Source organism: Vibrio sp. RE88, assembly GCF_013113835.1.
GTDB lineage: Bacteria > Pseudomonadota > Gammaproteobacteria > Enterobacterales > Vibrionaceae > Vibrio.
This window is the reverse complement of sequence record NZ_VTYQ01000008.1, coordinates 115,344-230,686: the sequence shown is the minus strand read 5'-3', so window position 1 is coordinate 230,686 and position 115,343 is coordinate 115,344. Positions and strand designations below refer to the sequence as shown.

General features: G+C 46.2%; 101 protein-coding genes (2 of these 101 cut by a window edge). 56 read left to right on the top strand and 45 right to left on the bottom strand.

Features of this window, described 5'->3' with window-relative positions; translation table 11 throughout:
* The 6 genes from F0265_RS19265 to crp form a co-directional block, all read left to right on the top strand.
* Positions 1 to 755: the 3' end of an ABC transporter ATP-binding protein gene (locus F0265_RS19265; RefSeq protein WP_171750062.1), read on the top strand. Its footprint begins 1,168 nt before the window's first position; only the last 755 of its 1,923 coding nucleotides appear in the window; the start codon falls outside the window, past its left edge; the stop codon is at positions 753 to 755.
* Entirely contained in the window at positions 752 to 1,228 is a 477-nt protein-coding gene (locus tag F0265_RS19260; RefSeq protein ID WP_065740812.1) for a TIGR02444 family protein, read from the top strand. The genes F0265_RS19265 and F0265_RS19260 overlap by 4 nt, the downstream gene beginning before the upstream one ends.
* Before the next feature lie 11 nt (positions 1,229 to 1,239).
* Complete coding sequence (locus F0265_RS19255; protein WP_171750061.1) at positions 1,240 to 2,217, top strand: hydrolase; 978 nt, start codon at positions 1,240 to 1,242, stop codon at positions 2,215 to 2,217.
* Between the two features lie 39 nt (positions 2,218 to 2,256).
* Positions 2,257 to 2,469 (top strand): YheU family protein, encoded by a 213-nt coding sequence (locus F0265_RS19250; RefSeq protein ID WP_171353088.1) that lies wholly within the window; start codon positions 2,257 to 2,259, stop codon positions 2,467 to 2,469.
* 87 nt (positions 2,470 to 2,556) lie between these two features.
* On the top strand, positions 2,557 to 3,426 hold the full coding sequence (locus tag F0265_RS19245) for a phosphoribulokinase (RefSeq protein WP_019276788.1): 870 nt from the start codon (positions 2,557 to 2,559) through the stop codon (positions 3,424 to 3,426).
* A 242-nt stretch (positions 3,427 to 3,668) separates the two neighbouring features.
* A complete protein-coding gene (gene crp / locus F0265_RS19240; RefSeq protein WP_004410522.1) occupies positions 3,669 to 4,301 on the top strand; it encodes a cAMP-activated global transcriptional regulator CRP in 633 nt (210 codons plus the stop codon).
* A 149-nt stretch (positions 4,302 to 4,450) separates the two neighbouring features.
* On the opposite strand, the gene F0265_RS19235 is transcribed toward crp, so the two are convergent.
* The 15 genes from F0265_RS19235 to F0265_RS19165 form a co-directional block, all read right to left on the bottom strand.
* The gene (locus F0265_RS19235) at positions 4,451 to 5,242 is read right to left on the bottom strand and encodes a DUF1338 domain-containing protein (protein ID WP_045985400.1); all 792 of its coding nucleotides are present in this window, start codon (positions 5,240 to 5,242) and stop codon (positions 4,451 to 4,453) included.
* A gap of 178 nt (positions 5,243 to 5,420) precedes the next feature.
* A complete protein-coding gene (gene astD / locus F0265_RS19230) occupies positions 5,421 to 6,878 on the bottom strand; it encodes a succinylglutamate-semialdehyde dehydrogenase (RefSeq protein WP_171750060.1) in 1,458 nt (485 codons plus the stop codon).
* 17 nt (positions 6,879 to 6,895) lie between these two features.
* Positions 6,896 to 7,915 (bottom strand): arginine N-succinyltransferase, encoded by a 1,020-nt coding sequence (astA, locus tag F0265_RS19225; RefSeq protein WP_006963238.1) that lies wholly within the window; start codon positions 7,913 to 7,915, stop codon positions 6,896 to 6,898.
* Positions 7,916 to 8,141: 226 nt separating this feature from the next.
* The gene (locus F0265_RS19220; protein WP_171750059.1) at positions 8,142 to 9,356 is read right to left on the bottom strand and encodes an aspartate aminotransferase family protein; all 1,215 of its coding nucleotides are present in this window, start codon (positions 9,354 to 9,356) and stop codon (positions 8,142 to 8,144) included.
* A 391-nt stretch (positions 9,357 to 9,747) separates the two neighbouring features.
* Entirely contained in the window at positions 9,748 to 10,326 is a 579-nt protein-coding gene (locus F0265_RS19215; protein WP_045985403.1) for an aminodeoxychorismate/anthranilate synthase component II, read from the bottom strand.
* A 243-nt stretch (positions 10,327 to 10,569) separates the two neighbouring features.
* The gene (locus tag F0265_RS19210) at positions 10,570 to 10,911 is read right to left on the bottom strand and encodes a hypothetical protein (protein WP_171750058.1); all 342 of its coding nucleotides are present in this window, start codon (positions 10,909 to 10,911) and stop codon (positions 10,570 to 10,572) included.
* Positions 10,912 to 11,126: 215 nt separating this feature from the next.
* Positions 11,127 to 11,504, bottom strand: coding sequence for a hypothetical protein (locus F0265_RS19205; RefSeq protein WP_045985405.1), 378 nt, complete (start codon positions 11,502 to 11,504; stop codon positions 11,127 to 11,129).
* Positions 11,505 to 11,542: 38 nt separating this feature from the next.
* A complete protein-coding gene (locus F0265_RS19200) occupies positions 11,543 to 11,866 on the bottom strand; it encodes a hypothetical protein (RefSeq protein WP_171750057.1) in 324 nt (107 codons plus the stop codon).
* Between the two features lie 62 nt (positions 11,867 to 11,928).
* Positions 11,929 to 12,273 carry a hypothetical protein gene (locus F0265_RS19195; protein ID WP_171750056.1) on the bottom strand — a complete coding sequence of 115 codons (345 nt, stop codon included), beginning with the start codon at positions 12,271 to 12,273 and terminating at the stop codon, positions 11,929 to 11,931.
* A 41-nt stretch (positions 12,274 to 12,314) separates the two neighbouring features.
* On the bottom strand, positions 12,315 to 12,647 hold the full coding sequence (locus F0265_RS19190; protein WP_171750055.1) for a hypothetical protein: 333 nt from the start codon (positions 12,645 to 12,647) through the stop codon (positions 12,315 to 12,317).
* A 42-nt stretch (positions 12,648 to 12,689) separates the two neighbouring features.
* Positions 12,690 to 13,049, bottom strand: a complete 360-nt coding sequence (locus tag F0265_RS19185; protein ID WP_171750054.1) for a hypothetical protein — start codon at positions 13,047 to 13,049, stop codon at positions 12,690 to 12,692.
* A gap of 45 nt (positions 13,050 to 13,094) precedes the next feature.
* Positions 13,095 to 13,463, bottom strand: a complete 369-nt coding sequence (locus F0265_RS19180; protein WP_171750053.1) for a hypothetical protein — start codon at positions 13,461 to 13,463, stop codon at positions 13,095 to 13,097.
* A 424-nt stretch (positions 13,464 to 13,887) separates the two neighbouring features.
* Entirely contained in the window at positions 13,888 to 14,358 is a 471-nt protein-coding gene (locus F0265_RS19175) for a hypothetical protein (RefSeq protein ID WP_171750052.1), read from the bottom strand.
* The gene (locus tag F0265_RS19170; RefSeq protein WP_171750051.1) at positions 14,355 to 21,392 is read right to left on the bottom strand and encodes an RHS repeat-associated core domain-containing protein; all 7,038 of its coding nucleotides are present in this window, start codon (positions 21,390 to 21,392) and stop codon (positions 14,355 to 14,357) included. Before F0265_RS19170 ends, F0265_RS19175 begins: the two co-directional genes overlap by 4 nt.
* A 70-nt stretch (positions 21,393 to 21,462) precedes the next feature.
* Positions 21,463 to 21,825: a hypothetical protein gene (locus F0265_RS19165; protein WP_171750050.1), complete on the bottom strand. Its 363-nt coding sequence runs from the start codon at positions 21,823 to 21,825 to the stop codon at positions 21,463 to 21,465.
* Positions 21,826 to 22,248: 423 nt separating this feature from the next.
* On the opposite strand from F0265_RS19165, the gene F0265_RS19160 reads away from it, so the two are divergent.
* Entirely contained in the window at positions 22,249 to 22,626 is a 378-nt protein-coding gene (locus tag F0265_RS19160) for a hypothetical protein (RefSeq protein WP_006963246.1), read from the top strand.
* 53 nt (positions 22,627 to 22,679) lie between these two features.
* Here the strand turns inward: F0265_RS19160 and F0265_RS19155 are convergent, their stop codons facing one another.
* Together F0265_RS19155 and F0265_RS19150 are read right to left on the bottom strand one after the other, a co-directional pair.
* Positions 22,680 to 25,277 (bottom strand): ExeM/NucH family extracellular endonuclease, encoded by a 2,598-nt coding sequence (locus F0265_RS19155; RefSeq protein WP_171750049.1) that lies wholly within the window; start codon positions 25,275 to 25,277, stop codon positions 22,680 to 22,682.
* A 348-nt stretch (positions 25,278 to 25,625) separates the two neighbouring features.
* Entirely contained in the window at positions 25,626 to 26,138 is a 513-nt protein-coding gene (locus F0265_RS19150; RefSeq protein WP_006963248.1) for an FxsA family protein, read from the bottom strand.
* 319 nt (positions 26,139 to 26,457) lie between these two features.
* Here F0265_RS19150 and aspA point away from each other — a divergent pair, with 319 nt between their 5' ends.
* The 15 genes from aspA (at position 26,458) to F0265_RS19075 (ending at position 44,220) form a co-directional block, all read left to right on the top strand.
* Positions 26,458 to 27,909 (top strand): aspartate ammonia-lyase, encoded by a 1,452-nt coding sequence (gene aspA, locus F0265_RS19145; protein WP_006963249.1) that lies wholly within the window; start codon positions 26,458 to 26,460, stop codon positions 27,907 to 27,909.
* Between the two features lie 169 nt (positions 27,910 to 28,078).
* The gene (locus tag F0265_RS19140) at positions 28,079 to 29,386 is read left to right on the top strand and encodes an anaerobic C4-dicarboxylate transporter (RefSeq protein ID WP_171750048.1); all 1,308 of its coding nucleotides are present in this window, start codon (positions 28,079 to 28,081) and stop codon (positions 29,384 to 29,386) included.
* Between the two features lie 477 nt (positions 29,387 to 29,863).
* On the top strand, positions 29,864 to 31,312 hold the full coding sequence (locus F0265_RS19135) for a YfcC family protein (RefSeq protein WP_064488789.1): 1,449 nt from the start codon (positions 29,864 to 29,866) through the stop codon (positions 31,310 to 31,312).
* Between the two features lie 607 nt (positions 31,313 to 31,919).
* Complete coding sequence (gene arcA / locus F0265_RS19130; protein ID WP_171750047.1) at positions 31,920 to 33,140, top strand: arginine deiminase; 1,221 nt, start codon at positions 31,920 to 31,922, stop codon at positions 33,138 to 33,140.
* Positions 33,141 to 33,199: 59 nt separating this feature from the next.
* Positions 33,200 to 34,111 (top strand): carbamate kinase, encoded by a 912-nt coding sequence (gene arcC / locus F0265_RS19125; RefSeq protein ID WP_171353084.1) that lies wholly within the window; start codon positions 33,200 to 33,202, stop codon positions 34,109 to 34,111.
* A gap of 124 nt (positions 34,112 to 34,235) precedes the next feature.
* Positions 34,236 to 35,246: an ornithine carbamoyltransferase gene (locus F0265_RS19120; RefSeq protein ID WP_006963254.1), complete on the top strand. Its 1,011-nt coding sequence runs from the start codon at positions 34,236 to 34,238 to the stop codon at positions 35,244 to 35,246.
* 488 nt (positions 35,247 to 35,734) lie between these two features.
* Complete coding sequence (gene pyrB / locus F0265_RS19115; protein WP_171750046.1) at positions 35,735 to 36,664, top strand: aspartate carbamoyltransferase; 930 nt, start codon at positions 35,735 to 35,737, stop codon at positions 36,662 to 36,664.
* Between the two features lie 16 nt (positions 36,665 to 36,680).
* Positions 36,681 to 37,145 carry an aspartate carbamoyltransferase regulatory subunit gene (pyrI, locus tag F0265_RS19110; protein WP_171750045.1) on the top strand — a complete coding sequence of 155 codons (465 nt, stop codon included), beginning with the start codon at positions 36,681 to 36,683 and terminating at the stop codon, positions 37,143 to 37,145.
* Between the two features lie 286 nt (positions 37,146 to 37,431).
* Positions 37,432 to 37,920: an arginine repressor gene (locus F0265_RS19105; RefSeq protein ID WP_006963259.1), complete on the top strand. Its 489-nt coding sequence runs from the start codon at positions 37,432 to 37,434 to the stop codon at positions 37,918 to 37,920.
* Positions 37,921 to 38,069: 149 nt separating this feature from the next.
* Positions 38,070 to 39,860, top strand: a complete 1,791-nt coding sequence (locus tag F0265_RS19100; protein ID WP_171750044.1) for a protein-disulfide reductase DsbD — start codon at positions 38,070 to 38,072, stop codon at positions 39,858 to 39,860.
* 177 nt (positions 39,861 to 40,037) lie between these two features.
* Entirely contained in the window at positions 40,038 to 40,673 is a 636-nt protein-coding gene (locus F0265_RS19095; protein WP_171750043.1) for a response regulator transcription factor, read from the top strand.
* Between the two features lie 106 nt (positions 40,674 to 40,779).
* Positions 40,780 to 41,406, top strand: coding sequence for a MarC family protein (locus F0265_RS19090; RefSeq protein ID WP_006963262.1), 627 nt, complete (start codon positions 40,780 to 40,782; stop codon positions 41,404 to 41,406).
* A gap of 220 nt (positions 41,407 to 41,626) precedes the next feature.
* Entirely contained in the window at positions 41,627 to 41,890 is a 264-nt protein-coding gene (locus F0265_RS19085) for a DUF4212 domain-containing protein (RefSeq protein WP_045977734.1), read from the top strand.
* Positions 41,891 to 41,902: 12 nt separating this feature from the next.
* Positions 41,903 to 43,630 (top strand): sodium:solute symporter family protein, encoded by a 1,728-nt coding sequence (locus tag F0265_RS19080; protein ID WP_171750042.1) that lies wholly within the window; start codon positions 41,903 to 41,905, stop codon positions 43,628 to 43,630.
* Between the two features lie 107 nt (positions 43,631 to 43,737).
* Complete coding sequence (locus tag F0265_RS19075; protein ID WP_171750041.1) at positions 43,738 to 44,220, top strand: hypothetical protein; 483 nt, start codon at positions 43,738 to 43,740, stop codon at positions 44,218 to 44,220.
* A gap of 100 nt (positions 44,221 to 44,320) precedes the next feature.
* Here the strand turns inward: F0265_RS19075 and F0265_RS19070 are convergent, their stop codons facing one another.
* Positions 44,321 to 47,749: a NahK/ErcS family hybrid sensor histidine kinase/response regulator gene (locus F0265_RS19070; protein WP_171750040.1), complete on the bottom strand. Its 3,429-nt coding sequence runs from the start codon at positions 47,747 to 47,749 to the stop codon at positions 44,321 to 44,323.
* A gap of 113 nt (positions 47,750 to 47,862) precedes the next feature.
* Positions 47,863 to 49,038, bottom strand: coding sequence for a 3-phenylpropionate MFS transporter (locus tag F0265_RS19065; protein WP_171750039.1), 1,176 nt, complete (start codon positions 49,036 to 49,038; stop codon positions 47,863 to 47,865).
* 195 nt (positions 49,039 to 49,233) lie between these two features.
* On the opposite strand from F0265_RS19065, the gene F0265_RS19060 reads away from it, so the two are divergent.
* The 10 genes from F0265_RS19060 (at position 49,234) to F0265_RS19015 (ending at position 60,268) form a co-directional block, all read left to right on the top strand.
* Complete coding sequence (locus F0265_RS19060) at positions 49,234 to 51,060, top strand: DUF294 nucleotidyltransferase-like domain-containing protein (RefSeq protein ID WP_171750038.1); 1,827 nt, start codon at positions 49,234 to 49,236, stop codon at positions 51,058 to 51,060.
* Positions 51,061 to 51,062: 2 nt separating this feature from the next.
* On the top strand, positions 51,063 to 51,695 hold the full coding sequence (locus F0265_RS19055; RefSeq protein WP_171750037.1) for a 3'-5' exonuclease: 633 nt from the start codon (positions 51,063 to 51,065) through the stop codon (positions 51,693 to 51,695).
* Positions 51,696 to 51,897: 202 nt separating this feature from the next.
* Entirely contained in the window at positions 51,898 to 53,850 is a 1,953-nt protein-coding gene (acs, locus tag F0265_RS19050) for an acetate--CoA ligase (protein WP_038513849.1), read from the top strand.
* Between the two features lie 293 nt (positions 53,851 to 54,143).
* Positions 54,144 to 54,593 (top strand): type II 3-dehydroquinate dehydratase, encoded by a 450-nt coding sequence (gene aroQ / locus F0265_RS19045; RefSeq protein ID WP_006963271.1) that lies wholly within the window; start codon positions 54,144 to 54,146, stop codon positions 54,591 to 54,593.
* A gap of 82 nt (positions 54,594 to 54,675) precedes the next feature.
* Positions 54,676 to 55,143, top strand: coding sequence for an acetyl-CoA carboxylase biotin carboxyl carrier protein (accB, locus tag F0265_RS19040; protein ID WP_171750036.1), 468 nt, complete (start codon positions 54,676 to 54,678; stop codon positions 55,141 to 55,143).
* A gap of 15 nt (positions 55,144 to 55,158) precedes the next feature.
* Positions 55,159 to 56,502, top strand: coding sequence for an acetyl-CoA carboxylase biotin carboxylase subunit (gene accC, locus F0265_RS19035; RefSeq protein ID WP_019276812.1), 1,344 nt, complete (start codon positions 55,159 to 55,161; stop codon positions 56,500 to 56,502).
* A gap of 137 nt (positions 56,503 to 56,639) precedes the next feature.
* On the top strand, positions 56,640 to 57,527 hold the full coding sequence (gene prmA / locus F0265_RS19030; protein ID WP_038513852.1) for a 50S ribosomal protein L11 methyltransferase: 888 nt from the start codon (positions 56,640 to 56,642) through the stop codon (positions 57,525 to 57,527).
* 139 nt (positions 57,528 to 57,666) lie between these two features.
* On the top strand, positions 57,667 to 58,629 hold the full coding sequence (dusB, locus tag F0265_RS19025) for a tRNA dihydrouridine synthase DusB (RefSeq protein ID WP_171750035.1): 963 nt from the start codon (positions 57,667 to 57,669) through the stop codon (positions 58,627 to 58,629).
* 72 nt (positions 58,630 to 58,701) lie between these two features.
* Entirely contained in the window at positions 58,702 to 58,998 is a 297-nt protein-coding gene (gene fis, locus F0265_RS19020; RefSeq protein ID WP_000462885.1) for a DNA-binding transcriptional regulator Fis, read from the top strand.
* A gap of 283 nt (positions 58,999 to 59,281) precedes the next feature.
* Complete coding sequence (locus F0265_RS19015) at positions 59,282 to 60,268, top strand: sensor domain-containing diguanylate cyclase (RefSeq protein WP_171750034.1); 987 nt, start codon at positions 59,282 to 59,284, stop codon at positions 60,266 to 60,268.
* Here the strand turns inward: F0265_RS19015 and zntR are convergent.
* On the bottom strand, positions 60,265 to 60,699 hold the full coding sequence (gene zntR, locus F0265_RS19010) for a Zn(2+)-responsive transcriptional regulator (protein WP_171750033.1): 435 nt from the start codon (positions 60,697 to 60,699) through the stop codon (positions 60,265 to 60,267). The two genes, F0265_RS19015 and zntR, sit on opposite strands and share 4 nt — an antisense overlap.
* A gap of 272 nt (positions 60,700 to 60,971) precedes the next feature.
* On the opposite strand from zntR, the gene purH reads away from it, so the two are divergent.
* Together purH and purD are read left to right on the top strand one after the other, a co-directional pair.
* Positions 60,972 to 62,564 carry a bifunctional phosphoribosylaminoimidazolecarboxamide formyltransferase/IMP cyclohydrolase gene (gene purH, locus F0265_RS19005; protein WP_171750032.1) on the top strand — a complete coding sequence of 531 codons (1,593 nt, stop codon included), beginning with the start codon at positions 60,972 to 60,974 and terminating at the stop codon, positions 62,562 to 62,564.
* A 281-nt stretch (positions 62,565 to 62,845) separates the two neighbouring features.
* On the top strand, positions 62,846 to 64,135 hold the full coding sequence (gene purD / locus F0265_RS19000; protein WP_171750031.1) for a phosphoribosylamine--glycine ligase: 1,290 nt from the start codon (positions 62,846 to 62,848) through the stop codon (positions 64,133 to 64,135).
* Between the two features lie 46 nt (positions 64,136 to 64,181).
* Here the strand turns inward: purD and F0265_RS18995 are convergent, their stop codons facing one another.
* Both F0265_RS18995 and hupA read right to left on the bottom strand, forming a co-directional pair.
* Positions 64,182 to 64,877 carry a DUF1481 domain-containing protein gene (locus F0265_RS18995; RefSeq protein WP_253809510.1) on the bottom strand — a complete coding sequence of 232 codons (696 nt, stop codon included), beginning with the start codon at positions 64,875 to 64,877 and terminating at the stop codon, positions 64,182 to 64,184.
* A 45-nt stretch (positions 64,878 to 64,922) separates the two neighbouring features.
* On the bottom strand, positions 64,923 to 65,195 hold the full coding sequence (gene hupA, locus F0265_RS18990) for a nucleoid-associated protein HU-alpha (protein WP_006963283.1): 273 nt from the start codon (positions 65,193 to 65,195) through the stop codon (positions 64,923 to 64,925).
* A 352-nt stretch (positions 65,196 to 65,547) separates the two neighbouring features.
* Between hupA and F0265_RS18985 the strand changes: the two genes are divergently transcribed.
* Positions 65,548 to 66,648, top strand: coding sequence for a hemolysin family protein (locus F0265_RS18985; protein ID WP_171750029.1), 1,101 nt, complete (start codon positions 65,548 to 65,550; stop codon positions 66,646 to 66,648).
* Positions 66,649 to 66,680: 32 nt separating this feature from the next.
* Here F0265_RS18985 and F0265_RS18980 read toward each other — a convergent pair whose 3' ends face one another.
* Positions 66,681 to 67,268, bottom strand: coding sequence for a DUF416 family protein (locus tag F0265_RS18980; RefSeq protein WP_171750028.1), 588 nt, complete (start codon positions 67,266 to 67,268; stop codon positions 66,681 to 66,683).
* A gap of 70 nt (positions 67,269 to 67,338) precedes the next feature.
* On the opposite strand from F0265_RS18980, the gene F0265_RS18975 reads away from it, so the two are divergent.
* From F0265_RS18975 to F0265_RS18960, 4 genes are all read left to right on the top strand, one after another.
* Complete coding sequence (locus F0265_RS18975) at positions 67,339 to 68,259, top strand: D-2-hydroxyacid dehydrogenase (protein WP_171750027.1); 921 nt, start codon at positions 67,339 to 67,341, stop codon at positions 68,257 to 68,259.
* A complete protein-coding gene (locus F0265_RS18970; protein ID WP_171750026.1) occupies positions 68,259 to 68,840 on the top strand; it encodes a uracil-DNA glycosylase family protein in 582 nt (193 codons plus the stop codon). Before F0265_RS18975 ends, F0265_RS18970 begins: the two co-directional genes overlap by 1 nt.
* Positions 68,841 to 69,039: 199 nt before the next feature.
* Entirely contained in the window at positions 69,040 to 71,673 is a 2,634-nt protein-coding gene (ppc, locus tag F0265_RS18965) for a phosphoenolpyruvate carboxylase (RefSeq protein WP_171750025.1), read from the top strand.
* 400 nt (positions 71,674 to 72,073) lie between these two features.
* Positions 72,074 to 72,613, top strand: a complete 540-nt coding sequence (locus F0265_RS18960) for a PadR family transcriptional regulator (protein WP_006963298.1) — start codon at positions 72,074 to 72,076, stop codon at positions 72,611 to 72,613.
* 66 nt (positions 72,614 to 72,679) lie between these two features.
* Here F0265_RS18960 and cysE read toward each other — a convergent pair whose 3' ends face one another.
* The 7 genes from cysE to F0265_RS18925 form a co-directional block, all read right to left on the bottom strand.
* Entirely contained in the window at positions 72,680 to 73,501 is an 822-nt protein-coding gene (cysE, locus tag F0265_RS18955) for a serine O-acetyltransferase (RefSeq protein WP_006963300.1), read from the bottom strand.
* 59 nt (positions 73,502 to 73,560) lie between these two features.
* Positions 73,561 to 74,595, bottom strand: coding sequence for an NAD(P)H-dependent glycerol-3-phosphate dehydrogenase (gpsA, locus tag F0265_RS18950; RefSeq protein ID WP_006963302.1), 1,035 nt, complete (start codon positions 74,593 to 74,595; stop codon positions 73,561 to 73,563).
* 150 nt (positions 74,596 to 74,745) lie between these two features.
* Entirely contained in the window at positions 74,746 to 75,213 is a 468-nt protein-coding gene (gene secB / locus F0265_RS18945) for a protein-export chaperone SecB (RefSeq protein WP_019276827.1), read from the bottom strand.
* 153 nt (positions 75,214 to 75,366) lie between these two features.
* A complete protein-coding gene (locus tag F0265_RS18940; protein WP_021457395.1) occupies positions 75,367 to 75,801 on the bottom strand; it encodes a rhodanese-like domain-containing protein in 435 nt (144 codons plus the stop codon).
* 123 nt (positions 75,802 to 75,924) lie between these two features.
* Complete coding sequence (locus F0265_RS18935) at positions 75,925 to 76,887, bottom strand: Wzz/FepE/Etk N-terminal domain-containing protein (protein WP_171750024.1); 963 nt, start codon at positions 76,885 to 76,887, stop codon at positions 75,925 to 75,927.
* A 52-nt stretch (positions 76,888 to 76,939) separates the two neighbouring features.
* Entirely contained in the window at positions 76,940 to 79,588 is a 2,649-nt protein-coding gene (locus F0265_RS18930) for an SLBB domain-containing protein (protein ID WP_171750083.1), read from the bottom strand.
* A gap of 74 nt (positions 79,589 to 79,662) precedes the next feature.
* The gene (locus F0265_RS18925; RefSeq protein WP_253809508.1) at positions 79,663 to 80,811 is read right to left on the bottom strand and encodes a capsule assembly Wzi family protein; all 1,149 of its coding nucleotides are present in this window, start codon (positions 80,809 to 80,811) and stop codon (positions 79,663 to 79,665) included.
* Positions 80,812 to 81,170: 359 nt separating this feature from the next.
* On the opposite strand from F0265_RS18925, the gene F0265_RS18920 reads away from it, so the two are divergent.
* The 4 genes from F0265_RS18920 to F0265_RS18905 all read left to right on the top strand — a co-directional run bounded on the left by F0265_RS18920 (position 81,171) and on the right by F0265_RS18905 (position 85,124).
* On the top strand, positions 81,171 to 81,452 hold the full coding sequence (locus tag F0265_RS18920) for a hypothetical protein (RefSeq protein WP_064488812.1): 282 nt from the start codon (positions 81,171 to 81,173) through the stop codon (positions 81,450 to 81,452).
* 77 nt (positions 81,453 to 81,529) lie between these two features.
* Positions 81,530 to 82,192 (top strand): YjbF family lipoprotein, encoded by a 663-nt coding sequence (locus F0265_RS18915; RefSeq protein ID WP_171750022.1) that lies wholly within the window; start codon positions 81,530 to 81,532, stop codon positions 82,190 to 82,192.
* A gap of 5 nt (positions 82,193 to 82,197) precedes the next feature.
* Positions 82,198 to 82,938: a capsule biosynthesis GfcC family protein gene (locus F0265_RS18910; RefSeq protein WP_171750021.1), complete on the top strand. Its 741-nt coding sequence runs from the start codon at positions 82,198 to 82,200 to the stop codon at positions 82,936 to 82,938.
* Positions 82,938 to 85,124: a YjbH domain-containing protein gene (locus tag F0265_RS18905; protein ID WP_171750020.1), complete on the top strand. Its 2,187-nt coding sequence runs from the start codon at positions 82,938 to 82,940 to the stop codon at positions 85,122 to 85,124. The genes F0265_RS18910 and F0265_RS18905 overlap by 1 nt, the downstream gene beginning before the upstream one ends.
* Positions 85,125 to 85,168: 44 nt before the next feature.
* On the opposite strand, the gene epmA is transcribed toward F0265_RS18905, so the two are convergent.
* Positions 85,169 to 86,140 carry an elongation factor P--(R)-beta-lysine ligase gene (gene epmA, locus F0265_RS18900; protein WP_095665418.1) on the bottom strand — a complete coding sequence of 324 codons (972 nt, stop codon included), beginning with the start codon at positions 86,138 to 86,140 and terminating at the stop codon, positions 85,169 to 85,171.
* Between the two features lie 391 nt (positions 86,141 to 86,531).
* On the opposite strand from epmA, the gene frdA reads away from it, so the two are divergent.
* The 4 genes from frdA to frdD are packed head-to-tail and all read left to right on the top strand — an operon-like array spanning position 86,532 to position 89,889.
* On the top strand, positions 86,532 to 88,349 hold the full coding sequence (frdA, locus tag F0265_RS18895; protein ID WP_171750019.1) for a fumarate reductase (quinol) flavoprotein subunit: 1,818 nt from the start codon (positions 86,532 to 86,534) through the stop codon (positions 88,347 to 88,349).
* Positions 88,349 to 89,113, top strand: a complete 765-nt coding sequence (locus tag F0265_RS18890) for a succinate dehydrogenase/fumarate reductase iron-sulfur subunit (RefSeq protein WP_171750018.1) — start codon at positions 88,349 to 88,351, stop codon at positions 89,111 to 89,113. Before frdA ends, F0265_RS18890 begins: the two co-directional genes overlap by 1 nt.
* Position 89,114: 1 nt before the next feature.
* A complete protein-coding gene (frdC, locus tag F0265_RS18885) occupies positions 89,115 to 89,498 on the top strand; it encodes a fumarate reductase subunit FrdC (RefSeq protein ID WP_171750017.1) in 384 nt (127 codons plus the stop codon).
* A 13-nt stretch (positions 89,499 to 89,511) separates the two neighbouring features.
* Complete coding sequence (gene frdD / locus F0265_RS18880) at positions 89,512 to 89,889, top strand: fumarate reductase subunit FrdD (protein WP_171750016.1); 378 nt, start codon at positions 89,512 to 89,514, stop codon at positions 89,887 to 89,889.
* A gap of 59 nt (positions 89,890 to 89,948) precedes the next feature.
* Here the strand turns inward: frdD and F0265_RS18875 are convergent, their stop codons facing one another.
* The 6 genes from F0265_RS18875 to priA form a co-directional block, all read right to left on the bottom strand.
* Positions 89,949 to 90,632 (bottom strand): nitroreductase family protein, encoded by a 684-nt coding sequence (locus tag F0265_RS18875; RefSeq protein ID WP_171750015.1) that lies wholly within the window; start codon positions 90,630 to 90,632, stop codon positions 89,949 to 89,951.
* Positions 90,633 to 90,796: 164 nt separating this feature from the next.
* Entirely contained in the window at positions 90,797 to 92,131 is a 1,335-nt protein-coding gene (gene hslU, locus F0265_RS18870; protein ID WP_021457296.1) for an HslU--HslV peptidase ATPase subunit, read from the bottom strand.
* Positions 92,132 to 92,168: 37 nt separating this feature from the next.
* Positions 92,169 to 92,714 (bottom strand): ATP-dependent protease subunit HslV, encoded by a 546-nt coding sequence (gene hslV, locus F0265_RS18865; RefSeq protein WP_006963336.1) that lies wholly within the window; start codon positions 92,712 to 92,714, stop codon positions 92,169 to 92,171.
* A gap of 161 nt (positions 92,715 to 92,875) precedes the next feature.
* Complete coding sequence (locus tag F0265_RS18860) at positions 92,876 to 93,424, bottom strand: SPOR domain-containing protein (protein ID WP_171750014.1); 549 nt, start codon at positions 93,422 to 93,424, stop codon at positions 92,876 to 92,878.
* A 114-nt stretch (positions 93,425 to 93,538) separates the two neighbouring features.
* Positions 93,539 to 94,546, bottom strand: coding sequence for a DNA-binding transcriptional regulator CytR (cytR, locus tag F0265_RS18855; protein ID WP_006963339.1), 1,008 nt, complete (start codon positions 94,544 to 94,546; stop codon positions 93,539 to 93,541).
* Positions 94,547 to 94,794: 248 nt separating this feature from the next.
* Positions 94,795 to 96,996, bottom strand: coding sequence for a primosomal protein N' (gene priA, locus F0265_RS18850; protein WP_171750013.1), 2,202 nt, complete (start codon positions 96,994 to 96,996; stop codon positions 94,795 to 94,797).
* A 291-nt stretch (positions 96,997 to 97,287) separates the two neighbouring features.
* On the opposite strand from priA, the gene rpmE reads away from it, so the two are divergent.
* Positions 97,288 to 97,506, top strand: a complete 219-nt coding sequence (gene rpmE / locus F0265_RS18845; protein ID WP_019277580.1) for a 50S ribosomal protein L31 — start codon at positions 97,288 to 97,290, stop codon at positions 97,504 to 97,506.
* Positions 97,507 to 97,757: 251 nt separating this feature from the next.
* Complete coding sequence (locus tag F0265_RS18840) at positions 97,758 to 99,035, top strand: malic enzyme-like NAD(P)-binding protein (RefSeq protein ID WP_171750012.1); 1,278 nt, start codon at positions 97,758 to 97,760, stop codon at positions 99,033 to 99,035.
* A gap of 87 nt (positions 99,036 to 99,122) precedes the next feature.
* Here the strand turns inward: F0265_RS18840 and metJ are convergent, their stop codons facing one another.
* Positions 99,123 to 99,443: a met regulon transcriptional regulator MetJ gene (gene metJ, locus F0265_RS18835; RefSeq protein ID WP_006963343.1), complete on the bottom strand. Its 321-nt coding sequence runs from the start codon at positions 99,441 to 99,443 to the stop codon at positions 99,123 to 99,125.
* A gap of 221 nt (positions 99,444 to 99,664) precedes the next feature.
* Between metJ and F0265_RS18830 the strand changes: the two genes are divergently transcribed.
* The 3 genes from F0265_RS18830 to metF all read left to right on the top strand — a co-directional run bounded on the left by F0265_RS18830 (position 99,665) and on the right by metF (position 104,346).
* Entirely contained in the window at positions 99,665 to 100,834 is a 1,170-nt protein-coding gene (locus tag F0265_RS18830) for an O-succinylhomoserine (thiol)-lyase (protein WP_095665423.1), read from the top strand.
* Complete coding sequence (locus F0265_RS18825) at positions 100,831 to 103,242, top strand: bifunctional aspartate kinase/homoserine dehydrogenase II (protein WP_171750011.1); 2,412 nt, start codon at positions 100,831 to 100,833, stop codon at positions 103,240 to 103,242. Before F0265_RS18830 ends, F0265_RS18825 begins: the two co-directional genes overlap by 4 nt.
* A gap of 213 nt (positions 103,243 to 103,455) precedes the next feature.
* The gene (gene metF, locus F0265_RS18820; protein ID WP_019277576.1) at positions 103,456 to 104,346 is read left to right on the top strand and encodes a methylenetetrahydrofolate reductase; all 891 of its coding nucleotides are present in this window, start codon (positions 103,456 to 103,458) and stop codon (positions 104,344 to 104,346) included.
* 73 nt (positions 104,347 to 104,419) lie between these two features.
* Here the strand turns inward: metF and zapB are convergent, their stop codons facing one another.
* Positions 104,420 to 104,662, bottom strand: a complete 243-nt coding sequence (gene zapB, locus F0265_RS18815; protein WP_006963347.1) for a cell division protein ZapB — start codon at positions 104,660 to 104,662, stop codon at positions 104,420 to 104,422.
* Positions 104,663 to 104,965: 303 nt separating this feature from the next.
* On the opposite strand from zapB, the gene glpX reads away from it, so the two are divergent.
* Entirely contained in the window at positions 104,966 to 105,973 is a 1,008-nt protein-coding gene (gene glpX / locus F0265_RS18810; protein ID WP_171750010.1) for a class II fructose-bisphosphatase, read from the top strand.
* A 116-nt stretch (positions 105,974 to 106,089) separates the two neighbouring features.
* On the opposite strand, the gene groL is transcribed toward glpX, so the two are convergent.
* From groL to F0265_RS18785, 5 genes are all read right to left on the bottom strand, one after another.
* Positions 106,090 to 107,736: a chaperonin GroEL gene (gene groL / locus F0265_RS18805; RefSeq protein WP_038513939.1), complete on the bottom strand. Its 1,647-nt coding sequence runs from the start codon at positions 107,734 to 107,736 to the stop codon at positions 106,090 to 106,092.
* Between the two features lie 75 nt (positions 107,737 to 107,811).
* On the bottom strand, positions 107,812 to 108,102 hold the full coding sequence (locus F0265_RS18800) for a co-chaperone GroES (protein WP_043009484.1): 291 nt from the start codon (positions 108,100 to 108,102) through the stop codon (positions 107,812 to 107,814).
* Between the two features lie 202 nt (positions 108,103 to 108,304).
* Positions 108,305 to 109,447 (bottom strand): Wzz/FepE/Etk N-terminal domain-containing protein, encoded by a 1,143-nt coding sequence (locus tag F0265_RS18795; protein WP_171750009.1) that lies wholly within the window; start codon positions 109,445 to 109,447, stop codon positions 108,305 to 108,307.
* A 128-nt stretch (positions 109,448 to 109,575) separates the two neighbouring features.
* The gene (locus tag F0265_RS18790) at positions 109,576 to 109,908 is read right to left on the bottom strand and encodes a DUF3135 domain-containing protein (protein WP_171750008.1); all 333 of its coding nucleotides are present in this window, start codon (positions 109,906 to 109,908) and stop codon (positions 109,576 to 109,578) included.
* A 182-nt stretch (positions 109,909 to 110,090) separates the two neighbouring features.
* On the bottom strand, positions 110,091 to 110,510 hold the full coding sequence (locus F0265_RS18785; RefSeq protein ID WP_095665429.1) for a GNAT family N-acetyltransferase: 420 nt from the start codon (positions 110,508 to 110,510) through the stop codon (positions 110,091 to 110,093).
* Between the two features lie 68 nt (positions 110,511 to 110,578).
* On the opposite strand from F0265_RS18785, the gene murB reads away from it, so the two are divergent.
* The 3 genes from murB to pssA all read left to right on the top strand — a co-directional run bounded on the left by murB (position 110,579) and on the right by pssA (position 114,034).
* The gene (gene murB, locus F0265_RS18780; protein ID WP_171750007.1) at positions 110,579 to 111,625 is read left to right on the top strand and encodes a UDP-N-acetylmuramate dehydrogenase; all 1,047 of its coding nucleotides are present in this window, start codon (positions 110,579 to 110,581) and stop codon (positions 111,623 to 111,625) included.
* On the top strand, positions 111,622 to 112,584 hold the full coding sequence (gene birA, locus F0265_RS18775; RefSeq protein WP_171750006.1) for a bifunctional biotin--[acetyl-CoA-carboxylase] ligase/biotin operon repressor BirA: 963 nt from the start codon (positions 111,622 to 111,624) through the stop codon (positions 112,582 to 112,584). The genes murB and birA overlap by 4 nt, the downstream gene beginning before the upstream one ends.
* A gap of 109 nt (positions 112,585 to 112,693) precedes the next feature.
* Complete coding sequence (gene pssA, locus F0265_RS18770) at positions 112,694 to 114,034, top strand: CDP-diacylglycerol--serine O-phosphatidyltransferase (protein ID WP_171750005.1); 1,341 nt, start codon at positions 112,694 to 112,696, stop codon at positions 114,032 to 114,034.
* Between the two features lie 58 nt (positions 114,035 to 114,092).
* On the opposite strand, the gene F0265_RS18765 is transcribed toward pssA, so the two are convergent.
* Positions 114,093 to 115,343, bottom strand: the 3' portion of a protein-coding gene (locus F0265_RS18765) for a nucleoside-diphosphate sugar epimerase/dehydratase (protein ID WP_171750004.1). 687 nt of this gene lie beyond the right edge of the window; only the last 1,251 of its 1,938 coding nucleotides appear in the window; its start codon lies beyond the right edge, outside the window; it ends in the stop codon at positions 114,093 to 114,095.

The window sequence follows — 115,343 nt, the reverse complement described above, 5'->3', positions numbered from 1 at the left end:
CAGAAGAAACGCCTCTTCAGCATATGATGCAAATTGCGCCAGACAAGAACGAACTTGAACTGCGTAACTATCTGGGCAGCTTTGGATTCCAAGGTGACAAAGCGCTGGAAAAAGTGGCTCCTTTCTCTGGGGGTGAGAAAGCACGCCTCGTGTTGGCGTTGATCGTCTGGCAAAAGCCAAACTTATTGCTGCTTGATGAACCGACCAACCACTTAGACTTGGACATGCGCCAAGCCCTGACGCTGGCGCTACAAACATTCGAAGGCGCAATGGTGATTGTCTCGCACGACCGTTACTTGCTGCGTGCGACCACAGATGACCTCTATCTGGTGCATGATCGTCAGGTGGCACCGTTTGATGGCGATCTCAATGATTACTACAAATGGCTGACAGAGCAACAGAAAGCTGAGCGCCGCGAAGCACAATCTGCGCAACCAGACAAGAGCAGTACCAACACTGCCGCCGCTAAGAAAGAGCAGAAGCGTCGTGAAGCAGAATTCCGTAAACAGACGGCTCCTGTTCGCAAAACACTGACCAAACTTGAAGCTAAGATGGAGACCCTCGGTCATCAATTAGCGGAAGCAGAGACGCAATTATCTGATAACTCACTGTATGAAGCGGAAAATAAAGCTAAACTTAATCAGGTATTAACCGCTCAGAGTCAGGCTAAAGCCGAACTGGAAGACGTCGAAATGGAATGGATGGCACTGCAGGAGGAGCTGGAGCAGATGGAACAGGAGTTTAACGGTCAATGAGCTCAAAGCACGTATCAGTATCTCTCACACTAGAACGCTTGTGGCAGTTCAGCCTGCAATATTACAGTGTTAAAGACGTCAAAGATGCGTGCCTTAATTTGCAAAACCAGTTCAAAGGCAATGTAAACCTGCTGTTACTACTGAAATGGCTCGATGAACAGCAGGCTGCGTTTCTCGATGAAGACTGGCATAAAGTCGAAGAATGCTTGGGGCGGTCAGAAACACTGCTACACAGCTATCGAGACCTACGCCGTAAACTCAAATCCCATGTCCCGGATACCCTCTACAGAGAATCCTTGCAATTCGAATTACAACTCGAAAAGCAGCAGCAGTCTGATCTGGTCGACTGCATCAACAGTATAGAATTACAGACTAACCAAGCTGAACCGCTGACATTGAGATATTGTCGTCAGCTTGGCGGAGAACATTTACACGACGTTTTTGCCCAATCCATCGATGACTTCACCCACTGATAGGCGTTCTTATGACTCAATTTATTGCTGCCAAAGGATTAGCCAATCCACATCTGCAAACTCTGGCGCCGCGTTTTATTCGTAAGAAGGCGCTGTTTGAGCCGCTTTGGCAAACGCTCAGCACACCGGATGGTGATTTTCTCGATCTGGCTTGGAGTGAAGACTGGCAAACCGAGCAAGCTAAGAAAAAGCCTGTTTTTGTCTTGTTTCATGGACTGGAAGGCTGCTTTTACAGCCCTTACGCGAATGGCTTGATGCACGCCTTTTCTCAACATGGCTGGCTGTCCGTGATGATGCATTTTCGCGGCTGCAGCGGTAAGCCGAACCATCGTGCACGTGCGTATCATTCGGGTGAAGTCGAAGATGCGCGTTTCTTCCTTGAGCAGCTCAATCAACAGCTACCAAATCAAACCAAAGTCGCAGTCGGGATTTCTCTGGGTGGCAACATGTTGGCTAACTATCTGGCGCAGTACAATCAAGAGCCACTACTTTCTGCAGCGACCATCGTCTCGGCGCCGCTCGATCTATCAGCATGTTCAGAGCGCATCGAGAAAGGCTTCTCTAAGGTGTACAAAACTTACTTGCTCTCATCGCTGAAGAAAAATGCTCTGCGCAAACATCACCTGATCAAAGGTGAGCTCGATGTCTCTTATCAAAGTATCAAGCGTGTCACTAAGCTGTTTGAATTTGACGACTTGATTACCGCTCCCTTGCATGGCTTTAAAGACGCACAAGATTATTATCAGCGCTGCTCCGGTATTCATCGACTCAAAGACATTCGCATACCGACACAAATCATCCATGCCAAAGACGACCCTTTCATGACGGATGCCGTGATCCCTAAGTATGTCCTCCCTGACAACATCGACTATCGACTGTTCGAACAAGGCGGACATGTTGGCTTCTTAACTGGCAGCGCGCTCAAACCGAGGTTCTGGCTAGAAGAAGCGTTACCAGCCTACTACCAAAGTCTGACGGTTTCTGGATAATAGCCGTCAACTTTTCGAGCATAAAAGACAGAGGTATTTATGATCGTCCCATGGCAACAAATTGACCCAGACACACTGGACAACCTGATTCGTGAATTCGTCCTACGCGAAGGCACGGACTACGGCGAACTGGAAATTTCCCTACAAGACAAAGTCGACCAAATCAAAAGCCAACTCGAATCAGGCGAGGCCGTTGTGGTGTTTTCCGAGCTTCACGAGACCGTCGATATTCAGCTCAAACAAAAGTTTTAGTTTAAAACACAGCATACCGTGCCCTTCTAATAAAGCGTGTTATAGTGACATGCAACAAGGGACAGTTATTTACAGACAAGGTTTGTCATGTCAGCAAAACATCCAATCATAGCCGTCACCGGTTCTTCTGGTGCAGGCACTACTACGACATCTGAAGCGTTTCGCAAAATGTTCAACATGATGAATGTTAAGCCCGCTTGGGTAGAAGGTGATAGTTTTCACCGTTTTACTCGCCCTGAGATGGATGTCGAAATTCGTAAAGCCCGTGAACAGGGGCGTCACATCAGCTACTTTGGTCCACAGGCGAACGACTTCCCAGCGCTGGCGGAATTTTTCCGTAAATACGGTAACGAAGGAACAGGTCAGGTACGCCGTTATCTGCACACATTTGATGAAGCTGTACCGTACAATCAGATGCCGGGTACCTTTACTCCATGGCAAGAACTACCAGAAAACTCTGATGTACTGTTTTATGAAGGCTTGCACGGTGGCGTAGTTGATGGTGATGTGAACGTTGCTCAGCACGTCGACTTTCTGATCGGCATGGTACCCATTGTCAACTTGGAATGGATCCAAAAGTTTGTTCGAGATACCCGAGATCGTGGTCACTCTCGTGAGGCCGTGATGGATTCAATTGTCCGTTCGATGGACGACTACCTTAACTACATCACTCCCCAGTTTTCGCGAACTCACATCAACTTCCAGCGTGTTCCAACTGTCGACACCTCTAACCCACTCAACGCCAAAGGTATACCGAGCTTAGATGAAAGCTTTGTCGTGATTCGCCTGCGCGGAATTAAGAACGTCGACTTCCCTTACCTACTGGCAATGATTGATGGTTCGTTTATGTCTCGCCACAACACGCTCGTGGTGCCGGGCGGCAAAATGAGTTTCGCGGTCGAGTTGATTGTTCGCCCGATCTTGCAACAGTTAATCGAAACCGGAAAAATTGGCTAAGACTCGCGTTATAAACACGATTACTTTTCATACCGTGATCATGTGCACATTTTTGCGTACAAAATCGTAAGGTGTACCCGATTAAAATCAAGAAATCGATTTCAAAAAAAGATACTATTTGAAACCGAAACAAAGATGGCTTGCAGCATTTGAAAAGTGCTCTTATCCTAGTAGGTCTTGATTCAAGGCTTAGCTAAAACATGGAAAGCAGCAAGCGTACCCTGCAGAGGAAGTGAGATATTATGGTTCTAGGTAAACCTCAAACCGATCCAACATTAGAGTGGTTCCTTTCACACTGTCATATTCATAAGTACCCGTCAAAAAGCACGCTGATCCACGCGGGCGAAAAAGCAGAGACTCTTTACTACATTGTTAAAGGTTCTGTTGCAGTACTTATCAAAGACGAAGAAGGTAAGGAAATGATCCTTTCTTACCTAAACCAAGGTGACTTTATCGGTGAACTTGGTTTATTCGAAGAAGACCAAGAGCGTACGGCATGGGTTCGTGCGAAATCTCCTTGTGAAGTAGCAGAAATTTCATTCAAGAAATTCCGTCAGCTAATCCAAGTTAACCCTGACATCCTGATGCGCCTGTCTGCACAAATGGCAAGCCGTCTACAGGTAACCAGTCAGAAAGTGGGTGACTTGGCATTCCTAGACGTAACAGGCCGTATCGCGCAAACACTGCTTAACCTGGCAAAACAGCCAGATGCAATGACACACCCAGACGGTATGCAGATCAAGATCACTCGTCAGGAAATCGGTCAGATTGTTGGCTGTTCTCGTGAGACAGTAGGTCGTATCTTGAAGATGCTAGAAGAGCAGAACCTAATCTCTGCCCACGGTAAGACAATCGTTGTTTACGGTACTCGTTAATTTCGATTAACCGCTAAAATTTTAAAAGCCGCCAATGGAGACATTGGTGGCTTTTTGTTTATATTGAATGCGATAACGCTACAGAACGAACTTAGTCCTTGGGAGTGGCTTCCCGACTCTGTTGGGCGAAGCCCGTTCCCGTATCTCGTTTAACCGTTGGTACTTTCGAAGATCTTGTCAGCAGAAGCTGCAACAAACCCAGGGTAAAGTTCACCGTTACTCATTGGGTAACGCTTAGCAAACTCATAGAAGCCACCAGGAACCATCTCAGTACCTTCAGTGAAGGTCACTGGCACTTTATCCGCCATGGTAGAAGATTGCTCAAGCAGCACCTCTGGCGAGCCTTTCACTTCACCGCCTGATTCATTGATCGTAAAGCCAGCTTCACGCAGGTGGTCATTGACACCTTTCACTTCTTCAAAAGCATCAAGCTGATTCACGCTAACCGTAAAGTGGTTAGCACCGTAGCCGTGTGCCGCTAGCCAAGAAGCGTATTCACTCTCTTTTGCCAGCAACTGATAATCAGCAAAACTCAGATCCCATAGACGCCCACCAGACAAGAACTCATGACCTTTTAGCTTATCGGTGTCCAATTGCTCAACCAACTTGGCAACGATGGCCTGAAGCTCTGGAGAACACTCGTTCACTTTTAGCTCACTGATAAAAACTTTTGGCTGTTTCGGGTCTGGATGCTCAAAGTGCTTCGCCACTAACTTCTTGCTTTCGAACTCGTAATCACCGCACGGCTTATAACCAGCGTCGATAAACGGTTTGGCCAGTGTCTCAATCCCCAAAGGTGCGACATTAAATGTACGCAGCGCAATGTGGTCATTGATCAATGGCTCATTTTCCTGAAGCAGATGGTGAACTTTATCAGCAGAGGGACATAAGCGTTGAATATAGTCATTCCATAACGACTGGAATAAAACTTGTGGCGTCATAACGCCTCCTTGTTTGGGTTTGTCTACGTTAACGGAGTTATATTTATTGTTTATTTAATTTTATAAATGAGGCTATCTGACCAAATTTGTCCAGAAATCTGATCAGATAGCCTTCAACCTGTGACGTTTAAAAACCTCCCTATAAAGGGAGGTGGTAAGGGAAACCCTTAAAATATTTTTATAACTCAACACCCGGGCTCAATGTAGCTGGTAGTAGAGTTTCACCACCTTCCATTGATGCCATTGGGTATGCGCAGTAATCTGCTGCGTAGTAAGCACTTGGGCGTAAGTTACCCGAAGCACCTGGACCACCAAATGGTGCATCACCGCTTGCGCCAGTTAGCTGGCGGTTGCGATTAACGATGCCAGCACGAATGTGGTCAACAAAGTAATCCCACTCGCTGTCGTCAGTTGAAACCAGACCCGCCGACAAGCCAAAGCGCGTATCGTTTGCCAGTTCAACGGCTTTCTCCAGACCTTGGTAACGTACCACTTGCAGTAGTGGCCCAAAGTACTCTTCATCTGGCAGCTCAGCGATTGGCGTCACATCAATGATACCCGGAGAAACGAACGCCGCTTCACCCGCTTTTGCTTCTAGCAAGCTCACACCGCCAAGGCTTTGCAAGTTTGTTTGCGCATTAAGAATAAAGTCAGCCGCTGCTTTAGAAATCTGAGGCCCCATAAATGGCGCAGGTTCAGCAAATGGCTGATCAACACGAATCTTCTGAGTTGCTTGAACAAGCTTGCTGACCAGCTGATCGCCTTTCTCACCAACAGGCACGTACAGGCGACGGGCACAAGTACAACGTTGACCTGCACTGATGAAAGCAGACTGAATAATGGTATACACAGTTGCATCCAGCTCGCCGTAGTTATCAGAGATCACCATCGGGTTGTTGCCGCCCATTTCTAGCGCCAACATTTTACCCGGCTGCCCTGCAAACTGACGGTGCAGGATATGACCAGTGTTTGCACTACCCGTGAACAATACGCCATCAATACCTTTCGAATCTGCCAGAGCAACACCAGTTTCCTTCGCGCCCTGAACAAGGTTGATTACACCTGCTGGTAAGCCTGCTTGTTGCCATAGTTTCATCGCGAACTCGCCGGTGAGTGGCGTTTGCTCTGAAGGCTTAAACACGACCGTGTTACCAGCAAGTAGCGCCGGAACAATGTGGCCATTTGGTAAATGACCAGGGAAGTTATAAGGGCCGAATACCGCCATAACACCCAGAGGGCGGTGACGCAGAACAATCTGGTTGCCCGCCGCTTCACGCGTCGCTTCGCCAGTACGGTCATGGTATGCACGAATAGAAATCGCAATCTTACCAGCCATAGCCGCTGCTTCAGTGCGCGTTTCCCAGATTGGTTTTCCGGTTTCTTTCGCGATAATTTCAGCGATTTGCTCGCTGTTCTCTTTTACTTTCTCAGCAAACGCCAGCACAACAGCTTCACGCTCAGCGTAAGTCAGCTTTTTCCAGCTAAAGAAAGCGTTTCGAGCCGCGCTCACTGCCGATTCAACCTGCGCAGGTGACGCACTGTCGCCCTGCCAGATCACTTCATTGTTGTATGGGCTGATCGAGTTCATCGATTCGCCCTGACCCGCAAGCCACTCGCCTGCAATCCAATGTGTCATGATTCTATTCCTTTCGATTACTGAGCCAGCATGCGAACGTATTCGCCTTCATTCACTTCCAGTGCTTTAGCAACATCAGGTGCCAGAATCACAGATTCAGAGGCCTGGTCATACGCGGCTTTAGCTGCCACGGCACGGAAGTTTTCAAACGACGTGTTTGAGATAAGGTAATCTTGCGAGCTGGTGTGCTCAGCAATGGTGATTTTCGCGCGGAATGAGTGGCGGACCGACTCAATGTTACGCACATCACACTCTACCGACGGGCCGCCATCAAAGATGTCGACGTAGTTACGGCAAGTGAAGCCTTCTTTCTCAAGTAAGCGCAATGCAGGCTTGGTATTTTCATGTACCTGACCAATCACCGCCTGAGCTTCTTTGCTCAGTAAGTTGATATAAATTGGTAGCTTAGGCATTAGGTCGGCGATAAAGCCTTTCTTGCCGATACCCGTCAGGTAATCAGCCATAGTGAAATCAATCGAGAAGAAGTGCTCTTGCAGCCATTGCCAGAATGGAGAGTTACCTTCTTCATCTGACACGCCACGCATTTCAGCAAATACCGTTTCTGAGAAACGATGCGGGTGTTCCGCCATCATCAAAAAACGACACTTCGACATTAGGCGACCATTCAGTCCGCCACGGAAATTCGGGCGCAAGAACAAGGTACAGATTTCACTACAACCCGTGTAGTTATTGCCAAATGTCAGCAGCTTAACCACATTATTCACCCCCAATTTTGGCGATGAATGAACAATAGTGCTGATGTGGTAAGAATAAAATGGCACATCCCAGCCAATCGAAGCTTCAATGCCTGTACAACCAGCGACTTCGCCAGTCTCACTATCGAAACCGACCATCAGATAACCTTCGTCACCGGGTTCAGTTACTTCGTTTTTGGCAAAGCTGTACTCAGAATGAGTAATACGATTGGTCAACAGTTCTTCGTTAACCGGAAGAGATGTGAATCCGTGACCCGATTCAACCGCACAGGTGTGCAGCGCATCGTAGTCCGACATTGCTATAGGGCGAACAACCAGCATCGATACTCCCTCCAGATGCAGGATACCAATGCTATCGGTCATCTATTTGTTGTCGCTGGCTAAAATCGCTAATCACTACGTTGTAGCTTGAAGTTAGGCCCGCTAGCTTGCTGCAAGCTACGCCTTGTTCTAAGCAATTTTTCCTGCGCAACTACTCAAACATATGACCGATAGCACTGGTATTGGGAGAACTGTTGCAATACAGCTCTCCCAGTTTGTTTATTTATTATTTAACTAGAGTGGCAAGTGCTTTATCTAGTTTTGCTAATCCTTCTGCGATTTCTTCTTTGGTGATAACCAGTGAAGGCGTAAAGCGAACTACATTCGCGCCTGCCACTAACACCATCAGACCTTCTTTACCTGCTGCAACTAGTACGTCACGCGCACGGCCTTGCCATTCATCATTCAGAGCGGCACCAAGTAGAAGACCTTTACCACGTACTTCAGCGAACATGTTGTACTTATCATTAAGTTTAGCTAAACCGTCACGGAACAGCGCTTCACGCTCTGCAACGCCAGCCAGAGTTTCTGGTGCGCTTACGATGTCGACGACCGCTTCTGCAACCGCACATGCAAGTGGGTTACCACCGTACGTTGAACCATGAGTGCCCACTTTCAGGTGCTTAGATAGTTCAGTTGTGGTTAGCATGGCACCGATAGGGAAACCGCCGCCAAGCGATTTTGCGGTGCTTAGGATATCTGGTGTGACACCCAGACCTTGGTAAGCGTAGAAGTTACCCGTACGGCCGTTACCTGTCTGAACTTCATCAAAGATAAGCAGTGCATTGTGCTTGTCACACAGTTCGCGAACCGTTTGAACAAATTCATCTGTTGGAGAGATGATACCGCCTTCACCCTGAAGAGGTTCCATCATGATGGCACAAGTACGGTCAGAGATGTGTGCACGTAGCGCTTCCACATCGTTGTACGGCAGGTGAGTGACATCACCAGGTTTAGGACCAAAACCATCAGAGTAAGCCGCTTGACCACCAACCGTTACCGTAAAGAAAGTTCGGCCGTGGAAGCCTTGTTTGAAAGCGATGATTTCAGATTTCTCAGGGCCAAACTGGTCAGCTGCGTAACGACGCGCCAGTTTTAGCGCCGCTTCGTTTGCTTCTGCGCCTGAGTTAGCGAAGAACACCTTTTCTGCAAAGCTCACGTCTGTCAGCTTCTTCGCTAGGCGAAGTGCAGGTTCGTTTGTCATGACATTACTTAGATGCCACAGTTTCTGGCCTTGCTCAGTCAGAGCATTAACCATTGCAGGGTGACAATGACCCAAACAGCTCACGGCGATACCACCAGCAAAGTCGATGTACTCTTTGCCTTCCTGATCCCAAACACGAGCACCTTCGCCCTTGACTGGAACCATTTCCATTGGGTTATAACAAGGTACCATCACCTCATCAAACAAACCGCGTTCTACTTTATTTTCGACTGTCATTGCACATTCCCTCTCGATACCGCATGCCAGGTAATTTTTGCATCCTTGCTTTCATTAAACGAAAGCACATATTGTTTTGCATTTAAGCAATTGCGGCATTGTATTTACATTTAATTAACCATTTCAATAGTGAATTATTCTTTTTACTTCACTGCTGAAAGTCTGTTCTGCATTAGCTTTGAGTATTTATGCATTAAGCCACTGCTTTTATGAAGCAATATATTCTTATAACAAAGATAAGCTGTAGTTAAGCATAGTAATAACAAGGGCGGAGAGTTAGGCAGGACAACGCCTGCGAATAGTTTTTCACATAATATCCGCACGCAAGAATATGAAAGAAATGTTAAAAAAAGTGATCCCAGTCAGGATTTATTGAGGCAATAAAAGAGGATTAACGACGTAAAAAGTTGGCAAGTAGCTCATGCCCTTGCTCAGTTTTGATCGATTCTGGGTGAAATTGCACCGCATCAATAGGCAAGGTTTTGTGCTGATAGCCCATGATTTCATCCATCGAACCATCTTCGAGCTCCGTCCAAGCAGTGAGCTCAAAACACTCTGGCAGTGTACCGTTTTGTACCACCAGCGAATGATAGCGCGTTACTGTGAGAGGGTTATTCAAACCAGAAAAAACGCTGCGGCCATTGTGTCGAATTGGGGATGTTTTCCCGTGCATCACCTGACGAGCACGCACCACTTCACCACCAAACACCTGAGCAATTGCCTGATGGCCTAAGCACACACCAAGTATCGGCAGTTTACCAGCAAAGTGTTCGATCACCTCTAGGGTGATCCCCGCTTCATTAGGTGTACACGGCCCCGGAGAGATCACCAAATGGCTCGGTTTCATCGCTTCAATCGCCGCAATGTCTGTTTCATCGTTACGCACAACTTTTACCTCTGCACCCAACTCGCAAAAGTATTGGTACAGGTTGTAAGTAAAGGAATCGTAGTTATCGATGATTAACAGCATGGGTCTGGATTGGTGTTGATAAAATTGCTTGTCAGGGGCGGTATTGTGCAATACCAAGACGGAAAGGCAAGCAATAACTCTGCAAACGATAAAAATAACGCCAGCATAAGTTGGCGTTATGGGTTTACAGTCATATGGGCTAGCGCTCTATTTGAATGTAAGCAGCGTTCTGACAATCGTCCCCAGCATAGATATGGACCGTTACTTTGGCGCCCATAGAAAATGCGGTTCGACGTATCGTTGTTATTTCTCTACGATACCTACGTAAACAGGACCTGGTGCACTTCCGTAATGAGGAAGGTTGCTACAAGTATATTGATCACCACTGTAATAAGTTGCAATACTCTTACCAGTTGATTGCGCTGTCAGTAATACGCTTAACATCCCTTGACATGCTTCAGGGCTGACCCCTTTCCAATGTTTCTCAATATTACACATCACGGTATAATCATTCCGGTATGCGGTATACACATTAATACTGCCGTCAGCATATTGGAGAATATTTTTCACTGTACCGATGCAACCAATATTTGCTATTGAAGGTGTACTAAATAGAATTGCTGTCAGTAGGAGTATTTTTTTCATCAGTATTTCCTGTATTAAAAGTGATTATCTCAGTGAACCGCGGCAATATTGGACTTGCACGGTGTTCGTCCCACAGCCGCTTTCAACAACGCAAGCCACCGCCTTACATACACCCCACCCCAAAGTACGTCTACATAAAGGTGGGAGTAGCCATATTCAGTCGAAAATAACGAGATAAACACCGATGTCACTTAAGTCATTGAGTTCAGTTAGGGTTATCTAAGAGGTGGAGGATTACCTAAGGTGATATAGTTAGCCACACACCAGTCCCCTGTAAAACGTACAGAGTCATCATAAGCTACAGCTACAGGCTTACCCGCCATAAAAGCTCCCAAAATCATAGAGTAAGCGGCGGAATCCTTTGAAACAAAGAGCACCGTCCCGCCCCAAGTGGGGCAGCCTCCTGCTTCTGCGACTCCTTGTAACGTGAACCAAAATGCAGGCGGTCTCCACATAGGCAGAACATCTCCATCGTGAGTTCGAACATACTCTATTTGACCACTAACAAACTTAATATTAGCCAGAGCAGTATTGGGAACCAAAGCAGTAATCAAAAATACACAGGCGGTGATCTTTTTTAGCCAAAGAAACATTTTATAATCCTTGTAAGTGTTTATTTTCAGCGTTATTACTACTGTGTAGGCTGTTGAATAATGTAGGTAAGTTTAAAGTGATTGCTATCAGTACAGCTTCCTAAAGCAACTACAGAACGATTTAGAGCCTGAGAGGAAAGCATAAGGCTTAATAGGCCATCAGCAGCAGGAACTTCATGCTTGTAAAAGAATATATAATCAGCATTTGGGCAACCTGGTGCCCCCCATCCTTTTTCTGTGCTGAAATAATAAGTGCCACTAGCGCTCATTTGAATGCCATCAATAGTTCTAGGCTGAGTTTTCTCTTCTGCAAAAACAAATGGGGTAATGAACAAAGCACTTAATATAAATAATTTTTTCATAACAAACCTATAGATTTCCCAATCAATAATAATCAGTTTAACGAAGTTATTTGGCTCATTATTTACAGCGGTCCACTGCAATACTCAACCCATACTCGGTCATCTCCGCAGCCACTCTTGACAATACATTCGATGGGCTTATTTTCCTTCGACATATGCATCATCCAAGAGTACATGGCGTAAAAATGAGGAGCATCCATATCTAGTCGAAAATATGAGGGCGTTACTCCGCCGCAAGCTCCATGTGAGTTTGTGCCATTAATAAAAAAACGACCATCTGTTCCCATATGAATACCCGTCGGAACTCCCATAGTAATCCAATCACCATCCTTAGCTGCGTCTCGAGAATATGCAGATATAGATAGCACCATTACTATAGCAAGCATAAACCATCGCATTGTTTTCATAATTTATCTCACGTTGATTACTAATAATATAAAAATTTCAATTAGCAGTTAATATCACCAATACACACATATCTAACATCAAAGCTATTAGACCAGGCATTACATGTCGGCGTATACTCGACAGTCACTTCTTCTTTCATCTTAAATGCCGTTAATATTGCTGAAGACATTAAGTAGTAGTTATCTTTACTTTCGTCAAAAACATACCTACCTGTCGTATTACAACCAGATACAATATTATTTTTTAACTTAAAGAAAAACTGCTTCTTATCACTTTCGTTAGATACAATAACTCCGCTAACCGTTCCTACCTGTCTTTCTGCAATTGCATTTGAAGATGCTATTACTAAAAATAAAATTAATATTGCTCTCATTATAAAGTTTTACTCATATTAAATTAATTTATTTTCTATTAACTACAAAATAGTTAGATATTGCAACTTACAATACCCATTATCAGGAAAGAGAATAGAATCATCTAACGTAACCATGACTTTCTTATTTGCCATTTTTGCAGATAACAACATCGTCAGTGCTGTTGCGTTGTTTTCTGGAATTGAAATTGCGTAAGTTCCAGGAGCATAAGGTTTACAGTTAGGCTTTGTATCTGGGTTGACGATTTCAAACCAAGTGTGTTTTCGCCATAATGGAGCGAATGAACTGGAGGCTTCATGATATCGAATTTGGCCAACACCCCCAGTTATATCAAATCGAGCCGCATTGGCTGATGTAGAGAGAATTAACATCACTAAAGCGGTAAAAGCTTTAATATTCATATTTTAACCTAGGCCTCCTTGATAAAACAGAATTTGGTATACGCGTTAATAAATAACCATATAGTCGAGCTGGCAATCGTTGGAGCCTTCAACAATACGGGCAAATACCTGTTTCTCTGATGAATGAGCTGTGAGCAACATGCTGTAAGTGTTTTTAAAGTGAGTGTGAGATTGTTTTAAAATGAAGTAAACACCTTCTCCTAACTTACAATTAAGCTCACTGGGTACGTCTCCTCGCACTTTTCCTGGTGGCGGAAACTTAATGCTTCCATCTCGGTGCAAGTAAATAGAGTCAATTTTTCCCACACAACCACTAGAACGGCACCCTTCGAAAGGCGGCGTTCCCGCTAATGAGCCACTGATATTTATGGATAAAGAAAAAAGTAGAAATAATAGGGTATAAATTCTTTTCATAATGTCACCATTAAAAGCTTATTATTCTAGTCAGTGTCTAAGCCTAAATACTCAAGTTTGCAGGCTGTCGCCCCTTTTGTTGTGCCGTAGTGGCGAACATCGGCCTTAACTTTTCTATCGGCTAACTTAGCTGCTAATGCGAGAGAGAATAACGTCTCGCTCTCTCCATCAATATAAAATGGTGCTAGCCAATTTGACCATGACTGAGGTGACAATTATCACCAACGTTTGTAAACCCCTCAGAGGTTAATCCATGGTGTATTATTTAAACTGCTACCACCCGAATAAGGTTCTACATGAGATTCAAAATCAACAATTTTCTTACCTTCGATCATTGATGAATGAACGAAGGGTAATATAAGTGAAAAATAGAGTCATAAGAGAAAGCTTATATAAATAATCTACATACACAAAAAATCAAAAATCAATCTATTATAAAGCCATTCATATTTTCAACTTTATTTTTTATTTTACTCTTATCTTCAGATTCCAAATAATAGAACTTATCAGTAAAGTCATAACTAGTTTGAATTGCATAGCTATCAACCATAGATACCATTACAAAGTTCTCAGTATTATTGAGGCACCCTTCGATATATTCTTTAAGGTCTTTCCTATCTAGAAAACAAAAATAATCCATAGAATCCAAATCTAGTATAGAGCATTCAGTGTAAAGATCTGTAATGATATTACGCCTAACAATATTGTAACTTTCAATCCTTTTTTTACTAGCCATTTGAATATTTTCAACATAACCATCTCTAGTCAACCACTGACTAAAAACACTTATAAAAGATAAGTTCAGATTTGATTCTAACTCATCTTCTGAAAACCAATCTCTGAAATGAGACATAAACTCTGTAACATTTTCTTCGTGTATTTTCTTAATTCTCATCGACCTCTATCTTCTCCAGAATCAGCCCAAACCGAAGTTTCTCTCTTGCCATTATTTTTCTTGAACGATTTCATGCTAGACCATTTATTGTAAGAAGCTCCTCCATGATTCGCGGGGTTTTTCTCGAATACTTCCCCCGTTACCTTATCAACATGAACTTTCTTTTTAGCTTTCTTTCCATCCAGGGCAACTTTCTTTGTATCGTAAGATTCCGGCGAATTATAAGGAGTTTTAGCAACTGTCTTAACTTTACCTTTAGTTAGACCTGCAACTACAGCACCAAAAGCTATGCCCTTTTTGACAGCATCAGAATACTCAGCTTGCTCTTCCTCGCTGAGCATATCTAGAGCATACTGAGGAGTACCAGTGTTGTATAGACTACCAGCAATATTCAAACCGACTGTATATTCGGGATTAAGGTTGTTAGACCAAGCTTTCATCCCTCCAAACAGTGTATCGTCCAACGAATCCCAGAAACTGGTTGATTCCTCCACCGTAGAGCTGACACCAGCATTATAATTGCTGCTCGGGTCTCTATCTGAACCATAGTCAGGCCTAACTGTCGGTGTTTCAGCTTCTTCAGGTGGAACGTGACCAACAACAACAACAGTGTAGTGCTTATTATTATCACTACCATTATCTCGATCATCTCTACTAGGACGGCTGTCTCGCCAGTTACCTTCTCGGTCCTGATAATTACCTCGACTCGTCCCCTCAACTTCTCTAAACCCAGTAGGGTCTAAGTATTTAAGTGGGTTGTTTCTAACGTAGCTATATCGATTGAAGCGGTTTGTGATAAATGGTGCCTGAATGACAGGGTCTGCACTAGTAAACCTACTAAGTGCATGATCATAAACACGCCCATTCATATGAACTAAACCAACTTCGGTAATTTCTTCATGACCAGTATAACCGCGGTTAGTAATGGCGTTTTGTACCACATCCAACGGCCCGTTATCGGACCACGCTACTTTACGCTGCTTACCCCAAGTATCGTAACTACGGCGCTCTACAACTAAACCGTAGCCATCAGTGATCATATCGACCGAGTTCAGGGCATCGTAATGAAGGTAACGGACTTGTTTGTCCTGCAAGTCATCTTCTACCCCCTTTGTCTGAGTATTGAGCGCAATTAGCTTGCCGTCGGCATAAACAAAGTGCTTGTGTTGAACAACCCCTGTATTGGTATCCTTGACTCGCTCATAGCTCTTACCAAAGTAGAAGGTTTCAATACCGTCGCTGCTCTTCTTCAGGTAACGGTTATGGTTAGCATCATAGAAAAACTCGACGGTTTTACCGTTGCGGGTAATCTTGTTTGGTTTGTTGAATTCCGTCCATTCCAGCTCTCGCTCGTTGGTCGAGTTGCCATCCGCCCAAGCGCGCAACATATTACCGTTATCGTCATATTGGTAATTAAGCCCATTGGCTTTTGTCACGGCGTGTGGCCCTGCCTGCTGGCCGCTGTAGTGGTAGTCTCCAATGTCGGATTTATGTATCAGATTGCCCAGCTTGTCATAACGATAATTAAACGGCCCTGCTAAGTCTGGGTTGTTTACCCCGTGTTGCGTTTTATTCGCCAAGCTGATGGCATTGCTGGTGACGCGATCTAAACTATCGTACGTCCAGGTATCGGTAATGCCTAACTGCTCATCGTATCGATAGGTTACGTTGTTGTGATTATCGTAGCGATACTGAATAAAGCGGATATTACGCCCTTGGCTGGTACTTGAGGAGAGGCGCGGATCAAACAACACATTCGCTTTGTGAGTAGTAATATAACTCGGGCGACCGGTATTGGCATCATGGCTGTAGGTGTTAATCAGGCCATTACCCAGCGTTTCCGACAACGTATGATCGTAAGCATCGGTTTCACGACGTTGCCAATAGTAAAGGTAGGCTGGGTTGTCTAGTGACTCTTCCATTTCTGACTGAGTCAGAATCATATTGAGATGATCAGCTTGGCTAGATTGTTGAGTATTTTCACAATGATTACGAGAAGAGGCTTCTAGCTGATTCCCTCCCAGCTGATTCGCATATTCACAGTTCAAACCACTCAACTCTGCCACTTTTTCTGACAGGTTAATTAACTGGCTTGCAAGGTCGGTGTAGAACTTATAGCGAGTGTTTGCCACCGTTGCTGCTTCAGATAAGTCATCAGCAGCAAACAACAGTTCTTCACGAGTTTCACTATCCGCCTGAGCAATATAGATATCGTTATTGCTCATCAAATCCTTCTGACCATTGCTGTCGTAGTCAGTCAGTAAGAAGTCATGTGAAGCACTCAAGCTTTGCGCATTAAACTCAGAGGTTGGCACCGTATGGACAGTTGCGTTGTAGTTGCGGATTCCCGGTTGAGTAGTGGCTAAGGTAGTCGTTAGGCGATAAATCGCTCCTTCTAGCGTAATATCCAGCGGGATAGAGACATCATCATGAAGCAACACCCAAGTTGCTGGACGTAAATAACATTCGCCTTGGTCGTTACACCACTGTTTATAGCGATAGCCGTCACCCAACAGGGTTTGCGAGGAGGCATCCAGATTGTGCACGTTAACGGTTTTGCTATTGTACTCAGCTGCTTTAGTAGTAAAGAAGCTTTCCTGAGTGGCGTAGCGTTCCGCCTTAGTTAGGTAAACATTGGCTTGTGCTATCGCATCACTCAGCAGCTCACGAATACCTTCACGGAAACTGGCACTGGTAAAGACTTCATCTGCATAATTTCTCGGGCTGCGTACCCCTGCGACGTAGCCATAAGGGTTATAAACATATTCAACTGCTAGGCGATCGTTGCTGTTGGTGCTGCTCAATAACTTGGCCGCATCAGCAAGCGTGGTATCGATGCCGTTTGGTCGAACTTCCCTAGCAACACGCTCGAACTTATCGTAGAAGTAATGGGTACTGAACTTCTCGTCACCAACTTGAACGGTGACTTCTTCAGTAAGACCGGCGGTATTGTAGTAATAGTCCGTTTCACTACCATTACCAACAAAGCCAGACAGGGTGCCAAGCGCGCCGCGTTCATCATAACGCCAAGTAGAAACGTTACTCCCTTCCGTCTGCTTCACTTTTCGGCCAAGATTATCGTACTCAATCGTTGTGACCGTTCCTTTCGCATCGCGCTTATAAATCAGTTCGCCCGCTGCATTGTAGTTGTAACTCCACTGGCCCATATCTGGATCATCCAATGAATTACGATTACCTAAATTGTCATAGCGGATTTGAGTCGCGTTACCCGCGGAATCCGTGCTTGAGCGTAGTTTTCCATCCGGATAATACTGATAAGTCTGATAAGCACCTAATGGCTCGACTTTACGCAGGATATGCCCTGCTACGTTGGTAGTCGTACTGTGTTCAAAGCCTCGAGCATCATTGAGTGTAGTGACATAACCTTCATAACGAGTCGTGTATGTTGCTGCTCCACCATCCGCAGCGGGTTCCTGTTTGGTTAACTCACGGTCAAAAAGGTCATAGGTAAAGACAACCTCAGGCGCTGGTGAGGTTTGACTCAGAAATTGCGGTCGAGTAGTTCTCGTTTTTCTGCCATTGCGGTCCCAATCCGTATCCACAACAACTAGCTTGCCACTAAAACCTGTATGCAGTTTTCTGATCTCTCGACCTGCATAGTCAAAGTGGGTAATAACCTCTCCTCCACTAGCAGGTAAGGTAGATACACAGCTCACCGTCTTAGATACGGAATATCGACACTGCTCTCCCAATGCATAACGAGTGTGGTTCGTGTTATTTAGGCCGGGCAGTGTTTCAGATGTTAATCGACCGTAACTGTCATAGGTATAGCTCGAAGTTCTCCCTTTTAATGCGTCAATCCTCTTAACAAGCAATCCTCTAGCACTTGCTTCTACTGAGGATGTATGGCCTAACGCATTTGAAGTCGAAACTTCAAACAAGCCATCTTCATCATATCTGGTAACTTCTGTTCTCTTCGCGAAACCACTGCCTTCAGTCGTGTATTCAGTAACATTTCCCCAATTATCATGGCTATAAGTATTAACAAATGTTTTCGAACCTACGCTTAGATCACCAGAACCTTCATAATCCGAAGCTGAAATTACATTTCGCTGCAGAAAACCAGATTCACTATAAGAGAAGTCATTCTTTGTAAAACGTGACAATCCAGTAGTAGAGTCAGTTACTGTTTTAGTCAGTCGTTTTAGGGCACCTATCTTCCAAAAATTATCGCCCGTTTCAGTAACTAACTCAGTTCGTGTCAGCTTAGAAGTACTGAACTCCATGTTACCGTCCCCATCCGAATCACCGAATGAGTAACTACCGCACGCTTTGGGATTAGCATTAGAAAACACAGTAGCATTTGTGCTAACTAGTTGGCCCTTGTAAACCGTTAAGCCATCTAAATCAGTGCTAGAAGAGGTTCGTTGATACTTAAAGTAGCTATCGTATCGCTGAAGTACGAGTGGAATATCGACGTCACTATGAATCAAAACGATGTAATCATTAGGCTTAAAGTAAATATCACCATTCGACGCACAATATCGACCCAACCCTGCTTTAAAAGAACTAAGTAGAACATCTAAGTTTTCGATATTACTCACACTGGTAATATCGTAGATATGATGGTTACTATTGATTCCGGTTGAAAGGTACTTAAATTGATTTTGGGTGGTAAACTCACCAGCACCTTCAAACTCACTCGACACAGTACTCGTTTCATCCAACAAGTTACCAAATCGGTCAATAGCTCTCGACGTTGACTCTTGTTTTTCTACCACTTCGCTTGTTAACGAAAAACGTTTTTTGACTACTTGATTAGCGTAAACCTGATAGTACTTCGCATTGTACCCCTGACGCGTGTACTGCTGATAAAAGTACGTCGTCTCAGAAACTTTTTTATTATTTCTATAAACAGAGACAGAGCGGGGCTTTCCAGTAAGAACTAAATCATTCTGATTGAAAGAAGTTTCAGTGCGGGTCGTAATATCTGCTACTTCAGTTTTAATAATCTTCTCAAAGCCTAAAAAACCACCTCCTTTTTGATGAGACTTCGCACCATGATAAACGTAGCTAGTCGTTGTATGACCGTAACCTTTGGGCTGTTTAGTTATTTGGGCAACTAAATATCTTCTAGGTGTTGTATTTCTGATCGGAAATGATTTATGTGCTTTTTGAGTATGAACAATAGTATCAGAGGCTGGCTTATAAATAAGGTCATAGTCAATACCAACAGAAGAAAACTTGGTTATTTTATCTTGCGAATAGGCGGTCGAGTACCGAATATGAGCTTTATCAGCATCCCCTTCCCCTCGGGTAAGGATATCGCTCCATCCATCACCATTTACATCTTGAGAAGAATAAATTTTAGCTCCAACATTCAAAGCTGCGCCAGAGCTGATACTCCCGAATTTGTTCGAGTAAAAGTTGGTACCAAAACCTAACTCAGGATAACCATCATTGTTAATGTCAGTGAATACAATTTCATCTTCATGACTTGGGCGGTGAGAAATTTTTTGTGGGGCAAGGAACGACTTACCATTGAACAAATGTACGTATAAATAATCGGTAGCTGTTTCAGAGCCCATGACTGCATCGAGATAACCGTCATTGTTTATATCAGTAAAAGCTCTAAGTACGCGCCCTCCAGCCGCTGGCAAGGTTTGAAAGGCACCACCAGTGATTTGATATTTATAGCTTCCCCCCTTGACATCGAAATTGTGCTTATCTTCAATGCCATCACTATTAATATCTACTACAGAATAACCTTTCTGGTAACTCGCTATCCCAATACCAGAGAAATCGCCATAGTTGACCCCTGTAGACCCATACTTACAACTATCACCTGAACAAGATGAAAATTGACAATAATAGCCAAATTGTCCGTCACTCTTGATATAAGATCTAGCTGTATTAACACTGCACTGATTGGTCTTTATTGCTGGGGAGTGAGTGCTACCATTAAGGCTGTAGGACTTAACCCAACCTGATGTTGAGCCATTTAAGTCTCTAACCTTAAAAGTGCCATTACTCGATGACTCTACAACACCATAAATTTCACCTCGACCATCACCATTAACATCTATATAGCGAGGTGAACGTAAACCTGTATTTTGGGCTCCACCTAAGGCGCCATTACTGCGACTACTCCAGCTAAAAGTGAGGTCACTGGAACATTGTCCATCAGCGCAGTAGCTCAGTTTCGACAGTAAGCTGCGTGCCGTCCCAGTAGACTGTTGATAGGAAAGATTGTATTCACCTATCTTTCCGTTATTGCGATCATAAGTTTCAACAGATTTCAGCCTCTCTGTTCTTCTCAGTAAGCTACCTCCAAGGTACCTAGAGGTTGAATCCGTTCGCGGTTCATAAATGAACTTTACCTTACCACCAACATATGTTGTTTCGATCAACTTATGAGTACCGGCTGACTGGTCTTCACTGTAAGAAAACTGAATATGATTTTCTTTGCTAATATCCGTGATCTTATTTAACGACCACTTGTAAACATGTGGTTGGCTTGGTAGCTGCACTCTTGAGTCTTCTGTTACACCATACTCATAGATCGAACCATTTTTATACCAAACTTTAAAACTTTGAGGCCCATTTCCAGCACGACCAAAAGATATAATCTTGGCATAGCCATTGGTTTCCACACGATATTCAGTCAGGTCCTCTCCATCACGGCCAGATATCGCAATCAAGCGTTTTCCATCAAGACAGTAGCGATCATCACTATTAAAGTTAATGCCTCCCCAGCGACCGTCTTTGTGAAGGTTTTTGCCACATCGGGAAATCGAAGAAAGACCACCTAGACTCCAACCCATACCGAGCATACCGTTAGGAGAATCACTCTGATACTCAAAGCTTAAGCTAGGTTGAAGAGCTCCTCTCCCGGGTGCTACTGACAATGGTAAAGAATACGTTGCCTGACCGCCTGATGCAGAAAAGTCACCGGATAGCTCAAGGCTTTTCCCAGCTTCTGAGATTAAAGAAAGGGCGGGATGCGAAAAGGCTACCGCCAGTAGTGAAACAACATACACCGCATAGGTATGAGTGAAACGATTCGATTTCATATAAGCCACTGCCGTTTATATTCTTAATTGGATTCCGCTTGTTACTCTGAAAGTTCAGGTCGCGAATTGATTATTGACTGATGGATTGCAGTCTTTTCAGCCTCAGTTGCAGATTCTCAAGCTCTGCGGGGAGCTGATATTGTTCTTGGATATTGCTTTGTGAAAATTCCGCTAGGTCTCCACGAAGGAGCGGAAGTTGCGCTTTCTCCACTTCAACTAGGCCATGAGCAATAGTTTGTTGAAGCTGAATTACTGGTGAAGGGAAATTCGCATCTTCACTCAGTTTTATTTGGGGTAACGATTCGCGGCTGTCATCCAAAGTCGTCACCTCATCAGCGATTGGCTGAGCTATCTGCCCTGAAAACATTGCGTATAAAGCGCCAGCAATGGAAACAAGTGAAACCACTGCGAAGACATAGTATTTTTTAGTCATAATTGATTAAATTTCAGTCTTTAACGCGGTAACTGGATACGCTACCGCCCTTCGCAATCCAACGAATCATATGAGAAATTTATAAAAGAGCACAGATACTAATCAATACTTATATAAGCTCAACTTATTAATTCATAGATATGACATAAATCACAATGCAATCGAGTAAATAGCACTTTGGTTTCAGTTAGTTAAATTAGTAAAAATGAATATAAGACGGGAGATAGTTGGGCTAGGTAAAAACTCAAAGCGCAATAGAAGCTTTGTTTTTATCAAACAGATGCTTTAGGCAGGGAATGGAAGTATCTCAGTTCACACTTATTTTAGTTTTATAAAATTATCACTACACATTGATATGACTTATAAATAGAATCCACTCTTCCTTAAGGTTTGTCCTTAATTTCATATCAACCGAGAACAATAATGAAACTAAAACACATCGCAGTGGCGTGCCTTTCAGCGTTAGCTTTGAGCGCTTGTAAAACGAAAAGCCTAGAAGAACTTCAGCCAACCGCTGATCAAGAAACAATTAATACAGCAAAAGAATATCTTAGTGATATCAAAGACTTAAGAGTCACAGATCACGGTGTGATCTACTACTCGGCGAGCTTACCAGGTAACTCTCGCTGGGCGACTGCCCACATTATCGAGTTAAGCTACCGATACTCTTGTGAAGAATTACGTTGGTATGTCGAACGTGGGATGATTGTAAGAATGCAATTCCGCGGCAATAGCGGTACCACTCGTGATTATGATCTAGCACGTTGTGAGACCGAAGTTCCAACGGACCTATACGAATAAAAAAACCGCCACTGAATGTGGCGGTTTTTACTTGGTCTCTATAAAAGATTGGCTTACTTACGACGACGCCATAGTGCTAGGCCAAATAGCGACACTAGCGCACCAAAACCGAACGAACCTGCCATGTTCAGTTCTAGGACTGCTGGATCGTGGTCAGAAGAGCGGAAATGGTCGTTGTACTTCGGCAAGTCACCTTTGTACTCATCGTTATAATCAAATAGCGTCGATTCGCCGCCATTGATATGCCAATCTGTCGCATCCACAAAGTGCTTCTTCAGACTTGGGCTGATTAGTAGGTGGTCTAGCGCGCCCACTTCATCATTGTACGAGTAGCTCCAGCTATTTGGGTGCTTCATCGCAACAGCATTGATGTAGTTATACCCCTCAGTAATCACCGCACCGTTGTCACCAAACTGCTCTGTGTCACCAATGAAGGTATTACGTGCCGCTTTGATCTGCTTACCGTATTTCTCTTCGCTGTAATCTGTCAGAACCAGCATTGGATCTTCCATGCCGTAAGAGTTCAAATCACCAAGAATCACTTTATGACCTTTGATGTCTTTCAGCGCATCGCCCAGTGCAACCGCCGCAGCAACACGGAAGTTTTCACAAGAACCTTGTTGGTCAGCATCGACACCGCCCTGACCACCTTGGTCTACGGGTGCTGCGTCTTCCCAACATTTAGAACCTTTCGATTTGAAGTGGTTGATCGCAACCGTGATCTTCTCATTGGTGCCTTTGATCTTGAACGTTGGCGCCAGTGAGTTACGTTGGTAGTTCTTACCATCTTCGATCACTTTACCGTCGTCATCTAGCACTTCAGGCGCTTGCTGACTTGGCATCTCGATTACGCGTACTTCTTTCAGCTTCGCCACTTTAGAACGGTAGATAACGCCTGTGGTGATAACGTCAGTACCAATTGAGTCGTTCTCATCCGTCACTTTATCGCCATTGCTGTCAACGGTAACGAAGTCGTAACGGTCTTTCTTCTTATCGATACGCTGGTTTAGCTGCTCAACAAGCTGGCGAATAGCGCCACTGTCACCAAAGCCATTGTTTTCGATTTCCATCAAACCAATGATATCGGCGTCAAGGCGTAGAATAGCGTTAACAATTTTCGCCTGTTGAACTTCGAACTCTTCAAAGCTGTCTGCACCACGGTTGTCGCCGTGCTGGTTAGCGTCACCACCAAATGGAGAGTTGAAGTAGTTAAGTACGTTAAATGTCGCGATACGAAGATCGCCTTCTTCCATATCGATGCCTTCAGTACGAGGATCGTTACGGACGAAGTTGTCGTTAGTTAGCGTGTTGGTGGCAATCAGACGGTAGTCACCGTAGCTGTAGCTTAGAACACCTTCTAGGCCAACGATGGTATCGTCGATGCGGATGTAGTCTTCTGTGGAACCATTCTGGTCAGCGTCAGTACGGCCAAAGTCTGGGTAGTAAGGAACCGTGCCGTTAGCTGCGTTTGCATCAGACTCAATGAACAGGCGACGCTCTGCGTTTTCAGTGCTCTGCTGTTTCGCTTCGTCAGAACCTGCTGCAAAGTTCTGGTTAGGGTGCATGTTGATGCGGCCCTGAGCAACAACCATGTTGTTACGACGCGATGCGTAATCGTAACCAAAGGTGCGAGTCACGCGCATATCCAGCGCTTCAGTCGTCTTAACCAACATACCTTCATAGCGCTCTAGCGTCTGATCGAAGTTAGCGTCATCCGCCATCACTTCAATCGCCGTCGCTACTGGAGCAGATTGCTCACCTTGCTTAACCCAGTTGTTATTTTCCGCTTTAAGTTGCGTCAGGTTGTAGTTCTCTTGAACTTTACCTTTCACACAAACCACATCGCCAGGCTGAAGATCAGAGCTTGATTGGTTAGTGTGGACGAACAAACCTTCCGATGTTTTCGGGTTGTAGTCATCTTCCAGTGCTTGTAGATAAAAGCCCTTTGTTAGGCCTGTGGTCACTGCACTAACCACTCCTTTGACGAAGAAATCTTCATCTGTGATGTATGGATAGCCATTGATGAATGGAGACGTATCACCTTCACCTTGAATTTCTTGAATCGATGTAAAGACAGGTTCAGCACCGTCTTGAGTACAAGCGAACGGCTCTGGTGTCTCACCGCCATCCAGTACACCTAGACCTTCGATGCTGTCTTTTGCCAGCGATGACCATTGAGAAGCGTCGTAAGTAGAAGAAGGCGTCATCGCATCAACATTGCGTACTAGAGTGACATCTTTTGCGAAATCTGAGCCACCCATGTTACCCAATACGTCATGTACATTGCCGTCTTTAAGTAGCGCAACCGGATCATTACCATTAAATCCGATTACTGAACCATTTAGAATGTCGCTTACTGCTTTGATTTCATCACTTGAACTTGTGTGTGCAACAACCAGAACGCTTTGCGCTTCCAGTACTCGGCCATCTAGAGCCAGTTTGCTGCCCCACTCACCGCCGCCGTTGGTCGATTTCGCTAGCTCATAGCCATCCAGCGTCACTGCTGAATCGCCAGTGTTGGCAATCTCAATAGCTTTATTGTTACTGCTACCTTCAACGTACTGAGAAATTACGATATCCGCCATGGCTGGAGCGGAGAGAGCACTTGCGACCACTGCTGCAAGTAAGGTTGGGGTTAGTTTTTGTTTCATTCTGTCCACCTTGCATCGCTTTCCGTGTTGTATAGGGTTGAGAAAGCGTGTTCCAAATCACCTTTTCTATTGAGAAAAGACTTATAAAGCACGACAAGTGTTTATCTTTTTCATGAAACTAAAAACAACATTCAGTGACAGTGAGATTTCGATCTCATAGATATGCTGAATATTTGAAGAGACTTCAAAGTTTAAACATAAGGTGAAACGTTTGTTGCACAAATGAGAATAGATCGCTGATTTAGTTTAGCTTTTGCTCATAAATAGAATTAAAGCTCTAGAGGCAAATACAAATAAAGGCGCTGTGATTGCGCCTTTAATTATCAAGTGTTCGCGAGGTTTTGTCCGTTAATTGAGGCGATTATTATCGTCTCCATCCTTACGCTCATATTCCCCTTCAAACGTATTGCCGTCTTTAGGTTGTTGATTAAACGGGTCTTGATCAAAAGGACCTTGTTGGAAGTTTCCAGAACCGAAGCCGCCTTGAAAGCCACCACCGACAGACTGCACCGTCATCTTACTCATAAGGTATTTTGCCATCGCAGCGCGTGGTGCCGGTAATAGCACCAACATACCGAGAGCGTCGGTCATAAAGCCCGGTGTCAGCAGTAGTACCCCTGAGACCGCTAGCATCACACCTTCAAGAATTTGTTGAGCAGGCAGCTCACCTTGCTGCAAGCGATTTTGCACTGACATCAAGGTCTGCAAGCCTTGGCTGCGTACTAAAGACGCACCGACAAACGCGGTGATCAGTACCAATGCGATCGTCGGCCACAATCCTAAGTAACCGCCGACCGAAATAAACAGGCCTATTTCAATAATAGGAACGAAAATAAACATCAATAATAAGATAGGAAACACACGCCCTCCTTTGTTACGCCCAGTGTAAGCCCAAAGCTGATTCAAGCTCAAATTAAAGCTGTAAAAAAGAGTGATAGAAACCTCAATAAACCACTACTACTTTGTGGTTATTAATACCCTGTTCATATCTTGCAAAAGTTTAACTAAACAAAAGCAAAAAAGGTGATCAAGCTACTATTTTTATCCGCTGGGTACAGTATCATGAGCCCCATAAGTCAGGACGGATTTTACAGCCAAAAATTCTGACGAAAGGATTCTTACACTGCAGAATGGCTAGCATTTTACTTTATCATCAGAATAATTATCTAAGGATCCTGTGATGGCTACCCTAACTGATACTCCAAGCACTGCAGCTGCAGCCACTCGTATCGAAGAAGACCTACTTGGCGAACGCCACGTTCCTGCCGATGCTTACTACGGCATCCACACGCTACGCGCTATCGAAAACTTCAATATCTCTAATGTTACGATTTCAGACGTACCTGAATTTGTCCGTGGCATGGTTATGACCAAGAAAGCCGCGGCGTTAGCAAACAAAGAGTTAGGCGTTATTCCTAAAGATGTAGCTAAATACGTGGTTGAAGCGTGTGATTTGATCCTTGAAACAGGTAAGTGCATGGATCAGTTCCCTTCAGACGTCTTCCAAGGCGGTGCAGGCACATCAGTCAACATGAACACCAACGAAGTGATCGCCAACGTCGCACTTGAGCTGATGGGCAAGGAAAAAGGCCAGTACGAATTCGTTAACCCAAATGACCACGTTAATAAGAGCCAGTCGACTAACTGTGCTTACCCAACGGGTTTCCGTATCGCCGTTTACAACAGTGTTCACACTCTGATTGAAGCGATTGAATACCTGAAAGGGGCATTTGAGCTTAAGAGCCAAGAGTTCAAAGACGTGCTTAAAATGGGTCGTACTCAGCTTCAAGACGCGGTACCAATGACCGTAGGTCAAGAGTTCCACGCGTGGGCGGTGACTCTGAATGAAGAAATCCGTGCCCTTGAGTACACTTCAAAGCTACTGCTGGAAATCAACTTAGGTGCCACTGCGATCGGTACTGGTTTGAACGCGGCTGAAGGCTATCAGAAACTGGCGGTGAAACACTTAGCTGACGTGACTGGCCTAGACGTAGTCCCAGCAGAAGATCTGATTGAAGCAACTTCAGACTGTGGTGCTTATGTAATGACACATGGCGCGCTGAAGCGTTTGGCGGTCAAACTATCTAAGATCTGTAATGACCTGCGCCTGCTATCTTCTGGCCCACGTTCAGGTCTAAACGAACTAAACCTCCCAGAGCTGCAAGCAGGCTCTTCTATCATGCCAGCTAAGGTTAACCCTGTGGTGCCAGAAGTGGTCAACCAAGTCTGTTTCAAAGTACTAGGTAATGACAACACCATCTCATTTGCCGCAGAAGGTGGTCAGCTACAGCTAAACGTGATGGAACCTGTCATCGCGCAAAGCATGTTCGAGTCTATTTCTCTACTATCTAACGCATGTGTCAACCTGCGTGATAAATGTATCGATGGCATCACGGTCAACAAAGAGATCTGTGAAGGCTACGTTTACAACTCAATCGGTATCGTGACTTATCTGAACCCATACATTGGCCACCACGAAGGTGACATCGTCGGTAAGATCTGTGCGGAAACGGGTAAGAGCGTCCGTGAAGTAGTGCTGGAGCGTGGCTTACTAACCGAAGAAGAGCTGGACGACATCTTGAACGTTGAAAACTTTATGCATCCTAAGTATAAAGCGAAACGCTACGAATAAGATTGCTACCAAGGAGGGCCCAACAGGGCCCTTTTTTAGGCACTAATACGGTTAACCACAACTTTATCAGGGTTAACCCGTTCAGTGGCTCCCTCCTTCCATTATCTAAACGTTTAGACACTGAGTGTTTAGATAATCGAATTTAAGTTAACAATATGAGGTATCTATTATGGTAGCGGTCGAACTGTTAGTCGTTCTGCTCTTTATCTTTTTAGGAGCGAGAATCGGCGGGATTGGCATCGGCTTTGCAGGCGGTGCTGGCGTTATCGCATTGTCATTAATTCTTGGCGTACCGACCAGTCAGGCATACATTCCTGTTGATGTTATCCTGATCATCATGTCGGTCATCACAGCGATTGCTGCAATGCAAGTTGCCGGTGGTATGGATTGGTTAGTACAACTGGCAGAAAACTTCTTGCGCAAGAACCCTGAGCGCATCACCTTTTATGCGCCTATCGTCACTTTCCTTATGACATTAATGGCGGGTACGGGTCACACGGCATTTTCAACGCTACCGGTCATTGCAGAGGTTGCAAAAGGTCAAGGCGTTCGTCCATCTCGCCCTCTCTCCATTGCTGTGGTCGCATCGCAAATCGCGATTACCGCTTCACCTATCTCAGCGGCGGTTGTGGCATTCGCTGCGATGCTGGCACCGATGGGTGTTGACTACCTGACACTGCTTGCGGTGTGCATCCCAACTACCTTCATCGCTTGTATGATTGGCGCTTTTGTCGCTAACTTTATGGGCAGTGAACTGAAAGACGATCCTGTTTATCAAGAGCGTTTAGAGAAAGGCCTGATCAAACTCGCAACGGAAAAGCAGCGCGACATTCTGCCGACGGCAAAAACTGCCACATACATCTTCCTTGCGGCAATTGGCTTCGTGGTTTGCTACGCGGCGGCCATCTCTAAATCAGTAGGTCTGATTGTTGACCCAGCCCTTGGCCGTAACGAAGCCATTATGACAGTGATGCTGGCAGCGGCAGCAGCTATCGTTCTATTCACTAAGATTGACGCTTCAAAGATTCCTAACGCCTCGACTTTCCGCTCTGGCATGACCGCTTGTGTATGTGTTCTAGGTGTGGCTTGGTTAGGTTCAACCTTCGTCAATGCACACGTGGATGGCATTAAAGAAGTCGCAGGTGCGTTGCTGGCTGATTACCCATGGATGTTGGCCATGGTTCTGTTTTTTGCCTCTATGTTGCTTTACTCACAAGGCGCAACCACGGTTGCTCTGATGCCAGCAGCTCTAGCGATTGGTGTTGCTCCCCTAACGGCAGTCGCATCTTTCGCTGCAGTGAGCGCTCTGTTCGTTCTACCGACTTACCCAACGCTGCTTGCTGCAGTAGAAATGGATGATACAGGTTCCACTCGCATCGGTAGCTACGTATTTAACCACCCATTCTTCATCCCAGGTGTGGTGACCATTGCATCAGCCGTTGCATTAGGCTTCACTTTCGGTGGTCTGCTGATCTAACTACAACGGAAAAAAGAAAGGGAGCTTGTGCTCCCTTTTTTAAATTTGTTCTCAATAAAAAATCTCACATCACAGTTTTATTTTGACTTTAGTCAAAAGATCTTCCAAAAAATGCTCCTGAATGAAAATCCGAATCAATGAATAAAATTCCTTACTTTATTTATTCATCATCAGTCATGACCTAAATAACTTGCCCTTACCTCTGCTAAAAGAATAGAAATCCATTTTAATTAAACAAATACCCTTGCGCTCGGAACTTGTTTAAAAACCAACAAAATAACACTGAATATTTTTGTGAAGATCACCAAAGTTAGAAAACTCATCAATAATTAAAATAACCTCCAAGAGCTATTCGCATTCAGCTCAAAATAATTATCACTATTCCAATAACTTAGTCTTTGTGAGTTTTATATTTATAACTCTAGTCGCTGATTCACTTTTATTTGTTATTCAACAAGTAAGAGTAAGGAGATCACCATGACCACCCAAACTGTACCTACCGAAGAAAAAAAAGGCGGCTTCTTTGCCAACTTTAAGTTCCCTTCCGCTTACACGATTCTGTTTATTTTAATTGCATTGGTCGCGATGCTGACCTGGATTGTACCTGCTGGCCAGTATGACCGCGCAATGAATGAAGATTTGGGTCGAGAAGTCCCTGTCACAGGTACTTATCAAGCTGTAGAAGGCAACCCTCAAGGTGTCATTGACGTACTACTAGCACCGATTGACGGCTTCTATGACCACAACAGCTACGAAGCTGCCGCGATTGATGTTTCCCTGTTCATCCTTGTCATTGGTGGCTTTCTAGGGCTAGTGACAAAAACGGGCGCCATCGATGCCGGGATTGAACGTGTAACGCAACGTCTTCAGGGCCGAGAAGAGATGATGATACCCATTCTAATGGCTCTGTTTGCTGCTGGAGGAACCGTCTACGGCATGGCCGAAGAATCCTTGCCATTCTACACCCTGTTAGTGCCAGTGATGATGGCTGCGCGCTTCGACCCATTGGTTGCCGCAGCCACGGTGCTACTTGGTGCAGGCATTGGTGTATTGGGCTCCACCATCAACCCATTTGCCACCGTCATTGCTGCTAATGCTTCTGGAATTCCGTTTACTGATGGCATCATGCTACGTGCCTTAATGCTGGTGATCGGCTGGGTTATTTGTGTCGCCTACGTGATGCGCTATGCCCGTATGGTGCGTGAAGACCAAAGCAAATCGATTGTTTACGATAAATACGAGGAGAACAAAGCGCATTTCCTTGGTAATCAAACTGGCGAATCTCTTGAGTTCACCACCACACGTAAGGTCATTTTAACCATCTTTGGCGGCTCATTCGGCGTAATGATCTACGGTGTCTCCGTTGCGGGCTGGTGGATGGCAGAAATCTCAGCTATGTTCTTAGCGGCAACGATTTTAGTCGGACTCGTCGCACGTATGAGCGAAGAAGAGTTCACCAACAGCTTTATTGATGGTGCTCGTGACCTACTCGGCGTAGCGCTGATCATTGGTATTGCGCGCGGGATTGTGGTTGTCATGGACCGCGGCATGATCACTGATACCATCTTGTACTCAGCGGAACAGATGGTGACTGGACTGTCGTCGGTCGTGTTCATTAACGTCATGTTCTTCCTTGAGATATTGCTATCTTTCCTTGTGCCTTCCACCTCTGGCCTGGCGGTACTCACCATGCCGATTATGGCTCCACTCGCAGACTTCGCTGGTGTCGGACGCGACCTAGTCATCACGGCTTATCAATCGGCTTCTGGCTTGGTCAACCTCATTACTCCCACTTCAGCAGTCGTTATGGGCGGCCTTGCCATTGCCCGGGTGCCTTATGTGCGCTGGGTGAAATGGGTGGCACCACTTTTAGCCATTCTGACGCTATTCTGTGTTGTGATGATCAGCATTGGTGCGCTGATCTAACCTGCTCTTTTCCTTACACTCGCTCACAGGATGTGAGCCCCCAAAGCCGCCTTAGTGCGGCTTTCTTTTGTCTGTTCAGCTGAAAAATAGAAAAACTATTCCTATCTATAATTTTCATTTATCCGATATTAATTCCCTCAAAAAATCCTAAGAATTTAATATGTGATCGACATTAAATTTATTATCAAAAGTTTTGTTATAAAACGAATAGTTCAACACTTAAAAGCAATTATCTAGAAAGTTAGAGTGCATAATTTCAATCTAATATACCCTTTGTAAACAATTTAAATTTGAATATTTTTCCTTGGTAAGGATATTAATCAGACACTCAACCTCAACTTATGCATAAACTTCCCTCCTAAATGGTTAAATAGGATGTTCACATACCAATAACAACTGCATAGATATTGTTAAACCCCTTGAAAACACTGGCTTTAGGCATAAAAAACGAACTGTGATTGATCTCTAAGATTCCTACCCAGACAAGCGTAATATGAATTCCAGAAACAAAATAAGTGAATAAATAAATTCGCTCTTCTATTCCCTACAAATTAAATATTAGTTTTTAAGTTTTAAAACTAATTAAAAATATAAGAGAGATACGATCATGAGTAAGTTATACGTAGGTTCTGAAATCGGTCAATTACGTCGCGTTCTGGTGCATCGCCCAAGACGAGCACTGACTCACCTGACGCCTTCCAACTGCCACGATCTGCTATTTGATGACGTACTTGCCGTCGAGCGTGCAGGTAAAGAGCACGATGTGTTCACTCAAACTCTGCGCGACCAAGGTGTGGAAGTGTTACTGCTTACTGACTTACTTGCAGACACGCTGGCGGTAGCTGAAGCCAAAGACTGGCTGCTAAGTCGTCAGGTATCGAATTACCGTTTAGGTAAAACTTTTGCCAATGACGTTCGTTGCTACTTAGGCGACCTACCCAATGTTGAGCTGGCTAAGATTCTTACCGGTGGTCTTTCTTACGCTGAAATGCCGATGAAATCCTCGTCTATGATGCAGGGGCTTCACGCACCAACAGATTTCATTATTGAGCCATTACCAAACCACCTATTTACCCGCGACACTTCTTGCTGGGTCTATGGCGGTGTCTCTATCAACCCAATGGCGAAACCAGCCCGTCAACGTGAAACCAACCACGTTCGTGCTATCTACCGCTGGCACCCAAGCTTTGCTGGTCAGGACTTCATCAAATACTTCGGTGATGAAGAGAAAATCTACGACAACTCCACCATTGAAGGCGGCGATGTCTTAGTCATTGGTAAAGACGCCGTGCTGATTGGTATGTCAGAGCGCACAACCGCTCAAGGTGTTGAGCATCTTGCTTCTGGTCTGTTCAAACATGGTCAAGCGAAACAAGTGATTGCGATGGAGCTGCCAAAACATCGTTCATGCATGCACTTAGACACAGTGATGACTCATATGCGTGAAGATACCTTCTCTGTTTACCCAGAAGTCATGCGCAAAGATGTGAAGTGCTGGAGCCTGACCGGCGATGCGTCTGGCGCTGTGAATGTCAAAGAAGAAGGTTACTTCGTGACGGCTATCGAGAAAGCTCTTGGCGTCGACCAACTCAACCTTATCACCACTGGCGGTGACAACTTCAATGCAGAGCGTGAACAGTGGAACGATGCTAACAACGTTCTTACCGTCAAGCCTGGCGTCGTGATCGGATACGAAGGCAACACCTACACCAACGAGAAGTACGACAAAGCGGGCATCACAGTATTGCCTATTCCTGGTGATGAGCTGGGTCGTGGCCGCGGCGGGGCACGCTGCATGAGCTGCCCAATCGAACGTGATGGTATTTAACTAACGGATAAGTTGGCGAGAGCGACTTAGCTCTCGTCCTCAGCAGAGAGATTAAAGCAATGACAAAACAAACTGTAGTTGTCGCACTTGGCGGAAACGCCCTACTTCGCCGCGGTGAACCATTGGAAGCCGAAGTACAACGTCAGAACATCGAAATTGCCGTCAAAACCATTTCGGAAATTGCTCAGGAATACAACGTCGTACTGGTACACGGTAATGGCCCACAGGTTGGCTTATTGGCATTACAAGGTTTGGAATACAAGAAGGTAGCGCCATACCCATTGGATGTTCTGGGCAGTGAAACACAAGGCATGATTGGTTATATGCTGATGCAAGAGTTCAAAAACCAAATGCCAAACGTCAACGCCACTTGCATGTTAACGCAGATGACAGTGGACCCCAATGACCCGGCATTTGCCGATCCAACCAAACCCATCGGCCCAATTTATGAAGAAGCCGAGGCTCGTGAACTGGCAGAGAAATACCACTGGACCATCAAACCAGACGGTCAGCACTTCCGCCGCGTCGTACCTAGCCCACAACCAACAGGCATCATCGAACACGAAGCGATCACCAAGCTCATCGACGAAGGTCACTTAGTGATTTGTACTGGCGGTGGTGGCATCCCCGTCAAAAAAGAGAATGGCAAACTGGTCGGTGTCGAAGCGGTGATTGATAAGGACATGTCCGCAGCATTCCTTGCCAAGCAGCTAAATGCAGACGCCCTGCTCATCCTCACTGACGCAGATGCGGTTTACCTCGATTGGGGCAAGCCTACCCAACATGCGCTGCGCAGCACTAACCCAACCGAATTGGCACAGTACCAGTTTGACGCTGGCTCAATGGGGCCAAAAATCGAAGCGTCATGCGAGTTCGTCAAGCAAGGTGGCAAAGTGGTCGGTATCGGCTCACTGGAAGATGGTTTACGCATTCTTCAGGGCACGGCAGGCACCAATATCACCAAAGGCTAATTACCAGCAGTCCTGACTTGAGTCAGGACTGAGATGAAACAAACAATCACTCAAATTCATTACTGCACTTTCTTACCTCTTTCCCTGCAACGAGAAAGTGCACATCGATAAGAAGGAAAACATCATGGCTTTCAACCTACGCAACCGTAACTTCCTAAAACTATTAGACTTTACTCCGCGTGAAATTCAACACATGTTGGACCTATCCGTGGAGTTGAAAAAAGCGAAATACAACGGCTATGAGCAACCTCGTCTGAAAGGTAAAAACATCGCTCTGATCTTCGAGAAAACATCGACTCGTACTCGTTGTGCCTTTGAAGTTGCGGCTTTTGACCAAGGCGCTCAAGTTTCTTACTTAGGCCCAACAGGCTCTCAGATTGGTCACAAAGAATCGATGAAAGATACCGCTCGCGTTCTGGGCCGCATGTACGATGGTATCGAATACCGCGGATTTGGTCAGGAAATTGTCGAAGAGCTGGGCGCTTACGCGGGTGTACCGGTATGGAATGGTCTGACCGATGAGTTCCACCCGACGCAAATTCTCGCTGACTTCCTGACTATGATGGAACATGGCCGTGGCAAACAGCTACACGAAATGAAGTTTGCCTACCTAGGCGATGCGCGTAACAACATGGGCAACTCCCTGATGGTTGGCGCCGCTAAGATGGGCATGGATATTCGTCTCGTCGCGCCGAAGCAGTTCTGGCCAGAAGAAGCCCTTGTGGCGCAGTGCCGTGAGATTGCTGAAACAACCGGTGCGAAAATTACCCTGACTGAAGATGTTCAAGAAGGCGTTCAAGGTTGTGACTACCTGTACACGGATGTGTGGGTATCGATGGGCGAAGCAAAAGAAGCGTGGGCAGAGCGTATTAACCTCATGCTGCCTTACCAAGTCAACATGGAAATGATCAAAGCAACAGGTAATCCTCATGTGAAATTCATGCACTGCCTACCTGCCTTCCACGGTGAAGATACCACGGTAGGTAAACAGCTTGCTGAAGAATACCCAATGCTTAAAAACGGCTGTGAGGTGACTGATGAAGTGGTTGAATCTGACTACTCTATCGTGTTCGACGAAGCTGAAAACCGTATGCACACCATCAAAGCGGTGATGGTCGCAACACTAGGTGACTAATATCATCGATTAAAAGTAATCATACTCAAATTAGACTGAATATTGTTTGCAGGGAAATGCGGGTGGCGTTCATCATGTATCAAAAACATGCTGAATAAAGCCCGCATTTTTTTTCACACTTAAGGACTGTTCATCGCTCTCAATGCAAGACAGCACAACCGCTGCAAACGTGTCGCTAAAATGGGCGAAATACGCATAAAAATCCAATTTATGAATACTTTACGCAAACGCTTGCGTTGGCTTTTTTTGTCCGTATAATCCTCCGCAATTTGTCTTCGGAGGATCAAAATGAACCTGTCAGCAACCACTCAATGTTGGCTTAACTTATGCCCTGACTCAGGGACATGTGTGGTTTCATTTTATTCTATCGATCCTTTTCAAGCCTCCTATTTAGGAGGCTTTTTTTTGTCTGAAATTTACATCAACCCATGGATTAGCAATCTACAAAGGTTGGACAAACTCACCCATTGAGACGAGGAAACACTGCTATGGCGCATTCGTTATTTAACAAGCACATTATCTCCATTCCTGAGCTCAGCCGCAGCGAGCTAGAGCTTATCGTCGACACCGCGGCTAGGCTAAAAGCCGAGCCAAACCCGACACTGCTTAAAAACAAAGTGGTGGCCAGTTGCTTCTTTGAACCTTCTACTCGCACAAGGCTGTCATTTGAAACGGCTGTGCAGCGTCTTGGCGGCACAATCATTGGCTTCGACAATGGTGGCAACACGTCACTGGCGAAAAAGGGTGAGACACTGGCCGACTCAGTTCAGGTGATTGCTTCGTATGTCGACGCCTTTGTGATGCGCCATCCACAAGAAGGCGCAGCGCGTTTGGCGTCCGAGTTTTCCAATGGCGTACCTGTGGTCAACGGGGGTGACGGCGCGAATCAGCATCCAACTCAGACTCTGCTGGATTTGTTTTCTATCTACGAAACCCAAGGCACGCTCGACAACCTCAATGTCGCGTTTGTGGGTGACCTTAAATACGGTCGTACTGTTCACTCTCTGACTCAGGCACTGGCTAAGTTTAACAACGTTCGCTTCTTCTTTATCGCTCCTGAAGCGTTAGCGATGCCCGATTACATCTGTGAAGAACTTGAAGAAGCAGGCATCAAATTCAGTATGCACAGCAACATCGAGGACGTCGTACCGGAGCTTGATGTCCTGTATATGACGCGCGTACAGAAAGAGCGCTTTGATGAGTCCGAATACGCTCACATCAAGTCAGCATTTATTCTCACCGCCGATACGCTGAAAGAGGCGCGTGAAAACCTGAAGGTACTTCACCCGTTACCACGCGTCGATGAAATCACAACAGACGTCGATAAAACGCCACACGCTTACTACTTTGAGCAGGCTGAAAACGGTGTCTATGCCCGTGAAGCCTTACTTGCCCTTGTTCTTAGTGAAACCCTTTAATTGCAGGAGAATTATCATGGTGAAAGAAACTCAACTACAAGTAGAAGCCATTCGTAACGGCAGCGTGATTGACCATATTCCTGCTAACGTCGGCATTAAAGTGCTCAAACTTTTTAAAATGCACAAGACCAATCAGCGCATCACCATAGGCCTCAACTTACCTTCTTCGGCGCTCGGCGAGAAAGACCTCATCAAAATTGAAAATGTCTATTTGACCAAAGAGCAGGCCAACCAATTGGCTCTGTATGCGCCGAAAGCGACCGTAAACCAGATTGAAGAATATCAGGTGGTCAACAAGCTGACTTTAGCGCTCCCAGAACATATCCATAGTGTCTTTGAGTGCCCGAACAGCAATTGTATTTCGCACGGTGAACCTATCGAAAGCCACTTTAAAGTCCAGCAAAAGCAGAGTCACGTTCAGCTCAAATGCCATTACTGTGAAAAAGTATTCTCACGCGAAATCATGGCAGAAGCGCGCTAATCAGCTCTGACAGTCACTGTTTAAAAGTACTGTGGATATTTATTCCCATTTGAGAATAAATATCCACACACAACAGAATTATCAACCAATAAAATCGCCAATTAATAGTTTTTAATTGGTGATCCCTTTCAAAAAGCCACACTTTGTTTGGTGTTAAAATACTCCCGAATCAAATCTTTAAGTCACCACAGAAGTGACCGCTCAATGTCTGAAGGCACTACTAGGGAATGAAGTGCTGAAGGTCGCAAGGAAGAGTTATCTCTACGTCATGTTTTAAGGAGTTCGCATGAGTGAAACTCTAAATCTCGCTTCAGTGGATTACACTGAAGACAAAACCCTGACCGCAGCCTGTAAACGCCTGCTTCAACAACAGAGCTTTACCACTCAGAATGAGTTGCGCGAAGCACTGGTTGATATCGGCTTTGAAGGTATCAGCCAATCAACGGTCTCGCGTCTGCTGTCTCAGCTCGGGGTGGTTAAGGTCCAGAATGCCTGTGGTAAAAAGGTGTATTGCATTACCGTTGAAACCGCGCCCGTGCGTGTTGAGTCATCGATTTCCTCGCAGATTGAATTCATTACCCATAATCAGGCAATGGTAGTGGTCAAAACTCACCCTGGCAGTGCCCAGCTCGTCGCACGATTGGTCGACATCGACCCACACACCGAGATCCTCGGCACAGTAGGTGGCAACGACACCGTCCTCGTGATACCAAAAGACACCGATCATATTGATGCCTGCGAACGAGTGGTTCGTGCTCGACTAGGTGTGGCTTAAGTCTTTCCTAGATCATCTCAACTTAAGTCAGGTATCGGCCTGACTTAAGCTTTTGAATTGGCTATATTTGTCGGAGTATGAAACTTATTCCCCCTTTCCCCTGTCTGATTGAGTTAAAATGATGAAAATTTAACTCAAGTGACTTTTCTATGCGTGCCGTCTTTTCACTGATTTTATTATGTCTGACTGTAGCTTCTACCCCTGCTATGGCGCTTTTCGAGCAGTCTAACTCTGCGCCAAGCTTCGGAAATCAGAGCAATACTTTTGTCCCAGTCGATCAAGCTTTCCCGTTTAACGCCTATCAGCAAGGCGATAAGGTTTTCCTCGACTGGCAAGTCAAACAGGATTACTACCTCTACCAGCACCGTTTATCGGTCAGCGGCGAAAATGTCACGGTAGGCGAGCTGAAAATGGAAGACGGTCAGCCCTACAAAGACGAGTTTTTCGGTGAGGTAAACATCTATACCACACCTCTGTTTGTCGAAGTGCCTTTGGCCGATTATCAGGATGGCGCACGTCTGATTGTCCAGTATCAGGGCTGTGCAAAAGCCGGATTTTGTTACCCGCCAGAGACTCGCGTGGTTGACTTAACCAGTTTCCAATCCAGCGCTGGTGACAAGTTGGCACCATCAGGTAACACAAGTTCTGCACCAACAGACACTCCAGCCAAACCGTCACAGCCGGTTTCTCAGGAATCGAGCCTAGCATCTAGCCTAAGTGATAGCTGGTGGACACCATTACTGTTTTTAGCACTGGGTGTCGGCCTTGCGTTTACGCCATGCGTGCTGCCGATGTATCCGATTTTGACCAGTATTGTGCTTGGCAGCGGCAAGCTGAGCCACGGTCGAGCATTAGGCTTAGCGTTTATTTACGTTCAAGGGATGGCTCTCACTTACACATTGTTAGGATTGGTTGTCGCCTCTGCGGGTATGCAGTTTCAGGCTGCCATGCAACACCCTTACGTCCTGATTGGTTTGAGCGTCATGTTTGTTGCCCTAGCGCTGTCGATGTTTGGTGCCTACACCATTCAGCTGCCAAGTGCAGTACAGACATGGCTGAATAACTTAAGTAACAAACAGCAAGGCGGCAGCTCGCTCGGCGTGTTTGCCATGGGTGCGATTTCTGGATTAGTCTGCTCCCCTTGCACCACAGCGCCGCTTTCAGGCGCACTGCTCTACGTCGCACAAAGCGGTGACTTACTCACGGGCGGCGTCGCACTGTACGCTCTCGCGCTGGGCATGGGCATTCCACTGATGCTGGTTGCGGTATTTGGCAACAAACTGCTGCCCAAAGCCGGTAACTGGATGGACAGAGTAAAAACCCTGTTTGGCTTTATTCTGCTTGCTGCGCCAATCTTCTTACTTGAACGTATCCTGCCAGAAACGTGGGCAACCGGACTGTGGTCCGCACTTGGTCTAGCCGCTTTTGGCTGGCTATACCATGTCAAAAACTCACTGCCATTTGGTGGCTGGAAGCAAAGCGCGGTCGGTATCATTGCGGTTCTTGGCTTATTCGCCTCAGCGCAACCCGCACTCAACTACTGGTTTGGTGGTCATACAGAGCAAGCGCAGCCTAGTATTCAATTTACACGCATTACCACCGTGGATGATCTCAACAGCCAGTTGGAACAAGCTAAGCTGGCGGGCAAACCTGTGATGCTCGACTTCTATGCAGACTGGTGTGTGGCGTGTAAAGAGTTCGAAAAGTACACCTTCCACCAGCCTGATGTAGAAGCAAAGCTACGTAATTTTGTGCTGTTACAGGCCGATGTCACCAAGAACCTGCCGCAAGACATCGCACTGCTAAAAGAGATGAATGTACTTGGCCTGCCAACGATAGAGTTCTGGGATGCCAGCGGCCAACATGTCTCCAACGCCAGAGTAACCGGATTTATGCAGGCTGAGCCGTTTTTGCAACACATCAACGCCCACAGCCTGTAAGCACCAGCTGATTAACTTCACGCCAGTCTAACGACTGGCGTTTTTGTATCTTGTTTATTTATATGCAATTTGGCGATAAAACCCGATACAGTTCAGACTTTTAGGGTATGGATATTGTCCATACTCTCAAAGGTGACAATAATTCCTGTAAGCAAACTTTCAATAGCAGTTAACGTCATGGACTCGACCTACACCATTATCATCGCCGACGATCACCCTTTATTTCGTAATGCACTGTTTCAATCTGTGCACATGGCGGTTAGTGGTGCCAATTTATTGGAAGCGGACTCCCTCGATGCGCTTCTGGCAGTTCTTGCTAAAGAAGACGAGCCCGATCTTCTGCTACTTGATCTAAAAATGCCTGGCGCCAACGGGATGTCTGGGCTGATTCAGCTACGGGCAGAATACCCGGACATGCCAATTGTGGTCGTGTCGGCCAGTGAAGAACCTTCCGTCGTTACTCAGGTCAAGAGCCACGGTGCGTTTGGTTTTATCCCTAAGTCGAGTGACATGCGAGAATTGGTCAATGCATTGAATCAGGTCTTGAGCGGCGAACCTTTCTTCCCAGAAGGTTCCATCACCAACAACGCCGCTTGCAATGACTTAGCAGAGAAAATTGCCACTTTAACGCCACAGCAATACAAAGTACTCGGAATGCTATCTGATGGTCTGCTAAACAAGCAAATTGCTTATGAGTTAAATGTTTCTGAAGCAACGATAAAAGCCCACATGACCGCGATCTTTAGAAAGTTAGGTGTTAAAAACCGCACTCAGGCTGTGATTTTACTTCAGCAGCTAGAATCTGAATCTTAATTTTCTTTTTCACCCTATCTCGATCATTTATCTGCTAAGATAGTCAAGTCGGTCATCTGATCGACTTATTCATCCCTCTGTTTCACTAACTCTGGGAGTCAAATCATTGCTTAGCGTATTGATCACTCAATTTGTCGTTCTCTGGGCCGTCATCGATCCGATTGGTTCCGTTCCGGTCTACCTATCCCAAACTCAACACCTCACTGCCAAACAACGTCGTTTAGTGGCACTCAAAGCGGTAGGTATCTCAACAGGCGTACTTCTGTTCTTCCTCATTGCAGGTCAGCTGCTGCTGGATGCAATGCAGATTCCTCTACCTGCATTTCAAGCAGCCGGTGGCTTGGTACTCTTGCTGTTCGCTCTAACAATGATTTTTGGTGAATCTAAACCTGAACAGGAAACTAAGCTTTCTGAAGAAGTTAGTCACTCGGATCTGGCTGACTTAGCCGTCTACCCACTCGCGATCCCTTCAATTGCCTCTCCCGGTGCAATGATGGCGATCGTGATGCTGACCGACAACCACCGTTATTCCTTGGTCGACCAGGGCATCACCGCAGCGGTGATGGTGAGTGTTCTGTTGATCACCTTACTCCTGCTGCTTGGCGCGACACATATCCAGAAATGGATTGGCAATGTCGGCGCTGCGATCATCAGCCGAGTCATGGGGTTGATCCTTGCAGCAGTGGCTTTAAACAACCTGTTATTGGGCATCAAAGACTTCTACCTAGGTTGAATTATTTTATAAAGTCATCAACAAATCATTAGACCTTAGGCTAATTTAACACCACATTAACATCACAGAAATCTATCATTTAAATATTAAGCGCCTGATTTTTAGGCGCTTTTTGTTTTTTATCACACGACTAAAGTTGAAAAGAGTTCTTGCCAGCACCTTGCTAATGTAGATGGTGAAACATTTATTTAACAACGAAACCAATCGTAAGGAGGCGGCAATGGCGTTTGAAAGTCAGGAACGAGCCAAAGCCTACTGGGACAAAAACGTAAAACTGATGATCAGCTTGATGGTTGTCTGGTTTGTCGTTTCTTTTGGCTGCGGCATTTTATTTGTCGACGAGCTTAACCAATTTCAGATAGGTGGTTACAAACTGGGCTTCTGGTTTGCACAACAAGGTTCCATCTATACCTTTCTAGGCATTATTTTCTACTACGCGTGGAAAATGCGCCAAATCGATCGCGAATTTGATGTGGACGAGTAAGGAGCAGTTCAGATGGATTTGAAAACAATCACTTATCTCGTTGTAGGTGCCACCTTTATCCTTTATATCGGTATCGCAATTTGGGCACGCGCGGGATCAACTAAAGAGTTCTATGTTGCAGGGGGCGGGGTTAACCCGATCGCCAACGGCATGGCAACCGCCGCGGATTGGATGTCTGCTGCTTCCTTCATTTCAATGGCAGGCCTTATCGCCTTCATGGGTTACGGTGGTTCTGTATTCCTGATGGGCTGGACAGGCGGCTATGTACTACTCGCTCTGCTTTTAGCGCCTTACCTGCGTAAATTTGGTAAGTTCACGGTACCTGAGTTCGTTGGTGAGCGTTTCTACTCCAATGCTGCACGTATTGTTGCGGTTGTGTGTCTGATTATCGCGTCAGTGACTTACGTAATCGGTCAGATGAAAGGGGTTGGTGTTGCCTTCGGTCGATTCCTTGAAGTGGACTACTCAACAGGTCTACTGATCGGTATGTGTATTGTATTCATGTACGCAGTAATGGGCGGCATGAAAGGCATTACCTACACGCAGATTGCTCAGTACTGTGTACTTATTCTTGCGTACACCATTCCAGCTATCTTTATCTCGCTCCAGCTAACGGGTAACCCAATTCCACAAATTGGTCTCGGCAGTACCATGGCCGGAACGGATGTCTATCTGCTCGATCGGCTTGATCAGGTGGTGACCGAACTCGGCTTCAGTGAATATACCACCCAAGTACGTGGTGATACGTTAAACATGTTCGTATACACCATGTCTCTGATGATTGGTACTGCGGGTCTGCCGCACGTTATCATCCGCTTCTTCACGGTACCGAAAGTGCGTGATGCACGTACGTCAGCAGGCTGGGCACTATTATTCATCGCGATTCTATACACGACTGCACCTGCGGTATCTGCCATGGCGCGTCTAAACCTAATGGATACGGTTAACCCGGCTCCAGGTCAGAATCTCGCTTACGATGAACGTCCGGATTGGTTTAAAAACTGGGAAAAAACTGGCCTACTTGGTTTTGATGATAAGAATGGCGATGGCAACATCCAGTACACATCAAATGCTGAAACCAATGAGCTGAAAGTTGACCGCGACATCATGGTTCTGGCGAACCCAGAAATTGCCAAGCTGCCTAACTGGGTCATTGCACTGGTTGCTGCGGGTGGTTTAGCCGCTGCTCTGTCCACCGCTGCTGGTCTGCTGCTGGCCATATCCTCGGCGATATCCCATGACTTAATCAAAGGTGTGATTAATCCAAATATCTCTGAGAAGAAAGAGCTGCTGGCGAGCCGGATATCCATGGCGGTCGCAATTGCTGTAGCCGGCTATCTGGGGCTAAATCCGCCTGGCTTTGCCGCTGGTACGGTGGCACTGGCCTTCGGTCTGGCAGCCTCGTCCATCTTCCCAGCCTTGATGATGGGTATCTTCAGCAAGAGCATCAACAAGGAAGGCGCGATTGCCGGTATGATCGCAGGTATCACCATCACTCTGTTCTACGTATTCCAGCACAAAGGCATCTTGTTCATCGCTGACTGGAAGTACCTAGAAAGCTGGGGCAGCAACTGGTTCTTAGGTATCGAACCTAATGCCTTCGGTGCTATCGGTGCGCTATTCAACTTCCTAGTTGCATTCGCGGTATCGAGAGTCACGGCAGAAACACCACAAGAAGTGAAAGATTTGGTCGAGCACGTTCGTGTTCCAGCAGGCGCTGGTGATGCGGTAGATCACTAATCTACACTTAACTATCAAAGCCCCTCACGGGACGACCCGTCCGGGGCTTTTTTATTGCTCTTAATTCAGTTACCGTAGTTTCGAAATGTTGTCGCAAGGAAGCCAAGATGTTCAAAAATAAGCACTTTATTGTCGCTCTTTTGATTGCACCGATTCTGTCCATTATTGCCTATTTCGGCACTGATATGGCAGTCAGCGAAAAACCCCATGCCGCGAAAGAAGGCCAGAGCTACAAGCTGGTCAGCAAATCAAACTGCCGCTACACCAGTGGTTTGTGCGATATGGAAAATGGAGACTTTAAGGTCAAGTTCCGCTCTGAGAAGCTCACCGATGAGAGTCTTGAGCTGTCATTGCATGCTGCTTACGCTCTCGAAGGAGTTAAACTTTCTTTGGTCGACAGCCAAGATCAGAACGCGCAGCCAATCAACATGCAGCCAGCCGATCAAGCCGGGCAAAACTGGTATATCACGCTGCCTAAACCCACATCAGAGGACAGTTGGTTAAGAGTGGTGATTCAATCTGACGGCACGCTGTATTATGGGGAAACGCAAACCGCATTTGTGAAATACGAAACACTGTTTACTGAGTAAGCGGAAACTAGAACAGTCGAAGGGTTGACGTGAAAACGTCAACCCTTTTTATTTAGATGCGCAGAGTCATATTCAGGCACACCACAGGATACTTTCGACCCTAGACCCGATTCAGAATTGCCCTGAGTTTGAGCGGTTTAACTGGCTTAGGAATAAAGCCGAATCCGTTGGATTTAATGCCATCCATCATGTCGTTGGTTCGGTCAGCACTGATGATCACCCCTTCAAAGCTATCCCCTAAGCGCAAGCGACATTGTTGTAGCACTTCAAGCCCGGTACGGCCATTATCGAGACGATAGTCGGAGAGAATCACATCCGGCAGCCACTCTTCATCTAGACACTTCAGGCTGGTGACAATATCGGTCGCCGTGCGCACATTACACCCCCAGCGCGCCAGCAAGTTTTCCATTCCAACCAAGATTTCCGGCTCATTGTCGACACAAAGTACATTAAGGTGACTGAGGTCAGAGATGGCAGCAGAAGGCGTGGCTTGCGGCTGTACCAAAGCTTGTGCACTGCGATTGAGTGTAATTGAGAACACGCTACCTTTACCCGGCCATGAACGCATGGATATTTGGTGACCGAGCACGTGGGCGATGCCTTTAGAAATCGCTAATCCAAGCCCGAGCCCCTGATCCGAACGAACCTGACTGCCGCGGGTAAACTCTTCAAAAATTTCCTGCTGTTTGTCTTCATCGATACCGGTGCCGTTATCCCACACTTCAATCCTCGCCTGTTGACCTACCCGCCTTACCCCGAGCACCACCTTGCCCTTGGGATTGTAACGGAAGGCATTGGTCAGGAAGTTCTGCACCACCCTGCGCAGCAGTTTGGGGTCAGATTGAACAATCAACTGGCTTGGCACCATCTCAAATTCAATCCCCTGCTGTTTGGCCAATGCACTGAATTCAGCATTGAGGTTGGAGAGAACATCATTAATTGCAAAGCCGTGCACATTAATATCGAGCTTGCCCGACTCCAACCGAGAAATATCAAGCAAGTCACCGATCAGATCTTCAGCCGCCTCCAAAGCACTTTCAATATGCTTGGAGAGACGCTTGGTTTCCTCTTCTTGCGCCACCTCAGACAGTGACGAAGCAAACAAGCGGGCGGCATTGAGTGGCTGCATCAGATCGTGACTGACCGCCGCAAGAAAGCGCGATTTCGACTGAGATTCGTGCTCGGAACGTTGAGTGGCAGAGACCAGCTGTTTGTTGAGTTGCTCCAGCTCTTGAGTCCGCTCATGGACCCGCTCTTCCAAACTTTCGTTAGCATCTTTCAGTGCCTGCTCTGCATCACGGAACACCGTAATGTCCGTAAAACTCATCACAAAACCACCACCGGGCATCGGGTTGCCCTGCACTTCAATAACCCGACCATCAGGCCGAACTCGTGAAGAAGTATGACGGGTGCCTTGTTCGAGGTGATAGATACGGCGGCGGACATGATCTTCTGGGTCACCGGGGCCACACAAGCCTTGCTCCGCATTGTGACGAATCACATCCGCGATCGGCCTGCCCACCTGAATCAACCCTTGCGGAAAGACAAACAACTCCAGATATCGCTGGTTCCACGCTACCAGACGAAGCTGCTTATCCACCACGGCAATGCCTTGGCCAATATGCTCAATCGCCCCTTGGAGAAGCCCACGGCTAAAGTCATACAACTCAGAGGCTTCATCGACAATGGTCGCGACTTCTTCCAGTTGCATGTTGCGCCCTTGCAGGGCAGAGGTCAGGACCAACTTTGCCGAAGACGCGCCAAAGACACCAGCCAGCACTCGCTCCGTGTGGCGAATTAAACTGGCGGGCGCCTGCTGGTTTGGCAGCATAGTTTCATGCTGCTGGGCCCAGTACTGCTCAAACGCACTGCGCACCCTTTGTCGACCGACAAATCGCGCCGCCAGCATCTCCAGCTCTCCCACCGTCACGCGGCTCTGATAGAGGCTGATGTTCTCACTTTCTGGCATTGGCGTACCGACAAAAGAAGCCGACTGCAAACGCTCACTCAAACTTGAACGCGTCATTAACGAGACCAGTACATAGCACAACGCGTTGACCGTCACGCTGAGGACAATCCCCCAGTCCGAACCTTTAATGCCTGCTGCCTGCAAAGCCTCTGGCGGTGTCACGAGCCACAGAAGGAAATTGCTGTTGGCATCGCCAGCCAGCATATCGGTCTGACTCATCAGGGTAATAAGCCATAAGCCAAAGCCAAACGCGAGGCCTACATAGACCCCTTTTCGGTTGCCGTTACGCCAGTACATTCCTCCCAGTAGAGCAGGGGCGAACTGAGTAATGGCCGCAAATGAAAGAAAGCCAATCGCTGATAGAGAGTGGATGTTGCCCAAAGCCTGATAGAAGCCCCATGCACCAAGTAACAGCAGTAAAATCAAGCCACGTCGGATAACCAGTAATAAGCCAGAGAAGTGACGATGGTTTCGCTGAGCAAGCTTCATCCGGCGCAGCAACAGCGGCATCACCAAATCATTCGACACCATGATGGCTAACGCAATGGTCGAGACAATAACCATTCCACTAGCGGCAGACGTGCCGCCGAGAAATGCCAGCAAAGCAATATCCTGTGCCCCCACAGCCATCGGCAAGCTAATTACATACGTATCCGGGCTCGCACTACTCAGTAGCCCCTGCCCTACCCAGGCAATAGGCAGAACAAAGATTCCCATTAGCACCAGATAAACAGGGAACAACCAGCGCGCCGTATGCAAGTCCTGCGCGCGCTCGTTTTCCACTACCATGGTATGGAACTGACGCGGCAGACAAACAATCGCCATCATGGTCAGCACAGTGTGGATTAATAATGTCGGCAGGTTTGGTGACTGATAGGTATCAGAGGCAATCGACATCAGCTCGATGTCGCTGCGATTGAGTGCCAAATAGAGGATGAAACACCCAACTGCGAGGAATGCCACCAGCTTGACGATCGACTCAAATGCTATCGCCATCATCATCCCGCGATGGTGTTCGGTGTTGTCAATGTGGCGCGTACCAAACAACATGGTAAATATCGCCAATGCACCAACCACAAACCATGAAACGTCCATCCCCTGCGTTTCAAATGCCACTGACAATTCTGGAGAGACGATCTCTAGCCCCATGGTAATACCACGCAGCTGTAAGGCGATGTAAGGCAAGATCCCCGCCACGGCAATCAGAGTGACGGCGACGGCTAAGCCTTGAGACTTACCATAGCGCGCAGCGATAAAATCAGCAATCGACGTAATGTGCTCGCGCTTAGCGGTAATGATCAAACGTGCTAGCACTCGCCAGCCAAGGGTGAACACCAAGATAGGCGCGATGTAGATCGGGAGAAATGACCACGGATTGTTACTTGCCTGCCCCACCGTGCCGTAGAAGGTCCACGACGTACAGTAGACCGCAATCGACAGACTGTAGATCCAAGGCCGCCAGCGAGCTAGCCAACGATGCTGCTTATCGCCATACCATGCGATGAGAAAGAGGAGTCCGAGGTACATCAGTGATACGGTGATCACTAGCCAGCCTTGCATCTGATTTCCTTATCGAATTGAATTCCGCTGCTTTGTTTATACAAACAAAAACCTCTCCATATTGGAGAGGTTTCATTTAACTAAGGAAGCGAATCGAACTCAAACAGTTCCGCTTAATTCTGTGCTTTAACGTCGATAACCGAGGCACGTTCGCGTTTTGGTTCAACACGAATAAACAGTGCCAGAATACCCATCACCGCCATCGCCCAAAACACGTTCGCGCCCCAATTCTCATACCCCCAACCACTCAAGGCGGTCATCAGAGCGATGAATGCGCCGAGCGGAATCGCATTGTATAGCGCTTGTAGGGCGACCATTTTTCTTGGCTCCGAGTGCTGGATGTATTGAATAGCTGCGATGTGCGCGACGGCAAAAGTCACACCGTGGAGTAATTGGATCAGGACAAGCCCAATCAGTACTGTTGTCGAAGCGGTCAATCCCCAGCGCACGACGACACCAATCGCAGCGACTAAAAACAGTGCACGTAGCGACCAGCCGGCAAACAGGCGTTTACTCAAGGCAAAAACCGCCACTTCCGCCACCACACCTAAACTCCACAGATAACCGATAATATCTTCAGAATGCCCGGCTTCTTTCCAATATATCGAGCTAAAGCTGTAATAAGCGGCATGACTGCCCTGAATCAAAGCCGCCAGAGCGAGGAACTTCAAGACGGACGACTCCTTTAGTAGCTCGGTCAGCTTCGGCCTTTCTGCCTGTTCCTCTTCCGTCGTAACAGGCATCGGATTGGTGTTACGCATCCCGACCAAAATGGCAAAAAATACCCCTGCTAGCGCGGTATACAAAATCATATCAGTGCCGAATTTGGCCACCAAATAGCCGACCACCGTCGAACCCGCAATAAATGCCACGGATCCCCAGAGTCGAGCACGCCCATAATCGAGCATCTTCAGCCGCGCATAGTAGTTCGCCATCGCGTCAGACAGCGGCACAATCGGCCCGCAACAAAGGTTAAACAGCACAGTTGCACCCGCCATCAACCAAAAACTACCGCCCGTAAAGAAGTGGAAACCAATAAAAATTAGGGCAGCGATGCTCAGCCAACGCAGTGCGGGCATCAGGTGCTCAACCTTATGAATACGTGGCGTTAACACCATATTGGCGACACAACGAGTCGCAAAACCAATGCCGACTAATAAGCCGATATCTGTGGCTGAAACGCCCTGTTCCTCAAACCACAACGCCCAGAATGGCAAATAGACACCATAGGCAAAAAAGAATCCGACAAAGTATTGAGATATCCAGCCGTAGGGAGACGGATTGAGCATTATGACCTCTGAATGCGATATGAGAGCGGATGCTGCATTATCTCTGCTTACTTGCTGAATAAAAAGGGAAGATTACTCACCAATCTGTTTCCGCGCAGCCATCCTAAATTAGAGTAATTCGACCAAAGTCGTCTGGCACTTAAAAGGAAACTTGTCACACTTAAAGCATGGTTTCTTTTCTCACACGGGTCCGGTATGCCAGATAAATTCAACATGCACTCTCCACCGTTTGATCGCCTCGACGAACGGCAGCAGAACAAACTGCGTGCCTCGCTGGATGTGGCGTACTACCGAGATAAAGAAGTTTTGCTGGCAACTGGTGGAGACAGCCAGCACCTGCATATTCTGATTAAAGGCGCCGTTGAGGAGCGCAGTGCTAATGGAGAGGAAGTATTCGCCCATTACGCCAATGATGACTTATTTGATGTGCGCGCGCTGTTTGAAGGTAAAGTCCGCCACCACTACATTGCGCTGGAAGATACACTCACATATCTGCTGCCTAAAGCGGTCTTTCTTGAGCTATACAACGAAAATGGCCAGTTTGCGGCCTATTTCGATAACAATCTCGCCAAACGACAGCAATTGATAGAAGCCGCCCAACAACAACAGAATCTGGCCGAGTTTATTCTCACTAAAGTTGACCGCGATATCTATCACCCTCCGATGATTCTTAACCCTGAGCAACCGCTTAATGAGGTCACTCAGGTCTTAAAACAAAATGGGATTGATGCCGCTTTGGTCAGGCTCCATGATGATGATCCTCGCTTGACCGACAATCCAAATCAGCTGCCTTTCGCTATCGTCACCCGAACCAACATGCTGCATGCCGTAATGCTTGACGGTCATCCGATGGATACTCAGGTCAGCGCGATTGCAACCTTTCCGGTGATTCACGTCGACGATAGCGACTTTCTGTTTAACGCGATGATCAAGATGACTCGTAAACGTATGAAGCGGGTCATGGTGGCAGATGGTAAAGAAGCGGTCGGTATGCTGGATATGACCCAGATTCTCAGTGCCTTTTCGACCCATTCCCATGTACTAACCTTGAGCATAGCCCGCGCTTCCAGCATCGAAGAACTGGCATTGGCATCCAATCGCCAACGTCAGTTAGTCGATAGCCTGCTAGGAAACGGCATTCGTACCCGTTTTATCATGGAGCTGATTTCTGCGGTCAACGAACAAATTATCGAAAAAGCGTTTGAACTGATTGTTCCTCCTGCCCTTCACGATCATTGCTGTCTGATCGTTTTAGGCTCAGAAGGGCGCGGGGAACAGATCTTAAAAACCGACCAAGACAATGCACTGATTATCAGAGACGGATTAGACTGGCCTCAGTGCGACACAGTTATGGCTCAACTGACCCACACTTTACAACAACTAGGCTACCCACTTTGCCCGGGTAACGTGATGGTCAACAATCCGAAATGGGTGAAAAGTCAGAGTGACTGGCAGACAACATTAACACGCTGGTCTAAACCTTCTTCTGCCGAGCACGTCATGGATCTGGCTATTTTCACCGATGCCCACGCGGTCGCGGGCAACAAGACGTTACTCACTCCTGTGCGACAACACCTCAAAGGGCTGATGCTGAATAATATGCTGGCGCTACAGGACTTCACTCGACCCGCCTTGCAGTTCTCTCTGCCACTGACTCTGTTTGGCAACGTCAAATCGGATAAACAAGGAGTCGATCTGAAAAGTGGCGGTATCTTCCCAATCGTTCACGGGATTCGCACCCTAGCACTGGAATATGGCTTAGAGGAAAACAACACCTTTGACCGGATTGAAGCGTTGCGTAACAAGCGCATCTTAGAGCCAGAAACCGCGGACAACCTCAATGAAGCATTGAAACTGTTCTTTAAACTCCGTCTTAGCCAACAGGTCGCGAATCAACATAGCCACAACCGCATCAACCTCAAACTGCTCGAACGCACGGAACGTGACTTACTGCGCCACAGCCTACACGTGGTCAAAAAATTCAAACAGTTCCTTGGCTACCACTATCAAATTCGGGACTAATAATGAACTGGATTCAGCGCCACTACTGGTATCACAAATTGAAGGGGTCGCCTTATCAACCCCTATTTGCCTCAGTCCAAAAGGGTGAGTATGTTTCACTCGACTGTGAAACCACCAGCTTAGATCCAAAGCGCGCCGAACTGGTCACCATCGCAGCGACCAAAATCATCGACAACCGCATCATCACCAGCCAACCTTTCGAAGTGAGATTAAGAGCTCCCCAATCGCTGGATTCTAATTCGGTCAAGATCCATCAGATTCGCCATTCAGATCTGGCCGATGGTATCGATGAAAAACAGGCACTGACACAGTTACTGGCTTTTGTCGGCAATCGGCCGCTGGTGGGATACCACATTCGCTACGACAAGAAGATTCTTGATCTGGCGTGTAAACGTCACCTGGGATTTCCTCTGCCTAACCCTTTGATTGAGGTCAGCCAGATTTACCACGACAAACTGGAGAAACACTTACCCAACGCCTATTTCGATCTGAGTCTGGAAGCCATTTGCAAACATCTTGATTTACCGATGCAGAGTAAACACGACGCTTTGCAAGATGCCATCTCAGCGGCGCTGGTATTTGTTCGCCTGACCAAAGGAGACTTACCGAGCTTGAGTCTGCCCTATACCCGCTAACGGATTCCTACGATCCAACTCTCAAAATCAAACATAGCCTCCTCAATACTAAGCAGAATTAGGCCTCTCATCCTAAAGTCTAATTGTCGAATTACGCTCGGTGCTAGAAAGTTACGGATATAGGGAATTTCGACAAACGTGGAAAACGTTTTAAACGAACACTTGCTCAATTCGTTCTGAATTAAGCCCAAGGAGAAAAGCAATGAGTGAAGCCCATATTTATCCGGTAAAAGAAAATATCAAAACAAATACCCATGCGGATAATGATACCTACCTCGCCATGTACCAACAGTCTGTCTCTGACCCAGAAGGATTCTGGAGTGAGCACGGTAAGATTGTTGATTGGATCAAACCCTTCACCAAAGTAAAAAACACTTCATTTGACACAGGCCATGTCGATATTCGCTGGTTTGAAGATGGTACGCTCAACGTATCTGCAAACTGTATTGACCGCCACCTAGCTGAGCGCGGTGACGACGTGGCAATCATCTGGGAAGGTGATAACCCAGCAGACGATAAGACACTGACATTCAACGAACTGCACAAAGAAGTGTGCCGTTTCTCTAACGCCCTAAAAGAACAAGGTGTACGTAAAGGCGACGTCGTGTGTCTTTACATGCCAATGGTACCTGAAGCGGCTGTTGCTATGCTGGCTTGTACTCGTATCGGTGCAGTCCACACGGTTGTTTTCGGTGGTTTCTCTCCAGAAGCACTATCGGGACGTATCATTGACTCAGACGCAAAAGTCGTTGTCACAGCCGATGAAGGTGTGCGCGGTGGTCGAGCGGTTCCACTGAAAAAGAACGTCGATGAAGCATTGACCAACCCAGAAGTAAAAACGATCGATAAAGTACTAGTGCTGAAACGCACTGGTGGTGATATTGACTGGCATGAGCATCGCGATGTTTGGTGGCATGAAGCAACGGCCTCAGTTTCAGATGATTGCCCACCAGAAGAGATGAAAGCGGAAGACCCACTCTTCATCCTCTACACATCAGGTTCAACCGGTAAACCTAAAGGTGTCCTTCACACCACAGGCGGTTACCTAGTTTACGCCACCATGACCTTCAAATATGTCTTCGACTACCAGCCAGGTGAGACCTTCTGGTGTACCGCTGACGTAGGTTGGATCACAGGTCACACTTACCTCATCTACGGCCCTCTGGCTAATGGTGCAAAAACCATTCTGTTCGAAGGGGTACCAAACTACCCGAACACCAACCGCATGAGTGAAGTTGTTGATAAACACCAAGTCAATATTCTTTACACTGCGCCAACTGCTATTCGCGCGTTGATGGCAAAAGGCAATGAAGCGGTAGATGGCACTACCCGTGACAGCCTGCGTATCATGGGCTCAGTGGGTGAACCAATTAACCCTGAAGCATGGGAGTGGTACTACAAGACGATTGGTAATGAGAAATCTCCGATTGTCGATACTTGGTGGCAAACCGAAACCGGTGGCATCCTCATCACTCCATTACCAGGTGCTACAGCACTAAAACCTGGCTCTGCCACTCGTCCATTCTTTGGCGTACAGCCTGCGTTAGTCGATAACATGGGTAACATCATTGAAGAGACCGCTGCAGAAGGCAACTTGGTGATCCTTGATTCATGGCCAGGCCAAATGCGTACCGTTTACGGCGACCATGAGCGCTTTGAGCAAACGTACTTCTCCACGTTCAAAGGCATGTACTTCACCAGTGACGGTGCTCGTCGTGACGAAGACGGCTACTACTGGATCACAGGCCGTGTTGATGACGTACTCAACGTCTCCGGTCACCGTATGGGTACCGCAGAGATTGAATCGGCATTGGTTGCCCACGATAAGATTGCAGAAGCAGCGATTGTTGGTATCCCGCATGACATCAAAGGTCAGGCCATTTACGCTTACGTTACGCTTAACGATGGTGAGTTCCCATCAGCAGAGCTGCATAAAGAAGTGAAGGACTGGGTACGTAAAGAGATTGGCCCAATCGCCACGCCAGACGTGCTGCACTGGACAGATTCTCTACCGAAAACTCGCTCGGGTAAGATCATGCGTCGTATCCTACGTAAGATAGCCACTGGTGATACTAGCAACTTAGGCGACACCTCAACACTGGCCGATCCAAGCGTTGTTGATAAGTTAATCGCCGAAAAAGCAGAACTTGCATAGAAATAGCAAAACAAGACCGAGCCGCCACATTTGTGGCGGCTTTTTTATTTGTTGGAACATATCTAGCGAGCTGAAATCCAAGACAAAGCAGTCAAATTTGTTACCTTGGTAGCAGTTTTTCATCTCAGAAACGGGAGATTAGACCAGTAAATTGCTGCTAAATGCGCTGAATTGGCTATAATCTGGGTCTATTTTAAAGATCCAGCGTAAAATTTGACAATATAATCACGCTGAATCGGCAATATTATGGGAAGATTCCAGTTCATATCATGAAGTAGGAAGATGGCAGCACAATGACAGCTAAATCACGCATTCTTGTCTTAAATGGTCCAAATTTAAATCTGTTGGGTCTACGCGAACCTGGTCACTATGGTTCTCAAACCCTACCACAGATTATCGACACTTTAACCGAGCAAGCCCACAAAGCTGGTGTTGAACTAGAGCATCTGCAATCAAATCGCGAATATGAACTGATTGAGAAAATCCACGAATCTTTTGGCAAAGTTGATTTCATTATCATCAACCCAGCAGCCTTCACACATACTAGTGTTGCTCTGCGAGACGCCCTACTCGGCGTTTCTATCCCATTTATTGAAGTACATTTATCCAACGTGCACGCACGCGAGCCTTTCCGCCATCACTCTTATCTCTCAGATAAGGCACAAGGTGTGATTTGCGGCCTAGGTGCACAAGGTTATGAATTCGCTTTGTCTGCTGCCGTAAACACATTGCAGGCACAGTAGCTTAATTACTATCACAGTAAATGAACACACTCTGCAGCTCACAGAGAGCTGTCTTATTCACAAGATAAAAGAGAAAGAAAAGATGGATATCCGTAAAATCAAAAAGCTTATCGAGTTAGTTGAAGAATCTGGCATTGCTGAGCTAGAAATCTCTGAAGGTGAAGAGTCGGTACGAATCAGCCGTAACGGTTCAGCGGCACCAGCTCCAATTCAATACGCAGCAGCACCAGTTGCAGCGGCACCTGCTCCAGCTCCTGCGGCGGCACCGGCAGCAGCACCTGCTCCAGCAGCAGAAGCAGCGCCAGCAGTACCAACGGGTCATCAAGTTCTTTCTCCAATGGTCGGTACTTTCTACCGTGCTCCAAGCCCAGACGCGAAAGCATTCATCGAAGTAGGTCAATCAGTAACCGCTGGCGAAACTCTATGTATCGTTGAAGCAATGAAGATGATGAACCAAATCGAAGCAGACAAATCTGGTGTAGTTACTGCAATCCTAGTTGACGATGGTCAGCCAGTTGAATTCGACCAACCACTTGTTGTTATCGAATAATAGAGGCTGTCTCTTATGTTAGATAAATTAGTCATCGCGAACCGAGGCGAAATTGCGCTTCGTATTCTTCGCGCATGTAAAGAATTAGGCATCAAAACCGTTGCCGTACACTCAACAGCAGACCGTGATTTGAAACACGTTCTTCTTGCTGATGAAGCAATTTGTATCGGTCCAGCTCGCGGTATCGATAGCTACTTGAACATCCCACGTATCATTTCTGCAGCAGAAGTAACGGGCGCGATCGCTATCCACCCAGGTTACGGCTTCCTGTCTGAGAATGCAGACTTTGCAGAGCAAGTTGAGCGTAGCGGCTTTATCTTTGTTGGCCCGAAAGCGGAAACGATCCGCATCATGGGTGACAAGGTTTCTGCTATCACTGCAATGAAAAAAGCGGGCGTTCCTTGTGTACCAGGTTCTGACGGCCCTCTAAACGATGATGAAGCGGCGAACAAAGCGCACGCTAAACGCATCGGTTACCCAGTCATCATCAAAGCCTCTGGTGGTGGCGGTGGTCGTGGTATGCGCGTGGTTCGCTCTGAAGCTGAGCTAGTAGAAGCTATCGCGATGACGCGTGCAGAAGCAAAAGCAGCTTTCAACAACGACATGGTTTACATGGAGAAATTCCTAGAAAACCCACGTCACGTTGAAGTACAGGTGATTGCTGATGGTCAAGGCGGTGCTATCCACCTAGGTGAACGTGACTGTTCTATGCAGCGTCGTCACCAGAAAGTGGTTGAAGAAGCGCCTGCTCCGGGTATCACAGCAGAAATGCGTAAGTACATTGGTGAGCGTTGTACGCGTGCTTGTCTGGAAATCGGTTACCGCGGTGCGGGTACTTTCGAGTTCCTTTACGAGAACGGCGAATTCTACTTCATCGAAATGAACACACGTATTCAGGTAGAGCACCCAGTAACAGAAATGGTGACGGGCGTTGACCTGATCAAAGAGCAGCTTCGTGTTGCAGCAGGCCAGCCTTTGTCATTCACTCAGGATGACATCAAGATCCGCGGCCATGCGATTGAGTGTCGTATCAACGCAGAAGACCCTGAACGTTTCCTACCTTCACCTGGTAAGATTGAGCGCTTCCACGCACCAGGCGGTATGGGCGTTCGTTGGGAATCGCACATCTACACGGGCTACACAGTACCACCGCACTATGACTCAATGGTCGGTAAGCTGATCACATTCGGTGAAAACCGTGATGTTGCCATTGCTCGCATGAAGAACGCACTCGGTGAGATGATCATCGAAGGCATTAAGACTAACGTTCCGCTGCAAGAAAGCATCATGAACGACGAAAACTTCCAACACGGTGGTGCGAACATCCACTACCTAGAGAAGAAACTGGGTCTGCAGTAATTCGATTACTGACACGATACAAATGCTCACTTCGGTGAGCATTTTTGTTTTCAGCGCACTCTGGACTCAAATAAACCCCCGAGTTCTGCTACACTCTGCGCAAATTTAAATCTAACTATCTAGACGAGCACATACCCATGCCTTGGATTCAAATCAAACTCAATGCGACCAACGACAACGCTGAGCAAATCGGCGACATGCTAATGGAAGAAACAGGAGCACTGTCTGTAACCTTCTTAGACGCGCAGGATACGCCAGTATTTGAACCTTTGCCGGGAGAAACTCGTCTGTGGGGTGATACGGATATTCTCGCTCTGTACGACGCAGAAGCGGACACTCAGTTTATTATTGAACAGACTAAGAACAGCAACTTGCTACCAGAGGGCTTTGCTTACAAAGTGGAGCAGTTGGAAGACAAAGACTGGGAGCGAGAGTGGATGGACAACTTCCACCCAATGAAGTTTGGTGAACGTTTATGGATCTGTCCAAGCTGGCGAGACGTCCCAGAGCCGGATGCGGTCAACGTGATGTTAGACCCTGGCCTCGCTTTTGGTACTGGTACTCACCCAACCACTGCGCTATGTCTGGAGTGGTTGGAAGGGCTAGATCTGTCGGGTAAAACCGTGATCGATTTCGGTTGTGGTTCTGGCATCTTAGCGATCGCCGCAATCAAACTCGGTGCCGAAAAGGTCATCGGGATCGATATTGATCCTCAGGCTCTCATCGCTTCAAAAGACAACGCCGAACGCAATGGTGTTGCCGATAAGCTCGAAGTTTTCCTACCTCAAGATCAACCAGAGGGCCTGATCGCTGACGTCGTCGTTGCGAACATTCTTGCCGGTCCACTTCGTGAGTTGTCACCGATTATCAAGTCTCTAGTCAAACCGAACGGTGAACTGGCGATGTCTGGCGTGCTGGATACACAAGCAGAAGATGTGGCTAACTATTACCGTGATGAACTTCACATTGATCCTATCAAGGAGCAAAGTGAATGGTGTCGCATCTCTGGTCGAAAGCAAGGCTAGATAAGACTTTCAGGGCTAATTGTTTGAAATTCATACAAATTACAAAAACAATTTGTAAATGCTCAAATATTAGTCTTTTCACAGCGGAAAAAAATGCGTAAAATGCGCGCCCTTGCTGGTACTAAGCTGTGAAGACGTTTTGAAAATCGGAAATCATCAACTTAAGAATAATCTCATCGTCGCCCCAATGGCGGGAGTGACCGATAGACCGTTTCGAGAGTTATGCCTCCGCTATGGTGCTGGGATGGCCGTCAGTGAAATGATGTCCTCAAACCCAAAGCTATGGAAAACGTCAAAGTCCAAGCAGCGCATGGTGCATGAAGGTGAATCGGGCATTCGCTCTGTACAGATTGCGGGTGCGGATCCACAACTGATGGCCGATGCTGCTCAGTTTAGTGTTGAGAACGGTGCGCAAATCATCGATATCAACATGGGCTGCCCAGCAAAAAAAGTGAATAAGAAGCTTGCCGGTTCTGCACTGCTTCGCTTCCCAGATATCATCGAAGATATCCTGAAAGCGGTAGTCAATGCAGTCGATGTCCCAGTGACACTCAAAACCCGAACAGGCTGGGACCCAGACAATAAAAACTGTGTCCAAATCGCTAAATTAGCCGAAGACTGCGGCATACAAGCGCTTGCTCTGCATGGCAGAACAAAAGCCTGTATGTACAAAGGTGAGGCCGAATATGACAGCATCAGAGCGGTCAAGCAGGCAATTTCGATACCGGTTATCGCAAACGGTGATATCGATAGCCCAGAGAAAGCCAAGCGCGTACTGGAGTACACCGGTGCAGACGCTCTGATGATTGGACGTCCCGCCCAAGGTCGTCCATGGATTTTCCAGGAAATCCAACACTTTTTGGAAAACGGCACCACGATGCCTGACCTTCCGTCCGCGGAAGTGAAAGACATTCTGCTGGGTCATGTGAATGCACTCCACAATTTTTATGGAGAGTACTTAGGGCCACGAATCGCGCGTAAGCACGTAGGTTGGTACCTAAAAGAGCATGAGCAAGCAAGTGAGTTTCGCCGTGCCTTCAACGCGATTGAGGCAGCAGAGCTGCAACTTGAAGCGTTAGAAGAGTATTTTGATAAAGCCTAACTATTTGAAGCGAACGCTTCAGATACGATGGCTAAACGTTGCATCATAATTAAGAGAAGAGCTAGACCGAATATGTTCGAACAAAATCTGACTTCAGAAGCATTAACAGTAACTACAGTAACGTCACAGGACCAGATTACTCAGAAACCATTACGTGACTCTGTTAAAGCGTCTCTTAAAAACTACTTGGCTCAACTAAACGGCCAAGAAGTCACAGAACTATACGAATTAGTTCTAGCTGAAGTTGAACAGCCACTACTAGATACCATCATGCAATACACTCGCGGTAACCAAACTCGCGCAGCAACTATGATGGGTATCAACCGCGGTACTCTTCGCAAGAAACTTAAAAAATACGGCATGAACTAATACGTTCTGACGAATTTTGTTTTGAGAAAGCCGATTCCAAATGGATTCGGCTTTTTCCGTTTTTAACCGCCTTTAATTTATAAAATTCAATTCATTTGCTCACTCACTGCTCTGCATGTTTTACTTTTGAGACTATAAAAGAGCAGAGAAACCAAACGCATATTAAGTCTCACTTTCATGCTATCTAACTGAGCAAATAGTAAGCAAACTGTGATCTGTCACGATTGCCATCACTACCTGTCTAGATATAATGCGGTGTTCATCTGTTGTTGGATAAAACTATATGCTTGATAAGCAAAGGGAAGCATGGCTAAGCCTGATTCTGAATGAACTTCCTGACCGACTTTTCGTTTTAGAGCAGTCGGGGCGCTTTGTCGAGGGCTTTGGGGGAACGTTCCACTCCGTTCGCCTAGAAAAAAATGGTTACGCCAATAAAACGCTTCACGACATCCTTCCACAGGATAAAGCCGACCAGTTACTCAGCTACATACAAGATGTTAGCGAGTCAGCCAAACCTCTGGTTGTACAGTACAGTGTCAGCCCTATCGAATGCTTGCAACTGTCTATTGATGAGCTGGAAACACTAGATGGCCCTGAAGACATGTGGTTCGAAGCCACCATTAAGCCACTGTGCTTAGTAGATGGCACCCAGTATGTCCTGTGGCAAGAACGTGACATCACGAGCAACTATCGCCGTCAGGAAGAGCTAAAGCGCCTGTCCGAAACCGATGAGCTAACCGGTATCTTCAACCGCCGCGCCTTCCTTGAAGCTCTTGAGCAAGAATTACAAAGCTACAATGAGACTCAGCGTAATTTGTCTTGCTTGATGATCGATATCGATCACTTTAAAGAAATCAACGATCAAGTCGGCCACCTTTCGGGTGACGAAGTCATCACTCAGGTTGCCAGAATTTGTCAGAAACAGATTCGTGGCAGTGACTACATTGGTCGACTTGGCGGCGAAGAGTTTGGCATTGTACTCTCAAATACCAATGCCATTCAGGCTTACGACATTGCCGAGCGCATCCGACAATCAATTGAAAATGCCCCTTGCAGTGTCGACGGCCATATCATTCATCCAACCGTCAGTATTGGCATCGCAGAAGTCACCTCAGACATCTCTCATGTGAAAGAACTCTTGGTTCAGGCAGATAAAGCGATGTATTACTCTAAGCAGACAGGTCGCAATCAAGTCACGCTCTACCACGATAACTTGCCGGATATGAAGGTTCAGTCCGCGATTCAAGCCAAAATTCGGCAGGCGAGTTAAGGCTCATCACAGCAAGTCGATAGGCGCTCTTCACTGCCCAGCGCCCCTAAAATCGAACAATGACTGGCATCGTCATCAATATGACCACAACACGCATCGTTGATTTTCTTCAATGCATGGCGAATACGGGTCAACTCTGCAATCTTTTCATCAATCACCTCAAGCTTTGCCGAGGTAATGGCTTTTACTTCTGCACAACTGTGCTCGGTGGCTTCTAGCTTTATCTCCAGCAGCTCGCGAATTTCTTCCAGACTTAGCCCTAGGTCTTTGGCTTTTAGGATAAAACCGACCTGTTTCTGATTTTCTTCGTTATAAAGACGATAGCCCGATTCACTGCGCCCCATGGGACGGATCAGGTCATTTTTCTCATAGAAACGCAAAGTATCGGTGGTCACACCACAACGCTTTGCCAGTTCTCCAATCTGGAACATAACTTTCCTTATTAACTATCTCGTTACTTTTTAAGTTAAAAAGCACGGTTTTCATAATTATTTTTGAGATGCCAAACGATTGCGCGAGCTTTTTTGTAATAAATTAGTTAGAATGTGCGCCATCAAGTTTAGAGTCTAATATCTGTCCAGTCTCGACTGGCAAAAAGGTCTTTACCAAAACTGGCCAATCTTTTATCCCTACGAGATAAAAACAAGTTCATTTTTGGCAAATATCTTTAGTTTAACTCCATGACTTTGAGGAAGATGGAAGCATGAACAACGCTCGTCCAATTCGCCGCGCCCTTATCAGCGTATCAGACAAAACAGGTATTGTTGAGTTTGCCCAAGCTCTCGCTGAACGCGGTGTCGATATCCTATCCACAGGTGGTACTGCCCGCTTACTAGCTGAGCAAGGCATTGCTGTCACAGAAGTATCCGATTATACGGGTTTCCCGGAAATGATGGACGGACGCGTTAAAACGCTTCACCCAAAAGTTCATGGTGGTGTTTTAGGCCGTCGCGGTCAAGACGATGACGTGATGGAAAAACACGGCATCAACCCTATCGATATAGTTGTCGTTAACCTATATCCATTTGCTGAAACTGTGGCTAAAGAAAGCTGTACGCTTGCTGACGCGGTTGAGAACATCGATATCGGTGGCCCAACAATGGTTCGCTCTGCTGCGAAAAACCACAAAGACGTGACTATCGTTGTAAATGCACACGACTATGACCGCGTTATCGCAGAAATGGACGCAAACGAAACGTCTCTTACGCTAGAAACACGCTTCGATCTCGCTATCGCGGCATTCGAGCACACCGCGTCTTATGACGGCATGATCGCAAACTACTTCGGCACTATGGTTCCTAGCTACGGCGAGAACAAAGAAGGTGACGAAGAGAGCAAATTCCCTCGCACATTCAACCAGCAATTCGAGAAGAAGCAAGACATGCGCTACGGTGAGAACAGCCACCAAGCAGCTGCTTTCTACGTTGAAGCAAACCCTGAAGAAGCTTCGGTTTCCACTGCTCGCCAGATCCAAGGCAAAGCCCTTTCTTACAACAACATCGCAGACACGGACGCAGCGCTTGAGTGCGTGAAAGAGTTCGATGAGCCAGCGTGTGTGATCGTAAAGCACGCAAACCCATGTGGCGTTGCACTTGGCGAAGACATTCTTGGAGCGTACAACCGCGCTTACCAAACTGACCCAACATCGGCATTTGGCGGTATCATCGCGTTCAACCGCGAACTTGATGCAGCAACAGCATCTGCGATTGTTGAGCGTCAATTCGTTGAAGTTATCATCGCACCATCTGTTTCTGCTGAAGCAATTGAGGTTGTTGCAGCGAAGAAGAACGTTCGCCTACTTGAATGTGGCGAGTGGACAACTAAAACAACTGGCTTCGACGTGAAACGCGTTAACGGTGGTCTACTGGTTCAAGACCGCGACCAAGGCATGGTAAGCCTAGACGACCTTAAAGTGGTTTCTAAGCGTCAACCAACTGAAGAAGAGCTGAAAGATGCCCTATTCTGCTGGAAGGTAGCGAAGTACGTGAAATCTAACGCGATTGTTTACTCAAAAGGCGACATGACGATTGGTGTAGGCGCAGGCCAAATGAGCCGCGTTTACTCTGCGAAAATCGCAGGTATCAAAGCTGCAGACGAAGGCCTACAGGTCGAAGGTTGTGTGATGGCATCAGATGCATTCTTCCCATTCCGTGACGGTATCGATGCGGCGGCAGAAGCGGGCATCAAGTGTGTAATTCAACCGGGCGGCTCTATGCGTGATGACGAAGTTATCGCAGCAGCGGACGAACACGGCATGGCGATGATCTTTACCGGTATGCGTCACTTCCGCCACTAATGTCCTCTTCGTATTTGGCACTGTGGCGTCTCTAGCGGCTTTAGCCCTTCGGTCACATAGCAGGCTATGTGACCGAGGATGGGCTCAATTGCTGCCTAACCACATCACCAATTACTTTGAGCAAAACTTATAATTTTGTTTTTTTAAATATTCCGATATTTGAAATACGTAGAGCAAGTCAGTGGTTTTAGTTCAAGGAAAACACGCGAAGCTTATGACCATAAGTGAGCATGTTTGACACAGAAATAAAGGCTCTGAAGCAGCTATGAGGATTTTAAAACATGAACGTACTAATTATTGGTGCTGGCGGTCGTGAGCACGCTTTAGGTTGGAAAGCAGCACAAAACCCAAACGTTGAGACAGTATTCGTTGCGCCTGGTAACGCAGGTACCGCGCTTGAGCCAAAGCTAGAAAACGTAAACATTGGCGTGGAAGCAATCTCTGAGCTGGTGACATTCGCTAAAGAGAAGAAAATCGAGCTGACGATTGTGGGCCCAGAAGCGCCACTCGTTATTGGTGTGGTTGACGCTTTCCGTGAAGCGGGATTGCCTATCTTTGGTCCTACTCAAGCCGCTGCGCAGCTAGAAGGCTCTAAAGCGTTCACCAAAGACTTCCTTGCACGCCATAATATTCCAACTGCAGCGTACGCTAACTTCACAGAAATTGAACCAGCTCTTGCTTATGTTCGTGAACAGGGTGCTCCTATCGTCGTAAAGGCAGACGGCCTTGCTGCAGGTAAAGGCGTTATCGTTGCAATGACGCTTGAAGAAGCAGAAGACGCAATCAAAGACATGCTGGCAGGTAACGCGTTTGGTGAAGCCGGTAGCCGCGTGGTGATCGAAGAGTTCCTAGACGGTGAAGAAGCCAGTTTCATCGTCATGGTTGACGGCCAGAGCGTTCTGCCAATGGCCACCAGCCAAGACCACAAACGTGTTGGCGATAAAGACACAGGCCCTAACACCGGCGGTATGGGTGCTTACTCCCCAGCACCCGTGGTAACGCCAGAGATCCACGAGCGTATCCTTGAAGAGGTTATCTACCCAACCGTGCGTGGTATGGATGCAGAAGGCCACCCTTACACTGGTTTCCTTTACGCTGGTCTTATGATAGACAAAGACGGTACACCGAAAGTCATCGAGTACAACTGCCGCTTTGGCGATCCAGAAACCCAGCCAATTATGATGCGTATGGAATCTGATCTGGTTGAGCTTTGCCTAATGGCTATCGACGAGAAACTAGACCAAGCAGAATCTAAATGGGATCCACGTGCGTCTATCGGTGTGGTTCTCGCCGCAGGAGGTTATCCAGCAGACTACGCAAAAGGCGATGTGATTTCTCTGCCGGCTACCGAAGTCGAAGGTCAGAAGATCTTCCACGCCGGCACTGCAAACAACGAAGCTGGCGACATTGTGACGAATGGTGGTCGTGTTCTATGTGCAACAGCACTGGGAAATAGCGTCTCAGACGCTCAGCAGCAAGCGTATGCGCTGGCTAAGCAAGTCAGTTGGAATGGTATGTTCCATCGTAACGACATTGGTTACAGAGCGATAGAGCGCGAACAAGGCGAATAATCTCTCAGTATCAAAAAAGGCGCCTCTTGAGGCGCCTTTTGTATTTTTAATCAGACAGCAGACTCGGTCTTTCAATGCAGGAGTGGTCTTCATCTGCCAACATGAGTAAGTCTTCAACAATGACTCGATTGGTGCGTGTCGACCCAAGGAAAGCTACATAGTTGTCCACCCCAGCGAGGCGATTCACCACAAATGACGGCAGTGTCTGGTTAAACTCCAATCGAGAGTAACTCTGACCAGAACAGGTTTCAAACGTTGAACCGTCCCAGTAGCCCTGAATCAGCTCCTGACCTTTTTTATCCTGCTCTTTCGTCACGGTTGCCACAGTCATCGCATCATTTTTGTAGCGTTCGAGTTCAGCTGGTTTGACCGGAAGCACTTTGCCATCTAATCGGTACTGCTGATAAACCGCTTCACCATCTTTATTAAAACGAACATGCACTCGATATTTCACCAGCCCTTGTTCGCCTTTAAGCTGTTCGCCTTCACGAATCAGTTCTCTCAGTTCCCCTTCGGTCCAGCTGTAGTCGGTTTTATACCAACCATAATCCCCTGCCGTCACATAGTCTGCAGCAGCATTAGGAGAAGCGAGCTTTTCCGTATACCAGTATAAGCTTGTGGCATCGCCCATGCTTTTCCCGCCCGTGTAATAAGCGAACTGATCTAAGTTAGGAGTAGGAACGCTGGAAGAACAACCAACGATAAAAGAAGTGATTAGTGAAGAGAATAAACGTTTTTTCATGACAGTGATGCGCCAAGACAGAAGACTACCTTGGCGCATTATAAATTATTTCACTGCGTCTTTCAGAGCTTTACCTGAAACAAATGCAGGAACGTTTGCAGCAGCGATTTGGATCTCATCACCAGTTTTTGGATTACGGCCAGTGCGAGCTGCACGGTGGTTTACTTTGAATGTACCAAAACCAATTAGTTGAACTTGGTCACCCTCTTTAAGTGCATCAGTCACACCGTCAAGAGTTGCTTCAAGAGCAGCTTTAGCTTGTGCTTTAGATAGATCTGCTTTCTCTGCGATAAAGTCGATTAATTGGGTCTTGTTCATTAGGTTTCCCTTCTCATATGTTATCGAATTCAACTCACTCTAAAGCATAAATGCCCCATCTGGCAAAGGTTTGTAAGCGATCTTTGGCTTTCATGACGTACTTTTAACCATAATATGAGTATTAACTCACAATTTGTTACCTTCCTCTCCTATACGAAGGCTTGTTTTTAATCATAATTAACCTTATTTATAAAACGCTGATAGTCCACGAAGCCTGATATTGTGGGGCCTGAAGCGAATATAAAATACTCACACCAATAATGCCCAGGCATAGTGACTCATTTCATAATTGATAATTTTGATGGGTACATTGCAAAATTCGGTGGTGGTATAAACCTGATATAGGACATTTATGTTACTGCTAACCATCTACGTCTCTGTTGCGATTGGCGTATCCTTTATCTGCTCGGTCCTCGAAGCGGTTCTTCTGAGTATTACTCCCAGCTATCTGGCACAACTGCGCCAACAAGGGCATCCGGCCGCAGAAAAGTTATCAAAGTTGAAAGCGGATATCGATCGCCCACTGGCTTCAATCCTGACACTGAACACCATTGCCCACACTATCGGCGCTGCCAGTGCAGGTGCACAAGCTGCTGTAGTTTTTGGTAGCGAATGGCTAGGCGTATTCTCAGGTGTGTTAACCCTGGGTATTCTTGTGCTATCGGAAATCGTGCCTAAAACCATTGGTGCGACATACTGGCGTCAGCTGTCGCCTATGGCCGCCATTACATTACGTTGGATGGTGTGGGCACTGACACCGTTTGTGTGGTTTTCAGAGCAGATCACCAAACGCCTTGCCCGCGGTCACCAAGCACCGAAGATGCGTGATGAGCTCTCTGCAATGGCGATTCTGGCTAAAGAGAGTGGTGAATTTGCGGAAGGTGAGACTAAAATTCTCAACAACCTGCTTGGCATTCAGGACGTCCCTGTCACTCAGGTCATGACACCACGTCCGGTCGTGTTCCGTGTTGATGCAGAGATGAGCATCAATGAGTTTCTTGCTCAGCATAAAGACACGCCATTTTCTCGCCCACTGGTTTACAGCAAGTCCAAAGACAATATCATCGGTTTTGTACACCGCTTAGAGATGTTTAAACTTCAGCAGGCAGGTTGTGGCGAGAAGCAGCTAGGGGCAGTGATGCGTCCGGTTCACGTACTACTGAACAACTTATCTCTGCCAAAAGCGTTTGAGCAGATGATGGCTAAACGCCTCCAGTTAGCGATGGTTGTTGATGAATACGGCACCATTCAGGGGATCCTGACGCTGGAAGATATCTTCGAGCACTTAGTTGGGGAAGAGATCGTCGATGAAGCGGACAGAGCTACCGACATGCAAGAGCTTGCGTTTGAGCGTTGGGAGAAATGGAAAGAGACACACGGCGTGATTGAAAGTCGTGATGACGATGAAGAAGATCAGGTTTCTGAACTACAAACCAAAAAAGAAGACCACTAATAAAATCGGGAGCCTATGGCTCCCGTTTCTCATTAAAGGCTAACACCAATATTGCTGACACCATCTTCTCTTAACTCAAAGCGAAGATCTTTAATCAGTTCAATGTCTCGTTCCTGAGCATCTTTCAGCGGACGGAAAATAGCCCACTGCACATCCCACTCTTCACAAACCGCTTCATTGTCTTTCTGATTGTCATTGGTGACCTCAAGGCCCGTTTGCGCTTCTTCTAGCTGAGCAACCGTCTGTACCGACTGTTGACTGATTTTTTGCATGCTTTCAAATAAGTCATCGCGATCCAACAAGCCATGTAGCAGGGTAGACAAACCAATACAAGCATCAATCGCGGGGTAGACACCATAAAAATCAAAATCTTCAGAACTTGGAATAATCTCTTCTAACTTCTCCAACTGGCGCTCATAATTAACCTTGGCACCCTTGACTGTCAGTTGCTCCCAAATGCTATCCAGAATATCGCGATAAATACGTGGCTCTGCAAATTCCGTACTGTCACAAAACATCGCAAAATTAGGGTACATACGTTCACACAGACACGCCATAAAGGTAATCTGCTTCCAAGGTTCTAACTTCTCAAGACGAAGTTGAAGAGGGTTCTGTAGCATAAGGACTCATTGGTTCAGAAAAAGACAGCGGAAGTGTACTTGATAACCATAGTGGAAAAAAGCGAAGCCGATGAACAATTTCACCAACAAAGTCTATTTACTGACTGAGCACAACGAAACTTACCAGCAGCAGATCGACAAGCTGCAGTTACCGGATCTCGAGATCACCGACAATCCAGAAGATGCGGCTATTTTACTCGCCTCTCCACCACTGGTCGCCAAGCGGCTTAATGACTTTCCCAACGTAGAATGGATGCAATCGGTTTATGCTGGTGTCGACGCTCTCACCAGCAACACCCCGAACTTTCTCCTCACCAATGTGAAGGGGATATTTGGCCAGCAAATCTCAGAATACGTTCTCGGTTACCTTATTCAACATCATCGCCACTTTTTGCACTATCAAGAAAGTCAGAATCAGGCCAAATGGGAACCCAAACCCTATCAATCTCTAAGCGCGCTCACTTTATTGATTTTAGGGACTGGCTCGATAGGTAACCATCTCGCCAAAACGGCTCAGGCATTTGGCATAAAAGTGATCGGTATTAACCGCAGTGGTATTCCGTCTATGCATTCCCCTTTTGACGAAACTTACCATATTCAGGAGCTAAACAGTGTGCTGAGCCGAGTCGATGCAGTAGTTAACACTCTGCCCAGCACCAAAGAAACGCATCATCTACTTAATCATCAGTCTCTCAGTCACTGCCAATCCGCCTTACTGTTCAATGTGGGCCGCGGTGATGTCGTGTGTGAGAACGGTTTACTTGCCGCTCTAGAAGAGCAAGCCATTGCCCATGCCTTTCTTGATGTGTTTGAAAACGAGCCACTCGAAGCCAGTCATCCATTCTGGCGCCACCCAGCGGTTACGATCACTCCACATATCGCCGCTCTCAGCTTCCCTGAGCAGGTGGTCGAGATCTTTGCTGACAATTATCAACGTTGGCGAGATGGGTTTTCTCTACTGAATGAAGTCGATCTCGATAAAGGTTACTGATGCTAGAAGATCTGCTCCAGCAAATTCACCAGTGCCGGCTATGCGAGCCTGATTTACCTCTGGGAGCCAACCCCATTATTCAGGCGAGTAAAGAAGCCAAACTACTGATCATCGGCCAAGCGCCAGGGACCCGAGTGCATAAAACGTCCATCCCTTGGAATGACCCGAGCGGTGACAGATTAAGGCAATGGCTTGAGCTTGATAAAACGGCCTTTTATGACTCAAGCAAGATAGCCATCATGCCCATGGGGCTGTGTTATCCCGGCAAAGGCAAAAGCGGCGATCTCCCTCCAAGAAAAGAGTGTGCCCCGCAATGGCACAGTAAGGTGCTCGAACAACTGCCTAACATCGGTATGACGCTGTTGATAGGCCAGTATGCACAAAACTATTATCTGCAAGACAAACCGAAAACACTCACCGAAACCGTCAGAGCGTGGCAGCAGTGGGCACCTCACTATTTGCCCCTACCTCACCCTTCTCCGAGAAATACTTTGTGGTTAAAGCGTAACCCTTGGTTCGAAGCCGAAGTGGTGCCTTTTATCCGCGAATACGTTCATGCTCATATAGGGATTGAACAATAAACGAGTTTTGAATCAGCTCGTATTTCTGTAATAAAATTTCAACAAATATAGAGAAAACCGCCGCATCATCTCAGTTGCATTCATTTGCACAATATTTGCAATCTTAGCCTACAGCATTTGACTCACAGCGATATTTTTCGCTAGATTGTCTACTTAACAAGGAACAATGGATGTAATTTTTTTACAAGGCAGGATGACAATGAACGAGAAATACTCTGCACTCAGAAGCAACGTGAGCATGTTAGGACACTTGCTCGGTAACACCATCAAGGATGCCCATGGTGATGCACTTCTGGACAAAGTAGAAACGATTCGTAAGCTTTCTAAGTCTGCGCTTTCTGGCAATCAATCCGATCGTGAAAGCTTGATTGAGGAAATTAAAAGCCTACCCGATGAGCAACTGACGCCTGTTGCCCACGCTTTTAACCAATTCCTCAACCTGACGAACATGGCGGAGCAGTACCACACTATTTCACGTCATTGCGATGCACATGTCTGCGAACCAGACGCCATCAACAACCTGTTTTCCAAACTTAGCCAAAACGACATAAGCAAACTCGACACTGCTCAAGCGGTGCGAGATCTCAACATTGAGTTAGTGCTTACTGCGCACCCAACCGAAATCACTCGACGCACCATGATCAACAAGCTGGTCAAAATCAATAAGTGTTTGTCGAAACTCGAGTTAAACGACCTGTCAGCCAAAGAACGTCAGAAGACTGAACGTCGCCTCGAACAATTGATTGCCCAAGGCTGGCACTCTGACACCATTCGTCAGCAGCGCCCAACTCCTCTTGATGAAGCCAAATGGGGCTTTGCTGTCGTCGAGAACTCCCTATGGGAAGCGGTACCTGACTTTTTACGCGAATTGGACGGTCGTCTGCGTGGTTATCTTGAAGAAGGCCTGCCTATTGATGCTCGCCCTGTGCATTTCTCTTCTTGGATGGGTGGCGACCGTGATGGGAACCCATTTGTCACCCATACCATTACCCGTGAAGTCATGTTGCTGTCACGCTGGAAAGCCGCAGATTTATACCTCAATGACATCAATGAGCTGGTCAGTGAACTGTCGATGACTCGCTGTAATGACGCAGTACGCTCGCTCGCGGGAGAAGATGAACACGAACCATACCGTGCCGTGCTAAAGCAGCTGCGTACCTTGCTGACTGAAACCAAAGAAATACTGGATGCAAAAGTAAACGGTCAGAAGCTGGCTGTTAAAGCTCCCCTTCAACGTGTCGAACAGTTATGGGAACCTCTTTATGCTTGTTACCAATCTCTTCATGAGTGCGGTATGGGCATCATCGCTGATGGCTCGCTTCTAGACACGCTACGTCGAATCAAAGCCTTTGGGGTTCACCTCGTGCGCCTCGATATTCGTCAGGAAAGTACGCGCCACTCCGATGCTTTATCAGAACTAACTCGCTACCTTGGCATTGGTGATTACAACCAGTGGAGCGAGCAGGACAAGATAGCGTTTTTGACCAATGAGCTGGCCTCCAAACGCCCACTTCTCCCACGTGACTGGCAACCATCCGAGCAAGTCCAAGAAGTACTCGATACCTGTAAGATTGTTGCCGCCCAACCACGTGAAGCCTTTGGGGCTTACGTGATTTCTATGGCGCGCACGGCTTCTGACGTATTGGCCGTACATCTACTTCTGCAAGAAGCAGGCTGTCCATATCGAATGGATGTCTGCCCACTGTTTGAAACGTTAGACGATCTGAATAATGCCGAATCCGTCATCAAACAATTGATGGGCATTGATCTCTACCGTGGCTTTATCCAGAACCACCAAATGGTGATGATCGGCTACTCTGACTCAGCAAAAGATGCTGGTGTGATGTCAGCGGGCTGGGCTCAGTATCATGCGATGGAAGCACTGGTCAAAGTCGCTGAAGAAGAAGGGGTTGAACTGACACTATTCCATGGTCGAGGTGGCACCATTGGTCGAGGCGGTGCGCCCGCTCATGCAGCTCTATTGTCTCAACCACCGAAGAGCTTGAAAGGTGGCCTGCGAGTGACAGAACAAGGGGAAATGATCCGCTTCAAGCTCGGCTTACCTGAAGTTGCTGTCAATAGCTTCAATCTGTACGCCAGTGCGATCTTGGAAGCTAACCTGCTGCCGCCTCCTGAACCAAAACAAGAGTGGCGCGATCTGATGAATGTACTTTCAGAGGTCAGTTGTGAGGCGTATCGAAGCGTCGTTCGAGATGAACCTGACTTTGTTCCGTACTTCCGTCAGGCAACGCCAGAATTGGAGTTAGGTAAATTGCCTCTCGGTTCTCGTCCGGCCAAGCGTAATCCAAAGGGTGGTGTAGAAAGCTTACGTGCGATTCCATGGATCTTCTCTTGGAGCCAAAACCGTTTGGTTCTGCCGGCGTGGTTAGGTGCTGGTGAAGCGATTCAATACTCCATCGATAAAGGTCATCAGGCGCTACTCGAAGAGATGTGTCGTGAGTGGCCGTTCTTCTCCACTCGCTTAGGCATGCTGGAAATGGTGTACACCAAGTGTAACCTTGAGATCTCGCGTTACTATGATGAGCGCTTAGCTGATCCTAAATTACTCCCTCTGGGTGATAAGCTGCGAGCTCAACTTCAGCAAGATATCAAAGCAGTACTCAATGTTGAGAATAACGAGAACCTGATGCAAAGCGATCCGTGGGGTCAAGAGTCTATTCGCCTACGTAACATTTACGTCGAGCCATTGAACATGCTGCAAGCTGAACTGCTTTATCGCACTCGTCAGAGCAACGCGGCATCACCTGAGCTGGAAGAAGCATTGATGGTGACTATCGCTGGTATTGCAGCGGGCATGCGCAACACAGGATAAACTTGTAACAAAGTACAAAAAAGGCTGTCTTAACGGGCAGCCTTTACTATATCTGATTCTGAAAACGTCAAATCAAATAGCATTATTTAAACAAAAAAGTGGCAAAACTATCAATCAAACAGGATAATGAACCAAAATATCCATTTATTGAGCAAATTATCAGTTTTTTGGGTTATTTTGTCCTTCTATTCCACTTTATGCTTATTATTTAGATATACTAATGCTCCCTTGCGATACACAACAACATCTACATATCGCTCTAGGTGATAAAACGGCTTTTAAGGTGACATGGCCAACTTTGTTGGCGCTGCTTAAAGAAATTAACTGATGATAAGTGCCACAGAAGCACGACAGTAACTAAGCAGTTGTTAGTAGTTATTTGACCATTTGGATTGAAGACATGTCATTACCACACGTTATCCTGACAGTTCTGAGCACACGCGACGCAACTGGATATGATATCACCAAAGAATTTTCCGCCACTATTGGTTACTTCTGGAAAGCAAGCCACCAACAAGTTTACCGCGAGCTAAATAAAATGGCTCAGAATGAGTTGGTTACCTGCGTATTAGAACCTCAAGAAGGTAAACCAGACCGCAAAGTATATTCCATCACAGATTCAGGCCGTGTCGCTTTAGGTGAATGGTTCGATCAGCCAACAGCACATCCAACAGTTCGTGATGAATTCTCCGCTAAGTTGATGGCTTGCGCCGTTCAACCTTCCGCACCTTATCGTGAACAGTTGGCCGAATTGGTTGAGGAATCACGCAAGCTAGTGGCTCACTATCAAGAAATAGAAAACGCGTACTATTCAACGCCTGCGACTTTGGATAAACAGCAGCGCTTGGAACGTTTAACGCTTCGCCGTAATCTATTGGTTCGCCAAGCGTGGATTGAATGGGCTGAAGAAGTACTCGCTGAATTAGCCTCTCTAGGCTAATGCGATAAAAAAGGGTTGAAGCCAAAACTTCAACCCTTTTTTTGTTTTCTTATCAGTAGTTCAGCTTTAAATGCCATCTCCACCAATAAAGCTTTGTGAACGGCCGTTAAACTGTTGATCCATATCCAGTGAGGGCTTATCCGTTTTAGGACGGCCAACAATCTTAGCTGGCACACCCGCCACCGTGGTGTGAGCAGGAACTGGCTGCAATACGACAGAGCAAGACCCAATCTTAGCGCCTTCACCCACTTCAATATTGCCAAGGATCTTGGCACCCGCGCCGATCATCACCCCTTCGCGGATCTTCGGGTGTCGATCTCCGCACTCTTTACCAGTACCGCCTAACGTCACGTCTTGCAGAATCGAGACATCATTTTCGACGACCGCCGTTTCACCAATCACTATGCCCGTTGCGTGGTCGAGCATGATACCGTGACCAATTTTTGCCGCCGGGTGAATATCCACCTGGCACGCCACTGAAATCTGGTTTTGCAGGTAAGTGGCCAGTGCTATGCGACCTTGGCGCCATAACCAGTTCGCTACACGATAACCTTGCAAAGCATGATAGCCTTTCAAGTACAGTAAAGGCATTGAGTACATGGAAACCGCAGGATCTCGATTCACTGTGGCACAGATGTCACAAGCCGCCGCCTCTGTTATCGAGTGATCAGCGTTAAAAGCTTCTTCAACCACTTCTCGCACGGCCATCGCTGGCATAGACGCTGTGTTCAGCTTGTTGGCTAAAATATAACTCAGCGCGGCTGCTAGGCTTTCATGCTTGATGATCGTCGCATGGTAAAAGCTTGCTAGCATTGGCTCTTGTTCTGAAAGCTCTCGCGCTTCGCGAACAATGGCTTGCCATACTTTCTGTTTTTCACAATGTTTCATTTCTCAACCCTTCACCTAAGCTTGCTTAAGTGTTTTTCGCTTTCCGTGTCTTTGGACGTTTACGCCTCTGATTTCTTATCACGAGCAAGCAAATCTTTTGCTGCCATGTGTGCATCTTTTCCTTGATACAACACTTGATAAATTTGGTCAACAATTGGCATCTCGACACCCATGCGCTGTGACAATAGCCAGACCTCTTTGGTATTACGATAGCCTTCAACGACCTGGCCAATCTCATCTTGAGCAGTATCCACATCTTTACCTTGACCTAGAGCTAGCCCAAAGCGACGGTTACGTGATTGGTTATCTGTACAAGTCAGAACCAGATCGCCCAACCCTGCCATACCCATGAAGGTTTCTGGCTGCGCACCTAATGCAGCGCCAAGACGCGTCATTTCAGCAAGGCCACGAGTAATCAGAGCAGTTCGAGCGTTCGCGCCAAAACCAATGCCGTCTGACATGCCAGCACCGATCGCAATAACGTTCTTAACCGCGCCACCCAACTGCATCCCTGTAAAGTCACTGTTGGCATAGACTCGAAACGTCTTGCTGCAGTGAATTTTCTCCTGAAGTTCAGAAACAAAGCTCTCATCAGGAGAAGCAACTGAAATCGCCGTTGGCATGCCCATCGCCAGCTCTTTGGCGAACGTAGGCCCTGATAGCACAGCTAACGAGTACCCTTCCCCTAATGCTTCTACAGCCACGTCTTTCAGCAAGCGCCCAGTCTCTGGCTCCAGACCTTTCGTTGCCCAGCAAATACGTGAATCAGCTCTTAGATGAGGCTTAATGTTGTTAAGCACGATGCCAAACACATGACTCGGCACCACAACCAACAAATCGCGACTGGCCTGCACGGCTTTTTCTAAATCTGACTCAACAATCAGTGATTGTGGAAAATCAATATCTGGCAAGAATTCGTGATTCGCTCTATCCGACTGCAAACGTGCCATATGCTCAGGGTCATGGCCCCAAATCACCACATTCGCGCCATTTCTCGCCAGTGAAATAGCCAGAGATGTACCGTATGAGCCAGCACCAAGCACCGTCATAGCGATTTCTTTCCCGTAGCCGTTTTGAATGTCTGAGTCCGTCATTAATCCGCCCGATCGTATTAAAAATTTGGAAGTTGGAACTTCGAATGGTTTCAGTGTAAGGAACCATTGTAGGCAATAAACAAAAAATGCACATCACATCCTTTGATGCTCTGTGCATTTTATTTATGCCGAGAAACAGCGGTAAAGCAATTAAGCTTCCGCAGTGCCTTCTTGCTGAGCTTGTTGCTGCAGGTAGTTCATAAACAGAGCGTCGAAGTTAACTGGCGCTAAGTTCAGTTGTGGGAATGTACCTTTAACCACTAGGCTAGAAATCGTTTCACGAGCATATGGGAACAGAATGTTAGGGCAGAATGCACCTAGACAATGCGCAAGCTGGCCTGCTTCCATTTTGTCAGCAGTAAAAATACCACCTTGTTGAACTTCACACAAAAACGCTGTTTCTTCTTCGTTCTTAACCGTTACAGTCAGACGTAGAACAACTTCATAAACACCTTCGCCAAGTTCACGACTTTGAGTGTCTAGGTCTAGCTTCACATCTGGGTTCCACTCTTTCTGGAACATATTTGGCGAGTTAGGCGCTTCAAAAGATACGTCTTTAAGAAAGATACGTTGAATCGCAAAGTTTTGTGCGTCTTGTTGTGGTGCTGCTTCAGCCATTTTGAAATCCTTTAATAATCAAGTTGTCTGCTTGGAGACTAACCGAGAGAGCTTGCTATGACTAGGTTTCCGCTAAAATTCGTGGAAATGTTCACATCTCTCTATAACAAACGCTGATTTTTCAATCAGCGTTTTCAGTAAAACCACTAAAATTTATTTTTTGCCTTTAACCAAAGGCAAGTTTGCTTCATTCCAAGCAATCAGGCCATTCTTCAGCAAGCTGACATTTTCGAAGCCCGCTTTTGCCAGAAGGTTAGCACTCTCTTGCGCTGTCTGACCTGTTTTGCATACCACAATGATTGGGCTAGATTTGTGGTTTTCAAGGCTTCCAAAGTTACCGGCCTTGATATCAGAAGGTAAAATGTGAACTGCATCGGTAATATGTCCCTTACGGAACTCATCTTTACTACGAATATCAACCACAACACCATTTTCACGATTCATTAGTTGTGTCGTTTGTGATGCAGTGATCTCTTTGTATGCCGCTGTCGTTGATTTAACGATATTCATAATAAGGGCAACCAAAAGACCAACCCATACTAGTGAGAGAATCATGTTCTCTTGAAAAAATGCGATGTATTCTTGCATGTCCTGTGCTCTTCAATAATAGAGCTGCTTAATTTTAAGCAGCTCTGGACCAAAATTCAGGTTAGGAGTATAGCGGGGATAAGAACCTAAGGCGAGAGCACCTTAACTATGATAGTTAATTAGCTAGTCATTTGCTCGACGAAATGCATAACGGACAAGAACAATCGCTACACCTAACATCCCCCCAAGCAATGTCGCTAGGATGCATATCAATGCTCTTTTGGGACCTGCCTTTTCTTCGGGTATAACGGGAGGATCGATAACTTTAAACGCATATTCATCTTTCACCTCTGCCAACATCAGTGTTTTGGTTTGTTCTTCTATAAGCTGATAAAATACGTTCTGCATATCAACCACTTTAGTTCTGTCTAACTGTTGCTCTAGATACTCAATATTTCGGTTAGCTTCAGTTAAAGATTCTTCTTTCATCCATAAATTGAGTTCTCTCACTAACCATTGTGTCCACTGCTGCGCCACGTATGGGGATACATGAGTAATGCTAACAGTTACAATACCAGTATCTTTTGCCTCGGAGACATTTAAGATGTCTTTAAATGCTTTGTAAGCTCCCCAAGCAGTAGGCTCTAGCGAGTTTTCAGGGGCTTTTGGATCATTTAGCCAACGAATACCGTCATAAAGTTCTGGGTCAAGCACCAACTTATTATTCTCTTTATTCCAAGATTTCGTTGCCATCAAAATTGGAAGCAATGCATATTTATCAATAAATGCATTGATAAACTTACGAGACTTCAATGTTGCTAAAGACAACGACTTATCGTCTGTTTTTCCCCCTCCAACATTAATTCCCGCCAAAGAGGCCAACCCCCCAAACTGGCTCGCCATGGCGGCAAGACCACCGCTTTTTTCGTCATTTGCAGCGACTAAAGTTGCAGATGCTTGATAAGTATTCGGTTGAGATAAAGCAAATAAAACGCCACCTATCGCAAATACCATCGTAGAAACAAGTATGACCCACTTTCCCCTCCAAAGAGCAAGGAATAACTCTCTTAAATCTATTTCATCATTAGCAATTGGCAAGTCTTGAACTTGAGTGAAAGTGTTTTCATGAATAACTGGTTTGTTCATAATATCTTCTTGAATATAAAAGCCTTCTTACTTTAGAGGGTTCATAAACTAATTAATCCTTTACAGCACTCCACGCCACACCAATTTGGTACAAGATTTGTGTCGCTGAAGTCAGTGTGCTCAAGCCATCTAGGTAGTCTGTATCTAGAGGTATGATGATTGTATCCCCAGGCTCCAAAGGATTAGACTTACGACTAAACCAAAATGAATTATTTGGCAGCATGACAGAACCATCAGCACGCACAACATAAATTCGGTCCGTATCTGCTTGTTTTTTAGTACCACCAGCGGAAGAAATATAATCTTCGATCGTCATTCCTGGAGTAAAGGTATGGTTAGAGGAAAACTGTACTTCACCCATAACACTCACAACTGGCTGCCTCGCAGGAACATATAGTTTATCACCCTTTTCGACTGTAATATCAGCATCAAAATTTCCAGCTAGCGCTTCAGGTAGGTTAATGACTAAACGACCAATGGCCTCAGTCGATGCCAGCTCGTCAGCAATCGCCATCGCGTCTGTAGGGCTAGTCGTATAAGTAGCACTTGAGTTTTGGCGACGTAGAGCTAAGTTACCAATTTCTTGTTTTAGTTGCAGGTTGAGCAATTTTAAGCGCTCTTCCTCTTGATGGCGTAGGCTTTCACGGCTAAAAACAGCTCCCTTAGCGTATGCAAACTGAGTTAACCCACCAGCACGCTCAATAAGGTCTTGAATCGTTTCACCACGCTGAAAAGTATATGTACCCGGAAAAACAACTTCCCCTTGCAATTCGATTGAGTTACCACGCTGCCAGTTAGGTTGCGTTTTGATCACAATGTGATCTTGAGCCTCAATATCAAGCTTATCTTGACCACTTAGAATCTCATTTGGGGAAAAAGAGTAGTGTTGTACAACAAAGTCTTGCTTTATTTTCTCCGAACGACTCAACTCAGCACTGTACAAAAACGCCTGTTCAGCAAAACCACCTGCAGCAGCAATTAACTTTTCAAAGCTGCTATTCTCAGTCAAAGGATAGACACCGGGGTATTTAACAGCGCCTGTAATTTCGATTATTTTGGCCTGTTCAGAAAGGCTAGCCTGTGCTTTCAACCTTTCAATGATTGGTTTCAGCAATGACTCTCGACTAGATAGGCGAAAATCATCTGCCATAGCAAATTTATCATCGTCAGCGATATCGAGTTTCTTTTGCTGCTCTCTCTCTACAAGAGCACCCGTTGCAGAGTCCAGTATAGCAACACTTTTAGATTCCTCTTTCTGCTCATTTTCACTATTGTGCCCACTTAAATCTTCATTAAGCTTCTTCACTCGCTTTGAACTAGCAGATTTTTGCTCTCTATACCAATAATCGACATCGAGGCCATTATCAAATACAAATAACTGGTCACCTTTGTGAAGAGAAAAATTGTCGACCGAGCTTGGCGACTTTAACACCTTACCTAAATCAAATTGCCATACACTAATATCACGACTGTCAGGCTCTTCTCTAACCAGTAGCGCATAAGATAGATCGGCATTTTCTTTGAGATCAACTCGGCTAATCACATCACTGATCCTAAGCCCTTCTACAAATTGATAAGCACCTTGACGGAATAGTTCACCACGAAGCGCGATGGCATTCTCCAGTTTGTCCCCAACTGGTAATAAAGAGACTTCATCACCTGCTTGTAATTTAAAATTTTTCCCATGTAGTGATGACAAATCTAATGTCAGCTGCTCAATACCCTTTGCGCTACGTCTTTTAACACTTACTTTTGATAAATAAGCACTAGGTAAAGCACCACCAGCGATATTGATTAAACCATTTAAGCGGCCACCTAAATTGAGTTCATAATGAGCAGGACGAAGTACTTCACCTTTAATAACAATATCAGCTTGCTTCGCAGGGACAAGAATAGTGTCTCCAGCTTGTAAGCGAACATCTCGACTAGAGTCACCATTGACTATCAAGTCATAAGCATCGAACGTAACAACTGTTTTGCCCAGTCGTTTTACTTTAATGTTGCGTAAACTACCTGTTAATTTTATACCCCCAGCAGCAATCAAAGCTTGAGACAAAGTAGTCAACCCATTGACATTATAAGCACCAGGCTGCTTAACATCGCCAGTAACAAACACCTGCATGGTTCGCATGGCACTTAATGAGACCACCGCTTCTACACCAATAGATTTACGCTGGATAAGCGACGCTACGTAGTTTTTTAACTCACTAAAAGTTTGCCCAGCAACATATTCGGGACCGTATTCAGGGATATTGAGTTTGCCCTCTCTATCGACTTTTAACTTTAAGTCACTATAAGACTTTCCATACAGTTGGATTCGGACTTCATCCCCTGGGGCAATTATGTAGTCATGAGGGACGGGCAAATGATCGACGGGTGTAAAGTCTAGTGAATTACCAGAAAAAACATCATACCCAAAATAAGGTAGTTCAGCTGCTGGAGCTCTGCTCTCAAGCTCACTTTCAGTTTTAGTACCTTTATCTAAAACTTCAGTCACTCTCTCTGGTTTCTTCATTTCAGGGGGTTCTGTATCTACACTAGAAGAAGCACCGAGAGAGTTTATTGCAGAAAGATCGACTCCCATTTGCCGAGCAAGCTGTTCTTGTTGGGCTTTAGGAAGAGATTGAAACTGATTAATTTGCGCTTGAGTTGGCGTTGCAGCGTTGACACTCGCACTTAGGAGTATTGAGGCAGCCAACATATGTATATTGAACTTCAAAGTTGTGATACTCATTAAATTATATAATCTTCTGTTCTCTGAGGTTAGCGACACAATCAAAACCTAAATTCATACCTAGAACCAAATACCATTTCACTGTCATTGGTGTCTCTATTGATATAATCTGCGCTAAGCTTAATTCTTCCTTGGAATGCTGGAAGCTGATAAACAAGTTGATATTGTTCCTGCGTATCATTTTTGTCACTCAATAATGTTTTAGTCGAAACAATCGCAGAAACCTGATGATCGTTGGCCAGTTGAAGGTAACTACTAAATGACCAACTGCTCTCATTCAGGTAACTAGACTGCAGGTAATTATCAATTCCTTCACTCACTATTAACTTGCATTCACCCGAAGCTACTGACTGATATTCAATCGCCACACGTAATGAGCTGTTGAATACAGGCTTATGACCACTCCAGCCTATTAGATAAGCACCTAAGCCATGTTCCTTTTGAGCTGAGGCTACTTCAGCATACAACCCATGTTGCACATTATGTAGTCTTGGCAAAGTTAGCTTTACATCAACAGCTGATTGCTTTTGATTTTTTTCTACGTAATTCTTATTTGCTTCAAACCAATTATGTTGAGTCAAACCGAGCTCTAACCAAGAATTCAGTTTACTAGCATATCTCATAGAGGTTCTGTAATCATAATCGAGGTCCTCTAACTTTGACGTCACAATATTTAAACTCCACACTCCAAGAAAAAGATTGTCTCCGATCCAGCTCAGACCAGCATCTAAATCATTTCCAGACGTTGCTAAAATGAGACTATGATTCCAACCGTATCCCCACCACCTAGGTAGCATACTCACATCAAGCAACGCACGACCAGCATTGAGTGCAATGTAACTGTCTTTAAAAGAAAGTTCTGGATCATTGGCGTGCTCTAGGTAAGAAGAATTGAGCCTAAACGCATAGCTGTTAGCTAGATGTTCATAGCTCGCCTCTACAGCCCACTTATCGCGCTCTACATCTGCAAACCAACCGTTATCTAGCGTCTTATTACTACCAGACATTGCAAAGCGGCGATTGCCACGATTGAGTTTAGCCGTCTGCAATGCGTAATTAAAATGCGCAAATTCATCATCTAAGTAATCAGAAGTATCGCTGGCATAGCCATCTCCTGCAACAGATGACCAACGTAATGGAAATGTACTAGTAACCCCGTTAAGCACGCCTCCATCACTTAGCGCAACCATAGATGATCTGAGAAACGGGTCATTTGCTTCGATCCAAGGTGAAGAATGGACATTGCTACTAATTAACAAAATAGATGTGAATGGTATGAATAATCTCAGTCGCTCTATCCTTGACATGTGCCCCACTTTATATATCTGAATCGAATAGATGATAGGTACAAACAACTCTATGCTAGCTTCCTACATCTGGACTCATTATAAAGACCACTATGGATTAAGCAATCCACCATATTGTGATCAGCTTGCATTAAAGTTATTTTAATTTTTACAGATATAACAAAGTGAAATAGAATCAAAACTGGAGCAAATAACTTTGCTTCAACATCGATGTTAAATTGTAAATTTACAAGGAACACTCAATGAAAAAAATTGCTCTAACAATGTTAGTAGCGCTATGTGCATCTGCTGGGGCTTTTGCAGAAGAAAGCTCTACTGCGAGTACAGCTGGTAGCTCCGCTGGTGGTTCTGCCGCTGGTGGTACTGCTGCTGGCTCTACAGCCGCAGCTTCTACAGCAGCAGCAGGTGTAGCGACGACGACAGCGGTAGCAGTAGGCGCAGCAGTTGCTGTAGCAGCAGTTGCTGTAGCAGCATCAGATAATGATGGTACTACTGGTACTACTGGTACTACTGGTACTAATTAATTAGTACTTCTAGTAAAACACCCTTAGCTTTGCTAAGGGTGTTTTTTTGCAATATTTATTAGTTCTGAGCTTTCACGATGACATATAAAGTACATGCTCTATTTATAGCTGTTTTCATCACCTTTTCGACGGGATGTACGCAACGTTTCGCTGACACTAACGAGACTCTAAAAGAGGCCTTTTTGGGGTTTGAAGATGTGAGTTTAAATAAGGAAGCAATCGAAAAAATCCCCTATGCTAGCAGCTATTTTAAGATTAATGATGGGCCACAAATTTTTATGGTGCTTGCATTCGTTGAAAAGAATCCACAATCTGGAAAAACTCAGCATAAATGGCTATCCAGTGACAAGGCGATGATTGTTACCGAGGAAGGTCGTATCGTCAGGACTTATAATCTCCCAGAGATAAACCTAGCTGGCAAAATATCTCCCAATAGCATCATACATTTTAACACTCCTCAATATCACTGGACTTCCGTATACGATTGGCAACCTAAATACCAATATAACCACCAAGCAAAAATCACCACCGAGTCTGTGGCAACAATTCAATTAAAGTCCGTGATGTGGTCTCAAACAGTCAAAGTCTGGCAAGAATACATTTCCTTTGAAAAAATGGGTGAAACTATGCAAAGCACTTTTTGGGTGGATGACAATGGAAATGTACTGAAATCAGCCCAATGGGTCATTCCAGACCAACTTTTCATCGAGCAAGAAATACTTAAGCCATTTAAAGGATGATCTAGATGACACGTAGCTTTTTATTTCTTTTCACTTTAAGTACTTTTACAAATGCCATCGCCAGTAGCGTTAAAGTAGAGCTTCCCAGTGAGCAATTAGTGATTGACTATACTACACCTGTACGCCTTGAGAGAGCCATTACTGACACTGTATTACACAGTGAAAATAATGCCCCATTTAGTTACCCACTGAACAATGCTCTATTCAACATAGACAAACAAAGAGTTGCCAACAATAAAAAACAGGCCGTACTGAACTTAATTGATAAACTCAAAAAGCAAGAGCCAACACTGTATGAAAGCTTGGGTATTCTGCGCGAACAAGTGAAAACTTGGCCTGTAGGTTATAGAGAAAACGTCTCATTAGATCTCGACTTCGTTCGCCTGACACCTTCAGCCAACCCTATGCTTAGCGGTCAATACCAATTCGAATATCCAGATCGTCCGACAAACATACACTTAGAGGGGCTATTTTTTAGCACCACTATGCCAGAAGCAAGGCCTGATTGGACGGTCAAAGATTACTTATCAACGTCTAAAGTGCTTTCTAGCGCCAGCAATAGTTATGCTTGGGTTATCTACCCAGATGGCAATTATAAGCAAGTTGGTTTCGCTTACTGGAATGATGAGAATACCCCACTTCCTCCAGGCTCTAGCATCTTCCTGGGATTCAACAATCCATCAACAGAGCTTTCTCAGCTTGAGCAAGATATTGTCTCTCTAATTGCCTGGAGAAGAAATTACTAATGAAACTTAATGCAATCACCTCTTTACTCCTCTCTATAGGCTTCGTTTCAACCGTTCAAGCAAGCGATAATCTCAAAGTCTCCCAAACTGATTTTGGCGGCGTGGGTTTAATGCAAATGCCTTCTGGTCGTATGGCAGAAGAAGGGGAATTTAATATAGGTGTCAGCGTCAACGACGACTATCAGCAATATACTGCTTCAATTCAGTTAATGAGCTGGCTAGAGTCTACAGTGCGGTACACGCGGGTACCCGACCTCCTGTTTAGTAGCGACCCTTCCTACAGTGGCGATAATTTGTATACCGACAAAGGCATCGATTTCAAAGTACGCCTTTGGCAAGAAGGTTATTGGTTACCTGAAACTTCGATTGGTGTTCGTGATTTTGGTGGTACCGGCCTATTTGACGGTGAGTTTGTTGCTGCGACAAAACGCTTTGGCAATTTAGATGTAACTTTAGGCCTCGGCTGGGGCTACTTAGGCCAACGTGGTAATGTGACCAACCCTTTCTGTAAAGCAAGTGATGAATACTGTACTCGCGACAGTGATTTCAGCGGTACAGGTGGCAGTGTCGATTACGAGCGCTGGTTTAAAGGCCCTGCAGCTATATTTGGCGGTCTTGAGTACCAAACGCCTTATGCACCACTTCGCTTAAAACTCGAATACGATGGCAATGACTATACACAGGACTATCCCGTTGTCCGATCTGGCAAACCCATGCCTCAACACACCCCATGGAATGTGGGAGTGAACTATCGTTTAGGGGACTGGGGGGATGCCAAAGTCAGCTATCAGCGTGGCGATACCATCACTTTCGGTATCAATATCTACACCAACTTCAATGAGATGAACGCGACATGGCGTGACGAACCTAAACAGGCTGTCACCAACATTGACAACAATAACCCTGACTGGCATTCAGTAGCAAAACAGATTGAGTCGAATGCGGGTTTTGAGCAAAACTCGATTACCCTTGATGGCGATGCCGTCATAGTAAAAGGCCAACAGAAGAAGTACCGCGACAGAGAAGAAGCCCTCGACCGTACAGCAGCAATCTTGTCTAACAATTCAAACGACCTGATTCGCGTATTTAAAGTCGTTGAACAAAAAAATGGTATGGATCTTAAAGAAACCACCATCGATAAACAGAAATATCTCACTGCAGCGAATTACTTATCAACCGAAGCAAAGGTCAAAGACAGTTTTGAGGAATCAGAGCCCAAGAGTATGACCAAGCCCCCTGTAGCAGAAAACAAGGAGCACTGGGATTATGGCTTTGAACCTGTCCTAAAGCAGAGCATCGGTGGCCCTGAATCATTCTATTTGTACAGTTTAGGCATCAGCGCAAACTCAAACTATTGGCTCACGGATAACCTTGAGTTTGGCGGCTCAATCATCTTCAACTTGGTCGATAACTATGACAAGTTTAATTACGTCGAAAACTCACCACATGTAAGAAATTACTCAACACCTAGAGTCCGAACTATGTTTCGTGCCTACGTGCATGATAATCCAGTTAGGCTAGATAACCTTCAGCTCACTTGGTTTGAACAACCATATGAAGAAGTCTACACCCAGATATACGGTGGCTATCTCGAAATGATGTTCGCTGGTATCGGTGGCGAAGTACTCTACAGGCCAATGAATAAAAGCTGGGCAGTAGGGTTCGACGCAAACCTAATCAGCCAACGCGACCCCGATTCATGGTTTGGCACATACAGTGAAGATTATTTCTTCTATGATGAGGCAAGCTGTAATGACCCGACACCGTCTTGCCAAGCGTATGTATTAAGCCAAGGTACGACAGGGCATGTCACGGGTTACTATATGCCAAATTGGGATTTCCTAAGAGATACACTATTTAAGGTCAGCGCTGGTAAGTTCTTAGGTGGAGACATGGGTGCTCGCTTCGACTTTTCTAAGCAGTTCAAATCCGGTGTGATTGTCGGTGCTTACGCTACTTTTACTGATTTGACGGCAGAAGAATACGGAGAAGGAAGCTACAACAAAGGCTTCTATATTTCGATTCCACTGGACATTATGACGATCAAACCAAGTACGGGACGTGCCAACATCTCATGGGAGCCAATTACTCGAGATGGCGGACAAATGCTTCAAAGAAAATATCACTTATTCAATCGTACAGACGTGCGTTCTCAGTGGTATCAGAGACCAAGCACTGTTGAGTAGAGTGAAGAATCAAAAGGCTGACAGCAATGTCAGCCTTTTTACTATTAAGCTCTAGGGAAAGGGAATGCCGTGACCTTATCAATATGATCATTGCTGGTCGCTAACATGATGAGACGGTCGATACCTAATGCAACACCCGCGCATTCAGGCAGACCAGCTTCTAGCGCTTTGATCAAATGGCTATCAATAGGTTGAGTGGCTAACCCCATTTGTTCTCGTTTGGCATTATCTGACTCAAAACGTTTGAGCTGCTCTGTTGCATTGTCTAGTTCATGGAAGCCATTTGCTAACTCTATTCCTTTAAAGTACACCTCAAAGCGGTCCGCAACGCGACTGTCTTGGCGGTTTATCTTTGCCAATGCCGCTTGTGACGCAGGAAAGTCGTATACAAAGGCCGGGACCTGCTGGCCGATTTCAGGTTCAACTCCAACACTAAACAATAGCTGCAGTAAGGTATCCCTGTCTTGCTCAGGTTGAGCAATATCACTGAGCCCGAGTTTATCAGCAGTCACCTTCAGTTCATCCATTGACGACTCTAACGGACACACGCCTAGTATTTGTAGAAACGCCTGCTGATACGTCATACGCTCCGCAGCACCAACTTTCAGAAGTCGCTGCAGCAACTCATCCATTTCATCCATCAACTGGTGGTGGTCAAATCCGACCCGATACCATTCAAGCATGGTGAATTCAGGGTTGTGATATCGACCATTTTCCTCATTTCGAAAAGACTTGCAGATCTGGTAGATACAACCACTTCCCGCCGCGAGTAAGCGCTTCATATGGAACTCTGGGCTGGTCATCAGGTAGAGCTTCTTGCCTTTCGCATAGCCCGGGCCGACAAAATCAGTTTGAAACGTATGAAGATGGATGTCTGTTACCGTCGCATGACTCATCGCTGGCGTATCAACGTCGAGGACATCTCTATCATCAAAAAACTGGCGTACCTGTCGAATTAAATTAGCTCGCTGCTTTAACTGTTCAATGCTTGCTGTGGGTTGCCAATCTGCCTGCATACCTAATCTCTCATGATGCTTTATTGTGGCGAAAACTATCATCTTTCACTCAAAATGCAAATGAGTTGCACTTAGTCTGAAGCGCTTAAATTACGTCTCACAGCCAATAATTCCTCCCACTAATCATTGGGGAAAATTAATAACAAATCTCACTCGCAACATCCCCGTAACAGCTGGCACAGCAAAGGGTTAGTATCGATATAGCTTTGCCGTGATAGCAATCACATAACCTATATTTTCTATGCTCTCATATGCATTACCGGAGCAAAAACCTAAATACATCAATTTTTCCATAATGATGCTCTTCTACACTAACCCTACCACTTTTGGGGAATTGCCCATTTAACGATAACAAGCGGAACACTCCGCAAATTCACACTGGAGGATAACTGTGCAAACTATCACCACAGATATCGCAGTCATCGGCGCAGGCGGCGCTGGTCTTCGCACTGCTATTGCAGCAGCTGAAGCAAACCCTGATTTAGAAGTCGCACTGATTTCTAAAGTTTACCCAATGCGTTCTCACACAGTCGCAGCGGAGGGTGGCTCGGCAGCAGTTATCAAGGATGAAGATAGCCTAGACAACCATTTCAACGACACTGTTGGCGGTGGTGACTGGCTATGTGAACAGGACGTTGTTGAATATTTTGTAGAAAACGCGACTCGCGAAATGATCCAAATGGAGCAATGGGGCTGCCCATGGAGTCGTAAAGAGAACGGTGAAGTCAACGTACGCCGATTCGGTGGTATGAAGGTTGAGCGCACATGGTTTGCGGCTGATAAAACTGGCTTCCATATGCTTCACACCCTATTCCAGACATCAATGAAGTACGACAACATCAAACGCTTTGATGAGTACTTTGTCGTAGATCTGCTTGTCGATGAAGGCGAAGTGCAAGGTCTTATCGCCATTCACATGTCAGAAGGTGAACTCGTTACGATTAAAGCCAAATCTGTTGTTTTAGCAACAGGTGGCGCAGGTCGTGTTTACCACTGTAATACTAACGGGGGCATCGTAACAGGTGATGGCATGGCGATGGCTTACCGTCATGGCGTACCACTGCGTGACATGGAGTTTGTTCAGTACCATCCAACCGGTCTTCCGGGGACTGGTATCCTGATGACCGAAGGTTGTCGTGGTGAAGGCGGTATCATCGTTAACAAGAATGGCTACCGTTACCTACAAGATTACGGCATGGGTCCTGAAACTCCAGTTGGTCAGCCAAAGAACAAATACATGGAACTGGGTCCACGTGACAAAGTTTCGCAAGCTTTCTGGCACGAACAGCAGAAAGGCAACACCATCAAACATCCTCTTGGTGATGTAGTGCACCTAGACCTTCGCCACCTTGGTGAAGAGTACCTGCAGGAGCGTCTACCGTTTATCTGTGAGCTAGCGAAAGCTTACGTCAACGTTGATCCTGCAAAAGAGCCGATTCCAATTCGTCCTACCGTTCACTACACCATGGGTGGTATTGAAACCAACGGCGAATGTGAAACTCGCATTAAGGGCCTTTTTGCCGTCGGTGAGTGTGCATCAGTTGGTCTGCACGGTGCAAACCGTCTAGGTTCTAACTCGCTAGCAGAGTTTGTGGTATTCGGCCGCGTTGCTGGTGAACAAGCAGTGAAGCGTGCAGCGGAATTCAAAGGTTGGAACGAAGAGTCTATTACAGCTCAAGTCAAAGATGTTGAGCAGCGTATCGCGGCATTAATGAATCAAGAAGGCGATGAAAACTGGGCCGACATCCGCACTGAAATGGGTCACACCATGGAAGCTGGCTGTGGTATCTACCGCCAAGAAGATCTGATGCAAGCGACGATCGATAAGATTACTGAATTGAAAGCTCGCTACAAAAAAATCAGCATCAAAGACAAAGGCAAAGTGTTCAACACAGACCTTCTTTACGCTATCGAAGTCGGTTACGGCCTAGAAGTCGCAGAAGCTATGGTTCACTCTGCAATTCTACGTAAAGAATCTCGCGGTGCACACCAACGTCTTGATGACAACTGCACTGAACGTGATGATGAAAACTTCCTCAAGCACTCTCTCGCATTCTTCCAACCAGATGCAGCGCCAAATATCGACTACAGCAAGGTGACCATAATTAAGTCACAGCCTAAAGCTCGTCTATACGGTGAGGCAGCAGAGAAAGCAGCCGCTGAAGAAGTGGCAAAAGCGGCAGAGAAGAAAGCAGAGGAGCAAGCATAATGTCAGCCAATCGCATCCAAAAAGTAGAGATTCTGCGTTATGACCCTGAGAAAGACGCAGAGCCGCATTTCCAGACCTTTGAAGTACCATTCGACGAAACCATGTCGACTCTTGATGCACTTGGCTACATCAAAGATAACCTAGATAAAGACCTGTCTTACCGTTGGTCTTGTCGTATGGCTATTTGTGGTTCGTGCGGCATCATGGTTAATGGTGTGCCAAAGCTCGCTTGTAAAAGCTTCCTGCGTGATTACCCAAACGGCGTGAAGATAGAGCCACTGGCAAACTTCCCAATCGAGAAAGACTTAATTGTCGACATGACGCCGTTCATCGAGCGCCTAGAAGCCATCAAGCCTTACATCATTGGTAACGACCGCAAGCCTGAAGATGGCACTAACCTCCAAACACCTGAGCAAATGGCCAAGTACAAGCAATTTGCTGGTTGTATCAACTGTGGTCTTTGCTACGCGGCATGTCCTCAGTTTGGTTTAAACCCTGAGTTTATCGGCCCTGCTGCACTGACACTTGCGCATCGTTACAACCTAGACAGCCGTGATAACGGTAAAGATGAGCGTATGGCACTCATTAATGGCGAGAACGGTGCTTGGGGCTGTACCTTCGTAGGTTACTGTTCTGAAGTTTGTCCGAAGAATGTAGGCCCAGCAGCGGCGGTAAACCAAGGTAAGGTCGAGTCTTCTATGGACTTCGTGATCTCAATGTTTAAGCCTGATGGCACACCAACAAAAACAGCGCAGGAGGCATAAGATGAGTAACCGTAAACCTTACGTTCGCGAGGTAAAACGAACTTGGTGGAAAGAGCATCCGTTTTATCGCTTCTACATGTTGCGTGAAGCCACGGTATTGCCGTTAGTCCTATTCACTTTGTTCCTGACTTTCGGCCTAGGTTCATTGGTGAAAGGTCCTGAAGCTTGGCAAGGCTGGTTAGAGTTCATGGCGAACCCTGTTGTCGTTGCGATCAATATCGTCGCTTTACTGGGCAGCCTACTGCACGCACAGACCTTCTTCAGCATGATGCCGCAAGTTATGCCAATTCGCCTGAAAGGAAAACCTATTGATAAGAAAATTATCGTTCTGACTCAGTGGGCTGCAGTGGCATCTATTTCTCTGATTGTGCTAGTAATCGTATAAAGGAGCTATGACTATGAAACCTAATTTTTCCGTAGATAGTGCTCCCAAACGTTCTGATGAGCCTATCTGGTGGAGTCTGTTTGGAGCGGGCGGTACTTGGTTTGCTATGATCACTCCAGTAACGGTATTAGTGCTGGGTATTCTTGTTCCCATGGGTGTAATTGATGCTGAAGCTATGAGCTACGAGCGTGTCACCGCATTCGCCACCAGCATTATCGGCGCTCTGTTTATCATTGGTACTCTCGCATTACCAATGTGGCATGCCATGCATCGTATTCATCATGGTATGCATGATCTCCAAATTCATGCGGGGCTAGCTGGGAAAATCGGCTGTTACGCCTTTGCTGGGCTTATCTCGGCCTTGAGCGTGATTTTTATCTTTATGCTCTGAGAAAACTTGAGGAAAAAAGCTGGCTTAATGCCAGCTTTTTTATTGAGCGCAGTCCATCACTACTCAATGAAGGTTGCGATATCAGGCAAAGGTTTCTTATGGGTCGCATGTTCAGGAATCGTTGCATCTTCAGCAGGATAACCCGTCACAATCAACATGTACGGCCTGTCAACATCGTTATCACGACCACAAACCTTACTCAGAAAGCTCATTGGTTTCGGGGTATGCGTTAACGTTCCTAGTCCAGCATTATGCAGTGCTTGCAGTAAAAAGCCCGTCGCGATACCGACCGACTCATGCACGTAATAATTGGTTTGCTCCCCATCATTGCTCATGCCACCTTTCTTCTGTGAAAAAACCGCAATTAACCAAGGCGCAGTCTCAAGATAGGGTTTACTGGCGTGAGTCCCTAAGGGCTTTAAAGCATCCAGCCACTCCTGCCCTGCTCTACCTTCATAGAAAGAACGTTCTAACTCTTCTGCAGCTTGGCGGATTTGGCCTTTCACTTCCGAACTGTTGATGGCGACAAAATGCCACGGCTGATGATTCGCTCCGCTAGGCGCCGTTCCGGCAGCACGGATGCAGTTCTCAATAATATCTTTCGCCACTGGGCGATCTGAAAAATTGCGAATCGAATGGCGGCGTTTGAGCTGTTGGTAGTTTTGCTCAGCACGCGCGGACATTTCCTCGGCAGGAAATTCAATAAAATCGTTCAAAGACGAATGGGATTCTGTGGTCGACATGTTGCTTCCTTGCGCAGTTAGAGTCATTCCACTATAGCGCTATTTGTCTATCTCGCGAGGTAGCAAATGGAGGGAAACCAAAGAGTGAGAGTGAACGCAAACTTCCTTCAACGATTAATAACAAAAAAGCCGATCTTGCGATCGGCTTTTTCCTTAGGTGCGGATTAAAGAATAAAACGACTTAGGTCTTCATCTTCGATTGTTTCGCCTAACTTGGCTTTAACGTATTCGGCATCAATCGTCAGTTGAGAGCCGGATTTATCCGTTGCTTCAAAAGAAATTTCATCCATCAAACGTTCCATCACCGTATGTAGGCGGCGAGCACCAATATTCTCAGTGGTTTCGTTCACGGTCCAGGCAGCTTCTGCAATTTGAGTGATGCCTTCTTCCGTAAATTCGATATCCACGTCTTCCGTCTTCATTAGAGCAATGTACTGCTCTGTCAGTGATGCTTTTGGTTCAGTCAGAATGCGTTTGAAGTCATTACTTGAAAGCGCTTCTAGCTCGACACGGATTGGCAGACGACCTTGCAGTTCAGGAATCAAATCCGAAGGTTTGGCCACCTGGAACGCGCCAGATGCCACAAATAGGATGTGATCTGTTTTAACCATACCGTGCTTAGTTGACACTGTGCTGCCTTCAATCAGAGGGAGCAGGTCACGCTGAACACCTTCGCGAGACACATCTGGGCCTGAGCTTTCGCCACGCTTACAAATTTTGTCAATCTCATCGATAAACACGATACCGTTGTTCTCAACGTTGAAGATAGCCTGTTCTTTCAGCTCTTCCTGATTAACCAGTTTCGCAGCTTCTTCTTCCGTTAGCGCCTTAAAAGCATCTTTGATTTTCAGCTTACGCTTTTTCTTGGTATCGCCAGCTAAGTTTTGGAACATACCTTGAAGCTGATTAGTCATCTCCTCCATACCAGGAGGCGCCATGATTTCTACACCCATTTGCGGTGCAGCGACATCGACCTCGATCTCTTTATCGTCTAGCTTGCCTTCGCGTAGTTTCTTACGGAAGATTTGACGCGTATTCGAAGAGCTTTCGTCTTGCTGCTCACTTTGACCCCAAGCATCTCGCGCTGGTGGTAAAAGCGCATCAAGAACACGTTCTTCTGCTTGCTCTTCAGCACGGAATTTCACTTTCTCCATCGCTTGCTGATGCGTCATCTTAATAGCGACATCCGTCAGATCGCGAATGATAGTCTCGACTTCTTTACCAACGTAACCCACTTCAGTGAATTTCGTTGCTTCTACTTTAATAAACGGTGCATTGGCCAATTTAGCTAAACGGCGCGCAATCTCTGTTTTACCCACACCGGTTGGGCCAATCATCAGAATGTTCTTTGGCGTGACTTCAACACGTAAGCTTTCTTCGAGCTGCATACGGCGCCAGCGATTACGCAGTGCAATGGCCACTGAGCGTTTCGCATTATCCTGACCAATGATATGGCGGTTAAGTTCATGAACAATTTCGCGGGGAGTCATTTCAGACATAATCAAATTCCTTAAATTCGGTAGCCACTATCTTGGGTTATTCAGCGTTAAGTTCAGCTGGGATTTCTAGTTCTTCGATAGTGTGGTGATGGTTGGTAAACACACAGATATCACCAGCAATTTTCAGTGATTTCTCCGCAATGTCACGAGCATCTAGCTCTGTATTCTCTAGTAAAGCCGTCGCCGCGGCTTGGGCGAAATTACCGCCAGAGCCAATCGCAATCAGATCGTTCTCAGGCTGAACCACATCACCATTACCAGTGATGATAAGCGAGGCAGTTTCGTCTGCTACCGCAAGTAGTGCTTCAAGTTTGCGTAACGCACGGTCACTGCGCCAGTCTTTGGCTAGCTCAACAGCAGCTTTAGTTAAGTGACCTTGGTGCATTTGCAGTTTGCTTTCAAACTTTTCAAACAGCGTAAATGCGTCTGCGGTACCACCAGCAAAGCCAGCAAGCACTTTGTTGTTGTACAAACGACGTACTTTACGTGCGTTGCCTTTCATCACAGTGTTACCCAGTGATACTTGTCCATCGCCGGCAATGACGACTTTGTTGTTTCGACGTACAGATACAATAGTAGTCACGAGTAGGGCCTCATCATTATTTTCATCTTGGTGTTAAGGGATATATGAGGCTGGCTTAAGGGGAATTCAAGGGTAGCATTGGCTGGGATTACGCTCCTCGTTGAGAGCGTGTTCTACCTACAATCCAATAAACAAAAAACGAGCCTGATGGCTCGTTTTCTTTACTGGCTGTCTTTCCAAATGGCACAAGGCTCGATCTTGGCCCGCTGAAGTTTGTGCTTATCTCGTTCAGCGTCACGTTTGAACTTATATGGCCCGAGTACAACGCGATACCACTTGCTGCCTTCTTTCTTACGGATCTTACTGTTGATCCCCTGAAAGGCTATATCCAACTTACGCGCTTCGGCTTGTGAGGCATTGGTGTACGCGCCACACTGCATGATATAAGGGATCTCAGACACTACCTGCTTTTTCGCCGTGACTTCGATTTCACGGCTCGGCAGAGAATCGACGTAGTCCCATTTCTCTTCCGGAGGAGGAGGCAGCACCTTTTGTGCCTTTGGTTTTGGCTTAGGCTTGCTTTGCTGCACAACGGGTTGTGGCGGCTCAGGATCATTACTCAACGTATAAAGCCCGTAACCAAAACCACCCACCAGTAGAATCGCTAGCAATCCACTGCGCCAGGGTTTTCTTTTTGGTGCCGACTTTTTACGCGCTGGTTTACGTCCGCTGTTACCACGGCCGCGTTTCACATAATCTCTATTTGCCACTGCTGTACATCAATGTCTGTTACCTCTGCCGCTATGTTAATGCAGAATGCGCCCTGATTACAGAGGGGAAATGGAAGCGGCGCATCAAAATGCGCCGCTGAGTGAAAGCAATCGTCAGATGACTCGCGGTGGAGCAGCGCTTTCCCTGACAACCAGCTGAGTTTCCAGCAATCGAGAGCCAGCACGAACGTCATGACCGCGCAACAACTCAAGCATCATCAACATCGCCTGTCGGCCAATTTCGTAACGCGGCTGAGAAATCGTCGTCAGTGGTGGATCGCAGTACTGAGCAAACTGAATATCATCAAAGCCAACGACTGACAGATCTTGCGGGACGCGCAAGCCCAGCTTCTTCGCTTCTTGAATCGCCCCGATGGCCATCGCATCGTTGTGACAGAAAATCGCCGTTGGAGGCTCAGGTAAAGCCAACAATTGTCTGACGGCTTTCGCCCCATCTTCAAACGAGAAGTCACCGTAGATACAGTAATTCGGGTTCATACTGATGCCAGCTCGGCGTAGCGCTTGCTGGTAACCTTGGTAGCGGAACTGGCATAGCACCGCAGAGCTAGGGCCCGAAATCTGAGCTATGCGCTTGTGACCCATCTGCGTAAGATAGTTCACCGCTTCAAATGCCGATGTCAGGTTATCAATATGTACCGTTGGCAGCTCCAGTTCAGGTGCAAACTCACACGCCATCACCATAGGCGGCAGGTTTTTCTGCTCAGGTTTACTGACGTCAAACGGCAGGTCGGTACCAAGCAGCAACATTCCATCGGCCTGCTTAGTAAAGACAAGATTGACAAAAGAACTCTCACGCTTTTTCTGCTGACCACTGTCTCCCAGCAGCACGATGTAGCCATGTTCCATCGCAGCGTCTTCAATCCCACGGATGATCTCGGTGTAGTAGGGATCACAAATATCCGGGATGATTGCAATTATGGTTTTGGACTCATTTCGGCGCAGGTTACGCGCCAGAGAATTTGGTGAATATCCGGCTTCTAATACTGCATCTTCGACCCGCTTCCTTGTGGCTGAAGATACTTTTTCCGGGTTCATTAGAGCACGCGATACTGTTGCAGTTGAAACGCCTGCCAGCTGAGCAACATCCTTCATTGTCGCCATATATTAATTACCCTCTTCATTTCCTAAACACGGTAGCGCCTAGTGCCACCTAAACCGATATTGATGAGCTAAAACCCATTCTTATGTTTATTGCCTATAGCAATCGTTTACCTGTCTTATATCACCCAACCTTTTCAATTGAGCTAATCCATAGTTTATTCATTTCGAAACAGAAAGTTACGGGAAGATTAACAAATTTAAATCCCGAGACGAGACGTGAATCACAATTAAATGAAAAAGGTGAGAAATTAGCTCAAATCCTGCGGCTCAATATCTAAAGACCAACGCACCTTTTTGGCATTCGGTAACATTTGGATCGCCGGTTTCGCACTGGAAAGTAACTTTTGCATAGTTGGCCGAGTTTGCGTCTGCAACATTAATTGCCAACGATGTTTACCGGCACGTTTTGCCAGTGGGGCCGGAGTGGGCCCCAAAACCTGACAATAACCATCAAAGAGCGGGTGAGCTTCTAAGGTATGACGAACCTGACGCAAAAACGCTTCCACGTGTTGGGAGTTATTCGCCTCAGCACGGAACAAGGTCAGATAAGAATAAGGAGGCAACAGGGCAAATTTGCGTTCCTGCAATGCGGTTTCGGCAAAATGTCGATAGCTTTTGGTCAGCAGAGCCTGAAGCAAGCTGTGTTCAGGGTGATGCGTTTGCAGTATTACCTCTCCCGGCTTGCTGGCACGCCCTGCTCGCCCTGCCACCTGAATAAACAGCTGAGCCAAGCGCTCGGATGCTCTGAAGTCACTGCTGTATAACGAACCATCGACATCTAACAGCGCCACCAAAGTCACATCAGGGAAGTGATGGCCTTTCGCCAACATTTGGGTGCCAATCAATATCTGGTACTTGCCGCTGCGAATGTCTCCGAGAGCCGATTCCAGACTGCCTTTGCGTCGAGTGCTGTCACGGTCAATACGAATGGTTTGATATTCAGGAAAAAGCTCACCCAGCTGAGCTTCAAGCTGCTCTGTCCCTACTCCCACGGTGACCAGATTTGACGATCCGCACCCCTGACACTGATGAATAGTAGGCTGCTGAGAACCACAATGATGACAACGGATCTCATTACTGTATTGGTGATAGGTATAGTAAGCGTCGCATCGTTTACACTCCGCAATCCAACCGCAATCATGGCACATCAAGGCTGGCGAAAAACCGCGACGATTGAGGAACAACATTACCTGATTACTGGCACTGAGATGTTGACGCATTTCCGCAATCAGAGACGCGGATAAACCGCTTTCCAGATACTGGCCTTTCACATCCAGCACCTTGTTTGTCGTCGGGACTGCATTACCAGCGCGCTCGGTCAATGTTAGGTGGTGGTACTTGCCCGATAATGCATTATGTAGAGTTTCCAGCGCCGGTGTCGCAGAGCCGAGTACAATTGGAATTTGCTCTTTGTTGGCTCGCATCACAGCCACATCACGCGCATGATAGCGAAGGCTGTCTTGCTGTTTATAAGAAGCATCATGTTCTTCATCAACAATGATGATGCCGAGATCAGCGAAAGGCGTCAGTAGTGCTGAGCGTGTGCCAATCACGATGCCAGCGGCTTTATCTCGGGCACTTAACCAAGCGTTCAATCTTTCGCTGTCGTTAAGCCCTGAATGGATCACTTCGACTGGCACATTAAACCTGTGGCGAAAACGGTTAATGGTTTGTGGCGTCAGACCAATTTCCGGTACTAGCACGAGAGCTTGCCGCCCTTTCTCCAACACTGGCTTGATAAGGTTCAGATAAACTTCCGTCTTACCCGAACCGGTCACTCCTTCCAGTAAGAAACAACCAAAGCCATCAAAGCTATTCACGGTCGCAATAGCGACAGCCTGCTCTTCATTAAGCTTTGGCTTGTCCACATCTGCTTCAACCTGCCGACTCCAATCGCGAATCTCCGGTTTGCACTCTATCGACTCAATCCAGCCTTTCTCTTGCAAGGTTTTGAGAACGCTGGAGCTGACTTCTTCATCAATGAAGTGCTGGTGTGGTACTGAACCACTTTCAAGCATATGCATGACCTTAGCTTGCTTGACGGCTCGGCCAAAACCTAACATCAGTTGGTTACGCCCAGCTGCGGTTAACTGCCACTCCACCAGCGTTGCAAAATCCGCCTCTTTACCCTTACGAAGTGCACTTGGCATCGCATTGAGCAAGGTATCTCCAAGAGGATACTGGTAAAACTGACTGCACCATTGCAACAACTCGTAGAGGCTATCGGGCCAAACAGGCTGAGAGTCCAACACTTGTTTTAGCGGTTTGAGCTTGTCCAAACTGAACTCAGACTGATTCACCAACGCCGTGACCACACCGACCAGCGTCTGACGACCAAAGGGGACAGACACGCGCCCACCAATAATAGGAAACAGGTGGGAAGGAATCTGATAGTCAAACTGTTTGTCGAGCGGTACAGGTAAAGCCACTCGGGCAATCGTCGGTCGCATATAGGCTTAAAACAAAATGAAAGGAACGTAATTAGTCTAAGGGAAAAGCGCTAAGCGGGAAAGCGACAGCATCGCTAACTCGATTTCTAACGTGGATAACCATCAGCGGCTAAAAAAGTAGCAACTTTATTGGTAAATCGGTTGATCCCTGAGGCCGTATTCATTACTATATCGCGCCTTAGTGATATGGCTTGTTTTTGAACAGCGGTATCCAAAGCGAAATTTTATTAACTACGTGTGGTGTCCGGCTTAGAATCGGATAGCGACACGGCCTATTTTAGAGGTTTTCCCATGAAAGTTGGTATCCACCCAGAATACAAAGCAGTTAAAGCAACTTGTTCTTGCGGTAACTCTTTCGAGTTCAACTCAACTCTAACTAAAGAGTCAATCCACCTAGACGTATGTGACAAATGTCACCCATTCTACACTGGTAAGCAGCGTATCGTTGATACTGGCGGCCGTGTAGATCGCTTCAACAAGCGTTTCGGTGCTCTTTCTTCTAAGAAGTAATTTCTTTTTGGACGAAGAGAAAAGGACGCTACGGCGTCCTTTTTTGTTATCTGCTTCTCTAGCTATTCATTCAGAGTAATATCTTCCACTGTTTGATATTCGCTAGCCATATCTCTACCCATCTGGTCTTATCTCCAGTCATTTAGCACATTTTATTGGTTTAGCTCGCATTCTGACCTAGGCAGCTTGACTTAGTTACTCTAGAATGGATTTCCCCCTATCCTAATTATTATTAACGAGTACCTACACCTATGTCCGATGACAATCGCCAAGAACTATCCCCTGAAGAACAATTCCGTCAGCAAGCGCTGGATTACCATGCTTACCCAACAGCAGGTAAAATTTCGGTTGAGCTGACAACACCAGCCGAAACGGCAGGTGATCTGGCGTTAGCGTACAGCCCAGGCGTGGCTGAGCCTGTACGTGAAATTGCACAGAATGCAGATAATGTCTACAAGTACACCTCTAAAGGCAACATGGTAGCGGTTATCTCTAACGGAACAGCAATTCTTGGTCTTGGTAACTTAGGTCCGCTGGCATCAAAGCCAGTCATGGAAGGTAAATCTCTTTTGTTCAAACGCTTTGCTGGTTTGGACTCTATCGACATTGAGGTCAAACACCGCACAATCGAAGAGTTCGTCGATACGGTAGCTAACATTGCCGATACGTTTGGCGGCATCAACCTTGAAGACATCAAAGCGCCAGACTGTTTTGAAATTGAAAAGCAGTTGATTGAGCGCTGTGATGTGCCGGTTTTTCACGATGACCAACACGGTACAGCAATCGTAACTGCAGCAGGCATGCTTAACGCGATTGAACTGCAAGGCAAAAAGCTAGAAGACGCTACGATTGTATGTCTTGGCGCGGGTGCTGCAGCAGTAGCTTGTATGGAGCTACTGATCAAATGTGGTGCGATGCGTGAAAAGATCTACATGCTTGACCGCAAAGGCGTTATCCACACTCGCCGTGATGATCTCAACGAGTACAAACAGCTATTTGCGAATAACACTGACAAGCGTACGCTGGAAGATGTTATTGAAGGTGCAGACCTGTTCTTAGGCGTATCTGGTCCGAACTTGCTTGCGCCTGAAGCACTAAAACTGATGGCTGACAAACCTGTTGTCTTCGCGTGTTCAAACCCAGATCCGGAAATCAAGCCAGAACTGGCGCATGAAGTCCGTGATGATTTAATCATGGGTACAGGTCGCAGCGACTACCCGAACCAAGTGAACAACGTATTGTGTTTCCCATTCATCTTCCGCGGTGCTCTCGACGTTCGTGCTAGCGAAATCAACGATGAAATGAAACTCGCTGCGGTAGATGCCATTCGTGAACTGGCGAAAGAAGAAGTTCCAGCGGAAGTATTGAAAGCCGCTGGCGTGGATAAGCTGGAATTTGGTCCTGGTTACATCATTCCTAAACCGATGGACTCTCGCCTATTGCCACGTGTTGCAAAAGCAGTTGCTCTAGCAGCAGTAGAGTCAGGTGTGGCTCGCATTGAAATGCCAGAGAATTACATGAAAGCATAAGCGTTCCTCTCGGCAACAAAAAAACCGCTGAACATTCAGCGGTTTTTTAGTTTTCAGCAAAATAATAACCAGGCGCGCTGCCAGTTGTTACTCTTCATCATACGCTTCGAATTCAATGCCCATCTCAGTCATGAGTTTTTTCACTTCCGCGGGAATATCATCTGGGCGATCTTTACGCAAATCTTCATCGGTAGGTAATGGCTGGCCTGTATAAGCGTGTAGAAACGCTTCACAAAGCAGCTCACTGTTCGTCGCATGGCGCAGGTTATTAATCTGACGACGCGTTCGCTCATCAGTTAAAACCTTCAATACTTTCAATGGAATAGAAACCGTAATCTTCTTTACTTGTTCGCTTTTCTTTCCATGTTCAGCATACGGACTAATGTATTCGCCGTTCCAATCTGCCATTGCGCACCTTTATGATTCATTATGTATAAAATTAGAAAGCGTAATTTTAGCGGGATTTATGGCCACAAGCAAAGACATATAGACGTCTAGAAGTGTTGACGTCTGAAAAAATGAGAAGTAAAGTGAAGAGATATACGATTGGAATAACATATATCTAACATCCGGCAAACAGGTATAGTGTAATCTCCAACCAAGTCACTACAGTTCGAAAGGAAACACTTATGAGCGCCCGTAAACCAGCCACAATCGCGGTACGTACTGGTATCGAGTCAGACACTCAGCATCACGCCGTTGTGCCACCTATTTACCTCTCGACTAACTACGGGTTTCCCGCCTTCGGAGAAGTGCCAAAATATGACTACACTCGCTCGGGTAACCCCAACCGTGGCTTGTTAGAAAAAGCTCTGTATGAGCTGGAGTCCGGTAAAGGTGCGGTAGTGACCAACTGTGGAACCTCAGCGTTAAACTTATGGGTCTCTGCATTCCTTGGCCCAGACGATCTGATCATCGCGCCACACGATTGCTACGGCGGAACGTATCGTTTGTTTAACACCCGCGCTCAGAAAGGTGACTTCAAGGTTCAGTTTGTCGATCAGTCCGATCAAAAAGCCTTGGATGACGCTATTGTAAAGAAACCTAAACTGATTCTGTTGGAAACACCGTCTAATCCTCTGGTTCGCGTAGTCGACATTGCCGCGGTATGCGAAAAAGCTCGTCAGTTTGGGGCTCTGGTCGGCGTCGACAATACCTTTTTGACACCTGTGTTCCAAAAGCCTCTTGAACTCGGGGCTGACTTCGTCATCCACTCAACAACCAAATACATTAACGGCCATTCTGATGTCATCGGTGGCGTGGTGGTCACCAAAACTGAGCAGCATGCTGAAGATCTCGCATGGTGGGGCAACTGTATCGGCGCTACCGGCACACCATTCGATAGCTACATGACATTACGCGGTATTCGCACCTTGGGTGCGCGCATGAAAGTGCATGAAGAAAGCTCAGCACAGATACTCAACTACCTACAGTCTCAGTCTCTGGTGAGTAACATCTACCATCCAAGTTTGCCTGAACACCCTGGCCATGAAATTGCGAAAAAGCAGCAGTCTGGATTCGGCTCTATGCTCAGCTTTGAGTTTGCAGGTAGCTTTGAACAGCTCAAACACTTTGTTGGTGAGCTAGAGCTATTCTCGCTCGCCGAATCACTTGGCGGCGTGGAGAGCCTGATTTGCCACCCAGCGTCAATGACACATAGAGCAATGGGTGAAGCCGCATTAGCGGAAGCTGGAGTCTCACAACAACTGCTCCGCCTTTCTGTCGGCCTCGAAGACGCTGATGACCTGATAGCCGATCTAGACCAAGCATTCAGTAAAACTCAGGAGGCGTTGTCATGAGCCAGCAGCGTCAATTGCATAAATTTGGCGGCAGTAGCCTCGCGGACCCAGAATGTTACCGCCGCGTAGTTAATATTCTCAAAGAGTATTCTAATCAAGAAGATTTGATTGTCGTCTCAGCGGCAGGCAAGACCACCAACCGTTTGATTGAGTTTTTAGACTCGCTGAACAAAGACGGTCGCCTTGCCCATGAAGCCTTGCAGTCATTACGTCAGTTTCAGGTACAGCTGATCGAAGAGCTGTTACAAGGTGAAAGCCAACTGCAGCTTCTTGCCACACTCAACGACGAATTCAGCACACTGGGTGAGTTAACGGCTCCCTTAACGACTGCTGAGCGCGCAGCCGTATTAGGTCACGGAGAGGTTTGGTCTTCTCGACTGCTGGCGGCATTACTAAATCAAAATGACCTACAGGCCGTTGCTCAGGATGCAAGAGCTTTCCTACGTGCCGAAGCCGGCACACAACCAGAGGTTGACCGAGGCACCTCCTATCCGCTGATCAAGGAAGTACTCGCTCAACACGCCCATCACCGCATTGTGATCACAGGCTTTATGGCACAGGATGAGCAAGGCCATACCGTGCTACTTGGTCGCAATGGCTCGGATTACTCCGCCACTGTCATTGGTGCGCTAGCCGAAGTGAAACGCGTGACCATCTGGAGCGACGTCGCGGGTGTCTACAGCGCAGATCCACGTTTAGTCTCAGATGCATGCCTTCTGCCTCTGCTACGCCTTGATGAAGCCAGCGAATTAGCCCGACTTGCTGCTCCAGTCTTGCACAGCCGCACCCTTCAGCCAGTCGCGCAAAGTGCGATGGACTTACACCTGCGCTGCAGTTATGAACCGGAAGATGGCTCCACACGTATTGAACGTGTGCTGGCCTCAGGTCGTGGCGCTAAAATCATCTCCTCGCTGATAGAAGTACTGCTGATCCAACTCAACTTTGCCTCTGGACACGATTTCAGCCGTCTTGAACAGGAAACACTTGCAGGGCTGAAACGCGCTCAACTTGAACCACTAACCTACGAAGCGCAGGAAGACCAGCAAACGCTGCGCTTAGCGTATACCGCTGAAATTGCGGGCGGCGCACTCGAGTACCTCCAAGACGCCGCGATAGAAGCTGAAATTAAGCTCAAAGAGGGCTATTCGTTGATTGCAGCAGTCGGTGCAGGCGTAACTAAAAACGCCAATCACTGTTACGGCTTCTACCAGAAGCTTAAATCTTCTCCTGTTGAGTTTATTTCAGAATCTCAGTCAGGATTAAGCTTAGTCGCTGTACTGCGCAGCACGGATACTTCTGTTCTGGTCAAATCAATCCACAGCCAGTTGTTTCAAGCTCAAAAACGTGTCGGCATTGCTCTGTGTGGCAAAGGCAATATTGGCTCGAGCTGGCTTGAACTTTTTGCAGAGCAAAAAGCAGAGCTGGAAAAACGTCGCGGTATGAACTTCGAACTGGTTGCTGTCGTTGGCAGTCAAAACTACTGGTTCAATCCTAAAGGTATTGATGCCAGCACCGTCAGCGCTCACTACGAAGAAGAAGCGATTGAGTATCAAGGCGATGAGTGGGTAAGAAAGCTTGGTGCGATTCAGGGTTATGATGACGTCGTTGTGCTCGATGTGACGGCTAGCCAGCAACTGGCCGAGCGTTACCTGAACATCGCAGAACAAGGCATGCACCTTATCTCTGCGAACAAAGTCGCCGGCTCTGCGTCCAGTGATTATTATCATCAGGTACAAGATGCCTTTGCCAAGATAAACCGCCATTGGCTTTACAATGCAACTGTCGGAGCTGGTTTACCGATTAACCACACGGTGAAGGACTTACGTGAAAGTGGCGATGACATTCATGCTTTATCAGGCATTTTTTCTGGCACGCTTTCTTGGCTGTTTCAGCAGTATGACGGCAATGTACCTTTTGCGGAACTAGTGGATCTCGCTTGGCAGCAAGGCTTGACGGAACCGGACCCACGCTGCGATCTGGATGGCTCTGATGTAATGCGTAAGCTAGTTATCTTAGCGCGTGAAGCTGGGCTCGATCTGGAACCAGAAGCGGTTAAAGTGGAAAGTCTGGTTCCTGCTGAGCTTGTCGATCTGTCGCTGGATGATTTCCTCGATAAAAGCCAACTATTAAGTGAACTGTTAGCCGAGCGTTTAGAGAAAGCTCAGCGCGAAGACAAGATACTGCGCTACGTCGCAAGGCTGGAGAAGAACGGTTCAGCGACGGTTGGTGTTGAAGCGTTAAGTAAAGAACATGCTCTGGCTAACTTGCTACCATGTGACAACATCTTCGCCATCGAAAGCAAATGGTACAAGGATAACCCACTGGTCATTCGCGGCCCCGGCGCAGGCCGAGAGGTAACCGCAGGTGCGATTCAGTCAGACCTCAATCTGCTTTCCAGCTTCTTATAATTGACTAAAGCGCAGCTCTTAGCTGCGCTTTTTCTTTCTCGGTCATGCCATTACCTTTCAAGTTGAAAACGTCTAATATTTAACTTGAAAAAAATTCATAATCGTACTGTTGACTTTAAATCGTATTCAATACATCCTGTGGACATATAGACGTCTAAACGTCGATTTGAGGATTTGAGTTTTGTGGTCCAGTTGCCACATGGAGAGAGTAAGATGGGATATACGCACGCCGGCCATATAGATGCCTTAAACCAGAATATTGCGGAACTTTCTGACAACATCAATGTGTCATTTGAGTTTTTTCCACCCAGCAGTGAAAAGATGGAAGAAACCTTATGGAACTCAGTCCATCGCCTCAAAACGCTAAAGCCTAAATTCGTTTCTGTCACTTACGGTGCGAACTCAGGTGAACGTGACCGCACACACTCCATCATTAAAGAAATTAAAGCTGAAACAGGGCTAGTTGCCGCTCCCCACCTAACGTGTATTGACGCGTCACGTGAAGAGCTAGCACGTATTGCTGATGATTACTGGGCGAACGGTATTCAGAGCATCGTCGCTCTACGTGGTGACATCCCACCGGGCGGCGGTAAGCCAGAAATGTACGCCTCCGATCTGGTGAAACTGCTGAAAGAGCGTCATGATTTTGATATCTCCGTTGCCGCTTTCCCAGAAGTGCACCCAGAAGCCAAAAGTGCTCAAGCCGATCTGCTCAATCTCAAACGTAAAGTAGATGCAGGTGCAAACCGCGCTATTACTCAGTTCTTCTTTGATGTCGAAAGCTATCTTCGTTTCCGCGACCGCTGTGTTGCAGCAGGCATCGACGTTGAAATCGTACCGGGTATTTTACCTGTTTCGAACTTTAAGCAAGCGTCACGCTTTGCCGCTCAAAACAACGTTAAAGTACCAAGCTGGATGGCGAAACAGTTTGAAGGTCTGGATGATGACCCGACGACACGTCAGCTGGTTGGCGCAAGCCAAGCCATCGATATGATTCGAGTGCTGAGCCGTGAAGGTGTGAAAGACTTCCACTTCTACACACTAAACCGTGCAGAAATGACCTACGCGCTGTGCCATACGTTAGGCGTACGCCCTCAGGTGTAACCTGAACACTCATTATTCCTCTAAAAACGCAAAAAGGGTGGCCATAGCCACCCTTTTTGTCATTAGACGATAATTACTCTACTTCGTCCATCTTACCTAGCAGGTTACGAATACGCTCCTGCCAAGCGGAATGCTCTTGTTGCATCTGCTGCGCTTTTTGTTCGATCTCTTCACGGCTAGAACGAAGCTCATTTGCTTCTACTGCCAGCTTCTCTTTTTCTTCTTTCAGCTCTTCCACTTCCATTTGTAGAAGTGCAATGGTGTCAACTGCAGTTTGGATTTTCGCTTCTAGTTTTTCTAGTACTTCAAAAGACATCTTAGCCTACCTTGTATTGTCCGGTTATTGTGAAGAGCTTTCTCCACCTAATGTCCTCATTCTACTCAGGCAGAGAGTGATAAACACGCCCTATATTCTATATTTCGCACCATTCGGTCAAAAAAACAGCATACATTGACAATGCACTGACGGAGAAGCGATGAGGCCAAATTTTTTGTCGATTTTCACCTCATTTTGATCAAGTTCAATTCCGCTAGGCGAAAATGGCAAACGTTTACTTGCAACTATGTTAAAATCCTGCGCATTTAATTCATTCCCCTATTCTCTATATTTGGAGTCATCATGAAACGCGATTTAGCAATGGCATTTTCCCGAGTAACAGAAGGCGCCGCATTGGCTGGTTATAAATGGCTGGGGCGTGGTGACAAAAATGCGGCTGACGGTGCTGCCGTTGAAGTGATGCGAATCTTGCTCAACAAGACCGATATCAGTGGTGAAATTGTGATTGGTGAAGGCGAGATTGATGATGCGCCTATGCTGTACATTGGTGAAAACGTCGGAATCGGCGGTGATGAAGTCGATATAGCAGTCGACCCAATTGAAGGTACGCGCATGACAGCTATGGGGCAATCAAATGCGTTAGCAGTACTCGCCGCAGGTGAGAAAGGCAGCTTCCTAAAAGCACCTGACATGTACATGGAAAAGCTGGTCGTAGGTCCAGGTGCGAAAGGCTGTATCGACCTTAATAAGCCACTGAAAGACAATCTAGAGAATATCGCTCAAGCGTTGAATAAAACACTAGATACGCTGGTCGTCATTACGCTGGCTAAACCGCGCCATGATCAAGTGATTGGGGAGATGCAGGCGATGGGAGTGCGTGTGTTTGCAGTTCCAGATGGCGATGTGGCCGCTTCGATTCTGACATGTATGCCTGATAGCGAAGTCGATGCGATGTACTGCATTGGCGGCGCTCCTGAAGGGGTGGTGTCTGCAGCTGTCATCCGCGCTCTGGATGGCGACATGCATGGCCGTTTACTGCCTCGTCATGAAGTCAAAGGCGATACGGAAGAGAACCGTATTTACGGCACAGCAGAGCTAACACGCTGCAAAGAAATGGGTGTAGAAGCAAATGTCGTACTCACCATGGAAGACATGGCCAAGAGTGATAATGTGGTCTTCTCAGCAACTGGTATTACTAAAGGTGATCTGCTTGATGGCATCACTCGCCAAGGTAACATTGCAACTACGGAAACACTGCTTATCCGTGGCCGCTGCCGCACCATTCGCCGTATTAAGTCCATTCACTATCTTGAACGCAAAGACGCTGAAGTAAGAGAGATTATTCTCTAGCATCTATTGGAGTTGCTTGGGGTAGATAAGCTTCTTACCCTGTAATCACAGAACATCAGATACGAAAACGGAGCCTAAAGGCTCCGTTTTTATTTGGCTGAAGTAGCTCAGGGGGATTACATCATACCGCCCATTCCACCCATACCGCCCATGCCACCCATATCAGGCATTGCAGGAGCATCTTTCTGAGGTAGGTCTGTAACCATTGCTTCTGTTGTGATCATTAGGCCAGCAACTGATGCCGCGAACTGAAGTGCAGAACGAGTTACTTTTGTTGGGTCTAGGATACCCATCTCAAGCATGTCACCGTACTCACCAGTTGCCGCATTGTAACCGTAAGAACCTTCACCACCTTTCACGTTGTTCGCAACCACAGATTCTTCATCGCCTGCGTTGGTAGTGATTTGACGGATAGGCGCTTCCATTGCACGTAGAGCAACGCGGATACCAACGTTTTGCTCTTCGTTATCACCTTGAAGTTCAGTGATCTTAGAAGCTGCGCGGATTAGTGCTACACCACCACCAGCAACAACACCTTCTTCAACCGCAGCGCGAGTTGCATGAAGCGCATCTTCTACGCGGTCTTTCTTCTCTTTCATTTCAACTTCAGTAGCAGCGCCAACTTTGATTACTGCAACACCACCAGCTAGCTTAGCAACGCGCTCCTGTAGCTTCTCTTTGTCGTAGTCTGAAGTCGCTTCTTCGATTTGCTGACGGATCTGAGCAACACGACCAGAGATCATTGCTTCTTCACCAATGCCATCGATGATAGTTGTGTTTTCTTTAGTGATAGCAACACGCTTTGCTTGACCTAGGTCTTCTAAAACTACTTTTTCTAGCTCCAGACCCACTTCTTCAGAAATCACTGTACCACCCGTTAGGATAGCAATGTCTTGAAGCATGGCTTTACGGCGGTCACCGAAGCCTGGCGCTTTAACAGCAGCCACTTTCACGATACCACGCATGTTGTTTACCACTAGAGTTGCTAGTGCTTCACCTTCTACATCTTCAGCAATGATCAGAAGTGGACGAGATGCTTTTGCTACCGCTTCTAGAGTAGGAAGAAGTTCGCGGATGTTAGAAACTTTCTTGTCGATCAGAAGAATGAATGGGTTTTCTAGATCAACAGACCCTGCTTCTTGATTGTTGATGAAGTAAGGTGATAGGTAACCGCGGTCGAACTGCATACCTTCAACAACATCTAGCTCATCTTGTAGAGCTTGACCTTCTTCAACCGTGATAACGCCATCACGACCTACTTTTTCCATCGCTTCAGCAATGATGTTACCTACGCTTGAATCTGAGTTTGCAGAGATAGTACCTACTTGTGCAATCGCTTTGGTATCAGCACATTCAACAGACAGTGCTTTAAGTTCTTCAACCGCAGCGATTACCGCTTTGTCGATACCACGCTTAAGATCCATTGGGTTCATACCAGCGGCAACAGCTTTTAGACCTTCATTTACGATCGCCTGAGCAAGTACCGTCGCTGTAGTTGTACCGTCACCCGCAGCATCATTCGCTTGAGACGCTACTTCTTTAACCATTTGTGCGCCCATGTTTTGGAACTTGTCTTCAAGCTCAATTTCGCGCGCTACAGATACACCATCTTTAGTAATCGTTGGTGCACCGAAAGATTTGTCTAGAACAACGTTACGGCCTTTAGGGCCAAGTGTTACTTTTACCGCGTCAGCCAGAACGTTTACACCCTCTAGCATTTTTACGCGTGCGTCGTTACCAAATTTAACGTCTTTAGCAGCCATCTTTAGTTTCCTTTTCTAAATTCTTTGTTTTGATTTTCAACTGAATCTGAGCAAAAAATTACTCAATGATTGCTATTACTCAACGATCGCCATGATGTCATTTTCAGACATCACTAGTACTTCTTTACCGTCAATTTTTTCAGTCTTAGTACCGTAACCTTCAGCGAAGATAACTGTGTCGCCGACTTTAACGTCCAGTGGCATCACAGTGCCATTTTCTAGAATGCGGCCTTTACCTACAGCTAGAATTACGCCGCGAGTTGATTTCTCTGCAGCAGAACCAGTCAGAACAATACCACCCGCTGATTTAGACTCAACTTCTTGGCGTTCTACGATAACTCGGTCGTGTAATGGACGAATGTTCATCGGTCGTCTCTCCTGATTAGTTTCCATATTTGACATGATGAATGGCTATAACAGCCTAATAGTGTCTATATGAGGGGCTGAGAGCAGAAACCCAAGGGGAAAGAGGAAGTTTTTGTGTGATCTAGTTCTTAGATACTATTTGGGATGATAAAAACCGGATTCACTAGAAAGTGAATCCAGCCAGCTACCAATTAGTATTTATTTAATCTTGCATTCTACGGGAAGCGAAGTGTATCAACACGATAGCCACACCCAGCATGCCACCAAGTAAGGTACCCAAAATAACAATCAGAGCACGTTTTGGCTTGTCTCGTGTTATTGGCTGTTCAACATTTTCTAAAAAGCGGAAGGTCTGAAAGTCAATACTGCGATCAACCTTTAAATCTTTTAGCATTTGCAATTTAGCATTAATTTGCTGAAGGCGAGGTTCGATAACACTAAGGTTCTTTATCGAGTTTAGAGCTTCTACTTTAGCAGCTAGTGCTTTTGAACCCATATCAATCCCGAACAGCTCTCGACTACTATTAGTTTGAATTGGAGATGTGACTCCTGCAGCTTTCGCTATACTGAGCGCATAGCGAGCTCGGTCTGCTTCGACTAATAAACGATTTTTAGCTTGAGCCTCAAGGATTCCCTTTTGCTGTACCAGCTCATTTTTCTTAGCAGAAACCATTGCTTCTAAATTATTTAGCGCATCTTGGTGTGCCTTAATCTTTATATTTTTTATATAGTTAACCAGCAACAAATAGCTACTTTCACTTGTCGTCGATTGAAAGCTAATATTGTAAGGAGTCATTTCATTGCTAGGGTTTTCAGCCTTAGCTGAAATCTTCCCGAGCCATTCCGAGTATAAAACACTCCTAGCTTTAATTAGCTCCTCATCATTTAGTTCACTACCAATTTTCCCTTTAAACTGTTGAAACTCTTCACTTGAGTCTAAAAATCTACGTTTGTTATTACTCGAGTTGAAGGCATCAACAAATCGGTTAAACAGAACTTCCGAATCAATCAAGTTATCAAGCTCTTCACTAACTAAAACCGTACCATCATCTTGATAAATATCAAAAACGGGTTGAAACTGCTTAACCTGTTGTCTGTATTCCGCCATATCTTGAGCTTGAGGTCGGGCGATCTTAGCCGTGGATGACCACCATTCTTGAGATTTAATTGCAAAAACAACTGCCATAACAGCGAATCCGAAGGTAGTAGCTAATATTAATAATTTGCCACCCCAAAGAGCTTTTAATAGCTCTCTAAGATCAATTTCGTCACTAATTGGGAAGGAATTTGGTAGTTGAGGTGAGTATTGCTGCTCGTTAGGTGATTGTTGAATTTTCCCGCTCACACTTTTTCCTTTTAAGGCTTATAGTACCTTAATATTCAATATTTCTATTCAGCGCGGGAGTGTAACATAGTGAACATATAGTGAACAGGGCTTCAGCCTAACTTGAACAATTGATTACACTAATAATCTTAACGCCATTCATCTAGCAGAATCACTTCTACGTTCCTATCAAACTTATCTCGAACATCACCTTCAAGAGCTTCGTGAAACTTTCCCATTTGGCTAACTAATTCTCGCATCAACACGACATTAGTATGGTTGGGGTTTTTGCAATGACCGACTACCCTGTCAATGTGACTTTGCTGAGCCCACAACCTATCTTGCATTTCTTCGGAAGCAGACTGTATCATCTCTTTACACATATTTTTTTTTAAACGATTAAAGGCTTCTGGATTATCTTGTGCCAGAGCCATAAGTTCATCAAAGGTCGGTAAGGTTTGATTGATCAATGTTGCGCTCATGACAGCCCTCCAGTAGTGATAATTTTATCAGAACCATAAGAAGAGCTTAGGTGAAGGATATAAGAAATGAAACACGCCAACCCTACTTTCTCAACTCTGAGACTGCCAACTGCCTCATCGTGATTATGCTACAGCGTCAAAACACTCTTCGCGAACCAGCAGTAGCATTGTGAAACGCTATGTCAGGACGGTTTGACATACTTCATCGCTACGAGTTGCTTCTTAAGGCTATAACGTTCAAACAGTCCTCTTAGCGAGCTAGGTAACTGACTCGCGTCAATCGTCTTGAAGTTATGTTGAGCATAAAATGTTTCTAGATGTGCGTAGGCAAAACAGAAGTCATGCTCCGATAAAACATACTGAGCGCAGTAACCCATTAACTGATGACCTAAGCCGCTTCCCCTGTGCTCTGGTATCACTAGCATTCCTGTTAGCAAACGGAATTGCTCAATATTTCTAAAACGAACCAGTGAGACGATTTGCTGCTCAATGGAGCCAACAATGGTCAACTCATCCTTTTTAGCCTTGCCTGAAGGATAGTGTGCTTTGTACAAACGCGATACAAGGGGGAGTTTTATTGGGTCTAAGGTTTCAATCTGCATTGGGCTCATTATCACCAAACTTCAATTTAGGGTAGAATGCAGGCAGTTTAGATTACTCGATAAATCCGATGCAAATATTAGCCAACGCAGATCTTAGTCGCTTCCATACCTTTTCCATCTCGCAAACCTGCTCTTATCTGGTTGAAGTTGCAACCGTTGAAGAAATCAAACATGTCTATCAAAAACAAGAGTGGTTGAGTCTTCCTAAACTAATTTTGGGCAAAGGCAGTAACGTTTTGTTTACCCAGCCCTACCAAGGTGTGGTGGTAGTCAACAATTTACTCGGTAAATCGGTCAGTGAAACCGACACGCATTGGCATTTGCATATAGCTGGCGGTGAAGATTGGCCGAGCTTGGTGAAATGGAGTGTTGAGCAAGGTTACTTTGGATTAGAGAATCTCGCTCTCATCCCCGGCTGTGCAGGCAGCGCTCCTATTCAAAATATCGGCGCTTATGGTGTTGAGCTGAAAGACATCTGCGAATATGTCGACGTACTTTGTTTAGAAACCTTTAATACCAAACGGCTGAGTGCCGAAGAGTGTCAATTTGGCTATCGAGATTCCATTTTTAAACATGAGCTGTTTCAGAAAGTGATGGTTGTAGCGATTGGCTTAAAACTCCCCAAGCAGTGGTCAGCGAATATCGAATATGGCCCGCTTCAATCTCTACAAAGCGAAACGCTCACTGCGCAGCATGTTTTGGAGCGAGTTTGCCAAATCCGAATGGAAAAGCTGCCAGACCCTGCCAAGCTAGGCAATGCAGGGAGCTTCTTTAAGAACCCTGTTATTTCAAACCAGCAGTTCAAAATGTTGAGTAAGCAATTCCCCAATATTGCTGCGTACCCAACACAAGATGGCGTAAAAGTGGCCGCTGGTTGGCTAATAGATCAATGCCAACTGAAAGGCCATCAAATCGGTGGTGCTCAAGTCCACCCTAAACAGGCTTTAGTGCTAGTGAATACAAGCAATGCGACCGCAAACGATGTGATCAAACTAGCAGCCACAGTACGCCAAACCGTGCTGGAAAAATATCAGATAGCGTTGGAACATGAAGTGAGATTCATCGGTTCTCATGCAGAAACGAATCTAGAGACAATCTTAGAGAGCCAGCAATGAAAGAGCATTCAGCAAAACTTTCTATCTTGAAAGCTTTATCTCAAGGCGGCTTTCATTCCGGAGAAGAGCTAGGGGATCAACTTGGCGTATCCAGAGCCGCAGTCAGTAAGCATATAAAAGGCATCCAAGCTTGGGGCGTCGATGTGTTTCGCATACAGGGCAAGGGCTACCAGCTCGCCAAGCCTATGCAATTGCTCGACAAAGAAATACTCCAAAATAGTTTAACGAACCGAGTAGACCTAATACCCATTATTGACTCAACCAACCAGTATCTACTTGATAGAGTCGATAGCTTAGAATCTGGATCAGTGTGTCTTGCTGAGTATCAGGCTAAAGGTAGAGGTCGCCGCGGACGTGAGTGGGTATCTCCTTTTGGCTCAAACCTATACTTATCGATGTTTTGGCGTTTAGACGCAGGTATGGCAGCCGCAATGGGATTAAGCCTGGTAGTTGGTGTGGCAATCGTTGAAGCTCTCGAAGAGATGGGGCTAACAGGTGTAAAATTAAAATGGCCGAATGACCTCTATTATCAAGATAAGAAGCTCGCTGGTATTCTGGTCGAAATGTCAGGCCAAGCTGGTGCAGCGGCCAACCTTGTCATCGGTATGGGGCTCAACTTGATGATGTCAGAGGCGACAGAAGGTATTACCCAGCCTTGGGCCAGCTTAGATGAGGTTGCAGATAACCAACAGATTGATAGAAACCGACTGGCGATTACCATGATAACTACCCTCCACAAGGCTTTAGATGACTATGAGCTGTATGGGATGGCAGGCTTTGTCGAGAGATGGAATCGCTTAGATAACTTTATCCACCGTCCAGTAAAGCTGCTTATGGGACCTAGGGAGATTAGCGGAACCGCCAGAGGTATCAACGAACAAGGCGCGGTTCTTTTAGAAACCGAAAATGGCTTAGAAACCTTCATCGGTGGTGAAATCAGCCTTCGTCCCAACCAGTAAATTACAGCTTTTACAACTAGCCTTGTCGAACTAGGATCTGGTAACTAGGAACTGCTAGCACATTTTGCTAATATCCTTGTCCACTTTAAGTAAAGGTAACCCATCCAACATGATGACTAATAGGAACTTATTCGAACAACTTCCTACTTTAGCGCAAGACCCAGCTCAGTTTGAGACACTTTATGCAGCTAAAGATTTTCGAACTCGCTTAATAGAAGCGATTCGTAAGGCAAGTAAACGAATCTACCTGGTTGCTCTTTACTTGGAGGATGATGAAGCAGGAAGAGAGATCTTAACTGAGCTCTATGAAGCGAAACAGCGCAACCCTGGTCTAGAGATCAATGTATGTGTTGATTGGCATCGTGCTCAGCGCGGCTTAATTGGTGCAGAGCCAGGCGAAACCAACGCCTCTATGTATAAAAGCTTCGCGGATAATTATGAGCACAGAATCCCTATCTATGGCGTTCCGGTTCGTGGGCGTGAAGTATTTGGTGTTTTGCACTTAAAAGGCTTCATTATTGATGACCAAGTTATCTACAGTGGTGCAAGTCTTAACAACATCTATCTCAACTACAAAGAACGTTATCGTTTCGACCGCTATCATGTGCTAAATAACAAAGCACTGGCCGATAGTATGGTCAACTTTGTTCATAAAGAGATGATCGACCACCCTGCAGTTAACAATCTAGCTTGTTCAAAGAAACCAGAGACCAAAGAGATAAAGGCGCAAATTCGCCAACTAAGAGCTTCTCTTGCCAAGTCCTCTTATCAATTTGAGTCACAAGCGGTATCTCAAGAACAGGTTGCTGTAACGCCTATCGTGGGCGTGGGCAAAAAACGCAACAAGCTTAATCAGGGAATCAATCAGTTACTCGCAAAAGCCAAAGATGAGATTTTCATTTGCACACCCTATTTCAACTTCCCGCGTAGCGTGGCCAAGGAAGTAAAAAAAGCGCTAAAGCGTGGTGTGAAAGTGACTATCGTGGTAGGCGATAAAACAGCGAATGACTTTTATATTTCTCCTGAAGAAGAGTTTAAAACCATCGGTGGTTTACCTTATCTGTATGAGCGCAATTTACGACAGTTTGCCAAGTCGAATGAGGCCAATATCGCCAGTCGCAAACTTTCGATCCATTTATGGAGGCATGAAGAAAACAGCTTCCACCTAAAAGGTATCTGGGTAGACAAGCGTTACATGCTGATTACAGGTAATAACCTAAATCCAAGAGCATGGAGCTTAGATCTGGAGAACGCTCTCTTTATCCAAGACAACTTCCACCATCTAACACCTCAGTTTGAGAAAGAAGTGGAGAATATTCTTCAGCATACTCAGCTCATTTGCACTTATAGACAATTAGAAAAAGCAGAAGACTATCCAGATGCAGTGCAAAAGCTAATGCGCAAGATTACCCGCGTGAAAGCGGATCGGGTGTTGAAGCAAATTTTGTAAATTTCTGGATAGAAAGAAGGATATAAGAAGAGCTCCAAATTTGGAGCTCTTTCTTCATCTAATGGATTGTATCCATTTGTTCTTCTTTACCCTCATGAAGCTTTTGCCAAACTAAATCACCAATACCGTCGGTTGGATTAAAATCTGTCGGTGCTTCAAGCAATAGTTTCCTAATCTTATCATGTTCGAAGTTGTGACAGGCCTTATCTAACTTATCTATAACCTCAATATATTCATCCAAAGGAAGAAAACGTTCGTTGGCAGTCATAATTCTTGGGTGAGCCGTTTCGCCAACATTGTCACCAATAAGCAATTCTTCAAATAGCTTTTCCCCTGGGCGTAGTCCAGAGAATTCTATAGAGATGTCACCATATGGATTACTGTCATCTTTCAATTCTAATCCTGACAACTGAATCAAATTTACCGCTAGATCAGTAATTTTTACAGGCTCGCCCATATCGAGGACAAACACATCACCACCTTTACCCATAGCTCCCGCCTGGATCACTAGCTGTGCTGCCTCAGGGATTGTCATGAAATAACGAATGATATCTGGGTGAGTGACTGTAATTGGACCGCCACTTGCAATCTGCTTTTTAAACAGAGGGATCACTGACCCCGAAGAACCTAAAACATTGCCGAATCGAACCATACAAAAACGGGTACCATTCTTTTTAGCATTTTCCTGTTCGGCTAAAGCTTGAAGACCTAACTCTGCCATACGTTTAGTCGTACCCATAACATTGGTTGGTCGCACTGCCTTATCAGTCGAAATCAAAACAAACGACTCAACTTGAGCTTCAATAGATGCTTTCGCAGTATAATAAGTTCCAAATACGTTGTTACGAACACCCTCTACAACATTGTATTCTACTAAAGGAACGTGTTTGTAAGCAGCTGCATGGTAAACAGTTTGTACACCAAAGCTCTTCATGGTTGTTGCTAGCCGATTTATGCGTTGCACAGAACCAAGTAGCGGGACAATTTCTACATTTAAGCTTTCAACTTCGGCCAAGTTCGATAATTCTCGATCTATTTGATATAAACCAAACTCAGAAAGTTCAAACAGGATCAAAGCCTTAGGTTTTTGCTTAACAATTTGACGACAGAGTTCTGAGCCAATAGAACCACCAGCCCCAGTGATCATAACCACCTTACCTTTGATATTCGCTTCCATTAAAGCTTGTTGTGGTGCAACCGAGTCACGCCCTAGCAAATCTTCAATAGCGACATCTTTCAACTCATCGATTTGAGCTTTTCCATCAACAATATCTTTCATGTCGGGAACCGTAAGGACTTCTGCTGAAAG

Excerpts from the sequence above, each read along its gene's own strand:
- F0265_RS19260 (WP_065740812.1), top strand. The coding sequence starts at position 752 with ATGAGCTCAAAGCACGTATCAGTATCTCTCACACTAGAACGCTTGTGG.
- F0265_RS19255 (WP_171750061.1), top strand. The coding sequence starts at position 1,240 with ATGACTCAATTTATTGCTGCCAAAGGATTAGCCAATCCACATCTGCAA.
- F0265_RS19250 (WP_171353088.1), top strand. The coding sequence starts at position 2,257 with ATGATCGTCCCATGGCAACAAATTGACCCAGACACACTGGACAACCTG.
- F0265_RS19245 (WP_019276788.1), top strand. The coding sequence starts at position 2,557 with ATGTCAGCAAAACATCCAATCATAGCCGTCACCGGTTCTTCTGGTGCA.
- crp (WP_004410522.1), top strand. The coding sequence starts at position 3,669 with ATGGTTCTAGGTAAACCTCAAACCGATCCAACATTAGAGTGGTTCCTT.
- F0265_RS19235 (WP_045985400.1), bottom strand. The coding sequence starts at position 5,242 with ATGACGCCACAAGTTTTATTCCAGTCGTTATGGAATGACTATATTCAA.
- astD (WP_171750060.1), bottom strand. The coding sequence starts at position 6,878 with ATGACACATTGGATTGCAGGCGAGTGGCTTGCGGGTCAGGGCGAATCG.
- astA (WP_006963238.1), bottom strand. The coding sequence starts at position 7,915 with ATGCTGGTTGTTCGCCCTATAGCAATGTCGGACTACGATGCGCTGCAC.
- F0265_RS19220 (WP_171750059.1), bottom strand. The coding sequence starts at position 9,356 with ATGACAGTCGAAAATAAAGTAGAACGCGGTTTGTTTGATGAGGTGATG.
- F0265_RS19215 (WP_045985403.1), bottom strand. The coding sequence starts at position 10,326 with ATGCTGTTAATCATCGATAACTACGATTCCTTTACTTACAACCTGTAC.
- F0265_RS19210 (WP_171750058.1), bottom strand. The coding sequence starts at position 10,911 with ATGAAAAAAATACTCCTACTGACAGCAATTCTATTTAGTACACCTTCA.
- F0265_RS19205 (WP_045985405.1), bottom strand. The coding sequence starts at position 11,504 with ATGTTTCTTTGGCTAAAAAAGATCACCGCCTGTGTATTTTTGATTACT.
- F0265_RS19200 (WP_171750057.1), bottom strand. The coding sequence starts at position 11,866 with ATGAAAAAATTATTTATATTAAGTGCTTTGTTCATTACCCCATTTGTT.
- F0265_RS19195 (WP_171750056.1), bottom strand. The coding sequence starts at position 12,273 with ATGAAAACAATGCGATGGTTTATGCTTGCTATAGTAATGGTGCTATCT.
- F0265_RS19190 (WP_171750055.1), bottom strand. The coding sequence starts at position 12,647 with ATGAGAGCAATATTAATTTTATTTTTAGTAATAGCATCTTCAAATGCA.
- F0265_RS19185 (WP_171750054.1), bottom strand. The coding sequence starts at position 13,049 with ATGAATATTAAAGCTTTTACCGCTTTAGTGATGTTAATTCTCTCTACA.
- F0265_RS19180 (WP_171750053.1), bottom strand. The coding sequence starts at position 13,463 with ATGAAAAGAATTTATACCCTATTATTTCTACTTTTTTCTTTATCCATA.
- F0265_RS19175 (WP_171750052.1), bottom strand. The coding sequence starts at position 14,358 with ATGAGAATTAAGAAAATACACGAAGAAAATGTTACAGAGTTTATGTCT.
- F0265_RS19170 (WP_171750051.1), bottom strand. The coding sequence starts at position 21,392 with ATGAAATCGAATCGTTTCACTCATACCTATGCGGTGTATGTTGTTTCA.
- F0265_RS19165 (WP_171750050.1), bottom strand. The coding sequence starts at position 21,825 with ATGACTAAAAAATACTATGTCTTCGCAGTGGTTTCACTTGTTTCCATT.
- F0265_RS19160 (WP_006963246.1), top strand. The coding sequence starts at position 22,249 with ATGAAACTAAAACACATCGCAGTGGCGTGCCTTTCAGCGTTAGCTTTG.
- F0265_RS19155 (WP_171750049.1), bottom strand. The coding sequence starts at position 25,277 with ATGAAACAAAAACTAACCCCAACCTTACTTGCAGCAGTGGTCGCAAGT.
- aspA (WP_006963249.1), top strand. The coding sequence starts at position 26,458 with ATGGCTACCCTAACTGATACTCCAAGCACTGCAGCTGCAGCCACTCGT.
- F0265_RS19140 (WP_171750048.1), top strand. The coding sequence starts at position 28,079 with ATGGTAGCGGTCGAACTGTTAGTCGTTCTGCTCTTTATCTTTTTAGGA.
- F0265_RS19135 (WP_064488789.1), top strand. The coding sequence starts at position 29,864 with ATGACCACCCAAACTGTACCTACCGAAGAAAAAAAAGGCGGCTTCTTT.
- arcA (WP_171750047.1), top strand. The coding sequence starts at position 31,920 with ATGAGTAAGTTATACGTAGGTTCTGAAATCGGTCAATTACGTCGCGTT.
- arcC (WP_171353084.1), top strand. The coding sequence starts at position 33,200 with ATGACAAAACAAACTGTAGTTGTCGCACTTGGCGGAAACGCCCTACTT.
- F0265_RS19120 (WP_006963254.1), top strand. The coding sequence starts at position 34,236 with ATGGCTTTCAACCTACGCAACCGTAACTTCCTAAAACTATTAGACTTT.
- pyrB (WP_171750046.1), top strand. The coding sequence starts at position 35,735 with ATGGCGCATTCGTTATTTAACAAGCACATTATCTCCATTCCTGAGCTC.
- pyrI (WP_171750045.1), top strand. The coding sequence starts at position 36,681 with ATGGTGAAAGAAACTCAACTACAAGTAGAAGCCATTCGTAACGGCAGC.
- F0265_RS19105 (WP_006963259.1), top strand. The coding sequence starts at position 37,432 with ATGAGTGAAACTCTAAATCTCGCTTCAGTGGATTACACTGAAGACAAA.
- F0265_RS19100 (WP_171750044.1), top strand. The coding sequence starts at position 38,070 with ATGCGTGCCGTCTTTTCACTGATTTTATTATGTCTGACTGTAGCTTCT.
- F0265_RS19095 (WP_171750043.1), top strand. The coding sequence starts at position 40,038 with ATGGACTCGACCTACACCATTATCATCGCCGACGATCACCCTTTATTT.
- F0265_RS19085 (WP_045977734.1), top strand. The coding sequence starts at position 41,627 with ATGGCGTTTGAAAGTCAGGAACGAGCCAAAGCCTACTGGGACAAAAAC.
- F0265_RS19080 (WP_171750042.1), top strand. The coding sequence starts at position 41,903 with ATGGATTTGAAAACAATCACTTATCTCGTTGTAGGTGCCACCTTTATC.
- F0265_RS19075 (WP_171750041.1), top strand. The coding sequence starts at position 43,738 with ATGTTCAAAAATAAGCACTTTATTGTCGCTCTTTTGATTGCACCGATT.
- F0265_RS19070 (WP_171750040.1), bottom strand. The coding sequence starts at position 47,749 with ATGCAAGGCTGGCTAGTGATCACCGTATCACTGATGTACCTCGGACTC.
- F0265_RS19065 (WP_171750039.1), bottom strand. The coding sequence starts at position 49,038 with ATGCTCAATCCGTCTCCCTACGGCTGGATATCTCAATACTTTGTCGGA.
- F0265_RS19060 (WP_171750038.1), top strand. The coding sequence starts at position 49,234 with ATGCCAGATAAATTCAACATGCACTCTCCACCGTTTGATCGCCTCGAC.
- F0265_RS19055 (WP_171750037.1), top strand. The coding sequence starts at position 51,063 with ATGAACTGGATTCAGCGCCACTACTGGTATCACAAATTGAAGGGGTCG.
- acs (WP_038513849.1), top strand. The coding sequence starts at position 51,898 with ATGAGTGAAGCCCATATTTATCCGGTAAAAGAAAATATCAAAACAAAT.
- aroQ (WP_006963271.1), top strand. The coding sequence starts at position 54,144 with ATGACAGCTAAATCACGCATTCTTGTCTTAAATGGTCCAAATTTAAAT.
- accB (WP_171750036.1), top strand. The coding sequence starts at position 54,676 with ATGGATATCCGTAAAATCAAAAAGCTTATCGAGTTAGTTGAAGAATCT.
- accC (WP_019276812.1), top strand. The coding sequence starts at position 55,159 with ATGTTAGATAAATTAGTCATCGCGAACCGAGGCGAAATTGCGCTTCGT.
- prmA (WP_038513852.1), top strand. The coding sequence starts at position 56,640 with ATGCCTTGGATTCAAATCAAACTCAATGCGACCAACGACAACGCTGAG.
- fis (WP_000462885.1), top strand. The coding sequence starts at position 58,702 with ATGTTCGAACAAAATCTGACTTCAGAAGCATTAACAGTAACTACAGTA.
- F0265_RS19015 (WP_171750034.1), top strand. The coding sequence starts at position 59,282 with ATGCTTGATAAGCAAAGGGAAGCATGGCTAAGCCTGATTCTGAATGAA.
- zntR (WP_171750033.1), bottom strand. The coding sequence starts at position 60,699 with ATGTTCCAGATTGGAGAACTGGCAAAGCGTTGTGGTGTGACCACCGAT.
- purH (WP_171750032.1), top strand. The coding sequence starts at position 60,972 with ATGAACAACGCTCGTCCAATTCGCCGCGCCCTTATCAGCGTATCAGAC.
- purD (WP_171750031.1), top strand. The coding sequence starts at position 62,846 with ATGAACGTACTAATTATTGGTGCTGGCGGTCGTGAGCACGCTTTAGGT.
- F0265_RS18995 (WP_253809510.1), bottom strand. The coding sequence starts at position 64,877 with ATGAAAAAACGTTTATTCTCTTCACTAATCACTTCTTTTATCGTTGGT.
- hupA (WP_006963283.1), bottom strand. The coding sequence starts at position 65,195 with ATGAACAAGACCCAATTAATCGACTTTATCGCAGAGAAAGCAGATCTA.
- F0265_RS18985 (WP_171750029.1), top strand. The coding sequence starts at position 65,548 with ATGTTACTGCTAACCATCTACGTCTCTGTTGCGATTGGCGTATCCTTT.
- F0265_RS18980 (WP_171750028.1), bottom strand. The coding sequence starts at position 67,268 with ATGCTACAGAACCCTCTTCAACTTCGTCTTGAGAAGTTAGAACCTTGG.
- F0265_RS18975 (WP_171750027.1), top strand. The coding sequence starts at position 67,339 with ATGAACAATTTCACCAACAAAGTCTATTTACTGACTGAGCACAACGAA.
- F0265_RS18970 (WP_171750026.1), top strand. The coding sequence starts at position 68,259 with ATGCTAGAAGATCTGCTCCAGCAAATTCACCAGTGCCGGCTATGCGAG.
- ppc (WP_171750025.1), top strand. The coding sequence starts at position 69,040 with ATGAACGAGAAATACTCTGCACTCAGAAGCAACGTGAGCATGTTAGGA.
- F0265_RS18960 (WP_006963298.1), top strand. The coding sequence starts at position 72,074 with ATGTCATTACCACACGTTATCCTGACAGTTCTGAGCACACGCGACGCA.
- cysE (WP_006963300.1), bottom strand. The coding sequence starts at position 73,501 with ATGAAACATTGTGAAAAACAGAAAGTATGGCAAGCCATTGTTCGCGAA.
- gpsA (WP_006963302.1), bottom strand. The coding sequence starts at position 74,595 with ATGACGGACTCAGACATTCAAAACGGCTACGGGAAAGAAATCGCTATG.
- secB (WP_019276827.1), bottom strand. The coding sequence starts at position 75,213 with ATGGCTGAAGCAGCACCACAACAAGACGCACAAAACTTTGCGATTCAA.
- F0265_RS18940 (WP_021457395.1), bottom strand. The coding sequence starts at position 75,801 with ATGCAAGAATACATCGCATTTTTTCAAGAGAACATGATTCTCTCACTA.
- F0265_RS18935 (WP_171750024.1), bottom strand. The coding sequence starts at position 76,887 with ATGAACAAACCAGTTATTCATGAAAACACTTTCACTCAAGTTCAAGAC.
- F0265_RS18930 (WP_171750083.1), bottom strand. The coding sequence starts at position 79,588 with ATGTTGGCTGCCTCAATACTCCTAAGTGCGAGTGTCAACGCTGCAACG.
- F0265_RS18925 (WP_253809508.1), bottom strand. The coding sequence starts at position 80,811 with ATGGTTGCGCTAAGTGATGGAGGCGTGCTTAACGGGGTTACTAGTACA.
- F0265_RS18920 (WP_064488812.1), top strand. The coding sequence starts at position 81,171 with ATGAAAAAAATTGCTCTAACAATGTTAGTAGCGCTATGTGCATCTGCT.
- F0265_RS18915 (WP_171750022.1), top strand. The coding sequence starts at position 81,530 with ATGACATATAAAGTACATGCTCTATTTATAGCTGTTTTCATCACCTTT.
- F0265_RS18910 (WP_171750021.1), top strand. The coding sequence starts at position 82,198 with ATGACACGTAGCTTTTTATTTCTTTTCACTTTAAGTACTTTTACAAAT.
- F0265_RS18905 (WP_171750020.1), top strand. The coding sequence starts at position 82,938 with ATGAAACTTAATGCAATCACCTCTTTACTCCTCTCTATAGGCTTCGTT.
- epmA (WP_095665418.1), bottom strand. The coding sequence starts at position 86,140 with ATGCAGGCAGATTGGCAACCCACAGCAAGCATTGAACAGTTAAAGCAG.
- F0265_RS18890 (WP_171750018.1), top strand. The coding sequence starts at position 88,349 with ATGTCAGCCAATCGCATCCAAAAAGTAGAGATTCTGCGTTATGACCCT.
- frdC (WP_171750017.1), top strand. The coding sequence starts at position 89,115 with ATGAGTAACCGTAAACCTTACGTTCGCGAGGTAAAACGAACTTGGTGG.
- frdD (WP_171750016.1), top strand. The coding sequence starts at position 89,512 with ATGAAACCTAATTTTTCCGTAGATAGTGCTCCCAAACGTTCTGATGAG.
- F0265_RS18875 (WP_171750015.1), bottom strand. The coding sequence starts at position 90,632 with ATGTCGACCACAGAATCCCATTCGTCTTTGAACGATTTTATTGAATTT.
- hslU (WP_021457296.1), bottom strand. The coding sequence starts at position 92,131 with ATGTCTGAAATGACTCCCCGCGAAATTGTTCATGAACTTAACCGCCAT.
- cytR (WP_006963339.1), bottom strand. The coding sequence starts at position 94,546 with ATGGCGACAATGAAGGATGTTGCTCAGCTGGCAGGCGTTTCAACTGCA.
- priA (WP_171750013.1), bottom strand. The coding sequence starts at position 96,996 with ATGCGACCGACGATTGCCCGAGTGGCTTTACCTGTACCGCTCGACAAA.
- rpmE (WP_019277580.1), top strand. The coding sequence starts at position 97,288 with ATGAAAGTTGGTATCCACCCAGAATACAAAGCAGTTAAAGCAACTTGT.
- F0265_RS18840 (WP_171750012.1), top strand. The coding sequence starts at position 97,758 with ATGTCCGATGACAATCGCCAAGAACTATCCCCTGAAGAACAATTCCGT.
- metJ (WP_006963343.1), bottom strand. The coding sequence starts at position 99,443 with ATGGCAGATTGGAACGGCGAATACATTAGTCCGTATGCTGAACATGGA.
- F0265_RS18830 (WP_095665423.1), top strand. The coding sequence starts at position 99,665 with ATGAGCGCCCGTAAACCAGCCACAATCGCGGTACGTACTGGTATCGAG.
- F0265_RS18825 (WP_171750011.1), top strand. The coding sequence starts at position 100,831 with ATGAGCCAGCAGCGTCAATTGCATAAATTTGGCGGCAGTAGCCTCGCG.
- metF (WP_019277576.1), top strand. The coding sequence starts at position 103,456 with ATGGGATATACGCACGCCGGCCATATAGATGCCTTAAACCAGAATATT.
- zapB (WP_006963347.1), bottom strand. The coding sequence starts at position 104,662 with ATGTCTTTTGAAGTACTAGAAAAACTAGAAGCGAAAATCCAAACTGCA.
- glpX (WP_171750010.1), top strand. The coding sequence starts at position 104,966 with ATGAAACGCGATTTAGCAATGGCATTTTCCCGAGTAACAGAAGGCGCC.
- groL (WP_038513939.1), bottom strand. The coding sequence starts at position 107,736 with ATGGCTGCTAAAGACGTTAAATTTGGTAACGACGCACGCGTAAAAATG.
- F0265_RS18800 (WP_043009484.1), bottom strand. The coding sequence starts at position 108,102 with ATGAACATTCGTCCATTACACGACCGAGTTATCGTAGAACGCCAAGAA.
- F0265_RS18790 (WP_171750008.1), bottom strand. The coding sequence starts at position 109,908 with ATGAGCGCAACATTGATCAATCAAACCTTACCGACCTTTGATGAACTT.
- F0265_RS18785 (WP_095665429.1), bottom strand. The coding sequence starts at position 110,510 with ATGCAGATTGAAACCTTAGACCCAATAAAACTCCCCCTTGTATCGCGT.
- murB (WP_171750007.1), top strand. The coding sequence starts at position 110,579 with ATGCAAATATTAGCCAACGCAGATCTTAGTCGCTTCCATACCTTTTCC.
- birA (WP_171750006.1), top strand. The coding sequence starts at position 111,622 with ATGAAAGAGCATTCAGCAAAACTTTCTATCTTGAAAGCTTTATCTCAA.
- pssA (WP_171750005.1), top strand. The coding sequence starts at position 112,694 with ATGATGACTAATAGGAACTTATTCGAACAACTTCCTACTTTAGCGCAA.